Raw genomic sequence first — 115,343 nt, 5'->3', positions numbered from 1 at the left:
CGGCAATCCATTGCGGGCCGCCGGTGCGCGCGGTCTGAGAGATCTGCACCAGATCGAGATTGAACATGGCGTGGGCGAGGATGCTGCCCGCCAGCCCGCCCGCGATCTGGGCGGCCATGTAGGGGATAACCTCGGCCAACGGGGCTTCGCGCCGCAGGGCAAAGGCGAGGGTGACGGCGGGGTTGAAATGCGCCCCCGAGATCGGCCCGAGGATGGTGATGAGCACGACGAGGATAGCACCCGTCGGGATCGTGTTGCCCAGAAGCGCCAGGGCGACGTCATCAGTCAACGTATCGGCCATGATCCCGGAGCCGACGACAGTGGCAACGAGCAGGCAGGTTCCAAGCGCCTCGGCGGTGAGGCGGCGGGGCAGGTCGAAGGTCATTCAGGTGTCCTTATGTGTCTTGGTCCATGCCGATCAGGGCGAGTTTCTGCCGGAGGCTGCGCGCATCCATTTCTGCCATCGGCAGATTGGCAAAGCGGTCAATCCGGTTGTGAAGAATGCGGTAGGCCGCTTCGAAGGCCCGCGCGATCTCGGCGTCGGACCCGATGACGGCGGCAGGGTCCGGCAAGCCCCAATGGGCGCTGACCGGCTGCCCGGGCCAGATCGGGCAGGTCTCCGATGCGGCGGCGTCACAGACGGTAAAGATCAAATCCATCTTGGGCGCGTCGGGTGCGGCGAATTCGTCCCAGCTTTTGGAGCGCAGGGTATCGGTCCGGTAGTTGAGCCGGTCCAGCAGCGCGATGGCATGGGGGTTGGGCGTGCCGGTGGGTTGGGAGCCTGCGGAGTAGGCATGAAACCTGCCTTGTCCTTCGCGGCTGAGGATGGCCTCGGCAAGAAGCGACCGGGCGGAATTGCCGGTGCAAAGAAAGAGGACATTCTTGATGTTGTCGGACATGGGGCAGGTACCGTTGGTCAGCAGGGACAGGCGATTTCGCGGATAAGCGGTTGGCAAAGCGCGGGATTTCCGCCGCAGCAATCCTCCATCAGGAAACCCAGAAGCCCACGTATCCCATTGAGATCAGCGAAATAGCGGATCGAGCGGCCCTCGCGGCTGTTGCGCAAAAGGCCTGCCTGGGTGAGGACCGAGAGATTGGCGGACATAGTGTTCTGTTTCACGTCAAGATGGGTCGCGATGTCGCCCGCGGTCATCCCGTCCGTTCCGGCCCGTACCAGCAAACGGAAGGCGTCCAGACGTGTGGGTTGCGACAGGGCCGAAAAGGCCGCGAGAGATTCTATCTTATCCATATATCATGAATTATGGATATATTTTTGACGGGTCAAGCGTTCGCCGCGTACCTTGTGTAAAAGTTACGAAAAAACGCTGCGGTTCCGGCGCGACAAACGGGTTTATTGCCCCACCAGAGTGTCGAGAAACTGTTGATCCGATGCGCGACCGGTGATGTCGATCAGGATCCCCGACAGATCCCCCGCGCTATCTTTGGTCCAGACCGCCTTCAGCGCCCCGTCCTGCTTGGTTTCTACGGCAAGCACCGGCAGATCATTTGGCGGCACCTCGAGCCAGATCGCGGCGAAGCCAAAGTTCTGAACATGCGGCAGAAAGAACTCGAAACTGTCAGGGACCGTAGGCAGGTTCAGATCACCGATATCGGCGATGGCTTGCCCCGTGGCCAAGTCTCCCAGGGCGAAATACGCGCTGTCAGTGCCAAAGTCTATGTGGTCACCAACCGTGACCGGGAGGGTGCCGTTTGCTTCGAGCCAGACGGCATGGACCTGCTCATCGTTGTTGGAAACCAGAAGCCATACATCAAGCCGTGCCACCGGAACGGTCTTTGCGCCACGCAGATGATAGTCGTCGCCCCATGACGGATCACCGATAAAGATCGTTCCGCTTGGCAGGTCGAGTTGGCCCGAAGGCTGCCACTTGGCCGAATGTTCGGAGGTTGCGAGAATCCAGTTCCTGCCCGCGTCGGGTTCGGCTTCGGCCTTCGCGGAAACCGGGAGGAGAGAAAGAAGTGCCGTTACCAGAGATGCCATTTTCAACACGTGATTCTCATCCTTAGCAATACGCGAAACCACTTCTGTGTCCCTCGGGCGGAGGTTGCTGAACCCGCCCTGAGGTGAGTTAGTTCGCGAGGCGCACCAGGGCGTGGCGCTTTTTGCCGGCGCTCAGTTTGATAGGCGACGACAGGGCCGCCGCGTCGATCATTAGCCCCGCATCGGTCAGGGGCGCATCGTCCAGGCGGGCGCCATTCTCAGATATAAGGCGTTTGGCCTCTTTGCCGGATTTGGCGAGGCCGGACTTCACAATCAGTTGCACGACCGAAATGCCATCGCCCAGATCGGATGCCGAAAGTTCGATTGTGGGAAGGTCGTCGCCCACACCGCCCTTTTCGAACACTTCGCGCGCGGTGGCCTCGGCGGCCTGGGCCGCTGCCGCGCCGTGCAGGAGGCTGGTGACCTCATTGGCGAGGATGATCTTGGCCTCGTTGATCTCGGATCCTGCCAGCGCGCCAAAGCGGTTGCACTCGTCCAGCGGCAGCTCGGTGTAGAGCTTGAGGAACCGGCCCGTGTCGGCATCGGTCGTGTTGCGCCAGAACTGCCAGAATTCGTAGGGGCTGAGCATGTCGGCGTTGAGCCACATCGCGCCGCCCTGGCTCTTGCCCATCTTCTTGCCGTCAGACGTGGTCAGCAGGAGCGAGGTCAGGCCAAAGACCTCCTGGTCGATCACCCGACGCGTCAAGTCGATCCCGTTGACGATGTTGCCCCATTGATCGCTGCCGCCCATCTGCAAGCGGCAGCCATAGCGGCGATTGAGCTCCATGAAGTCATAGGCCTGCAGGATCATGTAGTTGAATTCGAGGAAACTGAGCGATTGCTCGCGATCGAGCCGGGATTTGACCGATTCAAACGACAGCATCCGGTTGACCGAGAAATGCCGCCCGATGTCGCGCAGGAAATCGAGGTAGTTCAACCCATCGAGCCATTCGGCATTGTTGAGCATGATCGCGTCGGTTGGGCCGTCGCCATAGTCGAGGTATTTTGCAAACACCTGCTGCATGCCGGCGATGTTGCTGTCGATCTGCTCTGGGCCTAAGAGGGGACGCTCGTCGGACCGGAAACTCGGGTCGCCGACCTTGGTGGTGCCGCCGCCCATGAGCGTGATCGGTTTATGGCCCGTCTTCTGCAGCCAGCGCAGCATCATGATGTTCAGCAGATGACCCACATGAAGCGACTGCGCCGTGGCGTCATAGCCGATATATGTTGGCACGACCCCCGCCAGCATCGCGTCATCCAGCCCTTGGTAATCGGTGCAATCGGCGAGGAAGCCGCGGCTGATCATGACATTCATGAATTCCGATTTGGGGTGGTAGGTCATTGTGCTTGTCCGATGCTGATTTGCCGGGCATGTATAGGCAGGGTTTTCACGAAGGAAAAGGCCATGTTGAAGGCAGGGCGCATCTGGGCACTGGGGGCGATGTCGGGGACGTCGCTTGACGGGGTCGATGCGGCGATGGTCGAGACCGATGGCGAGGTGATCCACGCCTTTGGTGACAGCACCTATCGTGCCTACACGCCCGACGAGCAAGCCACCCTGAGGTCAGCACTTGGGCTCTGGCCGGGGGATGATATCGCCACGGCTGCCAGCGTGGTGCAGGCCGTGCATGAGGAGGTGCTTTCGGGTTTCAAAAGCGCCGGGCTTGTCGGGTTTCACGGTCAGACGCTTGCGCATGAACCGGGCGGGCGCGGCACGCATCAGGTGGGCGATGGGGCGGCACTGGCCCATGCGCTGGATCTGCCGGTGGTCTGGGATTTCCGGTCGGCTGATATGGATCTGGGCGGGCAGGGGGCGCCGCTTGCCCCGTTCTTTCATTTCGCCTGCGCCAAGTGGATCGGGGCCGAGGCGCCGATTGCCTTTCTGAACCTTGGCGGGGTCGGGAACCTCACCTGGGTCGATCCGCGCAAGGACCGCCCGGAAGAGGTGGGGGCGCTGCTGGCCTTTGACACGGGGCCCGCCAATGCGCCGATCAACGATCTGATGACGGCGCGGCGGGGGGAGCCGTTTGACCGCGACGGGGCGCTTGCGCGGCAGGGGACGGTGGCGCAGGGGGCGTTGGAGTTGTTCCTGCAGGAAAGTTACTTCGCGAAGATCCCCCCCAAATCCCTCGATCGGGATGCCTTTGCCGACATGATCGGCCTGGTGCACGAGCTGTCCGATGTCGATGCGGTCGCCACGCTTGCGGGGATGAGTGCCGCGGCGGTCTTGAAGGGCATGGAGCATTGCCCGTCCCCGCCTGCGCGCCTGTTGGTCACCGGGGGCGGACGCCATAACCCCGTCTTGATGGAGATGCTCCGGGTCAGTCTTGATTGCCCGGTCGATCCGGTCGAAGCGGTGGGGCTTGACGGTGACATGCTTGAAGCGCAGGCCTTCGCCCACCTGGCCGTGCGGGTGCTGCGCGGCTTGCCCACATCCTGTCCCGGCACAACAGGGGTGCGCGCGGCGGTTTCCGGCGGTATAGTCAGCAGACCGGGGGCAACAGAGAGGATCGCGTAATGGGGAACGTGATGTTTGACGGGGGCGCGGGCGGGGGCCGGCGCCTTGGAATGATCGTACTGAGCACGGATGAGACGCTGGAATACGAGGCGCGGCAGGTTCTGGAGGGGCGCGGCGTCAACCTGATGCACAGCCGGATTGAATCGCACCCGACGGTGACACCCTCATCGCTCAAGGCAATGGCGGAATTGATGCCGGAATCGGCGCGCCTTCTTCCCGCGGAGTTGCGCGCAATTGCCTATGGCTGCACCTCTGCCTCAGTTTTCATCGGGCCGGACGGGGTCGAGCGCCAGGTACAAAGTGTTCAGTCGAATGTGCCGGTGACGAACCCGATCAGCGCCGTGATTGCCGCGCTCCAGGCGCTCAGGGTCAAACGGATTGGTTTGGTGACGCCCTATACCGCGGAGGTGGCCGCGCCCATGCGGGCATTCCTGGCGGATCACGGGATCGAGACGGCGCAGGAGTTGAGCTTTGGCGAGGCCGACGATCGGCAGGTCGCGCGGATTGCGCAGCGGTCGACCTTGAAGGCGATGTTGGAGGTTGGACGGGCCGAGGGCGTTGAGGCGGTCTTTGCCAGTTGCACCAATCTTGGCAGTTTCGAGGTTATCGACCATGCCGAGGATGAATTGTCGATGCCGGTCATAAGTTCGAACCTGGCTTTGATCTGGCATCTGCTCAAGAAAGCGGGCATTCCGGCCACAGGGTGGGGTCCGGGGCGCCTGTTCCAGATATAGAGGATGCGATGACCGATGAGACGTTGAAGCCGGCAACGGTCGCGGCCCGTGCGGCCGGGGCCATCGACGCGGCAAGTGCCGGGGTGACACCGGGCATTCATCTTGCCACGACCTATTTGCGCGGGGCCGAAAACGATCTGCTGCGCGACGACAACACCTATGGCCGTGACCACAATGACACGGTGCGTCAGGCCGAAGAGGTGCTGCGCCAGTTGGAGGGCGCCGCCCAGACGCGACTTTTCCCAAGTGGCATGGCGGCGATCGCGGCACTGTTTCGGACGGTCCCAGGCGGGGGTCGCGTGGTGGTGCAATCGGGAATCTACTGGGGGGCAACGGCCTGGATCCGGCGTTTCTGCACCCGTCGCGGGATCACGCTGAACGAGGTGGATGCCGCCGACGGGGCCGCGCTTGAGGCGGCATGCGCGTCTGCCGCCGATCTGATCTGGATCGAGGTGCCGTCCAACCCTTGGCTGAAAGTGGCGGATATCGCCGCCGCTGCGCGGTTGGCCCGGGACGCCGGGGCGATCCTGGCGGTGGATGCCACCGCGGCGACACCGGTCCTGATGCGCCCGCTGGAGCTCGGCGCGGATATCGTCATGCATTCGGCGACGAAGGCGATCAACGGGCATACGGATGTGCTGGCCGGTGTGTTGTCCTGCGCTGATCCCGAAAACGCGGTGTGGCAGGCGATCCTGGATGATCGCCATGGGGCCGGGGCAATCCTCGGGCCGTTCGAGGCATGGCTTCTCCTGCGGGGTATGCGGACATTGCCGCTCCGGATCGAACGGATGTGCCGCAATGCGCAGGCAATCGCCGAGTTCCTGATCTCACATGACGCTGTGGAAAGCGTCTTGTATCCCGGCTTGCCCGAGCACGAGGGTCATGAGGCGGCAGCCCGGCAGATGGTGGGCGGCTATGGCTACCTGATGTCCGTGCTGGTGCGCGGCGGACGCGAGGCGGCATTGGCGGCGTCAGGGCGGCTCCGGCTGATCCATCGGGCCACGTCGCTTGGGGGCGTTGAAAGCCTGGTGGAGCATCGGCACACCGTCGAGCCGGACACGGGTATTCCGGATAACCTCCTGAGGATTTCAGTGGGGATCGAGCACGTAGATGATCTGATCTCCGATCTTGATCAGGCACTGCGCGGATAGACCGTTACCAAAATGGGTGCGCTTGCGCGCACGCTTGATATCTCGTCATCCGCCTCCGGCTTCTTCCTCGGGCCGCCAGCCGCAATTGGCCCGATCCGTTTCGTGCGATTTCGACTGTGACTTGCGGCGCGCAAGCGCACAATATCGAGCGTGAGCGTAGCGAACTCAATTTGGTAGCTTGTCAACCTGCTGTGCCTTTCCAGATCCAGCCGCCGCCGAGGATGCGGCTGCTGTCGGTCTCGTAGAAGACGCAGGCTTGTCCCGGGCTAACGCCCTCTTCGGGGGTGAGCAGTTCAACCTCGGCCTCGCCATCCGAGATGGGGCGGATGATTGCCTCCCGCGGCGGACGGGTGGAGCGGACCTTTACCGACACATGCCATTCCATTTGGTTTGTCATGGCCACATCGCCTAGCCAGTTGATCTCCCGGACCGGAATGGTGCGGGTGGCCAGATGTTCCTTGGGACCGACGATGACCTGTTTTTTGTCGACATCGAGTTTGACCACGTAGAGCGGATCGGCAAGGCCACCGATCCCAAGGCCCCGGCGTTGTCCAATCGTATAGTGAATAACGCCGGTATGGGTGCCCAGGACATTGCCATCGATATCGACAATGTCACCGGGTTCCGCGGCTCCGGGGCGCAGTTTTTCGATAACGCTCGCGTAGTTACCGTTCGGCACGAAGCAGATGTCCTGGCTGTCGGGTTTGTCCGCGACACTAAGCCCGTATTTCGCCGCCAATTCGCGGGTCGCTGCCTTGGACGGCAGGTGTCCGAGCGGGAAGCGCAGGTAGTCCAGTTGCTCCGGTGTCGTGGAGAAAAGGAAATAGCTCTGGTCCCGCGCTGCATCGGTGGCGCAGTGCAATTCGGGGCCGTGAGTGCCCAGTTTGCGCTGAATGTAGTGGCCGGTCGCCATGCAATCGGCCTCTAGGTCCCGGGCCGTCTCCAGCAGGTCCTTGAACTTTACCCGCTCATTGCACCGGATGCAGGGCACAGGCGTCGCACCGGCCAGGTAGCTGTCGGCGAACTCGTCGATGACCGCGTCCTTGAAGATGTTCTCGTAATCGAGCACGTAATGCGGAAAGCCCATCTCTTCGGCAACACGGCGGGCATCGTGGATGTCGACGCCTGCGCAACACGCACCTTTCTTGGCCAACGCCGCCCCGTGATCGTAGAGCTGCAGCGTCACGCCCACCACGTCATAGCCTTCCTCGGCCAGTTGCGCCGCCACGACCGAGCTGTCGACGCCACCGGACATGGCAACGACCACGCGCGTCTCGGCGGGCGGCTTGGCGAAACCAAGCGAGTTCAAAGGGTGTTCGAGGGGCATGTCGGCGCTCCGGATGAATTCACGCGGAATATAGGAAAATCCTAATTACTCTCAAGGGCCAGTTTCACCGCGTGTTAAGCCACAGCCGTCACATTTACCACTCTTCATGATGAGGTGAGAGTGATGTTTTTGAAGAAAGTCGAAGGGCCACGGGCCGTGACATTGCCCGATGGTCAGATCATGACCCAGGCAGATCTGCCACCTGCCGACACGCGCCGTTGGGTGGCGTCGCGCAAGCTGGCGGTGGTGCGTGGCGTGGCCTACGGGCTGATTCCGCAATCCGATGCGCTTGCGCGCTATGGTCTGAGTCGCGAGGAGTTTTACGAGTGGGTTTCTGCGGTTGAGGCTCATGGTGAGGAGGGTTTGAAGGTCACGCTTCTCAAAACTTATAGACAACCTTAAGTAGAATTCGCATTATGTTCTGCATCGGTAACCTGTGGTTAACCAATTTTAGCCAGTGTTTGGTCAGGCAACCAAGATTTAACGGAGAAGAACATATGCGCGTGCTTTTGGTCGAAGATGATCCCACAACGTCAAAAAGCATCGAGCTGATGCTGACCCATGCCAATCTCAACGTCTACACGACCGATCTGGGCGAAGAGGGCATCGATCTGGCGAAACTCTATGATTACGATCTGATCCTTCTCGATCTTGGGCTGCCGGACATGAACGGCCATGATGTGCTCAGGCAGTTGCGCCTGGCGCGGATCGAAACGCCGATCCTGATCCTGAGCGGGGCCGATGACACGGAAAGCAAGATCAAGGGCTTCGGGTTTGGCGCCGATGATTACCTGACCAAGCCTTTCCATCGTGAAGAGCTGGTGGCGCGCATTCATGCGATCATCCGCCGATCCAAGGGGCATTCGCAATCGGTCATTAAGACCGGCAAGATCAACGTCAATCTGGATGCCAAGACCGTCGATGTGGACAACAAGACCGTGCACCTGACCGGCAAGGAGTACCAGATGCTGGAACTTCTGAGCCTGCGCAAAGGTACGACGCTGACCAAGGAGATGTTCCTGAATCATCTCTATGGCGGGATGGATGAGCCGGAACTGAAAATCATTGACGTCTTTATCTGCAAGCTGCGCAAGAAACTGAGCGAAGCGACGGATGGGGACAACTACATCGAAACGGTCTGGGGCCGTGGTTACGTGCTGCGCGATCCTGAACCGAATGAAATGGACGACCAACGGGTTGCGGTAGGAGCCTGAGCAGAGCCCGCGGTTCGGGCGGGATGACCCGGACTGCGGGGAAAAACGAGATGACCGAGAGAGCCGGGTGTTTGCATATCTTCGTGCAGCGCCCGGTTTTCCTTTCCGCATTGGTACGTTGATCATCAGGTGTGAGCGGTTGTCTCGGCCAATGTTCCGACAGCTTGGTATAGCACACTGCATCTGATTCTAATCGAACGACGCAGTCTCGCCCTGAAGTCGAACGCGCCTTTCGATGCGCGATCCCTCGTATAAATCGCAAGATGCTGTAATCGCGGGAAGACGTGGGTCTGTTCCTGAGGGGCGCCAAAAAGGGCCGGTATTCCTTGTCAGCTAAGTCCACGGATTGTTTCGACAAGGGCGCGGTTGATCTGGCGCGGGCCGGTATCTTGGCGATTTTCATGGCGCCTGGCGCCGGGAACCCTGACACCCTCAAGACCGGTCAGGCGGTCCATGAACGCCTCGACATGATCCTCCCATCCGTCGCCCGCAATCAGAGCGGGGGAAAGCGCAATCACCATTTCGCCACCGCGCGGTGGGCCGCCATCGTGGTTGTCCCGTTCTGCGGCCTCGAAGCTGAACGCCTCACCGGTCAGGCCTGCCGCCAAAAGTTCAACCATCAGCGCGATGGCCGATCCCTTGTAGCCGCCAAAGGGCAGCAGCACCCCCTCGGCGATCTTGGCGGGGTCCGTCGTTGCGTTCCCCTCCGCATCAAGCCCGGTCCCCAAGGGGACGCTCTTGCCATCCCGCGCGGCGATCTGCACATCGCCCATGGCCATCGCCGCCGTCGCCATGTCGTAGCAGACAGGCGGCTTGCCCGGGCGCGGCCAAGCAAAGGAAATAGGGTTGGTGCCGAAGAGCTTTTGCGTTGATCCCGCCGGCGCCACCATCGGCATATAGGCCGTGCAGGCGATCCCGACCAGACCGCGATCGGCCAGGTATTCCGTTTCGGGCCAGAGGGCTGCGAAATGGTGGATATTGGTGAGCGAGAGCGCGGCGACGCCGACCTCTGCTGCCGCCTCGGCCAGAACCGGCAGGCCTGCTGCTTGCGCCATCGGGGCGAAACATCCGCCACCATCGACATGGACAATCGCCGCGGTCCGGCGGGTCACCACCGGCTGGGCCTTGCCATCAACCTTGCCGCTGCGCAGGGCCTTGACATATCCCGGGATGCGGAACAGCCCGTGAGAATGCGATCCGTCACGTTCGGCCCGTGTCACGATATCCGCCAGCGCATCGGCATTTGCCGTGTCGCACCCATTGGCCAGCATCACCGCGCGCGCGAGGTCATGAATTTCGTCGAGGGTCAGGCTGATCGTGGACATGGCAAGGCGTCGCTTTCTGCAGGTTTCCGCCGGTGATCCGACACCAGTCGACACCGATTGGCAAGCCACCTGCCGCATAAACTCTACGATGACGCGGCTTCGGTGTGCAGACAGGCTGGACCATGGCAGCGCCGGGGCCTATCACTTTGGCTAGGGGCACGCGGCGTGTCCCGGATTGATGACGGGGGATGCGTTGAGCGAGCAAGCCGCGGTTGAGACTTTGAGTGAAAACGAGGCGCAGGCCGAACTGGCCCGCTTGGCCGGGCTCCTGGCCGCCGCCAATCAGGCCTATCACGGCGCGGATGCCCCGGAGATTTCGGATGCCGAGTATGACGCGCTCAAGGCCCGCAATGCGGCGATCGAAGCGCGATTTCCCGCATTGAAACGTGCCGACAGCCCAAGCGAGCAGGTGGGTGCGGCCCCCTCGGACGGGTTTGCCAAGGTCACACACGCGGTGCGTATGCTCAGCCTCGGCAATGCCTTCGACGATGAAGACATCACCGAATTCGACGTCCGCATCCGCAAATATCTCGGACTCGTTGCGGATGCACCGCTCTCCTACACGGCGGAACCCAAGATTGACGGGCTGAGCCTGAGCCTGCGATATGAACAGGGTAAACTGGTGCAGGCCGCGACACGCGGCGATGGCAGTGTCGGTGAGAACGTGACCGCCAATGCCCGGACCATCGACGACATCCCCGAAGAGATCAGCGGCGCGCCCGACGTGCTGGAGGTGCGCGGCGAGGTCTACATGAGCCACGCGGATTTCGAGGACCTGAACACGCGGCAGGAGGCGAAAGGCGGCAAGACCTTCGCCAATCCGCGCAATGCCGCCGCGGGATCGCTCCGGCAACTTGATTCGTCGATCACCCGCGACCGCCCGTTGCGGTTTTTTGCCTATGCCTGGGGCGCGCTGTCGGAACCGCTGGCCGAGACCCAAGCGGCTGCCATTGAGCGGTTTGCCGGGTTTGGTTTCACCACCAATCCGCTTACCGCGCTTTGTGATGGTCCGGACGAGATGTTGGCCCATTATCGCAGGATCGAGCAGAAGCGCGCGACGCTGGGCTATGACATTGATGGTGTGGTCTACAAGGTCAACGATCTTGCGCTGCAGGGGCGGCTCGGGTTCCGCTCGACCACGCCGCGTTGGGCGATTGCGCATAAATTCCCCGCCGAGCTTGCCTGGACCCGGCTTGAGGCGATCGACATTCAGGTGGGGCGTACCGGCGCGCTCAGCCCGGTGGCGCGGCTGACCCCGGTGACCGTCGGCGGTGTGGTGGTCTCGAACGCGACGCTGCACAACGAGGATTACATCAAGGGTCTCGACAGCAAGGGAAATGAGATCCGCGATGGCAAGGATATCCGCGTGGGCGATTGGGTGCAGGTCTACCGCGCGGGCGATGTCATCCCCAAGGTGGCGGATGTGGACCTCGCAAAGCGCCCGGAGGGCACGGCGGCCTATGAATTCCCCGAAATCTGCCCCAAATGCCAATCCGACGCGATCCGTGAAGAGGGCGACGCGGTTCGGCGGTGCACCGGCGGGCTGATCTGTCCGGCGCAGGCGGTGGAGAAGCTCAAGCATTTCGTCTCACGCGCCGCGTTTGACATCGAAGGGCTGGGCGCGAAGCAGGTCGAACAGTTCTACGCCGATGGCTGGATCGCGGAACCCGCGGATATCTTCACGCTGCGGGAGCGGTTCGGCACGGGCCTGCAGCAGTTGAAGAACCGAGAGGGGTGGGGCGAGAAAAGTGCCACGAACCTCTTTGACGCGATTGATGAGAAGAAGACGATTGGCTTTGGGCGGTTGCTCTTTGCCCTGGGCATTCGTCATGTGGGCGAGGCTGCGAGCAACATGATCGCGCGTGTTTATGGCCGTTGGGACGATTTCACCGCGGCCATGGATGCGTCCGCGCCGCAGGAGGGGGCGGAATGGGACCGGCTTCTTGGTATTGATGGCGTCGGCGAGGTGATGGCGCGCTCGCTCGTGACCGCGTTTGCGCAGGATCAGGAGCGCGCGAGCATCGACAGGCTGACCGCCCATCTGACCGTCGAAGAGGCCGAACAGCCCGACACCGAGGGCAGCCCTGTCGCCGGAAAAACGGTGGTTTTCACCGGCACGTTGGAAAAGATGACACGAGCCGAAGCCAAGGCCCGGGCCGAGGCGTTGGGCGCCAAGGTTTCAGGCTCGGTTTCGGCCAAGACCGATCTGCTGGTGGCCGGTCCCGGCGCCGGGTCAAAGGCCAAGAAGGCCGCTGATCTGGGCGTCGAGACCATTGACGAAGATGGCTGGCTCGCCCTGATCGGAGACGCATGAGCGGCCGGCCCGAAATCCTGTTTCCGCTTTTTGCGGGGCTGGAAACGCTGACCGGTGTCGGCCCGAAAACCGTGCAAAACCTGGGTGCGCTCGACATTGCCAAGCCGCGTGACCTGATCTTTACCCTGCCACATTCCGGTGTGGACCGGCGCAAGCGAGAGACGGTGCAGGGTGCGGTTTTGCCCGGGGTGGTAACGGTCGAGGTCGAGGTCGGCAATCACCGCGCGCCGTCCCGCCGGGGCGGCGCCTACCGCGTCGAGGCCACCGATGCGGCGACCACGTTCCAGATCGTGTTTTTCCATGCCCGCGATGAATATCTGCGGAAAATCCTGCCCGTGGGGTCGCGCCGGATCGTTTCGGGCAAGGTGGAGCTTTTCGATGGGGTGGCGCAGATGGTGCATCCCGATCATGTGCTGGAACCCGGCGAGGCCGGTGAGATCCCCGATTTCGAGCCGGTCTATCCGCTGACCGCCGGTGTGACGCAAAAGATGATGGGCAAGGCGGTCGCCTCCGCACTGACCCGCGTGCCGGACCTGGCCGAATGGATCGATCCGGCGCAAAAAGCACAGGCGGGGTGGCCCGATTGGCATGCGGCGCTGACCACGGCCCATGGGCCGGACGATATGGGGGATCTGAGCGCGGCGCATCCCGCGAGGGAGCGGCTCGCCTATGACGAGTTCATGGCGCATCAGATGACACTGGCGCTGGCCCGCTCGAAGCTGCGCCGGGCTGAGGGGCGCGAGACCGTGGGCACCGGCGATTTGCAGACCAAGGTGCTTGAGGCGCTGCCCTATGCGTTGACCGGTGCGCAGACCCGCGCGATTGCCGAGATTGCCGCCGACATGGCGCAGCCCACCCGCATGAACCGGCTGTTGCAGGGTGACGTGGGCGCGGGCAAGACGCTTGTTGCCTTGAAGGCGCTTTTGATCGCGGTCGAGGCGGGCGGGCAGGGGGTGATGATGGCCCCCACCGGCATTCTGGCGCAGCAACATCTTGAAGGGTTGAGACCTTTGACCGATGCCGCGGGCGTGGTCATCGAAATCCTGACGGGCCGCGACAAGGGGCGCGAACGACAGGCCAAGCTCGACGCCTTAGCCCGCGGCGACATCCAGATCCTCGTCGGGACCCACGCGGTTTTTCAGGCCGATGTGGTTTTCGCCGACTTACGCCTTGCCATTGTGGACGAACAACACCGGTTTGGCGTGCGTCAACGGTTGGAGCTCGGCAAGAAAGGCGCGCAGGCGGATGTGCTGGTGATGACGGCCACGCCCATTCCGCGCTCACTTGCCCTTGCGCAATATGGCGACATGGATGTGAGCGTGCTTGATGAAAAGCCCCCGGGGCGGCAACCGATCACCACCGCGCTCGTGAACATGGGCCGGATGGATGAGGTGGTGGATCATCTGCGCAAAGCGGTGGCCGAGGGCAAGCAGGCCTACTGGGTCTGTCCGCTGGTTGAGGAGAGCGAGGTTGTGGACCTGAGCAGTGCCGAGGAACGGTTCAAACGATTGCGCGCAGCTCTTGGTGAAGGTGTCGTTGGCTTGGTCCATGGCCAGATGCCGCCCGAGCAGAAAGACGCGGCGATGGGCGCGTTTCAACGGGGGGAAACCGCCGTGCTTGTGGCCACGACGGTGATCGAGGTGGGCGTTGACGTGCCGAAAGCGTCAATCATGGTGATCGAGCGCGCCGAGAGTTTCGGGTTGGCCCAGTTGCACCAACTGCGGGGGCGCGTGGGGCGGGGGTCTGCGAAATCGACCTGTCTGCTGATGTATCAGGCCCCGTTGAGCGAGGGGGGTGAGCGCCGCCTGACCACGATGCGCGATACCGAGGACGGGTTTGAGATCTCGGAAGTCGATCTCGACATGCGCGGTGCCGGAGACCTGATCGGCACAGCGCAATCTGGCCTGCCGCGGTTCCGAGTGGCCGATATGGAGGCGCAGGCAGCGTTGATGGCCGTGGCGCAGACCGACGCCCGCAAGCTCCTGCTGGATGACCCCGACCTGACGAGCGAGCGGGGGCAGGCGGCACGTGTCTTGCTGTGGCTGATGGAGCAGGATCAGGCAATCCGGCTGATTTCGGTCGGTTAAGAGGCCTGGCTCGACACGCTGCCCTGTTAACGTGTTCCGGTCCAGAGGGCAATTTTTTGGTTTTGATTTCAGCGGTTTGGGCGACATTTGCACTTTTTGTTCACGAATGTTCTTAAAAAGTTCTTTACAAACTCTTTCCAAAATGAGAACAAAGAGGCAACAAATACATACCGATCAAGACCCCGAGGACCCCGCCATGATGCACCAGATCAAAACCGCCGCCATCCGCTCCAGTGAGACGCTTCTGGGCGACGCTATTGGCGCTGCTGCATTGATGGTGATGCTGCTCGGTGCGCTTTACCTGCCTGGTTTGATCTGAATTTCAAGTTTCTGCCTGCGACGTTCCGTTCCTGTCCGCCTTGTGCGTCTTCCTGTCCCAAATCGAAGTGACGCACCTGACATCTGCCTGTTCCATTGTCCCCGGGGCTTACCTCATCCCCCCGAAGGCCCGACAGGATCCCCCGGAACCCGCATTCCCTGACCGCCGCCGTTCTTGCCGGAACGCGCGGCGGCTTTTTTTGTGGGAGGTGGGGTCTGACCCGTGGACGAAGTTGCCTTCCAAGAGCAAGCTGCGGGGTTGCCAGACCGCGGGATGGCGATCAACCGTCGTCAAACGCACTTTATCTTTGCCAAGTCCGAAAAACCTCAATTCGGAGCGCAACCTACCCAAATCGCCAGCCCTTGCGGGCGGTCTGGCAATCGCGCGGCGGCCTGCGGCCTTGATTCCGCGCGGGCGGAAACGCGCACCGTCCGCATTGGGGGCAAACCGGTCAAACAGTCATTGATCGCGAAAATGTTTTAGAACATAGACCCGAATGGCGGATGCAAGGCCGATATCTGGGCCTCGAGCTGTATCAATTTCTGCCGCTAAGACGTTGATAGGAATTTCCTTTTCTTGGGCAATGTCCCGAAAGGCCCGCCAGAATTCATCCTCCAATGACACGCTGGTGCGGTGGCCGCGCAGGGTCAGGGAATGTTTGACGGGCCGTCCGCTCATTTATCGCGCTTGTGCTGATCGAGGCGGGAAATGGCCTTGTCCGCACGGGCCTTGGCGATGTCCTTCTCGGCCTTGGTCCGGCCGAATTTCACCGCGTTCTGATCCGCCCGCGCTTGTCTGTCGGCCCGCGCGCGGGCCTTGCGAAACCGGTTCAGATTAACCGGGTCGGCCATTACTTGGGGCCGACCATGTTTTCAGGGCGCACAACCCGGTCAAATGTCTCTTCGTCCACGAAACCGAGGGCAATCGCTTCTTCCTTGAGGGTGGTGCCGTTCTTGTGGGCGGTCTTGGCCACGGTTGTTGCGTTGTCATAGCCGATCTCGGGCGCGAGCGCCGTGACCAGCATCAGCGATTCCCGCATCAGCTTGTCGATCCGCGTCTCATCCGCCTTCAACCCGTCGATCAGATTATCGGTGAAGGCGCTGGCCGCATCCCCCAAAAGCTGCATGGATTGCAAGACGTTATAGGACATCATGGGTTTATAGACGTTAAGCTCGAAATGACCCTGCGATCCGGCAAAGCCGACGGCGGCATCATTGCCCATCACATGGGCACACACCTGCGTCAGCGCCTCGCATTGGGTCGGGTTGACCTTGCCGGGCATGATCGACGACCCCGGCTCGTTTTCCGGCAGGATCAACTCGCCAAGGCCACAGCGCGGACCCGACCCCAGAAGCCGGATATCGTTGGCGATCTTGAACAGCGAGGCCGCTACGGTTTTCAAAGCGCCGGAGATTTCGACCATCGCGTCATGGGCGGCCAATGCCTCGAACTTGTTGGGCGCAGTGACGAAGGGCAGGCCAGTGATTTCGGCCATGTTGGCCGCGACCATCTTGTCCCAGCCCTTGGTCGTGTTGAGGCCGGTGCCGACTGCGGTGCCGCCCTGCGCCAACTCATAAATCCGTCCCAAAGCGTCCTTGACCCGTGCGATCCCCATCTTGACCTGATGACTGTAGCCGGAGAACTCCTGGCTCAGCGTGAGGGGCGTGGCGTCCTGCGTATGGGTGCGGCCGATCTTGATGATGCCGTCGAATTGCTGAACCTTCTGGTCAAGCGCCGCGTGCAGCTTGGCCAGGCCCGGCAGCAGTACGTTATGCGCCGTCATCGCCGCCGAAATGTGCATGGCGGTGGGGAAGGTATCGTTGGATGACTGCCCCATGTTGCAGTGATCGTTCGGGTGCACCGGGTCCTTGGAGCCGATCACACCGCCCAGGATTTCAATGGCGCGATTGGCGATCACTTCGTTGGCGTTCATGTTCGATTGGGTGCCGGATCCGGTCTGCCAGACGACCAGCGGGAAGTTGTCGTCGAGTTTGCCTTCCACCACCTCTCCGGCGGCCTCGACAATGGCACTGCCGCGCTCGGCATCGAGCTTGCCCAGCTCGATATTGGCCTGGGCGCAGGCCTTCTTGATGACCCCTAGGGCGCGGACGATGGCCACGGGCTGTTTTTCCCAGCCGATGGGGAAGTTCATGATCGAACGCTGCGTTTGCGCGCCCCAGTATTTATCCGCCGGAACTTCGAGGGGGCCAAAGCTGTCGGTTTCGGTGCGGGTCTGGGACATGGCAGTGCTCTCCTTGGTGTTGTGGGAGTGTCATACCTTACGGAGAAGAAAGTTCAATGCGACAAGCGGGAAGAGCGTCGCATTCGCCGCCGCGAACGCGGTCGGGGTGCGTTACTTGCGGAAACTGTCGAGGCTGACAACATCCGCTTCGGGCTTGTCGTCCTCGGGAGCCTCTTCGGGTGCTGGCGGCTCCTCTTCGGCGTCGTCGGCGCTTGTCTCCTCGGGTTCCTCTTCCTGCGTCTCGAAACGCAATCCGAACTCGACCGATGGGTCCACAAAGGTCTCGATGGCGTCATAGGGAACATGCAGATGTTCGGGCGCATCGCCAAAGTTCAACGTGACCGAAAAGCCGGTATCCGTGACCTCGAGATTGTCGAACCAGTGCTGCATCACCACCGTCATCTCGCTCGGGTAGCGTTCGCGCAGCCAGTCGGCCAGTTGCGCGTCCGGGTGGGTCGTGTCGAAGGTGATGAAGAAATGATGCGCGCCAGGCAGACCATTGTCGCGGACGTCGTTCAGAACGTCCTGTATCAGGCCACGCATGGCCCGGTGCATCAGGTTTCCATAATCTATCGAGCGAGACATCTTGTTCCCCGGCTGCCTGAGGTTTCAGCATAGGGGATTCGAAACAAAACGAAAGGCCTGCCGGGCGAAAGATCAGGCGAAAAAATGCGCGATACCTGCGGCCATGGCCATGAGGGCCAGAACCGTCAGCATGGGCAGGCGCAGCAGCAGGAACAGCCCGCAGGCAAGGGCCACAAAACTGGCGTTGAGGGCGCGGAAACTGGACAGATCGGGCAGTGGGCCAAAGGCGCCCTGGCCGACCTCGGCAAAGAGGACATGCAGGGCAAACCAGACCGACAGGTTCAAGATCACCCCGACCACGGCCGCCGAGATCGCCGCCAGAGCGCCCTTGAGGCGGGGCCGGGCGAGGATGTTTTCGACATAAGGCGCGCCCGCGAAAATCCAGAGGAAACAAGGCATGAACGTCACCCAAAGGGTCAGAAGTCCCGCCGCCAGCGCCAGCATGACGCCGCCTTGCTGGAACCCGGCCAGAAGGCCCACGAATTCCGTGACGAGGATCAGCGGGCCGGGGGTTGTTTCTGCCAGGCCAAGCGCGTCGATCATCTGCTCGGTGGTGAGCCAGCCATGGGTCTCGACCGCGGCCTGGGTCATATAGGCCAGAACCGCATAGGCCCCGCCGAAGGTGACCACCGCAAGTTTGCTGAAAAAGAGGCCGATTTGCGCGAGAAAATCCGCGTCCATGGCCCAGAGGATGAGCAGAGGGGCGAGCCAGAGCGCGCCCCAGATGCCAATCGTCCGGAGCGTGCCGGTGATGGGTGTTCTGGTTGCCCTCGCCGTGGCGGAGGTGTCGGTATTCCGCGGGGCTGCAAAACTTCCCCAAAGCGCCGCCGCCGCGATGATGGCGGGGAAGGGCACCGAAAGGGCAAAGATCGCAATGAAACCCAGGAGCGCCAGCGCCCAGCTATCCCAACCTTTGAGGGCCTTGCGCGACAGGTTCAAAAGCGCCTGGAACACGATGGCGATTACCGCGGCCTGCACCCCGACGAATAGTGCCTGCACAAGCGGCAGATCACCAAAATACGCATATCCAAGCGCCAGGCCGAGGATCACGAGTGCTCCGGGCAGGACAAAGAGAAGCCCGGCCAGCAGACCCCCCCGCACCCCATGAAGCCGCCAGCCCGCATAGGTGGCCAGTTGCATCGCCTCGGGGCCGGGCAGGAGCATACAGAAGGAAAGCGCGCCGAGGAATTGCTGCTCATTGAGCCATTTGTGGCGATCGACAAGCTCGGTATGCATCAAGGAAATCTGCGCCGCCGGTCCGCCGAAGGACAAAAGCCCGATGCGGACAAACACGCGAAAGAGGTCGGAAAGGGTCGGGTGCTGCATGGTTTTAGGCTGCCGCCGTTGGCCAGTCATGGCCCTCACCCGCACCATCGCGCGCCCATCGGTAGAGCGCGTCGTAGAAGGTCAGCCCGGCGCGGAGCTGCGCCTGATCGTCACGGTATTGACGCGACAGACCCACCGACAGGGCCAGCAGACCCGCCGATTGCGGGGTCAGGTCATGGCGGTTGGTGTCGGCGCCGCGGATCACATCGGCCAGACGCCGCAACGCTTCGGTGCCGAGGGCGAATTCATCAAGCATCGTGTCGAAGGTGCAGCATGCGCCCCGATGGGACCAGAAGACATCCTCGACATCAAACGGCGTGGCCCCGAAACGATCCGCCACCCCGGCCACCTCGGCAGGAGACACGAAAAGGAAACGCGCGCCGGGATCGACGAAGCGCCGGATCAACCAGGGGCAGGCGATCCGGTCGATCTTGGGGCGGTGGCGGGTCACCCAAAGGGTCGCGCCATCGACCGGCGCGGGCAGGGCGGCTGCAGGGGTGCGCGGCGCGCCTTTGGTGTCACGCCAGCCATACATGCCACCTGACAGGTATTCGGCAGTGACACCCTCGCTGCGGAGCCAGGCGGTCAGCCCCTGACTGAGCTTGATGCCCTTCTGGCAGACGATCACGCAGGGCCGGCCGTCGAGCCGTTTGATAAGGCCCGGAATATCCGTGTGCGGGTGACGGAAGGAACCGGGGATCAGGTGCGGATCGTCGCCGAAGTCGGGTTCGATGCGGATATCGGCAATGGCCGGGCAGTCGGGTGTGCCGATCAGGCGCAGAAGTTGTTGCGGGGTGATTTCGTTTGGGGCAGGCATGGGGCATCCTCTGGGTCAAATGAACAGTGGATGCGACTTTGGGCTGACGCCTCACGGGGGATGTCGCACAAGCACCCCATGGGCAATATCTGCAACGTGGACTTGCCTGAGTCAATCGCAGCTTTTCGATCTTCTGCTGAACTACCGCTTTGGGTCTTGGCGTTCGCGCCGCTGGCGAGAGGCCGCGAAGAGCGATCCACCTTAACGTCGAAACGCTCTATTTCTGAGCAGTCCCGAGAGCCTCTCCGCAAAGGCATTTCTGCATGGCATCGGCCGGAAGCACACCAAGCTGTTCGAAAAGGCCCATGAAATCTGCGTAGTTATGGGCCTGGACGATCTTGCCATCGACAATGCGGCACATGGCCAGCCCGAACATCTGCACCGGCTTTCCGGTTTTGCGGCACTTGGCGGAGACGTTCATCAAGAGCGAAACCTGGTTGCCGTTTTCCATGTACTCGTCGATGGAAATGCTGGTGTCGGTGATATGGGTCAGCAGCGCCCCCGCGAATGCTTTGAAATCAGCAGGACCGACATGGGGGGATTTCTCCAGGCCGTGCACCGGGGCATCCGCCGCCATCATGTCGTCAATCGCGCTCAGGTCTTCTTCAAGCCAGACGCGCCGAAACCAGGTCTCCAGAATGTCGCGGTTATTCATGATCCCTCCAAATGCCCAAACAATCGTCATAGCCTACCGCACCGGCGCAGGTTTTCAACGAAAGGTTGCTTTCCATCGGGAGGGGTTTGGAAGAGGAAAGTGCAGGCTTCTGTTGCCAGGTGCCTGCGAACCCCGCCTAACCTGGCTAGAGGCTAGGACTTAAGATCGGTTTTTCCGACTGCTTACGCAGCAAGAGCTACCGGAGCACGATTGTCATTTGCAATTGTACTGTTCGGACCGATAACGGTGGTTCCTCACCGGGACAAAGCTAACCCCTTTAGACGTTCGTCGATCCTATTTCGGCCCCGAAGCCCTCCAAATGAAAGGGGTTTTGGTGGAGCCGCCGGGTACCGCCCCCGGGTCCGATCCGCTTATTACGAGCGCGTTTATGTCCATAGTCCCGAAGGACATCCCTTATATAGGCAAGGCGACGGCGATTGCAAAGATGGGAAATCGGAAGGTGTTTCGGGCGAAAGGAGATGCGTTTATGCCCGCCTTGGGTCGTGGTCGGGTATTTTTGGAGGAAATAGTTGGTCAATTGTGAGATATCTGCGTGTTCGAGAGAGGTCTTGCGGTGTCGAATTTTTCAGAGCCCAAAGTTACAAGGTTGCCGCAAAGCCGCGAATGTCTGATCTGCTGCCAAAATGTGGTTTGTCGGCGACTACTCAGACTTATGGTCATCGTCGTCGGGTTCATGGGGGCGGCTGCCAATACGTTCAGAAAAGCGGAGCATGTACCCGTCGGGATCGAGAATTGCGAATTCCATGTAGTTTTCCATGCAGTCCGGACGCCAATACCAGATTGTATATGTCTCCACGAAAGGCTTGACACCTTTCGAGACCAGCCTGTCGTGCAGGCTTTGCACATCATCAACGAAAAAGCTGAAGTTGATACCTCGACCCAGTGGTTTTTCATAGGGGCCTGTTTCCCACGTTCCATGATAGTCAAAATGACTGATCATGATTTGGGATTGGCCAAACACGAGGTAGGCGTGAGTACTTCCTTCCTTATGTTGACCAACGGAGAAGCCGACCTTGTCTGTGTAGAACGCCAGGCTTTCATGAAAGTCGTGGCACCATAGTTCTGCGACGACTGTGCCGAGTTGTTGGAACTGCATTCTACCGACCTCTTCCTTACATGTGGCTTGAGCCTACAGGACGAGACAAAGGCAGGTCGAACGAAAATGCCCAATGACTGCTTGGAGCCCAATGCGGACATTCGGGGTTTCCGCCCGCGCGGAATCAAGGCCGCAGGCCGCCGCGCGATCGCCAGACCGCCCGCAAGGGCTGGCGATTTGGGTAGGTTGCGCACCGGTCAGAGGTTTTACAGACCTGGCCAGCATAAAGTGTAATCTACCAACGATGATCGCCACCCCGCGGTCTGGCAATCCCGCGGCTTTCTCTCAACCGGCCGCTTTGTCCGCAATGCAGACTTAAACCATCCGCATTCCTTGCCAAATTCGATCGATCGGCAACGAAAAACGGCGCCCCGAGGGGCGCCGTTCATGTGCTTGACTGCGAAGATCACTCTGCGGGCTGTTCGGCCACGCCGTGTTTATCCCGCAGGTTGTCGCGGTAGAGCGCCTTGGCCAGGGCGACGCACATCAGGCCCATCACCATGGTAAAGGGTAGCGCGCCGATGATCATCGCGTTCTTCAGCGCGTCCATCGGGTTGTTGTCCCCTGCTGCCAGGATCAGCGTGCCGATCACCAGGGTCAGGATAACACCCCAGATGATGCGGTGCTTGATGCCCGTCTCCTGGCTGCCGCCCGACATGATGGTGTTCATCACGAGGATCCCGGAGTCAGCCGAGGTCACGAGGAAGGTCATGATCAGGACCACGCACATGATGGTCAGCCCCGAGAGTAGGCCGCTGTCCAGCATCACGCCCAGTGTCGCGAAGAGCTGGTTGGTCTGCGATGCCCCGCTGATGGCACCCTCGGCCACGCCGCTGAGTTCAAGATCAATGGCCGTGCCGCCGAGGATAGTCATCCAGGCAAAGCAGACCATGGCCGGCGCAAAGACGCAGCCGACGATGAACTCGCGAACCGAGCGGCCCTTGGAGATGCGCGCCAGGAACAGGCCCACGAAGGGCGAGAACGCGATCCACCAGGCCCAGTAGAATGTGGTCCAGCCGGCCTGCCAGCCAAAGAGGCGGCCGTCGGTTCCGGCGGCATAGGCGGCGGTCAGGGTTGCATCATCCAGCTCCGCAGCGGCGCCTTCAAGACCGTCCTTGAACCCGGCAAAGCTGCCCCAGGCGTTTGTGGCACCTGCGCGCAATTCATCTGCAAGCGGCTTGGCAGCCTCGGGCAGGGCAGCGGCAAAGTCCGCGGCAGATTGCGGGCCGTAGGCGTTGAAGCTCAGCGAGACGAAGTTCAGGATGTAGTCCACGAAAGCCGAGCCATAGGTGGTCATCGCGAACCCGAAGGAGCCGAAGAAGACGAAGGTGAAAAGCAGGATCAGCGACAGAACCAGGTTGAGGTTCGACAAGTACTTAACGCCACGTCCGACACCAGAAACCGCCGAGATGATCGACATGCTCATGATCGCCAGCAGACCGGCAATCAGGCCCGCCTTAGACGGGGTCGGCACCTCGCCACCCATGTTCATGATCCATTCAACGCCGGTGATCGCATAAACCCCGTCGATGAACTGGCTCACGCCGAAGCCGATGGTGACCGAGACGCCCAGGATCGTGGCAACCACGCCCAGAACGTCGACGACATGGCCCAGGATACCATTGACCGCGCCGCCCAGAAGCGGCGTCAGTGCCGAGCGGATGGTCAGCGGCATGTCGCGGGTATAGGCGTAGTAGGCAAGGCTCAGGCCGGTGACCACATAGATCGACCAGGCGTGGAAACCGTAATGGGCGAAGGTATAGCGATAGGCGGATTTGACCGCTTCGGGGGTGGAGCCCTCGACCTCGCCGGCGACGGTGAGCGGGTTCGATCCCCACAGGCCCAGAGGCTCGGCCGTGGCGAAAACCATCAGGCCCACACCGAGACCGGCGCCGAACATCATCGAGAACCAGGAGAAGTTCGAGAACTCGGGTTTTTCACCGGGGGTGCCCATGATTTTCTTGCCCGACGGCATCACGGCCACGACAAAAAGGAAGAAAGCAAAGAAGCCGACAATGATGATGTAGAACTGGTTGAACCCTTCCAGCAGCTTCCAGTTGAGGCTGCCCAAGGTACCGTTCGCGTTTGCGGGGAAAATCAGCGCCCAGAGGACGAGCGCGACCATGATGCTTTTCGAGATCAGAGCGATCGGAAGGCTGTTGTCCTTGTAGAACCCTTCCGGCTGCTTCTTGATCTCCACATCCGTAAATGGAGGATTGATTGACATGACGTGTCCCTGTTTTCGTTTCCGTTAATGAGAAAGCTAACCGTTCGGATGGCCAAAAAAGTGCCAGTCCAACGAAATTTTCACGCGTAACTCCCCATTCCGGAGAGTCTCTCACGCGGCGGGGGGCGGGGTGGCGATAAATTACGACGTTGACTGGTTCTTTTGCGACGTGAAAAATTGAGAAGTCATTGGTTTGTCTTGCGAAATTCAATGAAACTTGAAGTCGTGACAGAATTTGCGAAATCCCGCCCCGGGATTCGGCGCCGTATGTTGCGGATGACGGGACCGGTTGCACGGGGCGTTGTTTTGCTGTTCTGTGGCGCGAAAGAGGCCAGGCGGAGGGGACCATCGTGACAGCAAAACTGGATAATGATTTCGTACGCGCGCAGTTCCCCGCCTTTGACGAGCCGTCGTTGCAGGGGCAGGCGTTTTTCGAGAACGCGGGCGGATCTTATACCTGCGGGCCTGTCATCGACCGGCTTGAGCGGTATTACCGGCAGCGCAAGGTGCAGCCCTATGCGCCCTACGGTGCCAGCCGTCTTGCCGGGGAAGAAATGGACGAGGCACGCAGCCGCCTCTCGGCCATGCTCGGTGTGTCGGAAGACGAGTTGAGTTTTGGCCCTTCCACGACGCAGAACACCTACGTGTTGGCGCAGGCCTTTCGGCAATGGATGGAGCCGGGCCAGGCCATCGTCGTGACCGATCAGGACCACGAGGCCAATTCCGGCCCCTGGCGACGCCTGGCCGATGACGGCATCGAGATCCGCGAATGGCAGATCGACCCGGAGAGCGGATTGCTCAACGTGGCTGACCTCGAGAACCTGCTGGATGAAAACGTGCGGCTGGTCTGTTTCCCGCATTGCTCGAACATCGTTGGGGCGCTGAACCCGATTGTGGAAATCACCGCCGCGGCCCATGCGGCGGGCGCGTTTGTCTGCGTCGATGGCGTCTCCTACGCGCCGCATGGGTTTGTGAATGTCGGCGATATGGGGCCGGATATCTATCTCTTCTCGGCCTACAAGACCTATGGGCCGCATCAGGGGTTGATGGTCATGCGCCGCGAGCTGGGGACGCTTCTGCCCAATCAGGCGCACTGGTTCAACGCCGACAGCCTCTACAAACGCTTCACGCCTGCGGGGCCGGATCACGCGCAGGTGGCGGCGTCGGCGGGGATGGCGGATTACTATGACGCGCTGGCCACCCATCACGGGATCACCGGTGAGGCGGCCGAGCGGACGCGCGGGGTGCATGACCTGATGCGCGGGTACGAGACACGGCTGTTGCAGCCGGTGCTGGATTACCTCGCTGAAAAGAACTCGGTTCGGCTGATCGGCCCGCGAGAGGCCGAGGCCAAGGCGCCCACCGTCGCGGTCGAACTGGCCGGTCCGGGCGAGGCGGCCGCAGAGAAGCTCGCGGCCCACGGGATCATGGCAGGGGGCGGCGATTTCTACGGTTCTCGCCCGCTCAAATCCATGGGCATCGACCTTGAGAAGGGCGTTTTGCGCCTGAGTTTCGTGCACTACACCTCTCCCGAGGAGGTGGACAAACTCCTGAATGCGCTCGACGACGTGCTCTGATCTTGTCGGGCGGGGCGGGCGCACTACCCTGAGCGGGGATCAAGACGAGGGCAGGGCATGACCGATACCAAACCGACACTCCTTTGGCTCCGCCGCGATTTGCGGTTGGGTGATCATCCCGCGCTTCTGGCCGCCTGCGCGCGGGGTGGACCGGTCATACCGGTCTTTATCTGCGACGAAAGCGTCGAGGGTTTGGGGGCCGCGCCGAAATGGCGGCTGAGCCTCTCGCTGCGTGTCCTGTCCGAGACCTTGGCGCAGAAAGGCAGCCAGTTGATCCTGCGCAAGGGCGATGCGCGCGACGTGCTAGAGGCACTGATCGACGAAACAGGCGCTGGCGCGGTGATCTGGTCACGGCTCTATGATCCGGCGGCGATCGAACGGGACAGCGCAATCAAGACTGCGCTCAAGGCGCGGGGTGTCGAGGCGGAAAGCGTCAATGGTCACCTGCTGTTTGAACCCTGGACCGTCGAGACCCAGCAAGGCGGGTTCTATCGCGTCTATTCACCGATGTGGCGGGCGGTAAAGGATCGCGATGTCCCTGCGCCCGAGAAAGCCCCGGCCAACATCCCCGCACCCGACACCTGGCCTGTGAGCGACGAACTTGAAGACTGGCACCTGGGTCGCGCCATGCGCCGGGGGGCCGCCGTGGTGGCCGGCTGGCAGCGCCCGGGGGAGGCCTCGGCGCTCGATCGGCTGAGCTGGTTTACCGGCGATGCCATCGAAGAATACGGCCAGACCCGCAACCTGGTTGGCATTGATGGTACGTCGGGCATGTCGGATTACCTCGCCCTTGGCGAAATTTCGCCGCGCCAATGCTGGCATGCGGGCCTGGGGGCGTGGCATCGCGGGTCCAAGGGGGCGGAGAAGTGGCTCAAGGAGCTGGTCTGGCGCGAATTTGCCTATCACCTGATGTATCACACGCCGCATATGCTGACCGATAACTGGCGCACGGAATGGTCCGCCTTCCCCTGGCGCGAGGATGCGGATGCCCCTGATGTTCTGGCCTGGAAACAAGGCCGCACCGGTGAGCCTTTCGTTGATGCGGCGATGCGCGAGATGTATGTCACTGGCCGGATGCATAACCGCGCGCGCATGATCGCGGCAAGCTATCTGACCAAGCATTTGATGGTGCATTGGCGCATTGGCATGAAATGGTTCGAAGAGTGCCTGACCGATTGGGACCCGGCGTCGAATGCGATGGGCTGGCAATGGACCGCGGGATCCGGGCCGGATGCCTCGCCCTATTTCCGGATTTTCAACCCCGCGACGCAGCTCGAGAAATTTGACCCGGACGGTGACTATGTCGCCCGCTGGATCGCCGAGGGGCGTTCGGCACCGTCCCGCACCGCCTTGGCCTATTTCGACGCCGTGCCGAAAAGCTGGCAGATTTCGGCCAAAGACGCCTATCCACAACCCTTGGTAGATCTTTCTGACGGTCGAAAACGCGCTTTGGCTGCATATGAGGCAAGGAATTTCTGATCGTTAACAAATTCCTTGCGGAAACGGGCGCCCTGACCCTAGCCTAATGGCAAAAATCGGAGGGTGCATGATCCTGACCGACATAAAGGGTGAGCCAAACCTGCCGCGCTACTTCGCGCAGGCGTTTGAAATGACGAAGAAAGTCAACCACGGACGGCTGGATTTCGTGCTGCCCGACGGGCGACGTTTCCGTGCAGAGGGCCGCAAGCCGGGCGCGGTGGCCGAGATTGCCGTGCATAACCCCGATTGCTTTGCCCGACTGATCCGCGAGGGCGATCTTGGCTTTTGTGATGCCTATCTTGAAGGGTGGTGGAGCACGCCCGACCTGCAGGCCTTCATGGATTTTGTGCACCACGATAACGAGGTCATCTATGATGGTTTTCCGGGCATGGGTTTCGTGCGTGCCTATGAGCGCCTGCGCCACTGGATGAACCGAAACAGCCGCAAGCAGGCACGCCGCAACATCAGTTATCATTACGACCTGGGCAACGAGTTCTATGCCATGTGGCTGGACGATACGATGACCTATTCCAGTGCCTTGTTCCGCACCGGGCAGGAGAGCCTGGAGAAGGCGCAGATCGCAAAATACGAGAGCATGATTGACCAGATGGGCGTGAAACCAGGCGATCACGTGCTGGAGATCGGCTGCGGCTGGGGTGGATTTGCCGAATATGCGGCCAAGGAGCGTGGCTTGCGGGTCACAGGGCTGACCATCAGCGAAGAACAGTTGAAGTTCGCCAGAGAACGCATTGAAAAAGAAGGGATATCGGATCTCGTTGAGTTCAAGCTCCAGGATTATCGCGATGAGCGCGGCATGTATGACGGTATTGCCAGCATAGAGATGTTCGAAGCGGTGGGCGAAAAATACTGGCCCGCCTATTTCGATACGCTGCGCGACAGGCTGCGGCCCGGGGCGCAGGCGACGTTGCAGATCATTACCATTGAAGACCGCCGGTGGGATACCTACCGCAAGGGTGTTGATTTCATTCAGAAATATATCTTCCCGGGCGGCATGCTGCCAAGCCCGGGGGCGCTTGGCAAGGAGATCGACCGCGCCGGGCTGCGCGTGGCGAACTCGCTGGCTTTCGGCCAGAGTTACAGCCAGACACTGCGCCGCTGGCATGAAACCTTCAACGCGAAATGGGATCAGATCGCCGATCTCGGTTTTGACGACAGATTCCGCCGGATGTGGAATTTTTATCTGACCTCTTGTGCGGGGGCCTTCCAAAGCGGTAATTGCGATGTAGTGCAGATCACAGTCACAAGGCCGCAAAAAATGCCCGTCACAGACCGAATGCCCACAGCCGCCAAGATGGCCGCCGCAATCGTTCTGGCTGCGGTTGCGTGGTATGCCTCTGATCTGGTGCGGCCCCTGATGCCCGAAGGCACGGACTTCGGCTGGTTCAACTATGTCAACCTGGCGCTTGGCCTGGCCTGTGGCTGGTTCATCGTCGGCACGCGGGTTGGGCGGAGCTATCTCGAATCCTTCAGTGCCGGGCTGACAGGCATGGCCGCCTTGGTGTTCTGGGCGCTGTTCCTGCAGAGTTTCAACGAGATGCTCAAGCTGGCCCTCCAGCGCCGCTATGAGGGGCCGGTTGAGGGGATCGTCGCGGTTTTCGAGATCGCCGTGGATTTCGGCAGCAGCCTTCTGGACGCGAACCTTATCATCACGCTGGTGGTGGGTGGCATCCTTTCGGGGGTCGTTGCAGAATGGGCATCGCGCCGCTGGTCCTGAGGGCATGACCCCGGTTTTTGTTTATGGCCCAATGGCCTGGCTGCCGTTGCTGACGGCGATATCCGGACAATCCCTGCGCTCCGTTGCGGCCGAATTGCCCGGCCATGGCCTGAGCCAGGAAGGCGATTTCGGTTTTCCGACGCTGTTTCCTTCAGAGGGCGCGGTCAAGGGCGCGATTTTGAAGGATTTCCTGAAAGACGACCTGTCAGAAGAGGCGCAGGCTCGGATCAGCTATTTCGCTCATGGGCTTGGTCTTGGGGCTGTGACACGCGAGGTACTTCTGGACGGCGTTGAAGTCTCCGCCAGGGTTTTTGTGCCGTCAGAGACCGGCCCTGAGTTGGTCAGCGATTGGCGGCTCGAGGCGTGGCAGGGCAAATGGGGCCTCATGAGTATCATGGCCGCCGAAGAGGTCGGGCAACATTTCGGCATGAACGAGCATGACGCGCTGGCCCGAATGATGCCCATGATCATGGTGCGGGCTGCCGCGCGGGTGGCCGCACGGGCATCGGCGCCGACCGATGTACGCAGCGATATGGGGGCCGGTCACGTCGAGATAGACGCGCAGCATAACCGCCATGCCGGATTTTTCCTGACCCGCGAGTTCACCTTGCGCCATCCGCTCTTCAAGGGCGGGCAGAGCACACCGGTGCGGCGCGAGGTCTTCGTGGCGACCGATGCCGCGATTGTGCTGCCCTATGATCCGGTACGCGACAGGGTGCTGTTGGTCGAACAGTTCCGCATGGGGCCGTTCGGGCGGGGCGATCCGTTCCCCTGGATGCTGGAGCCGGTGGCGGGACGGGTGGACCCGGGGGAGCCGCCGGAGGACACCGCACGCCGCGAATGTGTTGAAGAGGCCGGGCTGACGCTGGACCGGTTGGAGCATGTGTCGAGCCACTATTGCTCGCCGGGATGTTCGACGGAGTTTTTCCATTGCTATGTGGGTCTTTGCGATCTGCCGGACACCCGGGTCGGCGCGGGTGGCCTTGAAAGCGAGGATGAGGACATTCGCACCCATGTGATCTCATTTGATCGTGCCATGAACCTGATCCCGTCGGGTGAGGCGGCGAACGGGCCGCTGATCTTGTGCCTTCTGTGGCTGCAACGCGAACGTGAAAGGCTGCGAGCTGGAGCCCGATCAGGCGCTTGATGTTGCCCCCGTCAGGACATACACCTTGGGGGCGTCAAGACAGGAGCATCAGGCAATGCGATACGCAGAGGATCTGGCCGCGGCCATCGGTAACACGCCGCTCATCAAGCTGAGAAAAGCCAGTGAAGAAACCGGGTGCACCATCCTGGGCAAGTGTGAGTTTCTGAATCCCGGGCAATCGGTCAAGGACCGTGCGGCGCTTTACATCATCAAGGACGCGGTTGAACGGGGCGATCTGCGCCCGGGCGGCACGATCGTCGAAGGGACCGCCGGCAATACCGGTATCGGTCTGGCGCTGGTGGGGGCCTCGATGGGCTTCAAGACGGTCATCGTGATCCCCGAGACCCAGAGCCAGGAAAAGAAGGACATGATCCAATTGGCCGGTGCGGAACTCGTGCAAGTGCCTGCTGCGCCATACAAAAATCCCAATAACTACGTGCGCTATTCCGGTCGCCTGGCCGAGGAGATCAACAAGAGCGACCCGAATGGCGCGATCTGGGCCAACCAGTTCGACAACGTCGCCAACCGCCGCGCCCATGTCGAGTCGACGGGTCCGGAGATTTGGGAGCAGACAGGCGGCAAGGTTGACGGGTTCGTTTGTGCCATCGGCTCCGGCGGGACGCTGGCGGGCGTGGGCGAGGCGTTGCAGCCCAAGGGCGTCAAGGTGGCGCTGGCCGATCCAATGGGTTCGGGCATGTTCACGCTTTTCCGCGACGGGCAGGCCGCCGCCGAGGGCAGCTCGATCACCGAGGGCATCGGGCAGGGGCGCATCACCGCCAATCTCGAAGGGTTCAGCCCCGATATGTCCTGGCAAATCCCCGATAACGAGGCCTTGCCGATCGTCTTTGACCTTCTGCGCGAAGAGGGGCTTTGCCTTGGCGGATCGTCGGGGATCAACATCGCCGGGGCCATGCGCATGGCGCGTGAAATGGGGCCGGGTCACACGATCGTCACGGTGCTTTGCGACTATGGCACGCGCTATCAATCCAAGATGTTCAACCCCGAATTCCTGCGCGAAAAGGGCCTTCCGACGCCCGATTGGCTGACAACTGCGCCGCGGGCCATTCCGGGCGTTTTTGAAGAAGCATGACACGCCTGAGGCCTCTGCTGCTGACCCTGTCACTGCTTCTGGTGGTGGCCGTTTCTGCATTGGGAGGCGCCGCCTCCGCGCAACCGGCGAACCCCACGCCGAACTACACCGATTGGGATAATGTCGCGACCTTCACGGAGCGTGCAATCGAAGCCAAACGCGCGTCGAATACCGCCCTTGAAGAGCTCCGCAACGAGATCGTGAACTGGCGGCAGCAGTTTCTGGATGCGCAGCAAACAAATCGCGCCGCCATTGCCACGGTGCGGGCGCAACTGGATGCGATCGGCCCGGCGCCCGAGGATGGCTCCGAAGCCGAGGACATTGCCTCGCAACGCCAGGAGCTTAACTCGAGGCTGTCGCAGCTTCAGGCGCCGGTGAAACGCGCCGAACTTGCCTATACCCGCGCTGACAGCATGGTTTCGGGCATTGACGGCATCATTCGTGAACGCCAGACCGAAGAGCTTCTGGATTTCGGTCCATCGCCGCTCAACCCCGCGCATTGGGTCGCGGGGGCGCAGGGTCTTTACGCCGCCTTTGACATCATCCGGAACGAGGTCGTCGGCGCATGGAACGACCCCGAGCAACGCGCGGAGACCAAGGAGGACTTGCCCGGTTTCCTGGTCCTGACGGCCATTGGCGTTATCCTGATCGCGCGCGGTCGTCGGTGGACCAAGCGGTTGGTGCGCTACGTGCTTTGCGAAGACGATGACCGGGTTCCCGGTGCGGGGCGTTGGGTGGCGGCTTACGTGGTCTCTCTGGGCGCGTTGGTCTTGCCGCTTCTCGGTACATTTGCGCTGGTCGAAGCGGCCTATGTGACCGGGCTTGTGGGGGTGCGCGGCACGCTCTTCCTGTCGGCGCTGTTGCGGGCGGTGTTCATCTACCTGCTGGCGCGGTGGCTTTCGATGCGGATCTTCCCGTCGATCCAGCTGCGCTCGCCGCTGGCCAGTCTCAACGATCAGCAGCGTCGCTCGGGCCGCTTCTACGGCGCCTCGCTCGGCGTGGTGATTTCGACATTCTACCTGCTGCACGCGATGTCGGAATATGCCGAATGGTCCGAGGCGGCGACCAATGTCGTGCTGTTCCCGGTGATGGTCATCGCATCGCTTCTTCTGATCCGGGTTGCCCGGCTTTTGATGGCCCATGCCAGGAGCAGCGCCGAAGAAGGCGCGGGCGAAAGCTATCGCGGCCGCTTGCTGCGGCTTGCCTCGCAGGCTGTGATCGTCCTCTCCATCCTGGCGCCGGTCCTTGCGGCGATCGGATATTTCAAGGCGGCGCAATCGCTGATGCAGCCGTCGCTATTTTCGCTCATGCTGGTCGCGGTGCTGGTCGTGCTGCAACGGCTGGTGAACGAGGTCTACGCCTTTGTCAGCGGCCGCAGCGATGGCATTTCGGATTCGCTCATCCCCGTTCTCATCGGTTTTGCGCTGGTCCTCCTGTCGGCCCCGATCTTCGCGTTGATCTGGGGTGCGCGGGTGGCCGACCTGACCGAGCTTTGGACGCAGTTCACCGAAGGGGTCGATCTGGGCGGTGTGCGGATATCGCCGACGATCTTTCTGACGCTCGCGATTGTCTTTGCCATTGGCTACGTCCTCACCCGGATGCTTCAGGGGACGCTGAAGAACACCATTCTGCCCAAGACCAAGCTCGACACCGGCGGGCGCAATGCGATCACCGCGGGTGTGGGGTATATCGGTATCTTCTTGTCAGCTCTGATTGCCATCACCAGCGCCGGGATCGACCTTAGCTCTCTGGCCATCGTCGCCGGTGCCTTGTCGGTCGGTATTGGTTTTGGCCTGCAAAACATCGTGTCGAACTTCGTGTCGGGCATTATCCTGCTGATCGAACGGCCGATTTCCGAGGGCGACTGGATCGAAGTGGGTGGGACGCATGGTTATGTGCGCGACATCTCGGTGCGTTCCACCACCATCGAGACCTTCGACCGCTCCGACGTGATCGTGCCCAATGCGGATCTGGTCAGTGGCACGGTCACGAACTACACCCGGGGCAATACCGTGGGCCGGGTCATCGTCCCGGTGGGCGTGGCCTATGGCAGCGACACGCGGCAAGTCGAACAGATCCTCAAGGACGTGGCCGAAGCGCACCCCATGGTGCTGGCTAATCCGCCGCCTGCCATCATTTTCCGGGGGTTCGGGGCGGATTCGCTCGACTTTGAAATTCGCGCCATTTTGCGGGATGTGAACTGGGTGATGAGCGTGCATTCGGACATGAACCACGAGATCGCCCAGAAATTCGCCGATAGCAGCATCGAAATCCCGTTTGCGCAGCGTGACGTCTGGCTGCGCAATCCCGAAACCCTCGCCGCCGCGCGCCCGGAGGAGGCCGCCGCACCGGCCAAGAGCGCCAGGAAACGCACACGCCGGGTCAAAGACACAAATGACGAAACCGGTGATGGCGAGGCAGAGGCCGATTGAATGACCGCACGGCTTTTCCTCGATGATCCATACCTGACCCGGGCGAAGGCGACTGTCATGGCACATACGCCCGAAGGTGGCATTGTTGTTGATCGCTCCGTCTTCTACCCGACCGGTGGCGGGCAGCCGGGCGATAGCGGCCATATCACCTGGGCGGCGGGCCGGGCGGAAATCATGACAACCGTGAAGGGCGAGGGGGAGAGCATCGCCCTGATCCCTGGTGACGGTGCGGCCCTGCCGCCCGTGGGCCAGGAAATCGAACAGGTGCTGGATTGGGAGAGGCGCCACCGCCATATGCGGGTTCACACGGGCCTGCATCTTTTGTCCGTCGTTATTCCCTTGCCGGTAACCGGCGGCTCGATCGGCACCGAAAAGGGCCGGCTGGATTTCAACATGCCGGAGGCCCCGGAGGACAAACCGGGAATCGAGGCCGCGCTCAACGCTCTGGTGGCCCGCGATCTGGCGGTGACCGAGGGATGGATCAGCGATGACGATCTGCGGGCCAATCCGGGCCTCGTGAAAACCATGTCCGTGGCCCCGCCGATGGGCGCGGGCCGCGTACGGCTCATCCGGATCGGCACCGACGCTGACCAGGTCGACCTTCAGCCCTGCGGTGGCACCCATGTGCGCTCAAGCGCCGAAATCGGCGCGCTGCGCATCGGCAAAATCGAAAAGAAGGGCCGTCAAAACCGCCGGGTTTATATGCACTTGGCCGACTGAGTCGCCACAGGTCCACGATCCGAAATAGAGCGGGGTGCAGGATCAATCACCTCTTGCACAGGCTGAGAAAGTCAGGCTACACACCGGTCCAACGGAGCGGTGGCCGAGTGGTCGAAGGCGCACGCCTGGAAAGTGTGTAGGCGGGAGACCGTCTCCAGGGTTCGAATCCCTGTCGCTCCGCCACTTTACCTTTTCCCTTAGTTTGTTTGAACGGCATTAAGCGCGGTGTAAACTATATATTTATGGCGAAATCCGGTGAACATTCTTCTCTTGAATTCTTTTCGATGATGTCCATATTCGTTCATTGGGTGGTATGGAATGTGGTATAATTCATGGCGACACTGTCCGGAAAGCTGACGAAGAAGCTGGTTGAGAATCTCGGACCGGGGCGACACGGGGATGGCGGCGGGCTTTATCTGGTGGTCGATTCCTCGGGGGCGCGGCGCTGGATCGTGCGGGTGACGGTCAAGGGACAGCGCAATCGCAACGGCAAACCTATGCGCACGGATTATGGCCTGGGCGGCGCGGATGTGGTGACGCTCAACATGGCGCGTGAGCGGGCGCTGGAGTATCGCCGCATGGCGAAGCAGGGGCTGAACCCGCGCTACAACATGAAGCAGGAAATCCCGACATTCGAAGAGTTCGCCCAGCAAGTGCATATCGACCGGCTGCCGACCTGGAGCAATCCCAAGCACGGCCAGCAATGGATCAATACGCTGCGCGACTATGCCTTCCCCAAGATCGGGCGCATGCCGCTGGACAGCATTGGTCAGCCAGAAGTCCTGATGTGCCTATCGCCGATCTGGACTGAAAAGCACGAGACCGCCCGGCGGCTGATGCAACGGATCAAGACGGTGCTGGATGTGGCGCGGGCCAAAGGCTTCCGCGAGGGCGAGAACCCGGTCACAGCGATCAAAGACGCGGGAGTGCTGCCGAAGGTCAAGAAGAAGGTGAAGCACCACAAGGCCATGGACTGGCGCGATGTCCCGGCCTTCTACGCGGATCTGCGCAGTCGTAATGCCATGGCGGCAAAGGCCCTGATGTTCACCTGCCTGACGGGTTCACGTACGGGCGAGGTGCTGGGCATGACGTGGGACGAGATTGACTTCGAGGACTGTGTCTGGACCTGTCCGGCGGAGCGGATGAAGACCGGCGAAGAACACCGCGTGCCGCTCACCCGGGAAATGCTGGAGATCATCGAGCCGCTCAAGGCGATGCACTCTGACTATGTCTTCGAGGGCCAGAAGCGCCACCAGCCGCTGTCGAACATGTCCATGCTGATGCTCTTACGCCGAATGAAGATCGAGGGCGTCACGGTGCACGGCTTCCGCTCGACCTTCCGTGTCTGGGCGTCCGAAGTCGCCAATGCCCCGCGCGAAGTGGCTGAAATGAGCCTCTCACATCGAATCGGATCACAGGTCGAGCAGGCCTATGCGCGGTCTGACCTGCTCGAAAAACGCCGCGCACTCATGGAACGGTGGTCGAATTTTGTGGCTGATGCGGAGGCGAAGGTGATTTCTTTGCCGAAAAAGGAAAAAAGTTAATACAGAAAGGCAGGCTTGCGACAACCTTCTTGCCAACCAAGCTAAATCGAACGCAATCCACTGCGCTATCTTGTAATACAGTAAGGTCGCCACCATCTTACCTTAATGCAAGCAAAATCCGATGAGTTAACTCAGTACGAGATCAGCGAGCAGCTACATGCAATCGTTGACGAAATGCTCGAGCCGTTTGGAAAACGTAGTCCTAGGCAACCAAACATGAACGCTCTTGCACCGCCAATTCCGCCAATCGACATTACCAAGCCAAACGCGCACGATAGCAAAGCCGAATTTCAATACGAGCAAAAAGCAGTCAAAGCGTGCGTCGAAAACCTCCGCGCTACGGTTCACTTGTTGGCGCCGGACAAGGTCATACCGGATCAAGGTATCTTGGTGGATCGCTTGCGACCAGTAATCGATCAGAAACTAAGAAGTCAGGCGTCTCGTTCAGAGATAGAGGATGCAAGAAGCCTTGCTCTCAAGAACGTTGCTGAAACAGGCGGATACAACACATCGCTCTTTGTTTTGCTGGAGCTTTGGACTGCGTTGGAAGCGCGGCAACAAGAATTAATTGACCAAGAAGAAAAGTTTTGGAACATCAACCATAGAGCGCCGGACTACTACGCCCGCGTAATTGCGATCAGGCTTGCGAAGCTCTTTGCAAAAGAAGTAGGACAACGACCTGGTTACGGCACAGCGGCCATAACGGGTGATCCCTCAACGTCATACAGTCGAGCGCTCAAGAAAACGTTCAAGCTCCTGAAGATCAAAGCCGGTGTAAGAACTCATGGCGAATATGCCGTTGCGCAAGTCACTGACGATGATCTGAAGCCATTGGTCAACTCGCTTGCCCAGATGATGGAGTCTGGACGCACCAGCAATCGTCCGATGGGTCTAATAGGCGGATTACTCGGTTCACTGGGTGAAAGCACTAAGAGCTAAGACCTTACTGCAATCGCGATACTGTATTTTTTCTAATCCAATTAGACGTGTTCCAACAGTTCCAGTCCAACAACAAAGGATTGGAACATGGCGACCTTATTCGAGCAGAACCGAAACTACCTTCCGGGTGATCCGGAACTTAATTTGATCGGCGACCGGGCGAAGCTGGCACAGTGGCGTCACAAGGGCATAGGTCCCGCCTACTACAAGCTGGGGCGCAAGATCATCTATCGCGGCGCGGATCTGAACGCCTGGGCCGACGGCAACCGGGTTGACCCCACTGCTGAGGCGCGGGGCTGATGGGTCGGTTCTACAACATCAACAGGATCAAGGCGCATCGAAGCTACGTGATTGAAGAAGTGGCCGAGCTTCTTGGTGTATCACCGCAAACCGTTAGGCAGTGGATCAAGGACGGTTTGCCCGCACTGACCGAGCAGCGGCCCTACCTGATACTGGGTTGGCAGCTCAAAGCCTTCCTGAAGGAACGGGAAGCGGCCCGCAAACAACCCCTGAAACCAGGTGAGTTCTACTGCACGGGCTGCAAGGCCCCACGCACACCCGCTCTCGGGCTGACAGAACGCACGACGACCTCAGATGGCAGGCCAATGCTTAGGGCCTTCTGCAACGTCTGCGAGCGCCCCTGCACGCGGTTTGTGAGTGCTGCATGACACGCCATCCCCCCAGTCTGAAAAAAGGCACAGTCGGTACGACTAATCGAACCTGTGAACCCTGCCTTAAACCATCACTTCATGAGGGAACCTGACACATGGCCCAAGTAAACGCGGAAAACGAACGTCTGAAACGCCAATACCTCACCTACCTCCGCGAGGCAGACGGCAAGGACGAAAAGACACTCGACCAAGTTGCTGCCAGCCTGCGCGACTTTGAAATGGCGCTGAATCTAAAACACTTCAAATCCTTCCACCGCGATTGGGGGCGGAAATACAAGACGCACCTGGAAAAGTGTCGGAACCACCGCACTGGCGATCCACTCAGCCTGACCACGCGGGATGCGCGCCTTCGCACTGTCAAAGCCTTCTTCAAATGGCTGGCAGGCCGCCCGGGCTTCAAGTCGCGTATCTCGTATGATGATGTCGACTACTTCAACAACAACGCAAAGGACGCCCGCGCTGCGCATGCGGCGCGCCCAATTGCGTATCCGTCTATGGAGCAATGCGCACATGCGTTCCGCCTGATGCCCGAAGACACGGAACGGCAGAGACGTGACAAGGCGATCTTTGCCTTGTTGATGCTGACCGCGGCGCGCGACAGTGCTTTAGCATCGCTGCGCCTCGCTCATGTTGATCTCGTGGAAGGTTATATCTTCCAGGACGGACGCGAGGTTGATACCAAGAACGGGAAGACCATCGAAACCTGGTTCCTTCCAGTCGATGAGATGTATCTCGACACGTTCGCGTCCTGGATCACTTACCTGCGCGAGGAAAAACTGTTCGGTCCGGGCGATGCGGTCTTTCCCAAGCCAGACCGGACGTTGAAAAACGGACGCTTCAACTTCGCCGATTTATCTCGCGAACCCTACTGCAACGGCCAAAAGATCAACGCCATCATTCGAGCCGCGTTCAAGACTGCTGGACTTCACGAGTTCACACCCCACAGCTTCCGCAAGACGCTGTCGCTCTATGTCGACAAGATTTGCGCCACCCGTGAAGAGTTCAAAGCGTTCAGCCAGAACGTTGGTCATTCTAGGGAAATCATCACGGTCGGATCGTACTTGCCTATCTCAAGGGAACGGCAAAGGGAGCTGATTAGAAAGCTCGGCAGGACCCGAGCAGGTTAATCTCAGATTCCCATGGCCTATCTGCCCGAATCTCTGTGCCTTCAATTCGTGAAAGCAATACTTTGGTCAGACAAGTAAAACGATAATTGTCAGCCACTACTGCAACCTTGCAACCCACAAACAGTTAGAAGAAATAGCAATGTTGTCGACAGTGGCTTGATGAACGATCATTAACCCGAAATATGCTGTTGGAATGCTGGTAGGCGGATATAGTGTCCGCAATATTATAGATATAATATATTGAATTTATATAATATATTATAACCTATAGCTTTGAATACCACAAATTACACCACACAATGTGTCAGATCGGATCGAGTTCCTGACGACATCCGTTATAGCTGAGGGTCTCTAAGAGCATTGCCGACGTTGATTTTTAACGCGTCGAATTACGGGTTGGAGCCCAGTCTAGCAGATGCTGCGATCGGCACGAATGTCTGAAAATGTGGTTTTTGGTTAGGCTGTCACGGCTTTCCAGGCAGCGCAAATAGCGTTGTCAAAGAGGCAGTCGCTAGCAATACGGCTACGAACACCAACCATTCCATTGATACGGTTTTTGAGAGATGAATCGCAGCCTGAGCGTTTCCGGAAGTCAATTCGGGAACAACGCGCAGTTTGTTCAACGCCCCCAGTCCCAATAGCCCTGCGACCAGGCATAGTTTCGCGATGATATTGAGGCCATAGGCTGTGGTGAACAGATGCGTCCAGGAACCGATCAGCAACCAGCCCAGAACGAGGCCTGCCGCGATCAGACCTGAGATGATTACGGTTGCAATTTGTCCGAAGCGGTGACCGAGCCGGGCTGCCAACACCGTGTCGCCGGTGGTTCTGGTCAATCGGTTCAACGGAAGCAAAATGCCGATCCAGAAGGCTACCGCCAATAGGTGTGTCAGCAACACAAGTTTTGCCCAGAGGCCAATATCGTCCGAAAGATGTCCAATTGTGATGAAGGACCAAAGTGCCGTCAGCGCACCCAATCCCGCCGCCGCCCAGCCAAGCCCACCCACCAGGAGCCCGGTCAGCATTAGGCTCAACCCAATGACCCTGAGAAGAAGGGCGGTGCCGACGGGCGTTTGCCACATCAAACCCAGCATTTCGGGATCGGTCAGGCCGGACGCATCGCCGGTCAGAGCGGCACCGCGCAGGGCAAAGCTGGCAAGTGCTGCAGCGATAGCCAGCACTGTCCAAAGCACCGCATATTTTCGCATGACTGGCAAAACAGCGGCGACTTCGGAGGCAAAGACGAAACGGGTTAGTATCAGGCCGCTGCTGGTCAACACCCCGAAATACAAAAGGGTCTTGCTGACGACTGCCGCGAGCGCCCAGATATCGGGCACGGGTTATTCGACCTCGAAGCTGAATGTGCCTTGCATGGCGTGCCCGTCCATTCCCAGCCCGCGCCATTCCACCTCGTAAACACCTGTGCCCATTGGCTGCATGGGCAACATGAACTCCGCCTCAAAACCTTTGTGATCGCCAAGGTCGATGGCTTGTGTTTCACCATCGGAATGACGTGCTTTGACGGCGGTCAAGCGCAGCCTGTCGGTAAAGTTCAGTCCGATCTCAATAGGCACTTGGTTCAGAACAGAACCGTTTTCCGGGGTCGTTTTCTGCATGTCGGAGTGCGCCAAGGCCCCTAAAGGATTGAGCATTATAACGATGAATGCGAACAGGTATTTCATGGTCTGCCCTCACGGATTTTTGTTTGTTTTTTGCAAACGCGCGAGAGATAGATACGCGTTCGGAAATTTACGCTAAACGTTCCAGCAAGGGGAATGTCAATCCTGACTTTTTTGTGCAGTGATCCGAACATTGGCACTCACAGCAATGTGTAGGAAATCTTGCCGCAGGTGATGAGTTGCCGCTTGGTAAGAGCGCGGATTCTGGCTATGAAGGCGGCATGCGTCTTATGAGATGGCTCATCGTTCAGGCAAGTCTGCTTGCTGTTATTCTCGGTATTTCACTGAGTGGCCTCGGTATGGCACAGGCTCATACCGCGATGACTCTGGATGCTCCGATGATGGATCATTCGGGTCACGCCGATATGGATCATGCCGATCATGATATGTCCTCTGCGGATCACGGCACGGCGCATGACGGCCATGCAAGTTGCCCAATGATCGCCTGCTGTCACATAGGCGGGATCGCAACGCCATCCGTTCCTGCAATGACCGATGCCATCACGTGCCAACATACTCCTTCGGTCGATCTGCATTTGACCAAGGCAGAACCTGAGAGCGCCAAGAAGCCTCCAAAACACACCTGATCTTCTGACAAGCAGCCCCTGCGACTGATCGCTCGGGCTTTCTTTGCGCGGTCCCTCTATGACCGCGCGTCAAAGACAGGACGAAAACATGCGTGGAAGATATGTTGCGCTGACAATTTTAGCCCTTGGTGCAGGCATCGCAGGCGGGGTCTGGTACGAACGGGAACGCGGCGCCATGGCGATGAGCGCTGACGGAGCTGGGCCAGAAATCCTCTATTGGGTAGCTCCAATGGACCCGAATTTCCGCAAGGACGGTCCCGGCAAATCTCCGATGGGGATGGACTTGGTGCCGGTTTATGAAGGGGATGAACCATCGGGCGACCCGGAGGATGTGAGCCTGAGTGCGGCCGAGGTGAACACCATTGGCGTACGCACCGCCGTGGCGCGCGTGCAGGATGTGGCGCAACGGATCGAAACGGTGGGTTTTGTTGGCTACGACGAACACGCGACCAGCCATATCCATACCCGCGTAGAAGGCTGGATCGAACGGCTAGAAGTGCGCGCCGAGGGCGATCCGGTTGCACAAGGTGAGTTGCTCTTTGACCTCTACGCACCGGAAATTACCGTCGCCAGCTCCGAACTCATCCGCGCGGTCAAGCGCAAGGATGCAGATGAGATCAACATCGCCCGGTCCAAACTGCAGAATTTTGGGGTTAGTGATCGTCAGATCGCCGAAATGGCAGAGGCCTCTATTCCAGAAAAGCGCATCAGGTACTACGCCCCGCAGGATGGCGTGGTGATCGATTTGACGGCTGCGGACGGGATGTATCTGCACCCGAACACTCAAGCGATGTCGCTGGGCGACTTGTCGTCTGTGTGGCTGCTCGTCGATGTGTTCGAGCGAGATATTGGGCGGCTTTCAGCAGATATGATGGCCGAAGCCAGGTTCGAGCATATTCCGGGCCGAATATTCACCGGAGAGATCGACTATATCTTCCCGGAGTTGGACGCCATGACGCGAACGCTACGGGTGCGCCTGCGGTTCGACAATGCCGAGGGCATACTCAAACCCAACATGTTTGCCAATGTCGACCTTCTCCCGCGCGCGACACGTGAGGCGCTGACCGTCCCCTCTGAGGCCGTGATCCGTACTGGTCGGGCTGAACGCGTGATCCTGAGGACCGGCGACGGGGTGTTCCGCCCGCGCCTTGTCACCACAGGTCTGCGCGATGGTTTCGGCGCCGGAGGCCGCACAGTCATCGAACAGGGTCTTGCCCCGGGCGATGAGGTGGTCGCCTCGGCTCAGTTCCTGATCGACAGCGAGAGTGCATTGAACGCCGGGATGCTGCGCTTCGCCCCCACAGAGGCAGAGCCGGTGGATGCCAAAGGTGTTCTGACGGCCTTTGATCCCGAAAGCCGAAGTGCCACGATCCGGCATGATGCGATCCCAGCGTTGGACTGGCCCGCGCTTGAGACGGAATTTGCCATTCGCTCGGACGTCTATCTTGATGATCTGTCCCAGGGCGACGACGTGAAGTTCAAGGTTTTCCGGGGGGCCGACGGCCTATTGGCGATCAGTGCCCTGGGTCGGGATGACGGCGTGGATGCCACCGGTATGGGAATGGTCCACGCCATCACGCATGATGGAAAGCTCAGCATCAGCCACGACCCAATCCCGGCGCTTGGCTGGCCGGCCATGCAGATGGACATGGACGTGGCCGGTCTGGATACGGCTGACATTCCGCTGGAAACCAATGTGGAATTCGATCTGGCCCAGGGAGAGGACGGGCTTTACGTCGTCGTCGGCGTGCGTGCCGAAGACGCACCCGCGATGATGGAAAAGGAGCCGGTGCCTGAAATGGAGAGGAAGGCCATCGCGCCGCCCATAGTGGTGGATGGCGTAATCCAGTCCGTCGATGCCGAGGCGCGCCAAGCGATGATCGCCCATGGTCCGATTGTCGAGATCGGTATGCCGGGCATGATGATGGCCTTTGATCTGGCCGATGATGTTGATCCGGCCAATCTGCCGCTGGATCAAGACCTGTCTCTGACTTTTGCACGCCCTGATGGGATGACGATGATCTTGACGTCTTTTGAGACCATGGCCAAGCCGATGAAAGTCACGGGCACCGTCAACAGCATCGACACGGACGCAGGCGTGGCAAATGTCACGCATGGGCCAATCGCCGAAATCGGTATGCCGGGGATGACCATGGATTTCCCTCTGGACGACGCTCTGGATCCAGCTTCGCTGCCGCTGGGTGAGGAAACAGGCCTTCTGCTCACGCAAGGATCAGATATGTCGCTTACCCTGCGGGGCGTGGCGGAGGGCGGATCATGATCGCCGCGCTTATCCGGTGGTCAATTGCCAACCGTTTTGTCGTTGTCGTTCTGGCCTTCATGCTGGGGGCTGCGGGCCTGTGGGCGGCGCGCACCACGCCCGTCGATGCCATCCCCGATCTGTCCGATGTGCAGGTTATCGTCAAAACGCCCTATGCCGGGCAAGCGCCGCAAGTGGTGGAGGATCAGGTGACCTATCCCATCGCCACCGCGATGCTGGCGGTTCCCGGTGCTGTGGATGTGCGTGGCTTTTCCTTCTTCGGAGACAGCTATGTCTATGTGGTGTTCGAAGACGGCACCGATCTTTATTGGGCGCGGTCGCGGGTCCTGGAATATCTCGCGCAGGTGCAATCCCGGCTTCCCGCAGGTGTGAACCCCGAACTGGGGCCGGACGCGACCGGCGTCGGCTGGATTTATCAATATGCCCTGATCGACCGCACCGGTGGGCATGATCTGTCGCAACTCAGGGCCATTCAGGATTGGTTTTTGAAGTTCGAGTTGCAGACCATCAACGGGGTGTCCGAAGTGGCCACTATCGGTGGCATGGTCAAGCAATACCAGATCGTCGTTGATCCAAATAAGTTGCGCGCCTTTGATATCCCGCTCTCCAAGCTTTTGTCCGCCATTGAAATGGCCAACCGCGAAACCGGCGGCAGTGTCATCGAAATGGCCGAGGCCGAATATATGGTCCGCGCCACCGGTTATGTGGACGGGCTGGACGATCTGGCCGCCATTCCCCTGATGGTCAACGAACGCGGCGCGGCGCTGACCCTTGGCGATGTCGCGGAAATCCGCCTTGGCCCCGAGATGCGCCGTGGCGTGGGTGAGTTTGACGGTGAAGGGGATGCCGTCGGAGCCGTCGTGATCATGCGTTGGGGCGAAAATGCCCTGACCACGATCCAAGCGGTTGAAAAAAAGCTGGGCGAATTGCGTGGCTCATTGCCCGAGGGCGTTGAGATCGTCACCACCTATGATCGCTCCGGTGTGATCGAGCGGGCGATTGAGAACCTGCAAAAGAAGCTCACCGAAGAATTCATCGTTGTCATTCTGGTCTGCGGCGCGTTCCTCCTGCATCTGCGTTCGTCGCTGGTGATCGTGCTGTTCCTACCGCTTGGCGTTTTGGCGGCGTTTGTTGTGATGCGCCTGCAGGGGGTAAATGCCAACATCATGTCCCTAGGTGGGATCGCCATTGCCATCGGGGCCATGGTGGATGCGGCCATTGTCATGATCGAGGCCCTGCACAGGAAGATCGAAGACGGCGAGATCACCCGCGAAAACCGATGGAAGGTGGTGGGTGACGCAGCCGCCGAGGTTGGTCCGGCACTCTTCTTCTCGCTGGCGATCATCACGGTCAGCTTCGTTCCCGTCTTCGTGCTGGAGGCGCAGGAAGGCCGCCTGTTCAAGCCGCTGGCATTCACCAAGACCTATGCCATGGCTGCAGCCGCGATCCTGTCTGTCACGCTGGTGCCTGTGCTGATGGGGTACTTTATCCGGGGCCGCATCATCGCCGAACGACGCAATCCGCTGAACGTGGTCTGCCAATGGATGTACCGGCCTTTCCTTGACGCGGCGGTGGCATGGCCCTGGGCCACAACCCTGCTGGCGGGCGCATTGGTGGCCTCTATGTGGTATCCGGCGCAGCGCCTCGGGACCGAGTTCATGCCCGCATTGAACGAGGGCGATTTCCTCTACATGCCGTCGCTTTATCCCGGTGTTTCCATCGGCAAGGCGCGCGAGGTCTTGCAACAGACCAACCGCCTTATCAGCGAAGTGCCCGAGGTCGAGAGTGTGCATGGCAAGCTGGGGCGCGCGGACACGGCCACCGATCCCGCACCGCTGACCATGATCGAAACGACCATTCAGCTCAAACCGCGGGAAGAATGGCGACCGGGTGTCACCATGGACGATATCCGGGCCGAGCTTGATCAACGGGTGCAGGTGCCCGGTGTCACCAATGTCTGGATACAGCCGATCAAAAACAGGATCGACATGCTGGCAACGGGTATCAAAACCCCTGTGGGCGTCAAGATTTCCGGGGCCGATCTGGATGTGATCGAAGAGATCGCAATCGCTGTCGAACGGGCCGTGACCGATATACCCGGTACAACTTCGGCCTATGCCGAGCGGCCAGTAGGCGGGCGTTATATCGAGATCGACATTGATCGGGCCGCTGCCGCCCGCTACGCGCTTTCGATTGTCGATGTTCAGCAGGTGGTACAGACCGCCATTGGCGGCCAAACGATTGCCGAAAGTGTCGAAGGGTTGGAGAGGTTCCCGATCAACCTGCGCTATCCCCGCGACTGGCGCGACAGCCCGGACCGCATGACCAATCTACCGATAGTCACACCCTCGGGTGCGCACATTCCGCTGTCGGCAGTGGCGGAGATCAAGCTGGTCGATGGGCCGGGCATGATCCGTTCTGAAAACGCGCGGCGCACGGGCTTTGTTTTCATTGACATCGCAGGTCGTGATCTGGGTGGTTACGTCACCGAGGCGCGCGCTCATGTGGCCAAAGCCGTCGAATTGCCGCCGGGTTATGCACTGTCATGGTCCGGGCAGTATGAATACATCGAACGGGTACAGGAGAAGCTGTCTGTTGTCGCCCCAGCCACGCTGTTGATCATCACACTGATGCTGTTCCTGGCGTTCAACAGAGTGACAGAGGTCGCAATTATTCTGCTGGCTTTACCCGTTGCTCTCGCGGGTGGTGTCTGGCTGATCTGGTATCTTGGGTTTGCGATTTCCGTTGCCGTATTGGTGGGCTTCATCGCCCTGGCGGGCGTGGCTGTCGAAACCGCCATCGTGATGCTTCTCTACCTCAACCTGGCCTGGGAGAAACGCGTCAAGACGGCACAGGAAGAAAGCCGGGTGCTGGTCAGGGAAGACATCGAGGAGGCCGTGTTTGAGGGCGCGCTTTTGCGGCTGCGGCCAAAGCTGATGACGGTGGCCACGATCTTTGCCGGGCTGATCCCGATCATGTACGGCACCGGCACCGGATCAGAAGTCATGCAGCGCATCGCCGCCCCGATGATTGGCGGCATGGCCACCGCTACGATCCTGACGCTGTTTGTCATTCCAGCAGTCTTTGTAATCTGGAAACGCTTCAGCCTGCGAAAAACAAATCGCCTGATGGCGACTGCACCGCCCCAAGAGCCAATCCTCACCCCGGGCGAATAGCCCATCACAATTTTCAATCGCAATGGAGAGCTCTATGCACAACTTAATCTTACCTCTGATGATGACCGGTCTGTTGGCAACCACAGCAATCGCAAGCGAAGACCATTCCGGCCATGCTGATCATTCTGGTCATGACGCCATGCATGACGGTGTGCAAACGCAAGCCACAATCAACAGTATAGAAGGCAAAACGGTTAATCTCTCGCACGGCCCCATCCCCGAAATCGGCTGGCCCGCGATGACGATGGATCTTCAGCTGTTGGATGAAGCAAAAGTTGGTGATGTGGCGGCAGGTCAAGACGCCCTTATCGTGCTCGAAAAAGGAGAGGACGGTATGTATGCCATCCGCGCTCTGATGCCTATGGAGTAGGCTCGAGCCAATATCGTTCTGCTGTGACCATCAACAGCCGTCTCAAAAGTGTTTAACTATCTGGATGTTTTGTAACGCGTTGCAGCCGTAAAGCAGACAATCCATCCGTGTGACCGGATGACGGCTTTGTCCGCAATCTGGTCTTTCGCCTCAGGCCTTAGTTATGGCCGCAATGCGGGACAAAGTTAGCTTTCGCTGCAGTTGCGCCAATGACTGGTCCCGGCGCGGAGTGCATGGTTTCTAGCACCTTACCTCACCACGAAGGTTGTATAATCGCGAATCCTATCAGGCGTTTGGCTATCTTGATCCGGAGATATCCCGTTGTTGATTAGCAAGTCTATGTCGCGCCCAGAAGTTTGATTGAGCATCATTTCAAATAATTGAATGGCCGGACCGCCAGCCATCGGGCTAGCATTCAGCAAACTGTTGCCGCAGCCATCAGGCAGGCTTCTGTCGCCTGGCACGTACTGACTAAATGGAACGCCCTCAGGTAGGCCAACAATGGATTGGCGCCTGTCATTCACTGTGACCACGCCAACAATTTCGCTTTGACCCGATACCTCAAAGTTCCATTTTAAAGCGCCGCGCCCTTTCAGGAACAAGAACATAGGCCCGCTGCGATCTATTTGCACATCTACTTCGCCAGGTTCACACTGGTCCGAACCTTCGCCAAGGATTTCAGTCGGACTACCCGAACTGACAGACTGCTGTGACGTTCCTATATCACAGTGCTTGAAACGTACTCCGTCACCAAGACGTCCATGCTGCGTTGACAGCACAACCACCTCAGCATCCGACGGTATGTCGATCAAAGGACACAGTTGTGTGTTCCATTGCTTATGATTTTCTAAGCTAACCGCGGCATCCAGTTGTAAGGACGCTAGCGATGGCGAAAGACCATCCGTTCGGCCCAGCGAGTGAGGACCGCACTGGGATCGAAATCCGTCGCTTCGAGATGAACCTGTAGAACGGGTACGGGCCAGAGGTCCACTTGGTGAGAAAAAACAATATCTGCCGGTGTCACCGGCATTTCGGTCGGGAGTACGATGAGAGCTATTTAGAAAGATGACAGGCGTCCTGTCTGCCTTGCGCAAGTCACGCGGAATCTCACCCCTGAAATTGTGCCCTAATACAAAATCTATGCGGGGTTCGAAACTGAAATCCGGATCAAAACGTGTGCGATAACGTTCGTTAAACGCAGTGGAAAACCGTATCAGGTCTGGGTCAGAGTCATAGTCACCGGCAGGTCTGACGGAACCATCTTCGATTAGACCTAGTATACCTGCCCAAGATGGAAGGTTTCCATCTAGGGACACAGACGTTGGCGAAACAAGTTGATCTTGTGTGAAGGTCGAAAAGCCATCGGTTGAAGTGTTGTACCTTTCGACCTCTTCATGCCAACTCTGCGGCCATTTGAACTCTTCCACCTTTGAAGCGGTTACCTGTTCGGGCTCTTCAGCTGGGACCGGCTCTTGGGGTATGTTAACCAAGGCTTGTCTTAGGGCCCCTATTTTAATCGTGGGCTTCATCCGGACATATTGCGGATCCAAGGGTACATCACCAATCCAGCTCCGCCCTTGATCTGTTAGTTCAAAATACTGCTGAGGAACGCATGACCTTGGTGGAGCCGAACAACTGGTGTTCAGGTTTCTATCTCGACCAATGACCGGTAGAAAGCTTACTTTTCGAGCATCGATACCCGTCGTCGCAACATGATCCCAACCTAAACTGCGGGCGCCCATCGCAATGACTTGATCGACTTGATCTACGTTTCCCGAGAAGTTTAAGACCGCCGCATTGTAGTGAGAAACGACTATGGTGATTGGTTTCGGGACTTCACCGATGACGACATTGACGTATTCGGCTGAATGCAATTCAGGACCTAGTAAAACGTTCGTCAATCCACCCGTGTCATGACTTTCAATAATAATGACGTCCGTTTCAGGCGCGATTGTCAGCCTACCACAGATGGGCATGGGGCCAGATTGATTGAAGGTGCACGCTGTCGTACTTTCACCGGCGATAAGTAACGCCAAAGTCGCAGTTAACAGAATCGACAAATGTGGCATTTGTTTCTTGAGGCCGAGTTTAGTCAGCATAACGAGCCCATCTATGAGTTGCATTCATAAGGCTATGACCAACTTTAACATAAGTCGATTGGAAAGCCCTCGCTTCAATGAGCGTAACCCGACATTCGTGCAAGCTGCAGCATCGGTCATTGTGGGCTCAAAGCAGCCATCCGAGGCAAATGGTCGGTTACTTCGGGTCGTATGGCGGCAATGCGGACAAGTAAGAATTCGTTGCGCTTAGCACGGGCGTCCGCTTTGCGTCTAGGCTGCGACTGACGGGACGCTTCAGAAAGTCGAAACAAGGATTGCCGCGCCGCCCTTCATGAACTGGCTCTTCCTCGTCCTAGCATTCCTGAGCTTAATGCAATTCCTGACATCACCAGTGCGAGGCCTAGAAGCAACAGTGGCGTGATCGCCTCGCCCAATAGGAAGCCTCCGAGGACGACGGCAGTGATCGGATTGAGCGCGATATAGATCACGGCAGTTGATGGCGGCAGCCAGCGCAGCGCCCACGTGAAGAGTGCGAACTGTACCGCACCCGCAAAGGTGCCAAGAAAGACAAGCGCTGCCCAACCACTTGGATCGAGTGCCGGCCAGTCCGGGCCGCCAGAGGTAAACAGGGACAGAGCCAGCAGTGCCGCTGCACCAAACATCATTGCCAGCGCCGTGACGAAGAGCGGGCCGTGCGCGCGTAGGGACGAACGACTGAAGACGGAGTAGAGTGCAGCGCAGAAGACACCTGCGAGCATGTAGACGTCGCCCCGCCAGGCACCCGCCTGAGCTTCGCCAAACGCCGACGGACCGAACACGACTGCCACACCCGCAAAGGCGAGCGCGACGGCGCCGATTTTGCGCCGACTCATCGCTTCGCGCCCGAACAGGGCGGCGACAATCAGCGTCTGTATCGGCACGGTTGCAAGGCCCACTGCCCCACGCGCCGCAGGGATGACATCGAGCGCGGCGTTAAAGCCCCAAGTGAAGAGGCAAAAGAAAAGCAGGCCTAGGATCGCGATCGTCCCCACGTCCCGGACCGACAGCCGGTGAGACGGCCAGAGCATCGGAAGAACAGGCAGGAAACAGGCAGAGCCGATCAGGTAGCGCCAGAAAGCCAGCGAAATGGGATCGACGTCACCAACGACGAAGCGCGTGGCGACGACGGCCGTGCCAGCACTCAGTGCGGCCGTTGCGGCAGCGGCATGAGCGAGGAGGGTGCGTTTGGTGTCGTCCATCTAGCGGTCACTTTCATTATGCAAGTCGCTCTATATCGGTGTGACTTTATAATTGCAAGTGACTGTGTTAGGCTGCCGTATGAGTAGAGTTAATCATCTGGACATCCCGGACGACGCATATGACTTCCGCTCGCGCTGCTCCATCGCGCGCAGCCTCGATCTGATTGGGGACAAGTGGACGTTGTTGATCATCCGTGACCTGATGTGGCACGAAAAGTCGACCTTCCAAGCGCTTCAGCGAAGCGAAGAGCGTGTGCCGTCCAACATCCTTGCGAACCGCCTCAAGAGGCTGGTCGAATTGGGCCTCGTGGGAAAGACCCCGTATCAGGACCGCCCCGTCCGCTATCGCTATGCGCTGACCGAGGTTGGGCGCTCACTTGAGCCAGTGTTGCTATCACTTATGGCATGGGGTCACGGCAACCTTGGAGGTGGCCAATACGATCCGTCGACAGGCGAGAGCAAGCTACCGTCGTGAATGGCGTCCTGCGGCACAAATGAATACGCGTGGTCTATTCGACTACACGACACGGTTCAGCCGTCGCGGCGCGGTTTGCCAGAGCCGACATTCGCGCACCCCGCAGCATCAGGTAAATTGGGCTCGTTGCTGACACTCGCCGCAATGTCCCTCAATTTCTGCTCCAGAGTGCAATCGGGCATGAATGCATTGCGAGGTATTTTATGTGGTATTAGAATTCCGGCGATACTAATAAAATTTATAAAACAGATAATTAATGGAATAAGCATGAAGACTGTCGCTCCGCCACAGTTTTTTCGCGCAGTGAAATGGCAGCAACCTCCGACATGCCGCGTGAGGGGCCGTTGTTTCGAACGGACTGCGAGAGCCTCTCCCATCAGGTTCGCCATATTCTCGTGGTTGATTGGACATCTCTGAAAGCGCCACCGCGCACCGGGTGCGCTTGTGCGTGGTGGCGGCAAATCAGGGCCGGTACCTTGCACCGGCGGATCAATTTGAGATCAGAGGAGTGGGGTCAGGCGATCCGCATCTCGTCGCGGTCGTCGATACCCATGCTGCTGTTGGCCGCAGACATCACCCGCGAGTCGGGCGTGTTCACGAACCGCTTCAGCAATTCGATCTGGAATGAGATTTCATGCGCCCGTGCCGCAAGCGAATCCCCGAAGGACGTGAGCGGCGCATGGTTGTCCAGCAAACCGCTTTTGGCCGCTTCGCAGATATTCAGGATCGGGAGTGCCAGATCGGAGATCACAAGGGCCGCAAGACGGCTGTTTTCGTCGGCCATGACCGTGTCGAATCCGTAGCCCTTGTTGAAGGCAAGGTGGAGGCTGCCCAAGAAGAAACGGAAGCGGAATATGACATGCAGGCATCCGGTCTCATCGCTTGTCACCATCATATGCGCGCCGGAAAGGGTCAGGCCCGGCGTTTCAATGGCAAAATCCTTGAAGGAGATGACCTGCGTTTCGGGGCCAAGATCCGCAAGGCATTCTTTCAGGCCTTCCGAAATCGCCTCGACAAACAGATCGTCAACACCGGCGTCACCGCTGAACGATGTCCGGTTGCGGAAATTTTGTCCGATGATTTCGCAGGAGCGCACCACCGGCGCCTTGCCTTCTTCCACGCTCAGCGTGATGACGAATTTCCTGGATGATGTGTCCTCTTCCGGGCTGTGATGTTCGTCACTTAGCCACATGTGCATTCCCCTCAGGTTTACGAGCCGCTTTTGTTATGGGTAGAAAGGAAATCTTTACGGAAAGTAAATCCGGCGGTTTTTGGTTCAGATTTTTTTTACCATGTCACAGGGGTTATTTTGGACGTTCTGACACACCGTTCGGTGCTAAACATTTTGACCGATTGGAGAAAAGGGAATGGCATTCCTTTGGGTTGCAATCTATTATCCGCTTAAACCTATTGGGGAATGCTTGCCGACATGACCGACAACGATGCCGACCTGACCATCATTGGGATTGGTTCCTCTGCCGGCGGGCTTGAAGCGATTCGAGAACTGGTCGTGACGCTGCCGTCGGATCTGCCCGTTTCTTATGTTGTTGTGCAGCATATGTCGCCCAATCACAAGAGCCTGATGACCGAACTCGTCGCCCGGCAGACGGACCTGGAAGTGGCCGATGTCGAGGACAAAACCGTCCTCAAGCCCAACGTCATTTATATCACGCCACCGAACAACGACGTTATCTACGAAGACGGGCACCTTAGACTGCGCGAGCCAAGCCCCGATCCGGCGTCGCCCAAGCCCTCGGTCAATCGGTTCTTGCAGAGCCTGGCGGAAAACCATGGCGAAAAGTCGATGGCGATTGTGCTGTCGGGGACCGGCAGCGACGGCGCCTATGGGGTGCAGGCCATCCGAGAGGTGGGCGGGATAACCATCGCCCAGGATACCGGCAGTGCAAAATATGATGGCATGCCGCATGCGGCGGTGCAGACCGGCTGCGTCGATCTGATCCTTCGACCGCTCGAAATCGGGACCCACCTCGCCAAGATCCTCTCGTCGCAGCGCGAGTTCGAAGGGTTCCGGTCCCGCTCGCCGCAGGACACACCTGTTTCCGACCTCTTGCAAATTCTTCTGGCCAAGACCCGCGTTGATTTCCGCGAATACAAACAAACCACGATCGGACGCCGGATCGAGCGGCGCATGGTGGCCCTCGGCATCACCAGCCAGGAGGAATACACGCAGTTTTGCCGCAACAATCCCGACGCGGTGGATGCGCTTTTCAAGGATCTGCTGATCTCGGTCACGCGGTTTTTCCGCGATATCGAGGAGTTCAGAGAGCTTGAACAACTCCTGCCCAAGCTGCTGGAAGAGCGCGGTGAAGGGCCGCTCCGGGTGTGGATCGCGGGCTGCGCCACGGGCGAGGAGGTGTATTCCATCGCGATGCTGCTGGCGGAAGCGTTGGGCGGACCCAATGTGGACCTCAAATCCCATGTGCAGATCTTCGCCACCGATATCGACAAAAGCGCGCTCAAGATCGCCCGCGGGGCGGTTTACAACGCGACCGCCCTAGAGAGCATCCCGCGCGATCTGGCGGATAAGTACGTGATCCGCCAAAAGGATGGGATCCGCATCATCGACAAGCTGCGCAACGCGATCCTGTTTTCCGATCACAATGTCTGCCAGGATCCGCCGTTTCAGAACGTCGATCTGATCTGCTGTCGCAACCTGTTGATCTATTTCGGAAACTCCCTGCAACAGAAGGTGCTGTCACGGTTCCATTTCGCGATGACATCGGATGCGTTGCTATTCCTCGGTACGGCAGAGACCGTCGCGGGGTCGGATGAACTATTTGTGCAGCACCGCAAGGCGGGGCACATTTTCCACAAACGGATGTTGCGCAACGTCGTCTATGGTCGGCAGAATTTCCCAATGCCGATCTACAGCCCCCGACACAAACGCGAAAAAGAAGCGGTTGAGAAGGAACAATCGACCGACCGGCAGTTTTTTGACGCGCTGGCGCAGTCGATGGGCAAGAACTCGGTGCTTGTGACCGACGATTATTCCATCGTCCGGGTCTATGGGAACATCTCCAATTTCATCGAGGTGAGTGCAAGCTCGAACCTCAAGATGCACCTTGATCTCCTGCGCAGCCCGTTGCGCGAAGAGGCGCGAAGCCTGATGACCATCGCGCTCAAGAACCAGGTCGCGCGGTCGGGGGTTCGGCATCTGTTGATGGACAACGACGGCGAGGAGGTGCGCCTCGACGTCTACCCGATCATCGCCAAGGACATCAACGAACGCGCGGCACTCGTGGTGTTCACGCCGATCAAGATCGACAAGGCCGCCACCCGCAAGGATGATGGGAAGAAACCCGATGGCAAGGCCGCGGCCGAGCGTATCCGTATTCTCGAAAACGAGGTCGCCTCGACCCGCGAAGCGTTGCAGCAAACCATTGAAGAGTTGGAGACCTCCAACGAGGAACTGCAATCGCTGAACGAGGAATTGCAATCAACCAACGAAGAATTGCAGGCCTCGAACGAAGAGCTTGAAACCTCGAACGAAGAGTTGCAGTCGACCAACGAGGAACTGATTACCGTCAACGAGGAGTTGCAGGTGACGACCGCGGAGCTGAGCGGGCGGACGGGCGAATTGATGTCGATCCTGGAAAGCGCACCGCTTGCAATTGTCGTCGTGGACAGCGCCTTCCAGATCATCCAGGCGACCCGACGGGCGCTCGACATGTTCAACATCAGGCGGCCCATTGCCACGCCGCATATCAGCCATTGCGCCTTGCCGGAAGGGTTCCCGAGCCTCGCGCCGATTTGCAGCGAAGCCCTGCAGATGGGGGAGACCGTCACCCGCGAATTCACCACCAACGGTAATAGCGTCAAGTTGAGCTGTTCCCCCTATTTCGAGGAGAATGGGCAGATCCAGGGCGCAACGATCGTGGTTTCCGAGTTTCCACGCATGGCCCGGGAGATGGAGATGATCCTGCAGACGGACCATGTCTACCTGATGCACAGGGATCTCAATGGCACGATCCTCAGGGTCAGCGATGCCTGGGCCAGGCTTTTGAATGTGTCCGCCGACAAGGCGATCGGCAAGAGCATTGGCGCGTTCATCGGCGCGGACGCCGCCGAGCGTCTTCTGAAGAATGACGCGAAATTTGCGAAAGGTGACAAGGATGTTGCCAACGAAACGCTGTCGTTCAAATCGGTGGAAGATGGCAAGGTAATCTGGCTCAACCTGACGCGATATGGCTTTTCCGACGAAGAGAGCGCGGTGTCGACGATCTATTCGGTTGCCGACGACGTGACCGAGCTTGTCGAAGCGCAGCTTGCCGCGAAAGCCAGCCTGAACAACATGGAAATGCTGCACGACTTTGCCGGGGTCGGCTATTGGGAAGTTGATCTGAAGACCAATACGATGCACTGGTCCGACAAGGTCTACGAGATCCACAAAACGACGCCCAAGGAATTCTCTCCGGATCTGGACAATGGCATTGCCTTTTATCATCCGGACGACCGGCAGCACGTGATGGATCAGGTGGCGCGCGTTCGCAATGAAGGTGGCGAATTCCATTTCATCAAGCGGATCGTCTGCGCCGACAAGACCGAGGTGACGGTGGAATCGCACGGGATTTCGATCCGTGACAGCGCCGGTGACATCATCAAGATCAGCGGTTTTTTCCGTGAGGTTCCGGGCGATACCTGACCACGTTTCGGCGGAAACCCGCAACTCGGACATGGACGCCCCCCGGCGCTTGTCCTAGTTTGGCAGGTGGACCGTCATTGCGCAGCGCGATTGGCGGTGTGTGGGTGTCGGAACTGCCGGAACGGGCTGCTTATGATTTACAGAGTTTTGCGCCTTGTCGGGGTTCGGCTTGGACTGGCCATAGTCTTCCTTTGTCAGTTCGGCGCAGCCTGGGCATTTGAGGCGGCTCTGCAACTGACCCGCGAGGACGAGCCGCTGCGCGAAAGCCTGTCGCAAACATCGCTCGTCATGACCGCCAAGCGCGAAGAGGTGACGCAGCCGCTTGATATTCTGGCGGCCGCGCAAGCCGATTACGGGACATTGGTGTCGGCGCTTTATGCACGGGGGTATTTCGGCCCCGTGATCAAGATCCTGATCGACGGGCGCGAGGCGGCGGATATCCCACCGCTGGCGCGGCTTGCGTCGGTAAGGCAGGTGCTGATCCTGATCGACACCGGTCCTGCCTTTCGCCTAGGGCGCGCCAGGATTGGGCCGCTTGATCCCGATACCGAACTGCCGGATGGCTTTCGCCCGGGCGAGCCCGCAAGCGTCGGCGTGATCAGCGATGCCGCCGAGGCCGGGATAGATGCCTGGCGCGACCGGAGTTATGCCAAGGCGCGGGTGGCGCGCCAGTCGATCACCGCGGATCATGCCAGGGCGCAACTTAATGTCGACCTGCGTCTCGATCCGGGCCGGGCGGCCACTTTCGGCAAGGTCAATGTCCCGAACGAAAGCAACGTCCGGCCTGATCGCATCCGCCGGATTGCCGGTATTCCCCGGGGCAAACCGTTTGATCCGGTCGAGCTTGAACGCGCGGCGAAACGGTTGCGCCGCACCGGGGCGTTCAGCGCGGTTACCATCCGCGAGGCCGACGAGCTTACGCCGGAGGGCAACCTGGATATCGACCTGGAACTCACCGATGCCAAGCCGCGGCGGTTCGGCTTCGGGGCCGAGATCGAATCCATCGAGGGGCTGACGCTTTCGGGCTACTGGATGCATCGCAACCTCTTTGGCGGCGCCGAACGTCTCCGGATCGAGACCGAGGTTGCGGGGCTTGGCGGTGACACCGAAGGGGTCGACACCACCCTGCGGATCAGCCTGACCCGCCCTTCGACCTTCGATTCCGACACGGATCTCTATGCGCTGATCGAGGTCGAGCAATTGGACGAAGAGCTGTTCAACTCCGACCAGGTCACCGTGGGCGCGGGCATTAGCCATTATTACTCCGAAGAGCTCGAGGGCCGGATCGGCCTTGGGTATCGCTATTCCGACGTGACCGATGAGCTGGGCAGCCGGACGTTCACGCACCTGACGCTGCCTTTCTCGATCACCTGGGACAAGCGCGACAGCGAACTTGACGCGACCGAGGGATTTTATCTCTCGATGGAGGGGCTGCCCTATTACGGCCTCGACGGCAGTGAGAAAGGCGCACGCGGCTATCTTGATGCGCGCGGATACCGGACCCTTGGCGATAGCGAGATCGTGCTGGCCACGCGGCTGCAGTTTGGCACCATCATCGGCTCCTCGCTGGCGGGAACGCCGTCGGATCTGCTTTTTCTGTCCGGTGGCAGCGGCACGGTGCGCGGACAATCCTATCAATCGCTTTCGATCCGTACAGGTACCGCGCGCACCGGCGGGCGGTCGTTCATCGGGATCGCAGGCGAGACGCGCTTCCCGGTCACCAAGAACTTCGGCGGTGTTCTGTTCTATGATGTGGGATACATTGGCCGTAACAGCTTCCCGGACGACAGCGGCGACTGGCATAGCGGGGCGGGACTGGGCGTGCGCTACAAGACCGCCTTCGGCCCGATCCGATTTGACGTCGCGGTCCCGGTGAGCGGCCCGGACACGTCCGGGTTCGAGTTTTACATTGGGATAGGACAGGCATTCTGATGCGTTGGTGTCTCATAATCTTCCTGTTTTTCGCGGGCCTGACCGGTGCCGCCGCGCAAGAGGAAACCGCTGAAGAGGATAAAGGCCGGATTGTCCGGTACCTGCAGGACGCGCTTTCGGGTCTTGGCCGCGAGGTGCGCATCGACGGGTTCAAGGGTGCGCTGAGTTCTCGGGTCAGCATGGACCGCCTGACCGTGGCGGATGCCGATGGTGTCTGGCTGACGCTGGAGGACGCGGTGCTCGACTGGAACCGCGCGTCAATCCTGCGGGGCCGGATCAACGTCACGCAGATTTCCGCAGGCCGCATCGACGTGGCACGACTGCCGGTGTCGGACGAACCGGCATCACCCGAAGCCGCAACAGGGTTTTCGCTCCCCGAACTGCCCGTCAGCATCGAGATCAAGTCGCTGCTTGCCGAAGAGGTGACGTTGGGTCCGGATTTTCTCGGGCAAGCGATCACGCTTTCGGTCGACGGCGCGGTGTCGCTCGCGGAGGGCGAAGGGCAGGCGGACCTGACCATTACGCGCAGGGACGGGCCGCGCGGTGTCTTCAACCTGGCGGGCAGCTATGCCAACGCCACACGGCAACTGGTGCTAGATCTGCTTCTGGACGAGGCCGAGGATGGCATCACCGCGACCCTGCTGGACCTCCCGGGGCGCCCGGCGCTTGAGCTGTCGGTCAAGGGGGACGCACCGATTGATGCCTTCGTGGCAGAGATCGCGTTGAAGAGCGCGGGCGAGGACCGCCTAACCGGCCGGGTCAGTACGCAGGTCGTCAGCGCCGATGCCAACCCCGCGGTCGAAGAACAGGATCTGCCGCGGATCGTCTCAGTGGACCTCGCCGGGGATCTCGCGCCGCTTTTCGCCCCGGCCTATCAGCCGTTTTTCGGCAATGATGTGGCGCTGAATTCGCTGGTGCAGCTTTTCCCCGATGGCCGCGTCAGCCTTGAAAAGCTGACGTTGCAGGCGGCGGCTTTGCTGCTTGAAGGCAGCCTCGACATCTCTGCCGACGGTCTGCCCGAGCGTTTCGAACTCGACGGCCTCCTGGAAGACCCGGCGCAGGACATGGTGACACTGCCAATCTCAGGGCCGCCCACAAAACTGCGCCGTGCCGAGATCAAGGCGCTTTTCGACGCGAGCGAAGGGGATGCCTGGATCCTCAGGACCGAGATCGACGATCTTGAACGCCCGGATCTGGAGATTGATGACGCCACCATCGCGGCGAGCGGGACAATCGAAAACGCGGATGGACGCGCAGTGACCGCACGCCTCGATAGCGGGGTGCGTGGCATCACCTTGTCGGATGAAGCCCTGTCGCGCGCCCTCGGTGATGCCTTTACTCTGGTTGGCGATATCACCTGGCGGGAAGGGAAGCCGATCACCCTGCAGGACATCACCCTCACCGGAGAGGGGATGGCGCTTTCGGGATCTGGGACCGTTGACGGCCTGGAGACCGCGATCCTTTATGACGGCACGCTGGAGGCGCAGGTCGAGGATATCGAACGCTTCTCCGGCCTGGCGGGCCAACCTTTGTCTGGTTCGATTGACGCACGGGTGAAGGGGCAGGCCGCACTTCTGACCGGTGCTTTTGATCTCGACCTTGACGCGACCGGCACCGATCTGGGCGCCGGGATCGAGAAGGTCGATCCGATGCTCGCCGGTGAAAGCACGCTTTCTGTTTCGGCCAAGCGGGACGAAGACGGTGTTGTCCTGCGCTCGGCGACGCTAGATACAGCGGCGGTCGAGGCAGCGGTGAATGGGTTCATCAATTCCGAGCAGACCAATTTCGAGTTTCAGACGGCGCTTGATGATCTGGAACGGCTTGTGGCCGGGATCGCGGGACCCGTCGAATTGTCGGGGGAAGCGACGCGGCACGACACTGGGTGGCTGATCGACCTCGACGGGACCGGGCCGTTTCAATTCGCCGCCAAGGGCCGGCTTGCGGTGCCGGACGGTGGCGAGCCGAGCGCCAAGCTCTCCGGCCGGATCGGGAATGTCAGCGCCCTGTTGCCTGACCTGCCCGGAAGCGCGGAATTCGTGGCGGAACTGCGCCAGGCAGGTGAGAACTGGAATGTCGAAACAACGGGCGAGGGGCCGGGGGGCAGCACCTTTGCCATTGCGGGTCAGGTCAGGGCGGATGCAAGCCGCGCCGACCTTGAGATCGACGGCACCCTGCCACTGGCACTCGCGAACCGGCGGATCAGCCCGAATGCGATCCAGGGCATGGCGCAATTCGATCTGCGGCTTGACGGGCCGCTGGCGGTGTCCTCGATCACGGGACGGCTAAGCACGTCCGGGACAAGGTTGAACCTGCCATCGGTGCAGACGACGCTGTCGGACATCGACACGGTGATCACCCTCTCGGGGTCACAAGCTGACATCAAGACCAACGCCAGTCTGGCAACGGGCGGGCGGCTGGCCGTGGCGGGGCAGGTCGGCACCCAGGCGCCCTACCGAACGAATATCGGGATCAACATCCTCGATGTAACGCTTCGCGACCCCAAACTTTTCGAGACGATGGCACGTGGCGGGTTGCAGGTGACAGGCACCGCGCCGGGGAACCTCAACATTGCGGGGCAGATCACCCTCGACAATACCGAGGTGCGTGTCCCGTCCACCGGTTTGGGCGTGGGCCACATCCCCGAGATCAAGCATATCAACGAGCCGGGCGACGTCAGGCGCACCCGCCGGGTTGCTGGGCTGATCGAGGATCAGGCCGAGGCCGACACTTCCGGTGGCATCGCCATCGGCCTCAACGTGCTTATTGCCGCCGACAACCGGGTGTTTGTACGGGGGCGGGGCCTTGATGCCGAGTTGGGCGGGCGTTTCCGCGTCACCGGCACGACGGCTAACATCATCCCCATCGGCGGGTTTGACCTGATCCGGGGGCGGTTGGATATCCTGGGCAAACGGCTGAACCTCGATGAAGGCAGCGCCCGGCTCCAGGGCGACTTCGTCCCAGGATTGCGGCTGGTTGCCAGCACGGTCAGCGATGACGACACGGTCGTGCGGGTTATAATCGAAGGGCGCGCCGACGCACCGGATGTGAGTTTTGTCTCGGACCCGTCATTGCCCGAGGATGAGATCCTGGCGCGATTGCTCTTTGGCCGCGACCTGGGGTCTCTGTCGGCGTTCCAGGCGCTGCAGCTTGCCTCCGCCGTGGCGACGCTGGCGGGCCGTGGCGGCACAAGCCTTGCCGAACGCCTGCGCGAATCCACCGGCCTTGACGATCTGAGCGTCACCTCCGACGGAGATGGCGAAACCACCGTCGGCGTCGGAAAATATATCAGCGACAATATCTACACCGACGTACAGATCGGCGACGATCAGAACAGCGAGGTCAACCTCAACATCGACCTGTCGCGGCGCACCAAGCTGCGCGGCTCTTTGGGCGCAGATGGTGGCACGGGGCTCGGAATTTTCTTCGAAAAGGATTATTGACGGACTTTGGTGCGCTTTTTCTGCCGCTTTGGTGTTGACCCCGCCCGCATTGGTCATTTGACTGGGCGCTCTGCACCCGGTGATCTTTCGCCGGGGTGAAATACCTGACGACGAGAACGACAAGTATGTGTCCAGCGCCCATTCCCGATCACGGCCAACGCGGTTTCATCATTCCCATCGGCGGGGGCGAAGATCGCGAAAAGGACATGCACATTCACCGCCGGTTCGTTGACATGTCCGGCGGCAAGGATGCCGATATCGTGGTGATCCCGACGGCGTCGCAGCTGGACGCGACCGGCCCCGATTACAACCGTATCTTCACCGAACTGGGCGCGGGCAAGGTCGAATTCCTGCCGATCGCGCGCCGGGCCGACTGCGACAATCCGCAATTCGCGGAGATGATCGACCGCGCCACGGGGATTTTCATGACCGGCGGCAATCAACTGCGCCTCTCGACCATCATCGGTGGCACGCTCGTGGCGCAGAAAATCCGGCGGCGCAATGCGGCGGGCGTCCCGGTCGCGGGAACATCGGCGGGCGCGTCGATCATGTCGGAACATATGGTCGCGGGCGGTCCCGGCAACAGCGCCCCGGCAGAGGGCAATATCAGCCTCGCGCCCGGCATGGGCCTCACGAACGCCGTGATCATTGACCAGCATTTCACGCAGCGCAACCGCCTTGGGCGTCTGTTGACCGCGTCGTCCTATAATCCCTTCCTGATCGGCCTCGGGATTGACGAGGACACCGCCGCCTTCATCGGGCCGGATAACGTCTTCGAAGTCGTCGGCAGCGGCACCGTCACCGTCGTCGATGCCAGTCAATTGACCCATTCGTCCATGTGGGAGGCATCCGAGGGTCAGGCGATCAGCCTTCTGGGCCTGCGCATTGACGTTCTGGGCGAGGGATGTCGTTATGATCTGAACGCGCGTCAGGCCTATCCGCCCGACAAACACGCACATTTCTGCAGCCTGCCTGTCTCCGCCGGGGGTGGAGGGTAAATCACGCAGGGACTGCCAATAAGAACATAAAAGGGAGCTAATCATGAAAATCGTTTCGACCAACGTCTTTGTGGGGCCCAATGTCTGGGCCGGGTTTCCGGTCATTCGCCATGTTGTCGATCTGGGCGTGCTGGAGGAGTGGCCCTCGGCGCGGATCGGGCCGGAATTCATCGACGGCTTGGTTGCGGCTCTGCCGGGATTGGACGAACATGGTTGCTCCTACCGGGAACCGGGTGGCTTCATCCGGCGTCTGCGCGAGGATGAAGGCACCTGGATGGGCCACGTCATGGAACATTGCGCGCTGGAGATCCAAGGCGTAGCGGGGACCGACGTGACCTTTGGCCGGACCCGTGGCACAGGCGAGCCGGGACACTACAACATGGTCTATCAGTACCGGCAGCGCGATGTCGGGCTGGCGGCGGGGAAACTGGCGCTGCGGCTTCTGATGCACCTCTTGCCGGACAGTCTGAAGGCGCAGGTGGACTATGAGTTCGCCCCGGAATTCGACTGGGAAGAGGAGTTGCGCAGTTTCGTGTTGCGGGCGCAGCGCAAGGAATTCGGCCCCTCCACCGGATCGCTGGTCAAGGCCGCCGAAGAGCGCGATATCCCCTGGCTTCGGCTCAATGACTACTCGCTGGTCCAGTTCGGCCACGGCAAGTACCAACAGCGCATTCAGGCGACCATCACGTCGCAGACACGCCATATCGCGGTGGAGATCTCCTGCGACAAGGAGGACACGCATAACCTCCTGAACGATCTCGGCCTGCCTGTGCCGCAGCAGCGCATGGTCTACAATCCCCGCGAGGCCGTGCGCGCGGCGCAGCGGATCGGGTATCCGGTGGTGGTCAAACCGCTCGACGCCAATCACGGGCGCGGCGTGTCGATCAACCTCACCGAAGACAACCAGGTCGAAACCGGCTTTGCCGAGGCCAAGGAACATTCCAAAAGCCGCGCGATCCTGGTGGAGAGCTTCATCACCGGGTTCGACCACCGGATGCTGGTGGTGAACAACAAGCTCGTGGCCGTCGCTAAGCGTGTCCCGGGCCATGTGGTGGGGGATGGTAAACAGACGATCACGCAGCTGATCGACCAGGTAAACAGCGATCCGCGCCGCGGCATCGGCCATGAAAAGGTCCTGACTAATCTGGAACTGGATAACCAGGCCAAACGCCTGATGGAAGATGCCGGTGTTACCGAAGATACCGTGCTGGACGATGGGCAAATCCTCTACCTACGCTCGACCGCGAACCTCTCGACCGGCGGCACGGCCATCGACATGACCGACGTGGTCCACCCCGACAACCGCGACATGGCGGAACGCGCAATCATGGCCGTGGGCCTTGACGTGGGCGGGGTCGATTTCCTGATCGACGACATCACGCGCTCCTACAAGGATATTGGCGGCGCGATAGTCGAGGTGAACGCCGCGCCGGGGTTCCGGATGCACGTCGCGCCCTCTGAGGGGACGCCGCGCGATGTCTCGGGTGCGGTGATGGACATGCTGTTCCCGGTGGGGTCGGAAAAGCGCATCCCGATTGCGGCGATCACCGGCACCAACGGCAAGACCACCACATCGCGCATGCTGGGCCACATCATGAAGACCAGCGGCAAGATCGTCGGCATGACTTCGACCGACGGGGTCTATGTCGATGGCAAACTGAGCGTGAAGGGCGACATGACCGGTCCGACCTCGGCGCAGATCGTGCTGCGTGACCCGTCGGTCGATTTCGCGGTGATGGAGACCGCGCGCGGTGGTCTGGTGCGCAGCGGCCTCGGGTATCAACGCTCGAACGTGGCGGCCTGCCTGAACGTGTCCGCCGATCACTTGGGCTTGCGCGGCATCAACACGGTCGAGGAACTCGCCGTGGTCAAACGGGTCGTGGTCGAATCCGCCCGCGATACGGTGGTGCTCAATGCCGACGACATCAACTGCCTGCGCATGGCGGACTACGCCAATGCCGATGCGATCTGCTACGTGACGATGAACTCGAACCATGCCCTGGTCAAAGAACATATCCAGGCAGGTGGCATGGCGGTCGTGCTGGAAAAGGCGATGAATGGCGAGATGATCACCATCTATCACAATGGTACGCATATGCCCGTCCTTTGGTCGCACCTGGTGCCGGCAACGCTGGAGGGCAAGGCGCTTTACAACGTGCAGAATGCGATGTTCGCCACGGCCATGGCCTTCTGCTTCGATGTTGATCTCGACAATATCCGCCACGGGCTCCGGACCTTTGACACCAGCTATTTCCAGGCGCCGGGGCGGACCAACGTGTTCGACGAACATCCCTTCAAGGTCATTCTCGACTATGCCCATAACCCGGCCGCGATTGCCGCGATTGCCGACCTGTCGGACCGGCTGGACGTGGCGGGCAAGCGCATCGTCGTCATGTCCATGCCCGGCGACCGGCGCGATCAGGACGTGGCCGATGCGGCCGAGAAACTGGCTGGGCATTTCAACCATTACATCTGCAAGGCCGATGATAACCGCCGGGGCAGGGGCCATGATGAGATCCCGCAGATGCTGCGCGAGGGTCTGAAGCGGCATGGTGTCGAAGATGCCGCGGTCTCGGTCATCCCCGACGAGGTCGAAGCGGTCGATCACGGGCTCAACATGGCCGAAGATGGCGATCTTCTGGTCATTCTGGGGGATGACAGCGCGCGGTGCTGGAAACAGGTGATCTACTTCCAGTCGGAAGAAGGCGAAGCCCCCGCGCCGACACCCACTCCGACCGCGCCGCCGGTCGTGTCCCCGCAGGAGGATTTTCTTGGCGGCGATGAAGAGTTGATCCGTGATGAGCGCGGAGTGCGGCTTGCGCGCAACACCGATGAGGATGGGGATTGAGGGGGCAGTCCGATGACCGACATGCACGACATGCCCGACATCGAAGACGCCCTGAGCATTGAATGCGCGTCAAGCGACCGCCTCCGCCTCGAAGACAGCCGCCGCCTGACCGGGCCCGGGGTTATGTGGGATCACCCCGGCGCCATCCTCGAGGTGCATCACAAGGGGTTTGATCCGGACCGCATCGCCGAACTGTGGCGGAAGCAGGCGCGCCGCGTGCTGGACGCCATCGGCTGGCAGCAAGAGCAGATCACAGACCGGGCCTTTGAAGACGGCCTCAACCTAGCGATTTCCGCCCCGATGGATCAGCTCTATTCCGCGATCTTTGCCGCCGAGACCGCATGGCACTTCATCGCGGCGGAGTTGCTCGGCGCGCCGGCGGGTGATTTCGACCGCATGATCGCGGATCTGCGCGATGTCATGGCGCGCGAAGCCAATCCCGCGCTGCTCCGCCTGATCGAGGCTGGTGTGGCGCATGGCGTCGACGTGCTTTGCGATGATGACGAGGTTTCCGTGGGGCATGGCGCCGGGTCGCGCACCTGGCCGATTGCCGAAATCCCTGATCCCGAGGCGGTCGATTGGCCCGCCCATTACAACGTGCCGATTGCCCTCATCACTGGCACCAACGGCAAGACCACCACAACCCGTCTTTGTGCCGCGGTTGCCAAGGCGGCGGGGAAAGTTTCCGGGCTGACCTCGACCGATTTCGTGCGCGTGGGCGAGGACGTGCTTGACCGCGGGGATTATTCCGGCCCGGGCGGCGCACGGCTTCTTCTGCGGGACAAGCGGTTGGAGGTGGCCTATCTCGAAGTGGCCCGCGGCGGGATCCTGCGGCGGGGGCTGGCGACGCGCAAAGCGCGGGTCGCGGTCGTGACCAACGTGGCGGCCGATCACCTCGGGCAATATGGCGTCAACACGGTCGAGGAACTGGCCCGTGCAAAATTCGCGGTGCACCGTGCCCTGGCCGATGATGGGGCTTTGGTGTTGAACGCCGATGATGCCTATGTCCGGGCCGAAGCCGCACGAACCGAGGCGCCCATTTGGTGGTTCTCACTTGACCGGCAGAACCCGTTGCTTGATGCGGCACGCAAGGTCGGCATGCCCTGTGCCTGGGAAGAGGCGGGTGCGCTTGTTCTCTTCGACGGAAGCGTGGAACAGCACATTGCCGATGTGGTCGATGTTCCGATTACCGTGGACGGCGCTGCCCGGCACAACGTCCGCAATGCGCTTGCAGCTACACTCGTGTCTCACGCCATGGGCATCGCGGCCAGCGATATCGGCAAGGGTCTGACAGGGTTTCAAAGTGATCCGACCGACAACCCCGGCCGTTTCAACGAATTCGACGTGAACGGCGCTCGGGTCTTCGTCGACTTTGCGCATAACCCGCATTCCATTGCCGCGGTGGCAGAAACCGTCAGCGGTATCCGGGCCAAACGGCGTTTCGTATTGCTCAGCCATGCCGGCGACCGCTCGGATCAGGATATCCGCGATGTGACGGAAACCGCCCTTGGGCTGGTGCCGGATTACGTCGTTGCCGCCGAGTTGGAGGATTACCTTCGCGGGCGCGAGGCCGGGGAGGTGACCCGTTTGATCGTCGATACCTGCGCGGCAAAGGGAATGCCGGAGGAGCGCGTGATCAAGGCGAACTCCCCGGTGGAAGGTACTGAAAAAGTGATGGAAATCATCGAACCGGGTGACGTCGCGCTGTTGCTCATCCTGTCGGAACGCGAGGCCGTTTTTCGGGTTTTGCGCGGTGAAGATGGGTAGCGGATCGTTCTACTAAAAATTTAGTTTGCAAATCGCTGGATTCCTGACAACACTGAGTTGGTCGGGTTGTCCCGGCACAAAAATACATGGGAGGAGAAAAGATGCGTAGGTATCTGCTGGGCGCGGTTGCCGCGTCTGCCGTTATTGCGGCGTCAGGTGCAGCCAAGGCCGATGAAGCGGCGGCGCAGAAATGGATTGACCAGGAATTCCAGCCATCGGTTCTGTCGAAAGACGAGCAGATGGGCGAAATGCAATGGTTCATCAACGCGGCTGAGCCATATGCCGGGATGGAAATCAACGTCCTGTCCGAAGGCATTCCGACACATTCGTATGAATCCGACGTGCTTACCAAGGCGTTCGAGGAAATCACCGGGATCAAGGTCAACCACCAGATCCTGGGCGAGGGCGAAGTGGTCCAGGCCGTCCAGACGCAGATGCAGACCGGGCGGAACCTTTACGATGGCTATGTCAACGACAGTGATCTCATCGGCACCCATTCGCGCCTGCAACTGGCCTATAACCTGACCGATCAGATGGCAGGCGATTGGGCGGCGACCACATCGCCGACGCTGGACCTTGATGATTTCATGGGCAGCCAGTTCACCACCGGCCCTGATGGCAAGCTCTATCAACTGCCGGATCAGCAATTCGCCAACCTCTACTGGTTCCGCAAGGACTGGTTCGACCGCGAAGACCTGCAGGCGGCGTTCAAAGAGAAATACGGCTATGACCTCGGCGTACCGGTCAACTGGTCGGCCTATGAGGACATCGCCGAGTTCTTCACCAATGACGTGAAGGAAGTCGATGGCACGACAATCTATGGCCACATGGATTACGGCAAACGCGCGCCCGACCTCGGCTGGCGGATGACCGACGCATGGCTGTCCATGGCCGGTGCCGGCGACAAGGGCGAGCCGAACGGCATCCCTGTCGATGAATGGGGCATCCGTATGGAAGCGGGCACCTGCAACCCGGTGGGTGCAAGCGTTTCGCGCGGCGGGGCGGCCAATGGTCCTGCGGCGGTCTATGCGATCCGCAAATGGGACGAATGGCTCCGCAACTACGCACCGCCCGGTGCCGCCAGCTATGACTTCTACCAGTCGCTCCCGGCGCTGAGCCAGGGCAACGTGGCGCAGCAAATCTTCTGGTACACGGCTTTCACCGCCGACATGGTCAAGCCGCAATCCGAAGGCAACAACACCGTCGATGGTGACGGCAACCCGCTCTGGCGGATGGCGCCCAGCCCGCACGGACCTTACTGGGAAGAAGGTCAGAAGGTTGGATATCAGGATGTGGGGTCCTGGACCTTCTTGAAATCTACGCCGTCTGATCGCGCGCAGGCTGCGTGGCTCTATGCGCAGTTCGTGACCTCCAAGACCGTCGATGTGAAGAAATCCCATGTGGGTCTGACCTTCATCCGCGACAGCTCGGTCAATCACGAATCGTTCACCGAACGCGCGCCGAAACTCGGCGGTCTGGTCGAGTTCTATCGCTCGCCCGACCGGGTGGCATGGTCGCCCACCGGTGTGAACGTGCCGGATTATCCCAAGCTCGCGCAGATCTGGTGGCAGCAGATCGGTGACGTGAACTCGGGCGCCTTTACGCCGCAAGAGGCGATGGACCGTCTCGCCGAAGAGATGGACATCACCATGTCCCGGATGCAGGCGGCCGATGAGGGCGCCGAGGTCTACGGTGGCTGCGGTCCGCGTCTCAACGAAGAGAAGGACCCGGAATACTGGCTGTCGCAGCCGGGATCGCCAAAAGCCAAGCTCGACAACGAGAAGCCGCAAGGCCAGACCGTCAATTATGACGAGCTTGTTGCCCGCTGGGCCGCGCAATAAGCTGAGCTTCCTGTGAGGCGCCGCAGGGGTGTGGCGCTTTACTGGCCGGGGTCGCAAGGGCCCCGGCCATCCTGAATACGCCGAAAGGGTGATCGGCAAGGGCCAAGATGACCGTAGAATTAAGAAACATCACAAAAGAAGTCGCCGGACAGGTCCATATCAAACCCACGTCGATGGTGCTGGAAACCGGCCATTTCAACGTGCTTTTGGGGGAAACCGGGGCGGGCAAGACGTCGCTCATCAAGATGATGGCGGGGCTTGATCCGATCGCCGACGGGCAAATCCTGATGGACGGGCAGGATGTGACGCGCCTCAACACGCAGAAGCGCAATATCAGCCTCGTGCACCAGTTTTTCGTGAACTACCCGCATATGACAGTGTTCGATAACATAGCATCGCCGCTCAAGGTGGCAGGGATGCCGAAATCCGAGATCCAGGGGCGTGTGGAAGAGGCCGCCGACATTCTGCAATTGCGCCCGATGTTGAACCGCCGTCCGCATGAGCTTTCGGGCGGGCAGCAGCAGCGGACCGCCTTGGCCCGCGCCATTGCCAAGGAAAGCCGCGCGGTTTTTCTCGACGAGCCGCTGGCCAATCTCGACTACAAGCTGCGCGAGGAATTACGCGAACAACTGCCGGAGCTTTTCGCGGGCCGGGGGGCCGTGGTGGTCTATGCTACCTCCGAGCCCGAAGAAGCGTTGCTTCTAGGCGGCATGACCGGGTTGATGGATGACGGCCGCGTCGTGCAATTCGGCCCCACCGCCGAGATTTACCGCCAGCCGCAGTCGCTGATGGCCGCTCGGGTGTTTTCCGATCCACCGATCAACACCTCCAAAGTGCAAAAGAAGGGCAATCGGGTCCATATGGGCGACACGGTATCCTGGAAGGTGGGCGGGGCCGCGGCAGGTCTGGCCGATGGTGCCTACACGATTGCGGTACGGCCGCACCACGTCGCGCCCGTCAAATCGGCGCAATTCGACGTCGAACTGACGGGCAGGGTGCTTGTGACCGAACTCAGCGGGTCGGAAAGCAGCGCACATTTTCAGATGCAAACCGCCGATTGGGTGTCTCTGGCCCATGGGGTGCATCCCTTCGAGGTCGGCGAGGATCATGCGTTCTATCTTGATCCCGAGGCGTGTTTCTACTTTGCGCCGGATGGTCAGCTTGTGTCGCGGGGGGCGGATTGATGGCCAAGATCACGCTCTCGAAACTCCGGCACAGCTATTACCCGAACCCTTCGGCGCCAGAAGATTACGCGCTCAAGGAGATTGACCTCGATTGGTCTGATGGCGGCGCTTATGCGCTTTTGGGGCCGTCGGGATGCGGGAAATCGACGCTTTTGAACATCATCTCGGGGCTTCTGACACCGTCCGAAGGACGCATCCTATTTGATGACCGGGACGTCACCGACCTGCCGCCCAATCAGCGCAACATCGCACAGGTGTTCCAGTTCCCGGTGATCTACGACACGATGAGCGTTTTCGACAACCTGGCCTTTCCGCTCCGAAACCGGGGTGTGGAGGAGGCGACCGTGACGTCCCGGGTGCATGAGATCGCCGAGATGCTCGAAGTGACCGAGATGCTGACCACCCGCGCGGCGAACCTGTCGCCGGATAACAAGCAGAAGATCTCGATGGGCCGCGGATTGGTGCGCGATGACGTCAACGTGGTGATGTTCGATGAGCCCCTGACGGTGATTGACCCACACCTGAAATGGAAATTGCGAAGCAAACTCAAGGAACTACACCAGAAAGTTCGCGCTACAATGATCTATGTCACCCACGATCAGACAGAGGCCCTGACCTTTGCCGATCAGGTGGTCGTGATGCAGGAGGGCGAGATAGTGCAGATCGGCACACCGGTGGAACTCTTTGAGCGACCGACACACACCTTCGTGGGGCATTTCATCGGCTCGCCGGGGATGAATGTTCTGCCAGCGGAGATCCGTGACGGGGCGGCGTTTTTCGACGGTCACAAGGTCGATGTCGAAGGGGCCATCGCGCCGGGGGCCGCGGGTGTTGAGATCGGCATTCGCCCCGAATTCGTGCGTTTGAGCGATGCGGGACTGCCCGCGACCGTACGCAAGGTGGCCGATGTGGGCCGGCACAGCGTGATCGACGCGATGGTTGGTGACACGCTGGTCAAAGCGGTCAGCAGCGGGGCGGTACCGGGGCAGGGCGACGCAATACACCTGTCCTTCGCGCAGGAACACACCCGCGTCTATCGCGACGGTTGGCTGGCCACGGAAAGGGCGGGGGCATGAAGACGGAAAACCAGAAGGCATGGTTCTTTGTGCTGCCGGTGCTGCTGCTCGTGGCGTTCAACGCGCTCATTCCGATGATGACGGTGGTCAACTATTCGGTGCAGGAAACCTTTGGAAACAACGTGTTTTTCTTCGAAGGGCTGCGCTGGTTCGAGGAACTTCTGAACTCCGAGCGGTTCCACGCGGCACTTGGGCGACAGTTCCTCTTCACGGGCATCATCCTCGCGATCGAGGTGCCTTTGGGCATCATCATTGCGCTATCCATGCCGCGCCAGGGCATGTGGGTGCCGGTCTGCCTCGTCACCATGGCGCTGCCGATGTTGATCCCGTGGAACGTGGTGGGCGCAATGTGGAATATCTTTGCGCTGCCGGATATCGGGTTGCTTGGGTATCTCATGAACCACACCCTGGGCATCCCCTATGACATGACGCAAAACCCGCTCGCGGCCTGGGTCACGATCATCACGATGGATGTCTGGCATTGGACCTCGCTGGTGGTGCTGCTGAGCTATGCGGGGCTCGTGTCGATCCCCGACGCTTACTATCAGGCGGCCAAGATCGACGGGGCGAGTGCCTGGTCGGTCTTCCGTTATATTCAGCTTCCGAAGATGAAAACCGTCCTGACGATCGCGATCCTTCTGCGCTTCATGGACAGTTTCAACATCTATACCGAGCCTTTCGTGCTGACCGGCGGCGGCCCCGGCAACTCAACGACGCTACTGTCCATTGACCTGGTGAAGATCGCGCTTGGACAGTTCGATCTGGGCCCGGCGGCGGCGATGTCGCTCATATATTTCGCGATCACGCTGCTGGTCAGTTGGCTCTTCTACACGTTGATGACGAAGGATGACGCGAAATGATGGCAGCTTTCGGATATCGCGAGAACGTCGACATTGGGCGCAACCGGCGCGCCTGCGCCATGCCCGACCTCCCCCACGGGAGGGCATTTTGCAACAACCGTTTTGAAGGCTTCGCTTGCACGCCTTGGCACGGCGGTCCTGCCAGCTGTCACACCCTCCCGAGGTCGGGCATGGCGCAGGCGGCCTCTATTAAGGGTGACGGCCATGCGTAAGCGTTCACTCATCCCGATCGTCTACATCATCTTCCTGCTGCTGCCGATCTATTGGCTGGTGGCGATGAGCTTCAAGACGACCAATGAAATCCTCGCGGGCTTCTCGCTTTTTCCGCAGACCTTCACGCTGGACAATTACCGGGTGATCTTCACCGACCCGAGCTGGTATTGGGGATACATTAACTCGATCCTCTATGTGTCTATAAACACAGTGATTTCGATCACCGTGGCGCTGCCTGCCGCCTATGCGTTCAGCCGCTATCGCTTCCTCGGCGACAAGCAACTGTTCTTCTGGCTGCTGACCAACCGGATGGCACCCGCGGCGGTATTCGCGCTGCCGTTTTTCCAGCTCTACTCCGCCGTCGGCCTCTTTGACACCCATCTGGCGGTGGCGCTCGCCCACTGCCTATTCAACATCCCGCTGGCGGTCTGGATCCTCGAAGGGTTCATGGGCGGCGTGCCCAAGGAGCTTGACGAGACGGCCTATGTTGACGGCTACTCCTTCCCGCGCTTCTTCGTGTCGATCTTCCTGCCATCGATCAAGGCGGGCGTCGGCGTGGCGGCCTTCTTCTGCTTCATGTTCTCCTGGGTCGAACTTCTGCTGGCCAAGACGCTGACAGCAGTGGAGGCCAAACCGATTGCCGCCACCATGACCAAGACCGCCTCAAGCGCGGGCTATGAGTTGGGCCTCCTGGCCGCCGCGGGGACGCTCACGATCATCCCCGGGGCCATCGTGATCTATTTCGTGCGCAACTACATCGCCAAGGGCTTTGCTTTAGGGAGGGTATGAAAAATGACGAAGATACGGATTTTGGCGTCGGAACACAAAGAAGAGTCTGGCGTTCACATCATCGAGACAGACAACCTTTGCGCTGCGTTTTCCGGAGAGGACGCGCAAGGTAAATATGTTCAAATCAGGCTCTTGGGGAGTGTGTCACAGAAACTTCACACGGATGATCCCGAGGCAATCCTGAAGAAGTTGGAGACCTGACAATGCTCTCCTGGATGGCATGGACATGGCCAACGGCGCTGGTTTTTATCGGTATTTTCAGCGCCATGGGGATCATCACGGTGCTTGAAATCCGTCGCCCGGGCGGGGATGAGCGCAGGGGCGTCCTTGGCCTTGTGACCACCCGCGGGGACCGGCTTTTCATCTCTCTCCTGGGGACGGTCTACATCTTTCTGGCCTGGCTTGGCCTTGTGGGCATGCCGCTCTGGGCGCCTTTGGGGCTTAGCATCGCCTGGGGTGTTTTCTGCTTCTGGAAGGTCTGAAGCCCAGAGTGGCATTTTCAGCGGAACCATCCTAGACTGCGCCGGTTGTGAGCAGTTTGGTAAATCGGAAAATCGAATGCGTCAGAAGAAAAAGAGTGAGTTTTTGACCGAGGTCGAACTGGAGTTCATGACCGAGCTTTGGGCGCTTGGCCAAGGCAGCGTCCGGGATGTGCTGGCGCGTCTGGCACCGGGGCGCAACCTTGCCTACACCTCGGCCGCAACGATTTTGCGCATACTCGAACAGAAGGGGTTCGTGACCAGCGAAAAGGTCAACAAATCCCTGATTTACAAACCCGCGCTTGCCCGCGAAGCCTATCAGTCGAAATCCCTGCGCAACCTGTCGGACAAGCTGTTCGACGGGACGCCTGCGTCGCTTGTGGCGCGGCTGGTTGATGATGACGGGCTGTCGGAAGATGCGCTGGAGGAGATACGGGCGCTCTTGGACAGGAGGTTGACCGATTATGACGGCTAACTCGATTTTCAATGCGTATATTGATGCAAATCTGGTTCTCTTGCTTGCGGCTCTTTTGTGGTTTGCGGCCCGCGTCCTTTTGAACCGAACCTCGTTCCGGCAGGCTGGCCTGATGCAGTTGCAGATGGTCTATGCGATCTGCCTTGCCGTGGCGCTGGCGCCGTTGGTCATTGCAGGTCATGCCGTGGTAACGCAGGCGGGACTTCTTGGCAGCGGGTATTCCCCGAGCCTTTCGGATTATGCGCTGGCGCAATTCCTAAACGGGCGGTTCCAGATGGCGCCCTCGGAATTCGAAGCCCTGTGGATGTCACGCACGGTCTTCACCCAACAGGTCACGACCCTCGGCTCCCCGCTCGGGATCATGGTGGCCGCGGTTCTGGCGACCGGTTTTTCCATCTACGCGGCGCGGCTCCTTCGGAATGCGTTGAAAGTCCGCTCGGTGATCCGGGGTGGGTTCCTGTGGCGCAGCTTGCGCGGCATCGACATTGTCCTTACCGACCGCGTGGATGTGCCGTTCTCGACCCGCGGGATGGGCCGGCGGTATATCGTTCTACCCTCCGGGCTGCTGTCGCAGGCCGATGACCTGCGCATCGCCATCGCTCACGAGCTACAGCATATGCGGCAAGGTGACCTTGGTTGGGAAATCGCGGTCGAGGTTTTGCGCCCCGTGTTTTTCTGGAACCCCGGTTTTGCTTATCTCAAGCGTGAGATCGAGGAGTTGCGCGAACTGGCCTGCGATCAGCAGGTGTTGACCCGGCGCCGGATCGGCCTCCAGGACTACTGCGATTGCCTGCTACGGGTCTGTGACAATGCCATGGGGCGCAACCGCCCGGCGCAGATCATCGTGCCGACGGTACCGCTGGTCCGGCCTGAAGGCGGGCGGCGGGCGGCGCGGTTCCTCAAGCGGCGGGTACTCTCGATGCTGACCCAGGCGCAGGCCGCACCATCGCGGCTGGTGACCGGGTTGATGATCCTACCCTTTGTGGCGGCGATCAGTTTCGGCTCGCTCGCCTCGCAAAGCAACAGCGCAGATTGGAGCCAGGATCGCCTGATGCTGTCGACAATCGTCAATCTTGAGCGGCTGGATCAACGGACATTGGCGACGCGCTACTGACCCAAGATCACTGCGGGGCAGGGTTCAGCACCGTCACGCCCACGGCCGCGGCGCGGGCCAGTTCCGGGTCTAGCGACATCGGGATGTATTCCCCCCGGCGCCAGAGCTGCGCCAGATCGTCATAGTGCCGTGACAGGAAATGCCCGGACTGCCCGGTCGCGGTGATGAACACGCTGCTGTCGGGATCGGCGAAGTCATAGACGCCGCGATACCCGGCTCCATGTACGTTCTGAAAAGGTTCGTCGCCACTGCCACGGGTGCGGCCCCGCAGGAGCGTGTTGTCGCCGCCCGAGGTGGATTGGCGGATATTCACGAAATACCGCAGCACCGGCACCTCGCCCAACACCGGATGGTCATGGGTTGCCTGGTGCGCATCCCCCCAACGCAGGCTTTCGAGGGCCGTGCCATAGCGTTCTCCTATCCAGATCAGGGCGTCATCAAGCGCCAGCCGCGCGATATCGGTGCAGGTTTCCACCGGCGAGGATTGTTTGACATCGCACCAGGCGGAGGCGCCGTCGATATCGCGGTAGACCCGTTCGATGAAGACCGGGTTGGGGTGGGCAAATTCATTGGCTAGTGGCCCAAGCTGATCGCGGATCAGCCGTTCCTGCAAGGCACGGAGCCACGCGGCATAGATGAGCGGTTCTGGCTGATGCTCGTTCATCTCGCCGTTCCAGTCCGACAGCAGTTGCAGCGCGCGCTGACGCTGGCGCTCCGGCGTGCCGTCGGGCGCGGATTCTCCGGTGAACCACAGATCTGCCCCGATCAGCGGCAGCAGGGACCGCGCGGTAAAGCTGACCGCATCCAGCTGCGCCTCGATGAAGCTGTCGCGGGTGTGCACCTCGCGGCTTTCCATCAGTTTCTTCCAGCGATGCACCCGCTGCGTGTCACCCCAGACAAAGCTTACATGAAGCGGAAAGGGGCGGTCGACGGTCTTGTTGTTGGTATTGCCCAGAAGCCCGCCCGCGGGAGCGATGAATTCGGGGTTGGCGGAATAGGGGCTGATCCCTTTCCAGCGGTTCTCGGCAATCCACCCGCGCGACGGCATCCGCCCTTGGCTCTCATGATCCGCGGAACGGCGGGGCATGGCGCCGATGGTCTTCATCGCGATCTTGGTCTGATCCACGAGGGTCAGGTTCTGCGACGGCGCGATATACCTCTCTCCGGCGGCAAGTGCCTCGTCTACCGTGTCGGCATACATCAGCTCAATCGCCGCGCTCATGGTCGTATCCTGCGGGCTGAGCGCGGTCCATGAAACCGCCGCCACATGGCCCGAGGGCGTCACCTGATCGAGGTTGTAATGCGAGCCGGGCAGGACAGGGCCATTCTCCGTCCAGCGGCGGGTGAGCGTGACCGGATCGGCATCCTTGATGCGGATGATCGAGCGTTGCGTGATGAAGGGCGTGAAGCCATCGGGGGTCAGGTATTCGCCGGGATTGTCGGGGTTCACCTTCTCGATGAACACATCCTGATCGTCGAGATAAGATGAGGTGATACCCCAGCCCAGATTGGCACTGCGTCCGGTCATCACCGTGGGCACGCCGGGGATGGTGCCGCCAATGACACCGCCAGAGGAAAGCTCGAGCCGTGCCAGGTACCAGATGCCCGGGGCGGTGAAGCCCAGATGCGGGTCATTGGCCAGAAGTGTGCCGCCGGAGGCGGAGCGCGCCGGCGCCGCGGCCCAGGCATTCGACGCTCCGGCAAAGGCGCGTTTGTTGAACGGCGACAGTGGATGTTTCGGCGCCTCGGCGCGCGCGGTCATCTGCGGCAGGGCGGTCCCGGGGAAGAGGCTTGCATATTCGGGCAGGGCGGCGATGCCGCTGCCGGGGGCCAAGGGCATGATATCCGCCAAACGGGCTTCGTCGTCCAGGGCGAGCGAGGTGCGCGCATAAAGCACTTCGTTTTCAAGATGCGCCGAAAGCTGCACCGAGAGGAGCTTGATGATCGCGATGGAATCCGCCGGTTGCCAGGGGGCAATCGGGTTGGAAAAAACAAACATCTCGGGCGCGCCCCGTCCAAGGGCCGCATCGTTGATGTCCTGAAGTCGGGCATTCACGCCCGCCGAATATGCCTTGAGCGCGGCAAGGGTGCGGGCATCCTGCACCTCGACCGATCGGATCGCCGCGCCATAGAGGTCAAACCGGCGCAACACCTTGTCTATGTTGATCGTGCGCGGGCCGAAAACTTCGGACAAACGGCCCTGCACCGTGCGGCGCAGCATCGTCATCTGCCACAGGCGGTCCTGCGCATGGGCGTAGCCGAGGCCAAAGAACACATCAGCGTCGTTTTCGGCAAAGATATGCGGCACATTGGCATTGTCATGTACGATCTCAACCGGCGCGGTGATGCCGGTGACCGAGATCGTTTTATCGTAATCAGGCAGTGACCGTGACAGCAGGAAATAGAGCCCGAAGACGGCGATCACCGCCAGGAGCACCATGCCCCCGGCGATCCGCAACAACCATTTAAAGACCTGAGCCATGCCTGCCCCGATTTCCCTTGCATCCACTAGCGGGGATAGTCAGAAATCCGAACCGAGACAATGGGGAGGAATGAGAAGATGGCAAAGCTGGCATTTCTGGGCCTTGGCGTGATGGGATATCCGATGGCCGGACACCTGCAGGCGGCAGGGCACGAGGTCTGTGTCTATAACCGCACCGCCACCAAGGCGCAGAAATGGGTGGAGGAACACGGTGGTACCATGGCCGAAACCCCGCGCGGCGCGGTGGAGGGGGCGGAGATCGTGATGGCCTGTGTCGGGAATGACGACGATCTGCGGTCGGTCTGCCTCGGCGACGAGAGCGCTTTTGCCGGGATGGGCGATGGCGCGATTTTTGTCGATCACACCACGGTTTCTGCCGTAGTCACGGCCGAGCTTTACGCGGTCGCCGCCGAACAGGGCCTCTCCTTTGTCGATGCGCCGATCTCGGGTGGGCAGGCGGGGGCCGAAAACGGCGTCCTGTCGATCATGTGCGGGGGCGATCAGGGCGCGTATGACACGGTGGAGCCGATCCTCTCGATCTATTCCAAGATCTGCCGCCGGATCGGCGAAAGCGGCGCAGGTCAGAAAACCAAGATGTGCAACCAGATTGCTATTGCGGGTCTGGTGCAGGGGTTGAGCGAGGCGCTGCATTTCGCCGAGAAGTCCGGGCTCGACGGTCGCGCTGTGGTCGAGGTCATCAGCCAGGGTGCCGCCGGAAGCTGGCAGATGGCAAACCGTTACGAGACGATGCTTGACGATGTCTTCGACCATGGCTTTGCGGTGGACTGGATGCGCAAGGACCTGGACATCTGTCTGTCTACGGCAAACGAAAACGGTGCATCCCTGCCGGTGACGGCACTGGTCGATCAATTCTACAAGGACGTGCAGAAAATGGGCGGCGGCCGTTGGGACACGTCGAGCCTCTTCAAACGGCTCCGCAAACTGGATTAATCGGCAAGCAGCGTCGCGGCCACCTCTTTCGCGTCGCGTGCGGCGGTGTCGTTGCGGGCCACATGGGCGGCCACGATGGCGCCCTCCTTCAGGAGCATCAGCTGCCGGGCGATCCGGTCCGGCTGCCTCAGGCCCGCGTCCCTCGCGAGGTCGCTGACATAGGTTTCGATCAACCGCTTGTGCTCCGCTGACTGTTGCCGGATCGGATGGTTTTCATCGGGGAATTCTGACGATGCCTTGATGAACATGCAGCCCTTGAAGTCCGGTGTCTTGAACCACTCGTCCAGGAAATCGAACAGGGCAAGGATCCGCGTTTTCGGATCGCTACCGGCCGCTTCCATCCGTGCAACCATCCGGTCCCGGAACAACTGATCGCGCAATTGCAATGCGGCCAGGATCAGATCCTCCTTGGTCCGGAAATGCTTGTACATCGACGTCTTGGAAATCCCCGTCTTGGCCACCAGCGTGTCCATTCCCGTGGCATGAAACCCGTTTTCGTAAAAGACGATCAGGGCCTTTTCGACAAGTTCGTCTCTCTTGGTCTGCCGCATGGTGGGGCCTCGGGGTCAATTGATGGTGCGCTCAAGCGTTAGCCGATTTGGCGGCACATTGCGAGGCAAAGGTTGACAGATCGGTAAACTTTCTTGATAAGAGTTACCGATCGGTACACTTTCAGGAGAAACCCCATGTCCCGCCCGCCACTGCCGCCTTTCACATCCGAAACCGCTGCCGCGAAGGTACGGGCCGCCGAAGATGGATGGAACACGCGTGATCCCGGCAGGGTTGCGCTGGCCTACACGCTGGATAGCATTTGGCGGAACCGCGCGGAGTTTCTTCGGGGCAGGGCGGAGATTGAGGCGTTCCTGACGCGGAAGTGGCAACGCGAGCAGGCCTACCGGCTTATCAAGGAACTCTGGGCCTATGACGGCAATCGTATCGCCGTGCGGTTTGCCTATGAATGGCATGACGCCAAAGGGGCGTGGTTCCGGTCTTACGGAAACGAAAACTGGGAGTTTGATGCCGATGGATTGATGGCGACCCGGATCGCCAGCATCAATGACCTTCCCATCGATGAGGCGGATCGAAAATTTCATTGGCCGCAGGGCCGCCGGCCCGACGATCATCCCTGTCTGAGTGACCTTGGCCTCTAGGAGAAGACAATGGCAAAAGCATTCGCAGAACTGGCCTTTACGCCCGAGGTCCGCAAGATCCAGGAGCGGCAGGGCTCGGCAAAGATCAATGACAGGTTTCTTGCCGATGAGGTCACGGGCGGCAACCTTCTTGGACCGCAGGAGACGCAATTCATCACCATGCGCGATGGTTTCTACCAGGCCACCGTGTCCGAGACAGGCTGGCCCTATGTGCAGTTCCGCGGCGGGCCACGCGGTTTTCTCAAGGTGCTCGATGAAAAGACGATCGCCTATGCGGACTTCCGTGGAAACCGCCAATATATCAGCATGGGCAACCTGAGCAGCGACGACCGCATCTCGATGATCCTGGTCGATTATCCGAATTCCGCGCGCCTAAAGATCCTTGGCAGGGCGCGTATGATCGATGCATCGGACGATCCGGACCTGATCGAAAGGCTCCATGACAGCAGCTATCGCGGGAGACCCGAGCGGGCAGTGCTCGTCGAGATTGAGGCGTTCGACTGGAATTGCCCGCAGCATCTGCCGGTGCGCCTTACGATTGAAGAGATGCAGCCGATCCTCGCGCCGCTGCAGGACCAGATGGCTCAACTTAAGGTGGAAAACGAACAGTTGAAGGCCGCCCTTGCATCGAAGGCGTGACGGGCAAAGGGTCGAGGGCGGTCGCCAGCCGACAATAAAGACCAATGTAATTGCGTTGCCGGAAAGGAATTGCCGCCTCTTTTCGCCGGGGCGTTTGCCCGGCTGTTCGGCAAGTCAAGGGCTATCAATCTGAAAAACCCCAAAATTCTTGAGGAAGCGATAGACAGAAGATCACTTTTTTGGCATCGTTGCTTTCAGGGTGGTTTTTTGGGGTGAGAATTCATTTTGATTAAGAGAAGCGTTGGTCCACTTGCATTGGTCCTGTGGCTCGCATTTGCACTTTTACTTTTTGCGTCCGGCTATTTGTTTTTGAATGCATGTGGGTTTGGCTGGGGGTGGCTCAACTATTGCAAGTCACCGGCTCAGGTCGGTTTGCTTGAAATCCAGAAGGAAAACCGGTCGCTGCTGCAGCAGCGCGACAACTGGCTGACGCGGATCAACCAGGCCAAGCAGTGCGAGATCCCCGTGCCGGAAGAAGAGCACGCCGAGCTTGAAGAAGAGCCAGTGCCGGAGGTGGAAGAGGAAGAACTGGCGAATTGCCAGGTGCCGCCGGCGGATGATCTGCTTGTTCTGCTCGATGTCTCGCTCAGCATGGCGTGGGATTACGGGCTGGATCCTGCACTGGTGCAACGTCTGAATGATCTCACCAAGCAATTCCAGCGGGCGGGCCTTTTTGACCAGCAACGGATTTACCAGGAATACCTGCGGACCGAGCAGCGGGCGAAAAACCCCAACAAGCCGGACCGGATCGACATTGCCCGCCGTGCCCTCAACCCGCTGGTCAGAAACCTGCCAGACAATACACGCCTCAAACTCCTGAGCTTTGCGCAATGTAATGTGCGTGTCGCCAACGAGGGTACCTATTCCCGCGGGCAGGCGACCGAGTACGAGGCCGCGTTGCGGCGGCTCAGGCTTCGGGAATCGACCGCGCTGGCCAAGGCCATCGACGAGTTGCCAGGCCAGACCCAAGCCGGGCGGACGCCCGACAGGCCCGTCAACATCGTCATCCTGTCCGACGGCGAAGACAGCTGCAACGGGGATCCCTGCGCGGCGGCGGCGCGACTGAAACAGAAACTGCCTTACGCGAATGTCAGTGTTGTCTCGCTGGCCAAGGCGGCCTCGGCGAATTCCTGCATCGCGCGCGCCACCAATGGCCGCTTCCTTGAGGCGGATGACATCGACGGATTGATGCGCGCGGTGCGGCAGGCGGGCGGGCAGCTCTCGGCCGAGGAATGCCGCGCGATCAACCAGGAAGAAAACCAGAGCGGATCCAGCTCGGAGGGAAAAGATGAGTGACCAATCGACAAATCAAGCGTCGCAGCAGCCTCCCGAAAGTGAAGGCGGCACCGAGGTACGCCGACGCGCGGCGTGGATCGCCCCTGTGGTTGCTGTCACGCTTGCCGCAATCCTCCTCATCGTCCTCTTGATCCCCGGCGTACTGCGTTACCCGGCGGCCCCCGAAGAGGTGGTTGTTGCGGCGCTCAAGGACAGCAATCAGAGCTTGAGGGAAGAGATCCGGCGGCTTGGCACAGTCGAGCGCGAAGGGGTCTGCGTCTACGAGGGGGAGCTTTACCCGCTCGCGGTCGAAGAAGGCGAAGCGGCGCCCGACCCATCCGACAAGATCGACCTTCTGCCGCCAACACCATCGCGCACGAAGCCCGATCCAGAGGCGCTTCCCGAAGAGTCGCAAGCGTCCTTCTCCGGCAGCATGGATGACCTGCTGCGCGGTGGTACTGTCCTGATCCTGCGGATGGAAGAGCAGGGGTTGGGGTCCGGCACCGGGTTCTTCGTCAGCAAGACCCATATCGCCACGAATTCCCATGTGGTCGGTGATGCGTCCGAACTGATCGTGACGAATGACCTGATCGGTAAGCCGCTAAAGGCGCGCGTCGTCTCCAAGTCGCCCGATCCGACGGGAATGCGGTTGCCGCAGCCCGACTTTGCCTTGCTCGAGCTGGAAGCGCCCGTGGCCTCGGCCATCCCGTTAAGCCTCTCTTCCGCGGCGCGGACGCAGGACGTCTATGCCAGTGGCTATCCCGGCTTCTTCGTCCAGGGCGAAGTGGTGGCCTATGCCAAGGCGATTTCGCAAGGCAAGGAGGCGAAGCCGCCCCAGGGCGTTGTGACCAACGGCATCGTGACCACGATCCAGACCGCCCAACGACCCACCGGTGCGCTGGACTTCATTCCGCACACGGCGAGCCTGTCACCGGGCAATAGCGGCGGGCCGCTCGTTGATGTCTGTGGCCGGGTGGTGGGCATCAATACCTTCGTCACGCAGTCTGACGAGGGTGATCTGGTCCTGCACGGGGATTACGCGCTGTCGAGCAAGAACCTTGCCGATTTCCTGACCGCGAACAATGTCGCCCCACCTTTCGTCTCCACCGCGTGTAACGGCGCGACGAAGCTGGCGTCGGAGTAGTCATGGCGCGGCGATTTCTCAGTGAGACAGACAGTTCGGGGTTCCGCGCCCTCGTTGTCGGACAGCATCAGGTCCATGACAGCTGGGATCAGATTCAGGCGTTCCTGAAATCCAAGCTGTCGGACGAACATGCGGCGATCTTTGCGGAGCCCTATCGCGGCAAGGGGTCGATCTCGTGGATGGCCTCGTCGGATGCCGAGCCCCGGCCGTTGAAGGACCTGAACGAAGAGACGCAGGATGCGGTGTCGGAAAAGCTGACATCGCTGATGGGCGATATCACCGCGCTTGCCGATGAGATGGAGGCCAGCAAGGAGCCGCAGCAGCAGCAATGGGCCTCGCTTCTCAAGGAAATCCAGCGGTTGCCTGCGGGCAAGGACCTGTCAGAGATGGTCTATGCCGCCGATGGGCAACCGATCCTTCTGTTGTGGGGGATGCGTGACGAGAACTCCGTCGAACTGAGCGCGTTGTTGAAAGAACGCCGGGTGGTGCCGCAGCAAGTTCAGAAGGCAGCCCCTGTCGCTGCGGCGGCGCCTGTTGCTTCCGGTCCCGTTGCGGGCGGTGCCTGGCCCTTCTGGGTGTGGCTTCTTTGGCTGCTCTTCATCCTGTTGCTGGCCATCATTCTCTGGCTTCTGCTGCGGGCTTGTGCTGCGGGCGTGCCAAGCAGTTTCGGCATCCTCGGCAAGTGCGCCGGACCGACCATCGTGGCCGAGGCGGAGGATGAGCGTGATGAATTGCTGCTCGAACTCGAACGCCTCCGCCGGTTGAGCGCCCAGGCGCCGCAATGCCGGATCGAGTCCAGCAAGGTGCGCGAAGCCAACCGCCGCAATGATGAAGCCGACCCCAACCGGTTTGCGCAGGTTGATCCCGAGGTTGACCCCGCGATTGATCCGGCGGTCGATCCGGACAACGAAACTCCGCTGCCGGACTTCGAGGAAACCGATATCGACCGCGCCCGGGAAGAGGCCGAAGGTCAGCAAGGCGATGTGACCGTGACACTCCTTTGGAATGGCTACAGCGATCTTGACCTGATGGTCGATTGCCCAAGTGGCGGCCGGTTGGTCAAGACCCGGGGGGTCACGACCAAATGTGGCGGTCGGGTCGATGTTGACGCAAACCTCTGCTCGGATCGCAAGCGCGGGACCGCCGGAGCGGTATGCAACCGCTACAGCGCGTCGCCCCGGCAAAACCCCGTCGAGAACGCCTTTTTCCTGACGGATGGCGCAGAGGCGGGGAAATACAAGGTGCTCGTGCGCCACTACGCCTCGTCGCAGGAAGCACCAAATGCCTCAGTCCCCTATGTCCTGCAAATCCGTCGCGGCGATGAACGCCAGCGGTACCAGGGGACGATCCAGCCCGGCAACCTCGACGTCGTCGCCGAATTTTCCGTGATAGAATAAGCAGAAAGCCCGTCCAGTGCTCAAAACCATCATAGATTTCCGCGAAAGTGAAATGGTCAGCCTGATCCCCAATTCGGGGGTTCAGTTCATGGACTTCGCCTTTGCCGAGGCGCAGGTCGAAAGCATGACCCGCCCGGTGACCTTTGTCGAACATGACGCGACCGGGGCCGAGGTGACCATCTATCCCGTCCATATCGACCAGGGTTCCGAGGACAAGACGCGGTTCTATTATCCGCGTGACACGAATGTCATGCAGGAGGTCGATGACGACAACGTCTACAGCGTCAAGGGCACCGATGCGCTGGAGCGGTTCGACAATGAATGGTTGCCGTTTCCGTTCTTTCGCCGGTCTGACAAGGGGTTTGACGAGGGGCCGACCACCTGGTCGCGGATCAAGATCGTCAAGCTGCCGGAGCCGGACGAGAAGGGGCGCGAATACCGCGTCATCATGGCGTTCGACACGCTTCTGACACCGCGCCTGCCGGGGCAGCCCTATACCGCCCCGGAAGAAAACAGCGATGCGACCGACAAGGTCTATTTCGGCTTCTGCGCCGATCACGATCGCAACATTGGTTTCATGAGCCGGGCCTGGGTGTCGAACTGGCTGCGCGAGGCCTATGTGCGCGGTTTGGCGCGGCAAGGCGACAAGCCGATCGAGAAGGTCTCGATCAATCGCCCGGGCGAGCATTGGGCGGCCTACATGACCTTTATTGAGGCGATCAAGACTGCCTGCGAAGTGCCCAGTATCGAACTGGTCGATATCTTTTCGCGCCATGGCCGGGTTGAGCCGGTCGATGTCAGCCTCGTGCTCGACGTCGGCAACAGCCGCATCTGCGGTGTGCTGGTCGAGGACAGCGATTCACAATCCTATGCGGATGTGGCGCAGACCTACCGGCTTGAGCTGCGCGATTTGAGCCGGGTAGAGGAGGTCTATTCCGAACCTTTCGAGAGCCGGATCGAGTTTTCCTCGTCGAATTTCGGATCGGTGCGGCATGCGAGCGATTCCGAGCGCACCAAGCGCGAGGCTTTCTGGTGGCCGAGCCCGGTGCGGATCGGGCCGGAGGCTGCGCGGCTGGCGTCGCTTACCGATGGCACCGAAGGCAGCAGCGGCCTTTCCAGTCCGAAACGCTATCTCTGGGATACGACCGAACGGCCGCAGCCCTGGTCCAACAACAACGCCCATCTCGAAGCGGATGCCGAGCCGCAGGAAATCCGCGGCCCGATCATCTCGCGGCTCACCGAGAGCGGCCAGCTTGTGTCGCGCACGAAAGGCGCGATGCCCGGGCTGATGCGGCGTTATTCGCGGGCGTCGGTTTACATGCTGATGCTGTGCGAACTGCTGATCCATGCGGCGACCCAGGTCAATTCGGTCGATGTCCGGCGCAACCGGGCCAACTCCGGTGCCCCCCGGGCGATCAAGCAGGTGATCCTGACCCTGCCGACGGCCACCCCCTTGGCCGAACAGAAACTGATGCGCGAGCGGATTTCCGAGGCGGTCGATATCGTTTGGGACGTGATGGATTGGGACGACGATGCCGATGGCGGCAGCGTCCTGAGCAAGCCCAGGATCCATCTCGATTGGGACGAGGCGACCTGCACCCACCTCGTCTATCTCTACAACGAAATTCAGGACAAGTTCCGCGGCACGCCACGCGAATTCATCTCGCTTGTGGCGCAATCCCCGCGCAACACCCCCGGTGAAGAGCGGCTCAAGGTGGCCAGTATTGATATCGGCGGCGGGACCACCGACCTGATGATCCTTTCGCATAATATCCAGCCCGGCACCGATACGGTTCTGGCGCCGGAACAGGTCTTCCGCGAAGGGTTCCGCCTTGCCGGGGACGATATGCTCAAGGAAATCGTCGAGCATTACCTGCTGCCCGAGATCAGCACGTGGCTTGGTGAGGTCGGGATCGGTAACCAGACGATGCTGCTGACGCGACTCTTTGGGGGCAATGTTGAAGGCATGGGACAGCGGGAGCGGACGATGCGTGCCCAACTGGTCTCGCAGGTGTTCTCCTCTGCCGCAATAGGCCTTCTCAATTGCTATGAAAAGGGCGAACACGCGCCAGGTGAAAAGCTCCGCCTCGGTGATCTCCTGCTGGAGGATACGGTGGTCGCGGAACCGGCGCTCAAATGGTTCAGCGAGGCGGCGGGGCTTCCGGCGCATTCGGAAACGACCTTGCTCGATGCAACGGTTTCGTTCGATGCCCCCCTGATCGAGCGGTTGATTGACGGTCTCGTGGGGCCGATGATCCGCGATTTGTGCGATCTCGTCCGGTGCCACGACTGCGACACGCTGCTGATTTCCGGCCGGCCGTCGCAATTCCCGATCATCCGCCGGATGATCGAGGCGTCGATGCCGGTGCCGGCCAATCGCATCATCCTCATGGGGCAATACCCGGTGGGTAACTGGTATCCGTTCCGCTCCGATGACCGGCGCATTCGTGATCCCAAGACAACCGCGGTGGTGGGCGCGATGCTGGCCCATATCTGCCAGAAATCGGTGAGTAACCTGACCTTGCGGACCGAGGGGCTCAAGATGCGCTCGACCGCCAAGTTCATCGGGACGATGGAGGCGGAGGGCAAGATCCCCAACGAAAAGATCCTGCTGGAAAACGTCAATCTGGACACGGGTAAAGGCGTCGATGAATTCGCGCTGTCGATGGAAAGCAGCACGTTTATCGGCTTCCGCCAATTGCCGATTGCGCGGTGGCAGGGGTCGCCGCTCTATCACGTGCATTTCGCCGATCCGGACAAACTTGCGCAGATCAAACTGCCGTTGAAGGTCACGTTCGAGCGCAACGACAACACTCGTGAAGGTGAAGAAGAACACGCGATGGAAGATTTCAGGGTCGTATCGGTGGATCAGGCCGATGGTGAGGGCATGTCGCCCAAGGCGGTGGTCTGCCGCCTGCAAACGATGGTGATCGAAAACCAGGCCGAGGCCGGATACTGGCTTGATACGGGCGTGTTGCAGATGGGGGAGAAATAGATGTCGAACCCGGCTTCAAACGAGATGGAGTTGCGCGACAAGGATCGCGCATTGGCGGAACGGTGCAATTCGGCGGCCACCGCCTCTTCGCAAGCGGTTGAATGGCTTGACACCCATCGGGAGCCCAGCCCGCGCATTTCGAACCTGCAAAAGCAGTTGCGCCGTCAGGCCGTCGAGGCACGCCGCCTTGGCACAGCGGCGGCGCGGCCCATGTCCGTGGGCGTGTTCGGCGCCAGCCAGATGGGGAAATCCTTCCTGATCGGCAAGCTGATCCGGCCCAAGGAACGCCCCGTCGATGTGATCTTCGGCACGGGCGACGATGCGGTTCGGCAGGATTTCCTGTCGCAGGTGAACCCGTCCGGTGGGGATGAGACGACGGGCCTCGTGACCCGCTTTTCGCTCAGGTCGTTCGACACGCCGGCGGGCAACCCCGTGGTGCTGCGGATGCTGCGCGAGGTCGATATCCCCAAGATCCTGGCCAACACGTTTCTCTATGACCTCAAAGGGCAGTATCGCATTCAGCCCGACCCCGACGTCGAAACCACCGAGGACCGGTCGCTGACCTCCGAGCGGATCGACACGCTTGCGCAGAAACTCGAACCACTCAAGCAGTCGAAGCCGCAGCCCGGGATGAGCATCGAAGACGTCTACGAGCTTCGGGAATACATCGAAAAGAACCTTGAGGATCATGTACTGAGCCAGGAGACGGCAGAAGGCTACTGGCATATCCTTGAAACCATGGTGCCCTATCTTGATGGGCCGGGCAGGGTGTTGGCGCTCGCGCCGCTCTGGGCAGAACTCGAGGAGTTCAACGACCTCTATTCCAAGCTGAAGGCCGCGCTGGATCAGCTCGGGCATCCCAAGCTGGTCTTTACCGGCCTGAACGCGCTCGCCGACCGGAGCAGGGGGGTTCTGCACGTCAACACGCTGCGCGATCTCGATGCCGAAGGATCGCCCGAGACGCTGGCCGTGGTCTCGGATACCGGGGCCAATGTGACCCTGCCGATGTGCGTGGTGACCGCCCTGACCGCAGAGCTTTGCGTGACGCTGGAATCCGCGCCATGGCCGTTTTTCACCCATACCGACCTGCTCGATTTCCCCGGCGCGCGGTCGCGGGAAAACACGACGGTGCATGAATTCCTGCGCGCGCCCTCCGAACCGATGGCACGGTCGAACTGCTTCCTGCGGGGCAAGGTGGCGGTGCTTTTCGACAATTATGCCGCCGATCTTGACCTGAACGTCATGCTGCTCTGCGCGGGGCCGGAGAATTTCGAGGTCAAGTCGCTGCCGGGGCTCTTGAAGGACTGGATCACGCGAACCCATGGCGAAACGCCCGCCAAGCGGAGCCGGGTCCCCACGGGCCTTTTCTATTGCCTGACCAAGTGTGACACGCTTTTCATCCGCAAGGTCGGGCTTGATGATCCGATCACCGCGCGGTTCGAGAACAACATCGAAGCCTACCCCTGGTGGATCAAGGAATGGGTGCCGGGCAAGACATTCGACAATGTCTTCCTGATCCGGAACCCGGCGATCGAGGATCGGGGTGTTTTCGAGTACGAGCCGAAACCCGATGGGTCGCCCGACGATTTCGTCCCGCCTGAAACCGGGCTGACGGCCGAGTTTCAGCAGTATCTGGACGACAAGTTCAGCAACCAGTTCCTCAATAATGGGATGGTCAAGCAGCATGTCGCGCAGCCGGACAAGAAGCTCGAGGCGCTGCTTGAGCTGAATGACGGCGGTACGTCTCTGCTGGCGGAATCACTGGCGCCGGTCTGTAACCCGGATCTGAAATATGACCAGATCCTGCCACGGGCCGAGACAACAATTGCGATGCTCGGCACCGAGTTGTCGGGCTATTACGAATCCGGCGATCTCGAGAAGCGGCTCGAAGAGCGGACGGCGCGGATTGGCAAACTCATCGCCGCGCTGCGCAAGAAACCCAGTGAAATTGGACCGTTTATCGCCAGTTTCCAGGTGGACGCGTCGCTGATGGAAGCGGCTTATCGCCAGTTCCGTCGCAGCCATATCGAGACACCGCCCGAAGAGGACGTGTTTGACGCGCTCTTTGACGGTGAAGAGGCGGCCGAAACCACCACGACCGAAATCGGCTTTGGCAAGGTCCTTATTGAATGGTGGGCGCGGTTCCTGTCGGAGAAGGTGCCGGACAGCCCGTGGTGTGATCGCCTCGGCGTTGATGAAGAGACCCTGCGCGGTTTCGTCGAAGAGCTGATGATCGGGGCTGAGCGGCAGAACGTGGCCAACGCGCTCGAAACCCGGGTGGACCAGTTCACGACCAACACCATGCGGCTTGATGCGGCGGCGCGGCGGATTTCGATCTTTGCCAGTGCCGTGCTGAACGATCAATTGAACCTGCCGCACGGGCGCAATCCCGAAAACGCGCCGGGCCGGTTCGAGCGCAATGCGTTCCCGCCCGAAGAGCTGCCCGAAGATCCCACGGCGATGCAGCGTCTGCGCCTGACGTACTTCAAGGACTGGATGGATGCGATCCAGGACGTCACCGTCCAGAACGCCAGCTTCGGCGCTGGCGGCACCGTCGATGTCGAGGCGAACTCGGCCATGGGCAAGATCCTGGGCATGTTGGGTTGGGAGGAAGACTGATGGGCAACATTCTCCAGATCCGTAATGTCGATCCGCTGGCGGGGGGCAAGGTCGAAGTTTCCGCCCCGGCACCGGACCTGCCATCGCAGGGCTACACCGCGATCGTCCGGCGCGGCACGCAGAAAAATCCGTTCCTGGGGCCGGATGGCTGGCAGCAGGTGGAACATGCTTTCGTGGCGCTGGAAAGCCGGATCGACGGCGACCGCCTCCTGCTGGTTTTCGGCCCTGACCTTGTCGACAACGCGCTTCGTGACGAGGATGTGGTTGAGCTGATGATCCCGGAACTCTCTGCCAAAGATGTGGTGGTGTGGAATGGGATCACCCGCACGGTCACCCTGTCGGATGTGGAACAGAAGGCCGGACCAGTCACGCGGGATGTGACCGGCGGCGCCGGGGGAGGCGCGGATCAGGTCGAAGAAGAGCCGGAAGAAGAGATAGAGGAACCCGAACCCGATGATGATGCCGGCGATATGGTTTCCGAGCCCGATCCCGAACCAGTTGTGCAAGAGGAGCCGGAGACCAAATCCTCGCTTCGCTGGGTGCTGATCCTGATCCCCATCCTGCTTCTGATCGGGGCGGGCGGTTGGTACTTCTTCGGCATGGAGCAGTCCCCTGACGAAGAACAGGCGCAGGAGACGACCGACGACACGGGCGACGCTGAGGCCGAGGCCGCCACCGAAGATGGGACCGAGGGCGAAGAGGATATCGCGGAGGCTGATGAGACCGAAGAAGCGGTGGCGCCGGACCCTGAGCCAGAGCCTGAACCAGCACCGGAACTCAGCACCTATGAGCAGGGTCTTGCAGCGTTAGAGGACGGTGAGTGCGACGCGGCACGCAACCTGATCTCCCGGGCCATTGGCGAGGGCTCCGGTGAGGCGGCGCTGTTGATGGCCGAACAGCAGGACAGCGTGGGTTTCGAGGCTTGCATGACGGAAACTGCCAACGATATCAGGGCGTTGAGCCATTATGCGATGGCCTGCGAAAAAGGTGTCGAAGGTGCAAAGGAAAAACTTGATCTGCTGGAGGCCGACCTGAAAAAGCGCAGCGACGAAGGCAATGTGACCGCGTCGGAAGTCCTGCGCGTGGCCTTCCCCAAGGCGCGGGAAGCCTGTTCGTAGCGAGGAGACAACCATGAGACCAATTCTGTTCTTGGTAGCCACACTCTGGTTCACGTCCCTTTCGATGGGGGCGGGGGCGCAACCGCTCAAGATCGGCGATACCCAACTCGATCACCGCGTGCTGACGCGGCCGGGTGCCGTTCTCTTCGATCAGCCCGGCGGCACGGCAACAAGCAAGCCGCCGGTCTTCTCATCCTACTATGTGTTCGAGATAAGCGAGGTTGACGACATCACCTGGCTTCGGGTCGGCGCAAAGCTGAGCGGGGCTGAGACCTTCTGGCTGAACGCTGCGAAGTCGGTCGATTGGAAACAGACCATCGTCGTCTCCTTCACCAACCCCGCAGGCCGCCTGCCGTCGCTTTTCTTCGACGGCAAGGAGGCGCTGACCAGCTTCCTCAAGGATGAAGCGATGAGCACCCGCGCGGAGTTGCTGGTGACCAGCATTCGCGGCGGCAACGGCGCGGGAGACAGCAAGGTTCTGTCGGTCGAACCGGCGGAATTTGTGCCGATGACCGAGCAATTTTATCTGCTGCCGATCCTCGAACATGCGGATATTCGGGTCAATCGGCGGCCCAAGGTGATCCTCAAAGTCGCGTCGATCAACCAGAACGAACCCCCGGAACAGGAAGAGACGCCGCAGGGTCCCTTCAATGTCGGCATCGTTTTCGTGATTGATACGTCGACCTCGATGCAGCCCTATATCGACGCCACGCGGGGCGCGATTGAATCCCTCTTGTCCGGCATCCTCGGTGCCGAGAGCGAGGCGGACTTCAGCTTTGGTCTCGTAGGTTTCCGCAGCGATGTCGGGCAGGTGCCTGGTCTGGAGTACCGCTCCAAGGAGTATTTCCCGCTCAACCCCGATTTCGACAAGAACGGCTTCCTCTCGGCCTTGAAGGGTATGAAGGTCACCAGCGTTTCAAGCCATGATTTCGATGAAGACGGCATGAGCGGCCTGACGATGGCGGCAGAATCCGGGGCCTGGGAGGATTTCGGGGGCAAGTACATCATCTACATAAGTGATGCGGGGATGCTCGTCGGGACGGAAAACGGCGCGGGGTCGGATTCAACACCGCAACTGCTTGGCACACGGTTGAGCAAGGATCTTGGGATTGCCACGATGGCGATGTTCCTCAAGACACGGGCAGGCCGGGCCTATCACGACGACTCGATCGCGCAGCTTGAGCAACTGACGTACCAGGAACGCGCCCGGAAATCATATGTCTTTCCGATCGAAAACGGCGACGTAAACGAGTTTGCCGAGCAGGTCAGCATCGTGACCGAAGCCTTGCTCAACCAGGTTAACACCCAGGTCTCGGCAAGTTCCGCCGGTGCACCTGATCCATGTGAGGCCGATCCCGATTCAATCGCCTGCGCGGTCTCGGAGCTGGGTCACGCGATGGAGCTTGAGTGGCTTGGCCGCCAGAACCAGACCCAGGCGCCCGATACCTACGAAGCCTGGGTCGCGGATTTCGCGCTGGATGATCCGCGCCGGATCGCGCTTGCGCCGCGGGTGCTTCTGACCCGGGCGCAGTTGAACGATGTCTATGTCACGCTTCAGGCGGTTGTCGAAGCCTTCTCGGTCAACGAGCAGGAAGATCCGTCCAAGTTCTTCGAAGTCCTCCGGACCGTCATGGCCCGCATCGTGCGCGACCCGTCGACAATCAAGAAACTGCCCGGCAGCAGCGGCGTCGGCGTCACGGAGGTCGAAGAGTTCGACAATCTCGGCCAGTTGCTGGGCGATTATCTGGGCGGATTGCCGTATGAGAGCGATCTGACGCAGATCTCGCCGACGGCCTGGGTCGAAATGGGCGGGAGCGGTCGGTATGAGCAGATCGAAACGATCAAGTCGAAACTGTCGATGTACGAGCTTTACTATGCCGACACCGACAATTGGATCGCGCTGAGCCCCGAAGCCGGTGAGCCGGAGAAGGTTTATCCGATCCCGCTGGAAATGATCCCGTGACCGGCGCGGGGGCGTCGGGATACATTCTTGAGGCCGAAGGGCTCCGCAAGGCGCGCTTCGATGAGGATCGCCGGTTCGAGGTTGCCTTGCCGGAACTTTACCTGCATCCGGGTGACAGGGTCGCCCTTGTCGGGCCAAGCGGCAGCGGCAAATCAACCATCCTGGCCTTGTTGGCAATGGCCACGAACCCCGATGACGGGATTGCCTTCCGGTTGGTGGGCCGCGATGTGCTAAACGCCTGGCGCAGCAACGATCAGAGCCTGCTTAGCCTTCTGCGCGCGCAAAGCGCCACCTATCTGCCGCAACGCGACGGGTTGCTCGAATTCCTGACGATCCGTGAAAACATCCTCTGCAGTGCCGAGCTGGCCGATGCTTTGCCGGTGCAGGAGATCGACCTGCTTGTCGAAATGCTGGATCTGGGCGAGGTGCTTGATGCGATGCCTGCCGGCCTGTCGGGGGGGCAGCGGCAACGTGCGGCGGTGGCCTGCGCGCTGGCGCAACGGCCGGCGCTGATCCTCGCGGATGAGCCGACCGCGGCGCTTGATGCCAAAAACGCCAGCCGCGTGATGGACAGCCTGATTGCCCTGGCGGACCGGTCCGGTGCCGCGATCGTGTTGGCGACGCATCAGTTACACCTGGTCGAGGCGTATCAGTTCAGAGAGATCATGGTGACGGAAACCGGCGAGAAATCCAACCGTACCTCCGTGTTCGAGGCGGCATGATGAAGGCGCCGTTGATCTGCAGACTGGCCTATGCCGATCTCCGCCACGCGCGGGTGGCGACCTGGTGCCAGATCATCGGGCTGGCGGCACTATTGGTCCCGCTCCTCATCATCCTTGGCATCAAAAACGGCTATATTGCCGACCGAACGCAGGCGCTTTTGGAAAATCCGGAGGATCTTCGCATCCAGTTCATCGGGCAGGACAGTTTTTCGGCTGCCTTTGTCGAGGAACTTCGCCAACATCCCGATGTCCGCTACATCGGCGCTCATCCGATCCAACTCGCGGTGCTGTCGGATTTCGCCGTGCCGGTCGATGGCGGGGATCTGGTGCGCAACGTCACGCTCCTGGCCGCCGGGGCAGGGGACCCGTATCTCGGCGGGGGTCTTGCACCGCCCGGTCCTGGCGAAGTGGTGTTGTCGGCGGCCCTGGCAGGGCAACTGGGCGGTCTTGCGCCCGGCGATCCGGTCGAGGCCCTGATGCGGCCCAACGATGACGCCCCGGACGGCGCTTTCCTGACCCTGACCGTGAGTGGCGTTCTGCCCGCCGGCGTCTGGGGCCGGACCGGTGCGCTGATGGAAACGGGTGATCTGTTTCTTCTGCAGGACTGGACCCATGGGGACGTGACGGGGTTCGATCTAAACCCGCTGCGCGCGGATTATCCGGCGCCGGACACATTCCCCCTCGTGCGCCTTTATGCCCGGGATGTCGATGGCGCCTTCCGTCTGGTCGAGGATCTTGCCGCGAAAGGGTACGCATCGGGCGCATCGCTGGACAAGGCCGCTGACCTGGTCTCGCTGCGCAGCGCGCTCGATAGCGGGTTCAATACCGTCGCGGGTGTCGGCCTGCTCGGCGTGACCGCCACCTTTGCCGCAAGCCTTTGGGCCGCGATCAGCCGCAACCGCCGTCCGATAAGCCTGCTGCGCGCCGGGGGGCTGAGCCGCAAACGCGCCTTCCTGCTCCCAATCACCCAGGCGGCAGTCATCGGTGTCGCCGGATGGCTTTTGTCGATTGTCTTTTACGCCTTGCTGACCGGTCTCCTCGACCTGGCCCTGGCCAGCACATTCCGGGTCGAAGAATCCCTGGCCCGCCTGTCCCCGGTGGAAATTTTCGCCAGCGCGGGGGCGACGCTCGTTGTCGCGACGCTCGCGTCGCTCGGTGCCGCTTTTGCGATCACGTCCATTACACCAGAAGAGGGTTTTCTTGATGTTCGTTAGACAAGCGTTTCGCGCAGCGGCACTTGCTGCCTTTCTGCCCGGTCTGGCCTTGGCGCAGGACCGGTGGGACGAGATCTATTGGAACCCGGTCCCGATGGAAGAGGACGTGACCCTGCCGATGCCTTGTGGCGGTGCGATGACTTTTCGCAAGGTCAGCACCCCGGCGGTGGATAACTGGCTGGCGGACGAAGAAGTGCAGATGGGCAATTCCGACATCTCCGGGCAGGAGCATTCGGAATCCATTGTCACACGGTCTCTTGTCGGCGGATTGACCAAATCCAGCGCCGCCAAGCGGTATTACCTGATCGGCAAATACGAGGTCACCTGGGAGCAATGGCAGTCGGTGATGGGCGACACCTGCCCAACCCCCGCCGATGAGATCGCCGAACCCGCGCAGGAAATGAGCTGGTTTGACGCCCAGGAATTCACTGCCAAATATACGGCCTGGCTGTACGAGAACGCCAAGGACGAGCTCGAAGCGGCAGCGGGTCCCCAGGCTTTCGTGCGCCTGCCGACCGAGGAAGAGTGGGAATTCGCCGCCCGGGGCGGCTTGCAGGTAACCAAGGCGGAGCGCCGCAAGAAGCTCTTCCCGATGGACGGGCCGATGCTCGATTATGTCTGGTTTGCGGGTTTCAAGTCATGTGATGGCGCGGCGCAGTCGGTGGGATTGCTGCAAGCCAACCCCCTTGGGCTTTTCGACATTCTCGGGAATGTGCAGGAATACACGATGGCGCTCTATCAGCTCCGAAAGCGCGAACATGCCCATGGCCAGATCGGCGGCGCAACGGCCCGTGGCGGAAGCTGCCTGACCTCTGAGAACCGCGTGCGGACCGCCGCCCGTGACGAGGTGAGCCTGTTTGATCCCGACACGGGACTTCCGGCGGGCAAACCTTACACCGGTTTGCGGGTCGTCTTTGGCTCCCCGATCCTGAAAGATCAGAAACGGATCACCGATATCAACAGCAGTTGGCACGACCTTGGGGAAACCCGTGTCGCGCTGGATCCGGGGGATGACCCGATCGAGGCGTTGGCCAAGATTGCCGCGGCTGAAAAGGACGAGGATGTTCAGGCGGCGCTTCTCGATGCCAAAGCAACCTTCGAGACCGAGATGGAGCGACGCAATGTCATCGAAAGCCGGAGCGCGCGTACGATCCTGCAGGGCGGATTTTTTGCCATCCGATCATTCATCGTCACCTATGACGAAGGGGTCAGGCTTGATGATGTGATTGCCGCCGGGGCCGCGAACGATGACCTGATCGCGTACCGAACAAGGCTGGGTGAACGCCTTAGCATCACCAAGGACATCTTCCTCAACGCGCTTGTCCATGCGGCGGGCGATTTCGACGAAGCAACCCTGGCCGACGCATTGGAGATCGTGCGCGAGGAAAACGATGCGAGGCTTGCGGAAATGTCCGAGAAAACCAGGAACACGACCGACGAAATGCAGTTGATGTTTGCGGATTTCGTGAAAGAATATCGATCAAAGTCCGACACCGATCCGCAGGTGTTTTTTGATCAATTGGAAGCATATCATGCAAGGCTTACCGGCCGGGAATGAGTTTTGAAAATCAAAGGTAACAAGGAGGAAGTAACGATGTTTGGAATGAGGGGATTATTTGGGGTGTTCGCCATTGTGGCGATGCTGGCCGGATGTGTGGAAACCACCGGTGGCGGGCCGAGCCTGGCGACGAAGGGCAATTTGAGCCCGGAGGCCATCCGGCTGCTGAGCCAGTCCGAAAAACTGATTTCGCTGGAGCAGGAACAACGCGCGGCCGCTCGCCGGCAAGCCAACTTCGCCTTGCAGGGCGGTCTGATTGGAGGCGGCGTTGGGGCGCTAGGCGGTTACTTCGGGTGTCGGCTCGCAGATTGCAACGACAAGCAGACCGCCGTGGCAACCGTGGGCGCGGGCGCTGCGGGCGCCGCTTATGGTGCCAAGAAGGGCAAGGAGCAGGCCAAGCGTCAAAATGCTGCGGCCCAGGCTGAAAATGCGCTCAAGCGTCGGATCAGGATCTCAGCCAACCAGTTGACAACCGCCCGCTCGGCCCGTCAGAAGGCGCAGCGCGTCGCGCAGTACCATCAGCGCAAGCTCTCAAGCCTGAAGCGTGAGGTCAAAGCCGGTCGTGCGACCAAAGAGCAATTGCAACTGGCCCGTGCCGATGCCCGCGCCGACGCACAACAGCTCCGCAAGGCGTCCAACGCCATGAAGAGCAGCTCGGCATCGCTCTCGCAGAAGGGGTCGAAACAGTCCAACCAACTGGCAAGCCGCAAGAACCAGATCACCAACGAACAAAATGCGACGACCAAGAGCTATAACGCGCTTGTGGACTCCATTTCCCGTTCGGCACTCTGATCATGTGAAAGGACAAGATCATGAAAGTAGGAGTATCCTTGGGGCTGATCGGGGCCATGTCGCTGACCGCGTGCATGGACGCCGGTTCCTGTGACCCGAACCAGGTGAACAATGTCCTGTCCTCGGCCATGTGCAGCAGCGGCGGGCATTTCGAGACGCGCCAACAGAACCTGAAACTGAACCAGGCGACCATCGCCAAGGAAGTGGAGCGGGAGCGCATCGCGATCAGCCGGGCGAATTCACGGATCAGAGACCTGCAAGCGGCGCAGCGGCTGTCATCAGGTCAGGTGTCGTCGATCAACCGCGAGATCAACGCGCTGAACTCGGACGTAAACCGCCTGTCCCGCACCAGCGATCCGCAACAGGCGGCAGCATTACGCGCCCGGATCAAGCAACGCAAAGCGGCGATCAACTCATTTGCGAATGTTGTCGTGATCTGAATTTGGATTGCCCCCAGTTGGCTGGTCCAATTGGGGGCAAAAACCTGGACCTGCGGTGGCGGTCAGCGCATCGTTTCTCGAATTGCCTGGCGTCACTTTCCGGATGTTTGGCGCGGTCCAAGGCATTGCAGGTCATCTGACGTGGCTTTTTTGACAAGACACTTACCACCTTGCCAACTGTGACAAGGTATCAATACGGGGGTTTTTAAATGCGACGTAGTTCATATCTGGCCATTTTTCTGAGCTTTTGCCTTAGCTTGCCTGCGTTTTCGCAGGTTGCCGGTAACCGGCTCGGCGCTTGCCCGGAAAAGCTGGTGTTTTCAGAAGTACAACAGGAGATGATCGCTTATTTTTCTGTTCTGGGTAAAGACGTGGAGCGACGTCACTTCGCGACAAGGAATTCACCGAACCTTGTCGCGCCGGCAATGTCTTGTACCAAACACATCGCGTATGCCGTCTGCACCGACAGGCTTCTGGAAAATTTCATCGGCTTTGATGGCGGAGATGTCGTGGCCATGGGAGCGGGGGCCATTGCATTGGGAAGCAACGGCAAACCAAGTCTCCTCGGTGCTACCCTCGGAAAGATGGCCAAGAGTACTTTCGGGGTCGCGAAGGCAGGAATATGCCAGCAGACCCTTGAGGAGCGCATTCAACCGGCCGCAAAAAAGGTATTCGGTAACCAGGCCTTGAACCTGGATGCCCGGGATGCCGAATATGTACGCCAATACATCCGAAATGCGGCGTCCACCGGTGTGATTTCTTATGAAGATGCACAACAAATGATGGAGTTCGGTAAAGGTGTACACGCGTTTATGCAGGCCTACTGAGGGCAGGTTGTGAGGCGTTTTGAAATACCGGGGTCTTCAAACGGTGTTATCCAGGTGGCTTATCTCCAGGGGCAATCTTTGATGGAGCGGAATTCAACGCGCGGGGTCATGTTCAACTTTCGATATCTCTCCGGCAGGCGGCGCGTTCGTCGTTGGATGGCCCTCTTTTTTCTTGGTGTAAGTTTGACCGGCTGTGCCGCGCCGGGGCAGCCTCCAATGGTCAACCGTTCAGCTTCGAGCCTTGATACGCTTCCGGATTGCAAGAATGTCTCGTCCAACACCCGGATGCCGCAGTTCGTGACCGAGTTCTATCTCACGACCTGGGGATCGGCGGCGCGGGAAGGCGCGATCCTTGGCGTGCGGGAGGGGTTGAGTGAAGGCGGCGGTGTCGGGTTGATTGCCCTGGCCCGGATGGAGAGGCCCGACCGGATCAAGGGTTCTCCTGCAATCTGGCGCACGAGCCCGCCAAAACCGTTCTGCATGCGCATTGCGGCGCCGAGGGGTCGGGTGGAACGGGCGCTCCGGTCGAGTTTCGGAGAATTGCGTGCCTATGGTTATCGCGCGTCAAGATCCGGTGAGATCAGCAAGACCAGCTTTGTTCAGCGGTCCCACAAGGCCGCGGCATGGATGGACCGGTTTGCGGGGTACACCTATGCGCTGCCCGAAGGCAGTACAGCGGTCGTCGTCCAGCGCGACGTGCTGATTTCGCGCCAGGGCAACCCCTATGTTCAGGCTGACAGCGTCGGGCAGTTGGAAACCTGGATCATGACCCGTACCCGGCAGAAATCCCTGCGTTAGGTTAGCCCTCGTTGAACAACCCTACAGGTTCAATGAGCTGTCAGCGGTCCCGGCGCCATCCTTGCTGCCTTTCGCTTTTGCTGTCGCCATCCATGACTTGGGGCCATTCGACAATTGAAGACCATGTAAAAGCCAGCCATTCTTGCTTTCGCGATGCCAATCTGGCGTTGCCGCTCCAGAGATCATACCCTTGTAAGCGGTGAGCGCTAAGCGCCAGGATTCAACAGGAACACCTTTTCGTGTGGGATAATGTGGCGGAGAGACAGGGATTCGAACCCTGGGTAGGCTTGCACCCACAACGGTTTTCGAGACCGCCCCGTTCGACCACTCCGGCACCTCTCCGCGGGGGTCTTGCGGGGCGTTTAATAAGCTTTGGAAACAGAGACAAGGGGTTTTGCATTGTTTGGCCCCAGAATTTTCCTAGGTATAAGGGGTGAGGAAAACAATGAGGGCCGATTTGCCATGACGTTCACTTTCCGCCAATTCCATCGGCCGTTCCTGCTCGGGGCCACGCTTCTATGCATGATGGCGTTCAGCATCGCGCCTGCATCTGCTGCGGATCGCGCACGGTTGGAGACCTTCCTTGAAGTGACCGGTTTTGACGTGGCGTTGGAGAGCATTGCGCTTTCGGCGAAGGATGCGCCGTCGATGTTGGGCATGGCGGCGGATGATTTCGGCGCCGATTGGTCGCACACGGCCGATGAGGTTTTCGAGACCGACGGGATGCGGGAAACCGCGCTTGATATCCTGTCGCACACGCTTGATGACGCGCTCCTGACCCATGCGGTTGACTTCTATGCCTCGGATCTTGGGCAACGTCTGGTCGAGATCGAGAACCTTGCCCATATGGACGAAGACAACGAGCGCCGGATGGCAGAGGGCACGAAGATCGTCGAAGAGGGCGGTGAACGGTTGGAATACCTTCAGCGGATGAACGACGCGATCGACAGCGCCGGCACAGCGGTGAAGGGCCTGCATGAGATCCAGTTCCGCTTCCTCATGGCCGCATCGAATGCCGGTGTTCTGGAAAACGAGATCGACGCGGATGCGCTGCGGGCGCTTTTGAAGGAATCTGAAGAAGAATTGCGCGAGGATCTGAAGGCGTCGGGGCTTGTTTCCGCGGCCTATACCTATCGCGACATGTCCGATGACGACCTCCTGGCTTATGCCGAGGCGCTGGAGCATCCGGATATGAAACAGGTTTATGTGCTGATGAATGCCGTCCAGTACGAGATCATGGCCAACCGGTTCGAGGTTCTGGCGGATCGGCTGGCGGATCTGTCGCCGGGTCTGGAACTTTGATCCATCTCCTGCGGCGGGGATGCGCCGCGTTCGGCCTGTTCACCGCGCTCGCGGTCCCCGCCATTGCGGAACCCGATGACGATATCGACCGGCTGATCACGCTGCTGCGCTTTGAAGAAACCGTCGAGATCATGCATCTTGAAGGGCTGCGATATGGCGGGGAGGTCGGACGTCAATTGATCCCTGATGTGGATGAGGCAGGGTGGGCCGAGGATGTGGCGCGGCTTTACGATACGGAAAACATGTTCGCCGTGGTGAGCAACGATTTCCGGGAGGAACTGCAAGGTGCGGATATTGGGCCCGTGGTGGACTATTTTGCATCCGTCGAGGGGCAGGAGGTCATCGCATCCGAACTGGCGGCGCGGCGGGTTTTCCTCGATGCGGCGGCCGAGGACGCGGCAATGGCGCGATTTCAGACGCTTGAGGAAGACGACCCCGACCTGTCGGCACAGATCGCCGAGCTGATTGATGACAGCGACCTGATCGAGTTCAACGTGATGGGGACGCTCAACGCGAGCCTGATGTTCTATCGCGGCTTGCGCGACGGCGGGGCCTATGACGCGACAGAGGACGAGATCTTCGCCGATGTCTGGTCGCAGGAGGACGACACGCGGCAGTCCTCGGCGGAATGGCTCGGGGCGTTTCTGATGGTGGCTTATGAACCACTCGATCCGGCGCAGTTGGCGGCTTATGCCGCGCTTTACCGCACGGCTGAGGGGCGGGAGGTGAACAGGGCGATTTTCGCGTCCTTCGATCGCATGTATGAAGAGATTTCCTACCTGATGGGCCGGGCGATTGGCGATCAACTCAGGAGCACCCCACTTTGAGGACCTGAGCGGTCGCATTGATTGTCCTGAGGTCCGCCAAGACAGGGCTTGACTTGCACCCGATTTGCCTTGATAAGCGCGCATCTCGGCAGGGGTGGTCCCTGTCCGGGTTATGGAAATATCGCTCGGAAGGGCGCGCTGTTCAAGGTGGCCAAGAGGCCGAAACGCCCCGAAAAGGGGGACCGGCGGACGCGAAAATGTGAAGGAAAAGCAAATGTTTGCGGTCCTCAAGACCGGTGGCAAGCAATACAAGGTGTCCTCGGGTGACATGCTTCGTGTTGAGAAACTTGCAGCGGATGCCGGTGAGAAAGTTCAATTCAACGAGATTCTGATGCTGGGCGGTGACAAGCCGGTTGTCGGCGCACCCCTCGTGGACGGTGCCGCGGTTCAGGCCGAGGTCGTTGACCAGATCAAGGGTGACAAGGTCATCCATTTCGTGAAGCGTCGCCGTAAGCACGGCAGCCAGCGCACGAAGGGCCATCGTCAGCAACTGACCGTTCTGCGCGTGACCGACATCCTTGAAAAGGGTGCCGACAAGTCGGGCGTCAAAGCCGCGATGGGTGCCGGTTCGGTGTCTGCCGCTGCGGTATCGACGGCACCGGCCAAGAAGGCCGCGCCGAAGAAGGCAGAAGCCAAGGCTGAGCCCAAGAAAGCCGCGCCGAAGAAAGAGGCCGCCAAGAAGGAAGCCCCGAAGAAAGCCGCCAAGGCTGACAAGGGCGCGGACGATCTCAAGCAGCTGAGCGGCGTTGGCCCGGCGCTTGAGAAGAAACTGCTTGAAGCGGGCGTCACAACATTCGCCCAGATCGCAGCATGGACGGAAGACGACGTAGCTGCTATGGACGAGAAACTGTCGTTCAAAGGCCGGATCGAGCGTGAAGGCTGGATCGCACAGGCCAAAGAACTGGCTAAAGGCTAAGGAGAGACGAGATGGCACATAAGAAAGCAGGCGGTTCATCCCGTAACGGCCGCGACTCAGCCGGTCGCCGCCTTGGTGTAAAGAAATACGGTGGCGAAGCTGTCATCCCCGGAAACATCATCGCGCGCCAGCGCGGCAACAAGTTTTGGCCGGGTGAAGGCGTGGGCCAGGGCAAGGATCACACCATCTTTGCAACTGTCGAAGGCGCCGTGAAATTCCACAAGGGTCTCAAGGGCCGTACCTTTATTTCGGTCCTGCCAGTGGCGGAGGCCGCCGAATAAGCCGACCGAAAGGGTTTTGACAAATTCAGGGGATCGGCGATACCGCCGGTCCCTTTTTCGTTTTGCAGGAAAGCAACCGAGATGAGCGTTGCCGTCATCAGTTTGGTCGTCTTCGGGGCCAGCCAGATCGGAACACCGGGCCCTGCCAATATGGCGCTCTTGGTCACGGGCGCACGGTTCGGGTTCCGGGCGGCCTTGCCATTCGTGGCCGGTGTCGTCGTGAGCAAGCAGCTTGTGATCTGGCCCGTCGGGTTTGGCTTGATGGAGCTTGCAGAACAGGCCCCGGGCATCTTTGCCGCGCTCAAATGGGCGTCGGCGGCCTATATCTGCTGGCTTGCGTGGAAGGTGGCCAACATGCGCCTTGAGGCCGGGCGCAGTGTCGCGAAGGCGCCGGGATTTGCCGCCGGATTACTCGTGCATCCGCTCAACCCCAAGGCCTGGGCGATGATCGTCGCGGGATTTACCAATTTCGTGAGCCCAGGCACCCCGGCCTTGCAGGCGACGCTTGCGGTGGCCATCTCATTCTTGGCATTGCAGGTCGTTCTGCACCCGATCTGGTCCTATGGAGGAGACCGGATCGCGCAGACCGTCGCCGGGAAACCGGCCGAGAAATACTTGATGTGGGCACTGGCGGGACTGACCGTCGCCTCGGTGCTGTTTGTACTGTTCGGAGGAGAGAGCAGATGAAACTTGATACGATTGTAAATCAGCCGGTGATCGAAACGGTCCATTTTGACCTGCGTCCGTTGCGGGCGTCCGACGCGGGGCTGATCGCGATGAACGCAGGCGATGCGCGCGTGGCGATGAACACCACGTCAATCCCGCATCCGCTGCCGCCGGGTCTGACCGAAGCGATGATTGCGCGCGCCATGGCCGAGGACCGGATCGAGGATTTCTGGGCCATGGATGGCAGTAAATCGGGCCGTGACGAGGTGATGGGCCTCATCAGTCTCACGCGCCTCGACCGCAACCAATCCGAGGTCGGCTATTGGGTGGCGCCCGCCTATTGGAACACCGGTGTGGCCTCTGCCGCGGTATCGTCGCTGGTGGCCGCGAACCCGCAGGACTGCGCCAACATCTTCGCCAGCGTGTTCCAGGACAACGCGGCTTCCGCCCGGGTCCTGACCAATTGCGGGTTCCAATACCTGGGCGATGCCGAAAGCTATGCGGTCGCGCGCGGCACCACGGTGCCCACCTGGACCTACAGCCGGCGGTTTGAATGAGATGGAGAGTGGGGGCGAGATCCTGCGGACTGAACGTCTGCTGCTGCGGCCCGTGACGGTCGCGGATGCGGGCGATATGCAGGTCATGGTGGGCGACTTTGACGTTGTGCGTCACACCGGGACATGGCCCTGGCCCGCCGATCCCGCCTTTACCGAAAAACGCTGCGCCGTCGGGTTTGGGGATAAGGGCGGCTGGCTCGTTGCTCTTGCTGGATCGGATTTGATTGGCACGGTGGGTGTCGGCCCGGACGGCGATTTCGGCTACATGCTGCCACAAGCGCAGTGGGGCCGGGGGTATGCCACCGAAATGGGTCGCGCCGTGGTCGATCATGCCTTTACCACGGGCAGGTGGCCGGGCCTCAAAGCCTGTGTTTTCGAGGACAATCCAGCCTCGGCACATGTTCTGACGAAGCTCGGCTTTGCCGAGGGCGCCGCCTGCACAGGCTTTTGCGCCTCCCGCAACGGCGATTTTCCGATCCGCACCTTCACGCTCGATGCCCCGCAGGCTTGAGCGCCGCCAGTTTTCCCTCTATCGCAATGACGGACGCCACAAAGGACCGTGACCCATGAAATTTCTCGATCTAGCGAAGGTCTATATCCGGTCCGGTGCGGGCGGCGGCGGCTGCGTGAGCTTCCGGCGCGAGAAATACATCGAATATGGCGGCCCCGATGGTGGCGATGGCGGCAAGGGCGGTTCGGTCTGGATCGAGGTGGTCGATGGGCTGAACACGCTGATTGATTTCCGATATCAGCAGCATTTCTTTGCCAAGAACGGTCAACCCGGCATGGGCAAGCAGCGCACCGGCAAGGATGGCGATGATATCGTGTTGCGCGCGCCCGTTGGCACCGAAGTGCTGGACGAGGATCAGGAGACGGTGATTGCCGACCTGACCGAGGTGGGTCAGCGGGTCGAACTGGCGCGCGGCGGCAATGGCGGCTTTGGCAACCTGCATTTCAAATCCTCGACCAATCAGGCCCCGCGTCGCGCCAATCCGGGGCAGGAGGGGGTCGAACGCACGATCTGGCTCCGGCTCAAGCTGATTGCCGATGTGGGGCTTCTGGGCCTGCCCAATGCGGGCAAATCCACTTTCCTCGCGGCTACATCCAATGCGCGGCCCAAGATCGCGGATTATCCGTTTACCACGCTGCATCCCAATCTCGGGGTGGTGGGCGTTGACAACGTGGAGTTCGTCGTGGCGGATATCCCGGGCCTGATCGACGGCGCGTCCGAGGGTAGGGGGCTGGGAGATCTCTTCCTTGGTCACGTCGAACGCTGCTCGGTCCTCTTGCACCTCGTCGATGGCACCTCAGAGACCGTGGCCGAGGATTACGCGACGATCATCCACGAGATCGAAGCCTATGGCGATGTGCTGGCCAACAAGCCGCGCGTGACCGTGCTGAACAAGATCGACGCCTTGAGCGACGAAGAGCGTGCCGAACGGGTTGCCGACTTGGAAAAGGCGTCCGGCGGGCCGGTCATGACCATGTCCGGCGTGGCCCGTGACGGGGTAACAGAGGTTCTGCGCGCCCTTCGCGGTCAGATCGACGAAGGCAAACTGCGTATGAAACCCGAAGAGACGGATGTCGAGCCGTGGCAACCCTGAAGGACGCCAAACGCCTGGTCATCAAGATCGGCTCCGCCCTGCTGGTCGACCGCAACAGCGGTGATTTGCGCGCCGATTGGCTGGCGGCACTTGCTGCTGATGTGGCACGCCTCAGAGCGCGTGGGACGGATGTGTTGCTGGTCTCCTCCGGCTCGATTGCCATGGGCCGCAACGCGCTTGAATTACCGGCAACAGAATTGTCGCTGGAGCAATCGCAAGCTGCCGCCGCCGTCGGGCAGATCAAGCTCGCCGGTGCCTATGACCGCGCCCTTAGTGAACACGGGCTAAAGGCAGCGCAGGTGCTTGTCACGCTGGAAGATAGTGCGGACAGGCGACGCTACCTCAATTCCCGCGCCACGCTGGAGCAGCTCCTGAAACTGGGCGTCATTCCGATCGTCAATGAAAACGACACCGTCGCCACGGACGAAATCCGCTATGGCGACAATGACCGGATGGCGGCGCAGGTGGCGGTCACCGCCGGGGCGGATCAGCTTATCCTGTTGAGTGACGTGGACGGGTTTTATTCTGCCAACCCGGCGCAGGACCCATCAGCGCGGCGGTTTGACCTGATCGAGGCAATCACGCCCGAGATCGAGGCGATGGCCGGAGATGCCGGATCGGGGCTGAGCAAGGGCGGGATGAAAACCAAGCTGATGGCCGCCAAGACCGCCACGGCGGCGGGGTGCGATATGGTCATCACCGAAGGGTCGGTACTGCACCCGGTACAGGCGCTTGAAAACGGGGCCGCCTGCACCTGGTTCCTGGCCCAGGGCGATCCGCAGCAGAAACGCAAGGCCTGGATTGCCGCGATGAAACCGCGGGGCTGCGTGACGGTCGATGCGGGCGCCGCAGGGGCGTTGCGCAAGGGCAGCAGCCTGCTTGCCGCCGGTGTGACCGCCGTGTCAGGGCCATTTGGCCGTGGCGATGCGGTTGAGATACGCGATAGCGAAGGTCACGGGCTGGGGCAGGGGCTGACCCGCTATGACGCCGCAGATGCGCTCAAGATCAAGGGGTTACGCAGTCAGGATATCGAGGATGTTCTGGGCTACCCGGGCCGCGGACCGCTGATCCACCGCGACGATATGGCGTTCTGATGCCGCTTGATGATAGAGTGACCCGCAACATGATCCGAGGACATGGCCGATGAAAGATCTTGAGAACATCCCCGCGCTGATGGCCGATCTCGGCGCCCGCGCCAAATCCGCCGCTGCTGCGCTGGCCACGGCCAGTGCCGAGAGCAAGCAAGCCGCGCTTGAGGCTGCCGCCGATGCTGTCTGGGCGCGCCGGGGCGAGATCATTGCCGCCAATGAAAAAGATCTGGATTATGGCCGCGACAAGGGTCTTTCGGATGCGATGATGGACCGGCTGATGCTGGATGAGGCGCGGATCCAGGGGATCGTTGACGGCCTGCGGGCCGTGGCGGCGCAGGATGATCCGGTGGGGGAGGTTCTGGCCGAATGGGACATGGATACCGGTCTGCACATCCGGCGGGTACGCACACCCCTGGGCGTGATCGGAGTGATCTATGAAAGCCGCCCGAACGTCACCGCCGATGCGGGCGCGCTTTGCCTCAAATCCGGCAATGCGGTGATCCTGCGCGGCGGGTCCGAGAGCTTCCATTCCTCCGGTGCGATCCATGCCTGCCTGGTTGAGGGCCTGGAAAAGGCCGGGTTGCCTGCTGATGCGGTCCAACTTGTCCCGACCCGCGATCGTGCCGCGGTGCAGGAGTTGCTGACCATGACCGACACGGTTGATGTGATCGTACCGCGCGGCGGCAAGGGGCTTGTCGGGTTGGTCCAGCGGGAAGCACGGGTGCCGGTCTTTGCCCATCTCGAAGGCATCGTGCATATCTATCTCGACGCCGAAGCCGACCCCGAAAAGGCGCTCAAAGTCGTGATGAATGCCAAGACCCGTCGGACGGGTATCTGCGGCGCTGCGGAGTGCCTTTTGATTCATCGCGACCTGGTCAGCACCATTGGCCAGGGGGTTGTGCGCGCGCTTCTCGACGCGGGTGTGGAGGTTCGTGGAGATGAAACACTTCAATCAATTGAAAGCGTTACGGCGGCAAGCTCATCCGACTGGGGTGCGGAATTCCTTGACATGATTATCGCCGCGAGGGTGGTCGCGAACCTGGATGAGGCGGTTGACCATATCCGCCGCTACGGCTCGAACCACACCGACTGCATCGTGACCGAAGACGACGAGGCCGCAGCGCAGTTCTTTGCCCGGCTCGATAGCGCGATCCTGATGCGCAATGCCTCGACGCAGTTTGCTGATGGTGGTGAGTTCGGCATGGGCGCCGAGATTGGCATTGCGACGGGCAAGATGCACGCCCGGGGTCCGGTTGGCGCGGCACAGCTCACCAGCTTCAAATACCTTGTCGACGGGGATGGGACGGTGCGGGCCTAGAAGGACAGGCGCACGTCATTGTCTGACGCAGCGATGGCGCAAGACCGGTCCATCGCGGCGAGCAACACGCTCAGCAAAAGGTACTGCACGTCCGCAGGCGCCAGATCCTCCAGCGGGGCGAGGCCGCGAAGCCCGTCCCACAGCGGCTCGCGGGTCTTGATCCGGTCCGACGTGCCCGTCACCGCCCAGGTCTCGTTATTTGACGTGATGTCGATCTGCCCACCGAAGGGCAGGGATTGTTCCACGCAAAGAACCGCAAGGACAACCGCCTTGGCAGTCTTTCGCGGCACATCGTCCTGCGGGTGGAAGGTGACTTCCAACCGGCCATCAGAATAGTGATCCCTGAATATCCGCCTGAGTTCGTCATTCCCGGTCGTCTGTCCGTCGCTTGCGGTGCCAAAGGCCAACCGGAAAAGGCGAATCCGCGCGCTTGCATCGGCGGCGGAACTGTTGACCAGCGACAGTTCCGGGCTGTCCCCCACACCGGACATCGCCAGCAATTCAAGCCCGTTGGTGACCGCGCCCACCGGGCTTATCAGGTCGTGGCAGATACGGGAGCCTATCAGCGCGGCAACATTCGCGGTATCGTGGGTCAAAGGGGATACTCCAGGGGTAGTCAGGGGATGTCGGAACTTAACGCATTACTGGAACCCGGCATGTTGGTGTCGCATCCGGACCAGCCCGATTGGGGAACGGGACAGGTGCAATCGAACATCGCCGGAAAGGTCACGGTGAATTTCCCGAACGCCGGGAAAGTCGTCATTGATGGACGGCGCGTTTCACTCATACCGGTCTTTAATCCCCCAACAGAGTTACCAGAAGGTTAACACACGCATAGGGAGAGTTCTAGCTAACCTTTTGGGGAGTGATTGCCTTTGCCGGAGGGCTTTCATAAAAGTCTGGGGAAGGGGAAGAGCCGGGATGAACATGCGTCAAGAGACGACAGGATTTCAGGTGAAATTGGCCAGCACCGATGCCGAGCTCCAGGCGGCTCAGGCGTTGCGATACCGCGTTTTTGTCGAGGAGTTGGGCGGGGATGGCCCCCTGGTCGATCACGACGCCCGGCTGGAGCGGGACCGGTTTGATCCGCATTACGACCACCTGCTGCTGATCGACCATGCACGGGACGGCACGGTTGTTGGGGTCTATCGCCTTTTGCGGGACGATCAGGCCGCGGCGGCCGGTCAGTTCTATTCCGAAGGTGAATATGACCTTTCGGTGCTGAAGGCATCGGGACGCAAGCTGATGGAGCTTGGCCGTTCATGCCTCGATGCGGAGTATCGCGGCGGGACGGCGATGTACCACCTCTGGAACGGTCTTGCGCAATACGTTGCGGAACATGAAATCGATATACTCTTCGGTGTGGCGAGTTTCCATGGCGTCGATCCCGATGCCCTGGCGCAGCCGCTTTCGCTTTTGCATCACCGGCATCTGGCCCCGGACGATTTGCGTGTTCGGGCCCGCGAGGACCATTACCAAAGGCTCGACCTTCTTCCCGCCGACAGGCTCGACCGGCGCGCGGCCATGTTGCAGGTCCCTGCGCTCATCAAGGCTTATCTGCGCCTTGGGGGGTATGTGGGCGATGGCGCCTATGTGGATCACGCATTTAACACCACGGATGTGTGCCTGATCCTCGACACCTCGAAGCTCAACGAGAAACAAAAAAACATTTATTCAAAAGGGGTTGTCGGGTGAGTTCAACCTGGAACCCCGACGAGGAATTGCCCCTGCCGCCCATCACGCCCGCCGGGTGGTTGCGGGTGCTGGTGCGTGGGGTCGCCATGGTGCTGATCCTCGTGGCGGGCGTGACGGTCGCTCTTTTCCTGCGGCTGATCGAAATACCGTTCTGCAAACAGAACCGACCACTGAGCCCCCATATCACCCAATGGGTCGCCCGCGCCTGGTTTCTGATCCTGGGTATGCGCCATGAAACGTCGGGCGCGCGGATGAAGATGCCCGGTGCGGTGGTGGCAAACCATGCCTCCTGGCTGGATATTTTCACACTGAACGCCCGCAAGCGGATCTATTTCGTCTCGAAATCCGACGTGGCGGGATGGCCGGTGATTGGCTTTCTCGCGCGTCTGGTCGGGACGGTTTTCATCGCGCGCGATCCCAAACAGGCGCGGGCGCAAACCGAGTTATTCGAACAACGGCTGTTATCAGGTCATAAACTGCTCTTTTTTCCCGAAGGAACGTCAACGGACGGGATGCGGGTTTTGCGTTTTAAATCAACGCTTTTTCAGGCACTTTTCAGCCCTCAACTGCGTGACACGCTTTACGTGCAGCCGGTCACGGTGATCTATCATGCGCCGCAAGGACAAGACCCGAGGTTCTACGGCTGGTGGGGGCACATGGCCTTTGGGCCGCACCTGCTGCATGTGCTGGCCGCCGCAAAACACGGATCGGTCCGCGTGATCTATCATGACCCGGTGCCGGTCCGCGATTTCGACGGGCGCAAGGCATTGGCCGCCCATGCGGAGGCGGCCGTGCGCGGCGGGATGCCCCCGGAACGTCGAGACCTCTGACCCCTTCTTTTCCCGGCATGGCGGCTTGTTTTGCGACGGAGCACATGCGAGGATCAATTTGCCTTTCAGAAGGCAACCGATCCGCGGGAAGGGCCAAGCCCGTCTGAAACGAAGATCAGATACCTCTCACACCTCTTTTCAGGTCCGAGGGCGCGGATACCGGACGAGATGAAAGGAGGTCGATCATGGCGATCACCCCACTTCCCGCAAATGCAAACCTCGAAAACCTCAGGAAACGCGCGAAATCGCTGCTGAAGCAGGTGCGCAATGACGACGCATCGGCGCTGGCACAGGTCGGCCCGTATTTCGGCGACCCGAAGACCATCGGCCTGCAGCAGGCGCAGCTGGTGATCGCGCGCAGCCATGGGTTTTCAAGCTGGACCAAGCTCAAACGCCATGTGGAGGGCATGAGCGACGAGGGCGGGGATCAGATGGCCAACCAGTTTCTGGACCTGGTGACCGTTGCCTATGGACCGGTGCCGGACTTCGGGCCGAAGCGGTTCCAGCAGGCAAGCGCGTTACTGGACGCCCATCCTGGAATTGCGACGGACAGCATCTATACCGCCGCCGCGATCGGTGACGTCGAGGGTGTCGAAGCCTGGCTTGATCGCGATCCCGACCTCGTCAATCGCAAGGGCGGCTTTTTCGGGTGGGAGCCGTTGATGTATGCCACCTACGCACGCCTTCCGGGCCGCTCGACGCTGGCGGCGGGCCGGCGCCTTCTGGAGCGCGGGGCCGATCCGAATGCCTTTTACATGTGGGGCGGGCAGTATCGGTTCACCGCGCTGACCGGCGTCTTTGGTCAGGGTGAGGGCGGGCCGGTCAATCAGCCGGAGCATCCGGACTTTGTCGCCTTCGCCCGGGCGCTTCTGGATCACGGCGCCAATCCGAACGATAGCCAGGCCTGTTATAACCGCTGCTTTGAGCCCGATAACACCTATCTTGAACTCCTTTTAGAGTATGGCCTCAGCATCGAAGACAAGAACAACTGGCTTGTGGAAGACGGGGACACGCTGATCCCCCATCCCAGCGAAACGCTGCATTTCCAGCTTATCCAGGCGATCAAAAGCGGGTATTCGGATCGCGTTCGCCTGTTGATCGATCACGGCGTCGATCTGCGTAAACCGGACGATACCTACGAGACCCGTACCGAGGGCAAGCTGCCGCATGAGGTGGCGCAGTTGATGGGCGAGGTGGAGATCGCCCGAATGCTGCGGGACGCAGGCGCGCCCACTGTGGTGCTAGGACCCGAAGAGGCGTTGCAGGTGGCCTGCATGGCCGGGGACGTGGCGCAGGCGCGGGATCTGCTTGAGGAAAACCCATCGCTGCTCAGCGACCAACTCACCGCCGATATGCTCCGTGACGCCGTGCGGCGCGGCAATCGCGCGGCGCTGCGGGCCATGCTGGACCTCGGGGTCAATGTGAACGCGTTGCACGGCACCACGGCCCTGCATGAGGCGGCGCTGACCGGGGATGTGGCGTTGGCGCAAATGCTGCTGGACGCCGGGGCCAACCCGACGATCCGGGACATGAACTACCATGCGACGCCGATGGGGTATGCCCTGCACTCGGAAGATGCCGACATGATCGCTTTGTTCGACGGCCTCGAGATGGATATCTTTACCGCGGCGGTACGGGGAAATCTGGAGCAGATCAGGGCGCGCTTGACCGAAGATCCGGCGCGCATTCACCTGAGATTTGGTGAGATCCTTCCGGCCAAGGAAAAACCTGAAAACGCCTGGATGACGCCGCTTCTATTCGCCGTGGGAGCTGACCATGCCGATGCGGTGCGCTTGTTTCTGGAGCGGGGGGCAGATCTTGATGCTGGCGATGGCGCGGGGCAGACGGTTATGTTGATGGCCGAAGAACACGCCAGCGCCGATATCCTGGCAATCTTGCAGCGGTGGCGGCGCGTGCCCTAGACCATCGCGTCCACAAGCTGCGTCAACGCGGCCTGAGGGTCATCGCTGCGCCAGATTTCGTCGCCAATGCCGAAGAAGTCGGTAACCGGCACCAGCGCGCGCACAAGTTCTGCGTCCAGGTGACCTTCGGCAACCACCGGCAGTTCGATCATCTGCGACCACCATTCAAAAAGCCCGTGATCGGCCCGGGAGCCGTCCCCCAGTCCCGAGGCACCGAGGGGCCCGAAACTGATGTAATCAGCCCCGGATTCGCCCGCATTCATCCCCTCGTGACGTGAGGTGCCGCAGAAGCTGCCGACAATCGCATCGGCGCCCAATTCCTTGCGCGCGGCGCGGACCGAACGGGCGCCATCGGTGAGGTGAACACCATCGAGGCCAAGCCGTTCGACCAACATCAGATGCGTGTCGATCACCAGGGCCACGTCGCGGGCATGGGTGACCTCGCGGCAGGCATCGGCGGCACGCGCGATGCGGTCTTCGTCATGGCTGCCGAGAGCAAGGCGGACGCAGGCAACCTCCTGGGCATCGAGCACCTTGGCGAGTTGATCGGGAAAACGGCTGAGTTCGAACTCGGACGGGGTGATGAGGTAAAGCTGCGGCTGCTCGGCTTCGGCCATTTCGGGCGCTCCTGCATAGGATTTTCGCCGCTATAGCGTGGAATGGCTTGCGGGTCTATCCGCCTCCGAAGATTTGAGTATTTTTGGCCAGATGAGAAGGCAGGCGGGGTTTTCCCGGGCGTGTCTTTGGCCTATGAGGCGGTCAGGAGAACGGAGCCAATAGTCATGCCGACAGAACAACCGCAACCCGCCTTCGTGCTGGTCCGGCCGCAGATGGGCGAAAACATCGGGGCAGCGGCGCGGGCGATGTGGAATTTCGGCTTGGACCGGATGCGGATCGTGGCGCCGCGCGACGGCTGGCCTAATCCGAGCGCCGTGGCCATGGCCAGTGGTGCGGGGCGTTTGCTTGATGAGGCGATGCTTTGCGATGACGTCCCCGGTGCGCTGACGGATTGTCATTTCGTGATGGCGACGACAGCGCGGGCGCGGGGCCTGACCAAGCCGGTGCTGAGCCCCGAACGGGCCATGGAAGTTGCCGCCAAAAAGATCGCCGCCGGGGAAAAGGTGGCCGTGCTTTTTGGGCCAGAACGCGCCGGTCTTGAGAACGACGATATCGCCCGCGCCAATGCGATCATCAATGTGCCCGTGAACCCGGAATTTGCCTCGCTCAACCTGGCGCAATGTGTGCTGTTGACCGCTTACGAGTGGCGACGCGCGCGAGGTGTGGTGACGCCCGAGCGGGTGGACATGGCCAAAACCGACTGGGCCGAGCAGATCGAGGTCGAAAAGCTGGCCGCGCATTACGAAGAGCGGTTGGGAGAGGCCGGGTTTTTCTTCCCCGAGGCCAAAGCGGAGGGGATGAAAATCAACCTGCGCAACATGTGGAGCCGGATGCCATTGACGCGCGCGGATGTGCAGATGTTGCACGGTGTGCTGCGGCAGATGGTCCGCTGGAAAGATCGGTGAACGGCGGAACTTGAAGGGGGGGCAGGGGCGCACTAGGCTCTGCCCCGAAGATGGGGGACCAGGCCATGAGCGGCAAGCGCAGTATTTTCGAAGAAGTCGGCGACGAGGCACCGCGGGAGACGCCCAAGACCGGGATGATCGACCAGGGGCGCGGCGGCGCGCGCGGGGCGATCCGCGGCTGGCTCATGGTGCTTTTCGCGCTGGTGGTGGTGATGATTGCCGTGGGTGGTTTGACCCGCCTGACCGATAGCGGGCTGAGCATCACCGAGTGGAAGCCGATCACCGGGGCGCTGCCGCCGATGAGTGCCGCCGATTGGGATGCGGAGTTTGCCAAGTACAAGGAAATTCCGGAATTCCAGGTGCAGAATAGCTGGATGGAACTCGCCGATTTCAAGCGCATCTACTGGTGGGAATGGGGCCATCGGCAGCTTGGGCGGGTGATCGGCCTCGTTTGGGCAGTGGGCTTCCTGTTTTTCCTCGCGACCCGCAAGATTCCGACCGGCTGGACCGGGCGGCTTTTGATGCTGGGCGGTCTGGGCGGCCTGCAGGGCGCGATCGGCTGGTGGATGGTGGCATCGGGTCTGGGCCACGGCATGACGGATGTGGCAAGCTACCGGCTGGCCACGCATCTTGGCCTTGCCTTTGTCATCCTGGGCTTCATTGCCTGGTATGTCATGCTCCTGGGCCGGGAGGAACGCGAACTGATGCAGGCCCGGCGCGGCAAGGAGGCCAAGCTCTTTGGCCTTTCGACCGGCTGGCTTCATTTCACCGCCCTGCAGATCCTCATCGGGGCGCTTGTGGCCGGGATCGACGCCGGGCGCAGCTATACCGACTGGCCGTTGATGGGCGGGCAGGTGATCCCGGCGACGATCTGGTTGCCTGATCTTGGCTGGCGGAATTTCTTCGAAAATCCCGGGCTGGTGCAGTTCATCCACCGTCTTACCGGCTACCTGCTGCTTGCCTTCTCGGTCGTGGTGTTTCTGCGCGGTCGGCGCAGCGCCAATGGGGCGACCCGCGTGGCCTTCAAGGCGGCCTTCATTGCGCTTCTGGCGCAGATCGTCATGGGCGTGATGACCGTCCTTTATGGCGCGCCTTGGCAGGTGGCCATCGTGCATCAATTGCTGGCGGTGGCGCTTTGGGTTCTGATCCTGCGCGCCCGCTTCCTGAGCCTCTATCCGCAGGCACAATCCATCCGGGGGAACTGACGTGAGCGCATATGAAGAGCTGATGGCGTTTCAACGCGATACCGAAGCCTTGTCGCAGGTCGCCGGTCGTCTTGGTTGGGATCAGGAAACCATGATGCCCCGAGGTGCGGCGGCACAGCGGGCCGAGGAAAGTGGCGCGCTGCAGGCAGTGATCCATGCCCGCTGGACCGATCCACGGTTGGGTGACTGGCTGGCCACCGCCGAGGCCACGGACCAGGCTTGCGCCGCGCAGCTGCGCCTGATCCGGCGCGGATATGAGCGCACCCGGCGCGTGCCAGCGGCGCTGGCCACGGCATTGGCGAAACTGACCAGCCGGGCGCAGGGGGAATGGGCCGCCGCACGCGAGGCCGATGATTTTGCGGCCTTCGCGCCGGTTCTGGAAGAGGTCGTGCGGCTTAAGCGCGAAGAAGGCGCGGCGCTCGCCGATGGTGGGGATGTCTACGACGCGCTGATGGAAGATTATGAACCCGGTGCGACCGGGGCGGACGTTCAGGCCATGTTCGACGAGATGCGCCCGCGGCTGGTGGCACTCCGGCAGCAGGCCCTGGCCCATCCCGAACGTGCGCCTGTCAGCGGCGATTACGACCCGCAGCAACAGATGAAACTGGCCCGCGAACTGGCACGGATCTTTGGCTATGACATGGCGCGGGGGCGTTTGGACAAGGCGGTGCATCCGTTCAGTTCGGGCAGTGGCGATGATGTGCGCATCACCACCCGCACAAGCGTCGAAGATCCTTTCAACTGCCTCTATTCCACGATCCATGAAGTGGGGCACGCGTGTTACGAGCAGCGCATCGACCCTGCCTATGCGTTGAGTCCAGTGGGGCAGGGCGTGTCGATGGGGGTGCATGAGAGCCAAAGCCGGATTTACGAGAACCAGCTTGGGCGCAGCCGGGCCTTCTGCGGCTGGCTTTTTGGTCAGATGCGGGAGCGGTTTGGCGATATGGGCGTGGCCGATGCGGACGCGTTCTATGCCACGGTCAACCGCGTCTATCGTGGCTTCATCCGCACGGAATCCGACGAGGTGCAGTATAACCTGCATATCATGCTTCGGTTCGATCTCGAACGCGCGCTGATCTCGGGGGATTTGGCGGTGGGCGATCTGGAGGCGGCGTGGAACGACCGTTTTGCCGCCGATTTCGGGTATGCGGTTGAAAGGGCGTCAGATGGGTGTTTGCAGGATGTGCACTGGTCCGTCGGCTTGTTTGGCTATTTCCCGACCTACAGCCTTGGCAATGTTTATGCAGGTTGTCTGCATGCGACGCTCCGCAAGGCGGTTCCGGATCTGGACGCACAGCTCGCTGCAGGTGATCTTGGGGCGGCAACAACTTGGCTCGGCAATAATGTCCAGCAGTATGGCGGGCTCTTCGAGCCTCGTGAACTCATCACCCGTGCCTGCGGCGCCGAACCGACTGCCGTCCCGCTGATGAGCTATCTCGAAGAAAAGTTCGGAACGCTTTACTCAGATGTCTAGTATCGTTCGCAAGGTCAGCTTTTAGCCTAATTTGGACGCTCAATTTCGAGCCCCGCGCGGAATCAAGGCGCGTAGCGCCGCCGC

Annotated in this window: 98 protein-coding genes, 2 tRNA genes, 1 other RNA gene and 1 pseudogene (1 of these 102 running past the window's edge); 75 read left to right on the top strand and 27 right to left on the bottom strand. The window is 60.5% G+C overall.

Features of this window, described 5'->3' with window-relative positions; translation table 11 throughout:
- From RBB29_RS15125 to tyrS, 5 genes are all read right to left on the bottom strand, one after another.
- A protein-coding gene (locus tag RBB29_RS15125; RefSeq protein ID WP_306114509.1) for an MIP/aquaporin family protein crosses the window boundary here: on the bottom strand, positions 1–385 show its 5' portion. 290 nt of this gene lie to the left of the window's left edge; 385 of the gene's 675 nt are visible here — the first part of the coding sequence; the start codon lies at positions 383–385; the stop codon falls past the left edge of the window.
- A gap of 10 nt (positions 386–395) precedes the next feature.
- Complete coding sequence (locus RBB29_RS15120) at positions 396–899, bottom strand: arsenate reductase ArsC (protein WP_306114508.1); 504 nt, start codon at positions 897–899, stop codon at positions 396–398.
- 17 nt (positions 900–916) lie between these two features.
- Positions 917–1,249, bottom strand: coding sequence for a helix-turn-helix transcriptional regulator (locus RBB29_RS15115; RefSeq protein WP_306114507.1), 333 nt, complete (start codon positions 1,247–1,249; stop codon positions 917–919).
- A gap of 102 nt (positions 1,250–1,351) precedes the next feature.
- Entirely contained in the window at positions 1,352–1,999 is a 648-nt protein-coding gene (locus RBB29_RS15110; protein WP_306114506.1) for a hypothetical protein, read from the bottom strand.
- A gap of 88 nt (positions 2,000–2,087) precedes the next feature.
- Complete coding sequence (gene tyrS / locus RBB29_RS15105) at positions 2,088–3,341, bottom strand: tyrosine--tRNA ligase (protein WP_306114505.1); 1,254 nt, start codon at positions 3,339–3,341, stop codon at positions 2,088–2,090.
- Positions 3,342–3,404: 63 nt separating this feature from the next.
- On the opposite strand from tyrS, the gene RBB29_RS15100 reads away from it, so the two are divergent.
- From RBB29_RS15100 to RBB29_RS15090, 3 genes are read left to right on the top strand one after another with little or no spacing between them, the layout of a single operon-like run.
- Positions 3,405–4,517 (top strand): anhydro-N-acetylmuramic acid kinase, encoded by a 1,113-nt coding sequence (locus RBB29_RS15100; protein WP_306114504.1) that lies wholly within the window; start codon positions 3,405–3,407, stop codon positions 4,515–4,517.
- The gene (locus tag RBB29_RS15095; protein ID WP_306121174.1) at positions 4,517–5,251 is read left to right on the top strand and encodes an aspartate/glutamate racemase family protein; all 735 of its coding nucleotides are present in this window, start codon (positions 4,517–4,519) and stop codon (positions 5,249–5,251) included. Before RBB29_RS15100 ends, RBB29_RS15095 begins: the two co-directional genes overlap by 1 nt.
- An 8-nt stretch (positions 5,252–5,259) precedes the next feature.
- Positions 5,260–6,402, top strand: a complete 1,143-nt coding sequence (locus RBB29_RS15090) for a PLP-dependent aspartate aminotransferase family protein (RefSeq protein WP_306114502.1) — start codon at positions 5,260–5,262, stop codon at positions 6,400–6,402.
- A 181-nt stretch (positions 6,403–6,583) separates the two neighbouring features.
- On the opposite strand, the gene mnmA is transcribed toward RBB29_RS15090, so the two are convergent.
- The gene (mnmA, locus tag RBB29_RS15085) at positions 6,584–7,729 is read right to left on the bottom strand and encodes a tRNA 2-thiouridine(34) synthase MnmA (RefSeq protein WP_306114501.1); all 1,146 of its coding nucleotides are present in this window, start codon (positions 7,727–7,729) and stop codon (positions 6,584–6,586) included.
- Between the two features lie 123 nt (positions 7,730–7,852).
- Here mnmA and RBB29_RS15080 point away from each other — a divergent pair, with 123 nt between their 5' ends.
- Entirely contained in the window at positions 7,853–8,131 is a 279-nt protein-coding gene (locus RBB29_RS15080) for a DUF1153 domain-containing protein (protein WP_306114500.1), read from the top strand.
- A 95-nt stretch (positions 8,132–8,226) separates the two neighbouring features.
- Positions 8,227–8,943 (top strand): response regulator transcription factor CtrA, encoded by a 717-nt coding sequence (ctrA, locus tag RBB29_RS15075; protein WP_306114499.1) that lies wholly within the window; start codon positions 8,227–8,229, stop codon positions 8,941–8,943.
- A gap of 329 nt (positions 8,944–9,272) precedes the next feature.
- Here ctrA and RBB29_RS15070 read toward each other — a convergent pair whose 3' ends face one another.
- Positions 9,273–10,268, bottom strand: a complete 996-nt coding sequence (locus tag RBB29_RS15070; RefSeq protein WP_306114498.1) for an Ldh family oxidoreductase — start codon at positions 10,266–10,268, stop codon at positions 9,273–9,275.
- Between the two features lie 178 nt (positions 10,269–10,446).
- Between RBB29_RS15070 and ligA the strand changes: the two genes are divergently transcribed.
- From ligA to RBB29_RS15055, 3 genes are all read left to right on the top strand, one after another.
- A complete protein-coding gene (gene ligA, locus RBB29_RS15065; RefSeq protein ID WP_306114497.1) occupies positions 10,447–12,582 on the top strand; it encodes an NAD-dependent DNA ligase LigA in 2,136 nt (711 codons plus the stop codon).
- Positions 12,579–14,669 carry an ATP-dependent DNA helicase RecG gene (gene recG / locus RBB29_RS15060; RefSeq protein ID WP_306114496.1) on the top strand — a complete coding sequence of 697 codons (2,091 nt, stop codon included), beginning with the start codon at positions 12,579–12,581 and terminating at the stop codon, positions 14,667–14,669. Before ligA ends, recG begins: the two co-directional genes overlap by 4 nt.
- A gap of 196 nt (positions 14,670–14,865) precedes the next feature.
- Complete coding sequence (locus tag RBB29_RS15055) at positions 14,866–14,988, top strand: hypothetical protein (RefSeq protein WP_306114495.1); 123 nt, start codon at positions 14,866–14,868, stop codon at positions 14,986–14,988.
- A 459-nt stretch (positions 14,989–15,447) separates the two neighbouring features.
- Here RBB29_RS15055 and RBB29_RS15050 read toward each other — a convergent pair whose 3' ends face one another.
- From RBB29_RS15050 to RBB29_RS15005, 10 genes are all read right to left on the bottom strand, one after another.
- Positions 15,448–15,666 (bottom strand): ribbon-helix-helix domain-containing protein, encoded by a 219-nt coding sequence (locus RBB29_RS15050; protein WP_306114494.1) that lies wholly within the window; start codon positions 15,664–15,666, stop codon positions 15,448–15,450.
- The gene (locus RBB29_RS15045; protein ID WP_306114493.1) at positions 15,663–15,839 is read right to left on the bottom strand and encodes a DUF4169 family protein; all 177 of its coding nucleotides are present in this window, start codon (positions 15,837–15,839) and stop codon (positions 15,663–15,665) included. The genes RBB29_RS15050 and RBB29_RS15045 overlap by 4 nt, the downstream gene beginning before the upstream one ends.
- Positions 15,839–17,230 carry a class II fumarate hydratase gene (gene fumC / locus RBB29_RS15040; RefSeq protein ID WP_306114492.1) on the bottom strand — a complete coding sequence of 464 codons (1,392 nt, stop codon included), beginning with the start codon at positions 17,228–17,230 and terminating at the stop codon, positions 15,839–15,841. Before fumC ends, RBB29_RS15045 begins: the two co-directional genes overlap by 1 nt.
- A gap of 111 nt (positions 17,231–17,341) precedes the next feature.
- The gene (locus tag RBB29_RS15035) at positions 17,342–17,815 is read right to left on the bottom strand and encodes an SspB family protein (protein WP_306114491.1); all 474 of its coding nucleotides are present in this window, start codon (positions 17,813–17,815) and stop codon (positions 17,342–17,344) included.
- 72 nt (positions 17,816–17,887) lie between these two features.
- Positions 17,888–19,141 carry a chromate efflux transporter gene (gene chrA / locus RBB29_RS15030; protein ID WP_306114558.1) on the bottom strand — a complete coding sequence of 418 codons (1,254 nt, stop codon included), beginning with the start codon at positions 19,139–19,141 and terminating at the stop codon, positions 17,888–17,890.
- 4 nt (positions 19,142–19,145) lie between these two features.
- Complete coding sequence (locus RBB29_RS15025; RefSeq protein ID WP_306114490.1) at positions 19,146–19,958, bottom strand: sulfurtransferase/chromate resistance protein; 813 nt, start codon at positions 19,956–19,958, stop codon at positions 19,146–19,148.
- A gap of 217 nt (positions 19,959–20,175) precedes the next feature.
- Positions 20,176–20,613, bottom strand: coding sequence for an ester cyclase (locus RBB29_RS15020; RefSeq protein ID WP_306114489.1), 438 nt, complete (start codon positions 20,611–20,613; stop codon positions 20,176–20,178).
- 98 nt (positions 20,614–20,711) lie between these two features.
- Positions 20,712–21,061: a transfer-messenger RNA gene (gene ssrA / locus RBB29_RS15015) on the bottom strand.
- Positions 21,062–21,274: 213 nt separating this feature from the next.
- The gene (locus RBB29_RS15010; protein ID WP_306114488.1) at positions 21,275–21,730 is read right to left on the bottom strand and encodes a VOC family protein; all 456 of its coding nucleotides are present in this window, start codon (positions 21,728–21,730) and stop codon (positions 21,275–21,277) included.
- 406 nt (positions 21,731–22,136) lie between these two features.
- Positions 22,137–23,957, bottom strand: a complete 1,821-nt coding sequence (locus RBB29_RS15005) for a BCCT family transporter (protein ID WP_306114487.1) — start codon at positions 23,955–23,957, stop codon at positions 22,137–22,139.
- Between the two features lie 350 nt (positions 23,958–24,307).
- On the opposite strand from RBB29_RS15005, the gene RBB29_RS15000 reads away from it, so the two are divergent.
- The 14 genes and pseudogenes from RBB29_RS15000 to xerC all read left to right on the top strand — a co-directional run bounded on the left by RBB29_RS15000 (position 24,308) and on the right by xerC (position 38,418).
- Positions 24,308–25,534: an aminotransferase class V-fold PLP-dependent enzyme gene (locus RBB29_RS15000; protein ID WP_306114486.1), complete on the top strand. Its 1,227-nt coding sequence runs from the start codon at positions 24,308–24,310 to the stop codon at positions 25,532–25,534.
- 57 nt (positions 25,535–25,591) lie between these two features.
- Complete coding sequence (locus RBB29_RS14995; protein WP_306114485.1) at positions 25,592–27,013, top strand: deoxyribodipyrimidine photo-lyase; 1,422 nt, start codon at positions 25,592–25,594, stop codon at positions 27,011–27,013.
- A gap of 67 nt (positions 27,014–27,080) precedes the next feature.
- Positions 27,081–28,280 (top strand): annotated as a pseudogene (locus RBB29_RS14990) (class I SAM-dependent methyltransferase); the annotation flags it as partial.
- A gap of 9 nt (positions 28,281–28,289) precedes the next feature.
- Positions 28,290–28,748, top strand: coding sequence for a TrgA family protein (locus RBB29_RS14985; RefSeq protein WP_371931509.1), 459 nt, complete (start codon positions 28,290–28,292; stop codon positions 28,746–28,748).
- Between the two features lie 4 nt (positions 28,749–28,752).
- Entirely contained in the window at positions 28,753–29,895 is a 1,143-nt protein-coding gene (locus RBB29_RS14980) for an NUDIX domain-containing protein (RefSeq protein WP_306114484.1), read from the top strand.
- Positions 29,896–29,950: 55 nt separating this feature from the next.
- Positions 29,951–30,985, top strand: coding sequence for a cysteine synthase A (locus tag RBB29_RS14975; protein ID WP_306114483.1), 1,035 nt, complete (start codon positions 29,951–29,953; stop codon positions 30,983–30,985).
- Positions 30,982–33,417, top strand: a complete 2,436-nt coding sequence (locus tag RBB29_RS14970) for a DUF3772 domain-containing protein (RefSeq protein ID WP_306114482.1) — start codon at positions 30,982–30,984, stop codon at positions 33,415–33,417. The genes RBB29_RS14975 and RBB29_RS14970 overlap by 4 nt, the downstream gene beginning before the upstream one ends.
- The gene (locus RBB29_RS14965) at positions 33,418–34,137 is read left to right on the top strand and encodes an alanyl-tRNA editing protein (RefSeq protein ID WP_306114481.1); all 720 of its coding nucleotides are present in this window, start codon (positions 33,418–33,420) and stop codon (positions 34,135–34,137) included.
- Between the two features lie 93 nt (positions 34,138–34,230).
- A tRNA-Ser gene (locus tag RBB29_RS14960) sits at positions 34,231–34,320 on the top strand.
- Between the two features lie 149 nt (positions 34,321–34,469).
- Positions 34,470–35,681 (top strand): site-specific integrase, encoded by a 1,212-nt coding sequence (locus RBB29_RS14955; RefSeq protein WP_306114480.1) that lies wholly within the window; start codon positions 34,470–34,472, stop codon positions 35,679–35,681.
- Positions 35,682–35,897: 216 nt separating this feature from the next.
- A complete protein-coding gene (locus RBB29_RS14950; protein WP_306121173.1) occupies positions 35,898–36,620 on the top strand; it encodes a hypothetical protein in 723 nt (240 codons plus the stop codon).
- Positions 36,621–36,707: 87 nt separating this feature from the next.
- Positions 36,708–36,920, top strand: coding sequence for a helix-turn-helix domain-containing protein (locus RBB29_RS14945; RefSeq protein WP_306114478.1), 213 nt, complete (start codon positions 36,708–36,710; stop codon positions 36,918–36,920).
- Entirely contained in the window at positions 36,920–37,288 is a 369-nt protein-coding gene (locus RBB29_RS14940) for a helix-turn-helix domain-containing protein (protein WP_306114477.1), read from the top strand. The genes RBB29_RS14945 and RBB29_RS14940 overlap by 1 nt, the downstream gene beginning before the upstream one ends.
- A 98-nt stretch (positions 37,289–37,386) precedes the next feature.
- Positions 37,387–38,418, top strand: coding sequence for a tyrosine recombinase XerC (gene xerC / locus RBB29_RS14935; RefSeq protein ID WP_306114476.1), 1,032 nt, complete (start codon positions 37,387–37,389; stop codon positions 38,416–38,418).
- A gap of 464 nt (positions 38,419–38,882) precedes the next feature.
- On the opposite strand, the gene RBB29_RS14930 is transcribed toward xerC, so the two are convergent.
- Together RBB29_RS14930 and RBB29_RS14925 are read right to left on the bottom strand one after the other, a co-directional pair.
- Positions 38,883–39,755 (bottom strand): copper resistance D family protein, encoded by an 873-nt coding sequence (locus RBB29_RS14930; protein WP_306114475.1) that lies wholly within the window; start codon positions 39,753–39,755, stop codon positions 38,883–38,885.
- 3 nt (positions 39,756–39,758) lie between these two features.
- Positions 39,759–40,100 carry a copper resistance CopC family protein gene (locus RBB29_RS14925; protein WP_306114474.1) on the bottom strand — a complete coding sequence of 114 codons (342 nt, stop codon included), beginning with the start codon at positions 40,098–40,100 and terminating at the stop codon, positions 39,759–39,761.
- A 227-nt stretch (positions 40,101–40,327) separates the two neighbouring features.
- Here RBB29_RS14925 and RBB29_RS14920 point away from each other — a divergent pair, with 227 nt between their 5' ends.
- The 4 genes from RBB29_RS14920 (at position 40,328) to RBB29_RS14905 (ending at position 46,511) form a co-directional block, all read left to right on the top strand.
- Positions 40,328–40,684, top strand: a complete 357-nt coding sequence (locus RBB29_RS14920; RefSeq protein WP_306121172.1) for a DUF2946 family protein — start codon at positions 40,328–40,330, stop codon at positions 40,682–40,684.
- 88 nt (positions 40,685–40,772) lie between these two features.
- Positions 40,773–42,965: an efflux RND transporter periplasmic adaptor subunit gene (locus RBB29_RS14915; protein WP_306114472.1), complete on the top strand. Its 2,193-nt coding sequence runs from the start codon at positions 40,773–40,775 to the stop codon at positions 42,963–42,965.
- Positions 42,962–46,141 carry an efflux RND transporter permease subunit gene (locus tag RBB29_RS14910; RefSeq protein ID WP_306114471.1) on the top strand — a complete coding sequence of 1,060 codons (3,180 nt, stop codon included), beginning with the start codon at positions 42,962–42,964 and terminating at the stop codon, positions 46,139–46,141. The genes RBB29_RS14915 and RBB29_RS14910 overlap by 4 nt, the downstream gene beginning before the upstream one ends.
- A gap of 34 nt (positions 46,142–46,175) precedes the next feature.
- The gene (locus tag RBB29_RS14905; protein ID WP_306114470.1) at positions 46,176–46,511 is read left to right on the top strand and encodes a copper-binding protein; all 336 of its coding nucleotides are present in this window, start codon (positions 46,176–46,178) and stop codon (positions 46,509–46,511) included.
- Positions 46,512–46,759: 248 nt separating this feature from the next.
- Here RBB29_RS14905 and RBB29_RS14900 read toward each other — a convergent pair whose 3' ends face one another.
- Positions 46,760–48,610: a hypothetical protein gene (locus RBB29_RS14900; RefSeq protein WP_306114469.1), complete on the bottom strand. Its 1,851-nt coding sequence runs from the start codon at positions 48,608–48,610 to the stop codon at positions 46,760–46,762.
- A 290-nt stretch (positions 48,611–48,900) separates the two neighbouring features.
- Complete coding sequence (locus RBB29_RS14895; protein ID WP_306114468.1) at positions 48,901–49,809, bottom strand: DMT family transporter; 909 nt, start codon at positions 49,807–49,809, stop codon at positions 48,901–48,903.
- A gap of 79 nt (positions 49,810–49,888) precedes the next feature.
- On the opposite strand from RBB29_RS14895, the gene RBB29_RS14890 reads away from it, so the two are divergent.
- Positions 49,889–50,284 (top strand): helix-turn-helix domain-containing protein, encoded by a 396-nt coding sequence (locus tag RBB29_RS14890; RefSeq protein ID WP_306114467.1) that lies wholly within the window; start codon positions 49,889–49,891, stop codon positions 50,282–50,284.
- 514 nt (positions 50,285–50,798) lie between these two features.
- Here RBB29_RS14890 and RBB29_RS14885 read toward each other — a convergent pair.
- The gene (locus RBB29_RS14885; protein WP_306114466.1) at positions 50,799–51,476 is read right to left on the bottom strand and encodes a hypothetical protein; all 678 of its coding nucleotides are present in this window, start codon (positions 51,474–51,476) and stop codon (positions 50,799–50,801) included.
- 237 nt (positions 51,477–51,713) lie between these two features.
- Here RBB29_RS14885 and RBB29_RS14880 point away from each other — a divergent pair, with 237 nt between their 5' ends.
- From RBB29_RS14880 to RBB29_RS14815, 14 genes are all read left to right on the top strand, one after another.
- The gene (locus tag RBB29_RS14880; protein ID WP_306114465.1) at positions 51,714–54,947 is read left to right on the top strand and encodes a chemotaxis protein CheB; all 3,234 of its coding nucleotides are present in this window, start codon (positions 51,714–51,716) and stop codon (positions 54,945–54,947) included.
- Positions 54,948–55,079: 132 nt separating this feature from the next.
- Positions 55,080–56,879, top strand: a complete 1,800-nt coding sequence (locus tag RBB29_RS14875; RefSeq protein ID WP_306114464.1) for an autotransporter assembly complex family protein — start codon at positions 55,080–55,082, stop codon at positions 56,877–56,879.
- Complete coding sequence (locus tag RBB29_RS14870; protein ID WP_306114463.1) at positions 56,879–60,319, top strand: translocation/assembly module TamB domain-containing protein; 3,441 nt, start codon at positions 56,879–56,881, stop codon at positions 60,317–60,319. Before RBB29_RS14875 ends, RBB29_RS14870 begins: the two co-directional genes overlap by 1 nt.
- 125 nt (positions 60,320–60,444) lie before the next feature.
- Positions 60,445–61,317 carry a cyanophycinase gene (locus RBB29_RS14865; protein WP_306114462.1) on the top strand — a complete coding sequence of 291 codons (873 nt, stop codon included), beginning with the start codon at positions 60,445–60,447 and terminating at the stop codon, positions 61,315–61,317.
- Between the two features lie 43 nt (positions 61,318–61,360).
- Complete coding sequence (gene cphA, locus RBB29_RS14860) at positions 61,361–64,165, top strand: cyanophycin synthetase (protein ID WP_306114461.1); 2,805 nt, start codon at positions 61,361–61,363, stop codon at positions 64,163–64,165.
- A gap of 12 nt (positions 64,166–64,177) precedes the next feature.
- Positions 64,178–65,932 carry a Mur ligase family protein gene (locus RBB29_RS14855; protein WP_306114460.1) on the top strand — a complete coding sequence of 585 codons (1,755 nt, stop codon included), beginning with the start codon at positions 64,178–64,180 and terminating at the stop codon, positions 65,930–65,932.
- A 101-nt stretch (positions 65,933–66,033) separates the two neighbouring features.
- Positions 66,034–67,773, top strand: coding sequence for an ABC transporter substrate-binding protein (locus RBB29_RS14850; protein ID WP_306114459.1), 1,740 nt, complete (start codon positions 66,034–66,036; stop codon positions 67,771–67,773).
- A 107-nt stretch (positions 67,774–67,880) separates the two neighbouring features.
- On the top strand, positions 67,881–68,957 hold the full coding sequence (locus RBB29_RS14845) for an ABC transporter ATP-binding protein (protein WP_306114458.1): 1,077 nt from the start codon (positions 67,881–67,883) through the stop codon (positions 68,955–68,957).
- Positions 68,957–70,033, top strand: a complete 1,077-nt coding sequence (locus RBB29_RS14840; protein WP_306114457.1) for an ABC transporter ATP-binding protein — start codon at positions 68,957–68,959, stop codon at positions 70,031–70,033. Before RBB29_RS14845 ends, RBB29_RS14840 begins: the two co-directional genes overlap by 1 nt.
- Positions 70,030–70,893: a carbohydrate ABC transporter permease gene (locus RBB29_RS14835; protein ID WP_306114456.1), complete on the top strand. Its 864-nt coding sequence runs from the start codon at positions 70,030–70,032 to the stop codon at positions 70,891–70,893. The genes RBB29_RS14840 and RBB29_RS14835 overlap by 4 nt, the downstream gene beginning before the upstream one ends.
- 204 nt (positions 70,894–71,097) lie before the next feature.
- A complete protein-coding gene (locus tag RBB29_RS14830; protein ID WP_306114455.1) occupies positions 71,098–71,895 on the top strand; it encodes a carbohydrate ABC transporter permease in 798 nt (265 codons plus the stop codon).
- Positions 71,896–72,098: 203 nt separating this feature from the next.
- Entirely contained in the window at positions 72,099–72,377 is a 279-nt protein-coding gene (locus RBB29_RS14825; RefSeq protein WP_306114454.1) for a DUF2160 domain-containing protein, read from the top strand.
- Positions 72,378–72,453: 76 nt separating this feature from the next.
- Positions 72,454–72,849, top strand: a complete 396-nt coding sequence (locus RBB29_RS14820; RefSeq protein ID WP_306114453.1) for a BlaI/MecI/CopY family transcriptional regulator — start codon at positions 72,454–72,456, stop codon at positions 72,847–72,849.
- Entirely contained in the window at positions 72,839–73,963 is a 1,125-nt protein-coding gene (locus RBB29_RS14815; RefSeq protein ID WP_306121171.1) for a M56 family metallopeptidase, read from the top strand. Before RBB29_RS14820 ends, RBB29_RS14815 begins: the two co-directional genes overlap by 11 nt.
- 7 nt (positions 73,964–73,970) lie before the next feature.
- Here the strand turns inward: RBB29_RS14815 and RBB29_RS14810 are convergent, their stop codons facing one another.
- Entirely contained in the window at positions 73,971–76,445 is a 2,475-nt protein-coding gene (locus RBB29_RS14810; protein ID WP_306114451.1) for a penicillin acylase family protein, read from the bottom strand.
- Between the two features lie 60 nt (positions 76,446–76,505).
- Between RBB29_RS14810 and RBB29_RS14805 the strand changes: the two genes are divergently transcribed.
- The gene (locus RBB29_RS14805; protein ID WP_306114450.1) at positions 76,506–77,396 is read left to right on the top strand and encodes an NAD(P)-dependent oxidoreductase; all 891 of its coding nucleotides are present in this window, start codon (positions 76,506–76,508) and stop codon (positions 77,394–77,396) included.
- Here the strand turns inward: RBB29_RS14805 and RBB29_RS14800 are convergent.
- Positions 77,393–77,947, bottom strand: coding sequence for a TetR/AcrR family transcriptional regulator (locus RBB29_RS14800; protein WP_306114449.1), 555 nt, complete (start codon positions 77,945–77,947; stop codon positions 77,393–77,395). The two genes, RBB29_RS14805 and RBB29_RS14800, sit on opposite strands and share 4 nt — an antisense overlap.
- Before the next feature lie 135 nt (positions 77,948–78,082).
- On the opposite strand from RBB29_RS14800, the gene RBB29_RS14795 reads away from it, so the two are divergent.
- The 16 genes from RBB29_RS14795 to RBB29_RS14720 all read left to right on the top strand — a co-directional run bounded on the left by RBB29_RS14795 (position 78,083) and on the right by RBB29_RS14720 (position 98,048).
- Entirely contained in the window at positions 78,083–78,547 is a 465-nt protein-coding gene (locus RBB29_RS14795; protein ID WP_306114448.1) for a nuclear transport factor 2 family protein, read from the top strand.
- Positions 78,548–78,556: 9 nt separating this feature from the next.
- Positions 78,557–79,186 carry a pyridoxamine 5'-phosphate oxidase family protein gene (locus RBB29_RS14790; RefSeq protein WP_306114447.1) on the top strand — a complete coding sequence of 210 codons (630 nt, stop codon included), beginning with the start codon at positions 78,557–78,559 and terminating at the stop codon, positions 79,184–79,186.
- 372 nt (positions 79,187–79,558) lie between these two features.
- Positions 79,559–80,482, top strand: a complete 924-nt coding sequence (locus tag RBB29_RS14785) for a VWA domain-containing protein (protein ID WP_306114446.1) — start codon at positions 79,559–79,561, stop codon at positions 80,480–80,482.
- Positions 80,475–81,605: a S1C family serine protease gene (locus tag RBB29_RS14780; RefSeq protein WP_306114445.1), complete on the top strand. Its 1,131-nt coding sequence runs from the start codon at positions 80,475–80,477 to the stop codon at positions 81,603–81,605. Before RBB29_RS14785 ends, RBB29_RS14780 begins: the two co-directional genes overlap by 8 nt.
- A 2-nt stretch (positions 81,606–81,607) precedes the next feature.
- Positions 81,608–83,002, top strand: a complete 1,395-nt coding sequence (locus RBB29_RS14775) for a hypothetical protein (protein WP_306114444.1) — start codon at positions 81,608–81,610, stop codon at positions 83,000–83,002.
- A 16-nt stretch (positions 83,003–83,018) separates the two neighbouring features.
- Positions 83,019–85,997, top strand: a complete 2,979-nt coding sequence (locus RBB29_RS14770) for a virulence factor SrfB (protein ID WP_306114443.1) — start codon at positions 83,019–83,021, stop codon at positions 85,995–85,997.
- Positions 85,998–88,616, top strand: coding sequence for a virulence factor SrfC family protein (locus tag RBB29_RS14765; protein WP_306114442.1), 2,619 nt, complete (start codon positions 85,998–86,000; stop codon positions 88,614–88,616). It begins immediately after the preceding gene.
- Positions 88,616–89,734: a hypothetical protein gene (locus tag RBB29_RS14760; RefSeq protein ID WP_306114441.1), complete on the top strand. Its 1,119-nt coding sequence runs from the start codon at positions 88,616–88,618 to the stop codon at positions 89,732–89,734. The genes RBB29_RS14765 and RBB29_RS14760 overlap by 1 nt, the downstream gene beginning before the upstream one ends.
- A gap of 13 nt (positions 89,735–89,747) precedes the next feature.
- Positions 89,748–91,697: a vWA domain-containing protein gene (locus RBB29_RS14755; protein ID WP_306114440.1), complete on the top strand. Its 1,950-nt coding sequence runs from the start codon at positions 89,748–89,750 to the stop codon at positions 91,695–91,697.
- A complete protein-coding gene (locus RBB29_RS14750; RefSeq protein ID WP_306114439.1) occupies positions 91,694–92,419 on the top strand; it encodes an ABC transporter ATP-binding protein in 726 nt (241 codons plus the stop codon). Before RBB29_RS14755 ends, RBB29_RS14750 begins: the two co-directional genes overlap by 4 nt.
- Positions 92,416–93,633 carry an ABC transporter permease gene (locus tag RBB29_RS14745; protein WP_306121170.1) on the top strand — a complete coding sequence of 406 codons (1,218 nt, stop codon included), beginning with the start codon at positions 92,416–92,418 and terminating at the stop codon, positions 93,631–93,633. The genes RBB29_RS14750 and RBB29_RS14745 overlap by 4 nt, the downstream gene beginning before the upstream one ends.
- A complete protein-coding gene (locus RBB29_RS14740) occupies positions 93,623–95,191 on the top strand; it encodes an SUMF1/EgtB/PvdO family nonheme iron enzyme (RefSeq protein WP_306114437.1) in 1,569 nt (522 codons plus the stop codon). Before RBB29_RS14745 ends, RBB29_RS14740 begins: the two co-directional genes overlap by 11 nt.
- Before the next feature lie 3 nt (positions 95,192–95,194).
- Complete coding sequence (locus RBB29_RS14735; RefSeq protein WP_306114436.1) at positions 95,195–95,983, top strand: hypothetical protein; 789 nt, start codon at positions 95,195–95,197, stop codon at positions 95,981–95,983.
- A 20-nt stretch (positions 95,984–96,003) separates the two neighbouring features.
- A complete protein-coding gene (locus tag RBB29_RS14730; protein ID WP_306114435.1) occupies positions 96,004–96,423 on the top strand; it encodes a hypothetical protein in 420 nt (139 codons plus the stop codon).
- A 209-nt stretch (positions 96,424–96,632) separates the two neighbouring features.
- Entirely contained in the window at positions 96,633–97,250 is a 618-nt protein-coding gene (locus RBB29_RS14725; RefSeq protein WP_306114434.1) for a hypothetical protein, read from the top strand.
- Positions 97,251–97,466: 216 nt separating this feature from the next.
- Complete coding sequence (locus tag RBB29_RS14720) at positions 97,467–98,048, top strand: hypothetical protein (RefSeq protein WP_306114433.1); 582 nt, start codon at positions 97,467–97,469, stop codon at positions 98,046–98,048.
- A gap of 252 nt (positions 98,049–98,300) precedes the next feature.
- Here RBB29_RS14720 and RBB29_RS14715 read toward each other — a convergent pair.
- A tRNA-Ser gene (locus tag RBB29_RS14715) sits at positions 98,301–98,390 on the bottom strand.
- 120 nt (positions 98,391–98,510) lie between these two features.
- Here RBB29_RS14715 and RBB29_RS14710 point away from each other — a divergent pair.
- From RBB29_RS14710 to RBB29_RS14665, 10 genes are all read left to right on the top strand, one after another.
- Positions 98,511–99,350, top strand: coding sequence for a DUF2059 domain-containing protein (locus RBB29_RS14710; RefSeq protein ID WP_306114432.1), 840 nt, complete (start codon positions 98,511–98,513; stop codon positions 99,348–99,350).
- Positions 99,347–100,177, top strand: coding sequence for a DUF2059 domain-containing protein (locus RBB29_RS14705; RefSeq protein WP_306114431.1), 831 nt, complete (start codon positions 99,347–99,349; stop codon positions 100,175–100,177). The genes RBB29_RS14710 and RBB29_RS14705 overlap by 4 nt, the downstream gene beginning before the upstream one ends.
- 214 nt (positions 100,178–100,391) lie before the next feature.
- Complete coding sequence (locus tag RBB29_RS14700; protein ID WP_306114430.1) at positions 100,392–101,093, top strand: 50S ribosomal protein L21; 702 nt, start codon at positions 100,392–100,394, stop codon at positions 101,091–101,093.
- Positions 101,094–101,104: 11 nt separating this feature from the next.
- Positions 101,105–101,374, top strand: coding sequence for a 50S ribosomal protein L27 (gene rpmA / locus RBB29_RS14695; protein WP_306114429.1), 270 nt, complete (start codon positions 101,105–101,107; stop codon positions 101,372–101,374).
- 81 nt (positions 101,375–101,455) lie between these two features.
- On the top strand, positions 101,456–102,061 hold the full coding sequence (locus RBB29_RS14690) for a LysE family translocator (RefSeq protein ID WP_306114428.1): 606 nt from the start codon (positions 101,456–101,458) through the stop codon (positions 102,059–102,061).
- A complete protein-coding gene (locus RBB29_RS14685; RefSeq protein WP_306114427.1) occupies positions 102,058–102,597 on the top strand; it encodes a GNAT family N-acetyltransferase in 540 nt (179 codons plus the stop codon). The genes RBB29_RS14690 and RBB29_RS14685 overlap by 4 nt, the downstream gene beginning before the upstream one ends.
- 1 nt (position 102,598) lies before the next feature.
- Positions 102,599–103,108 carry a GNAT family N-acetyltransferase gene (locus RBB29_RS14680; protein WP_306114426.1) on the top strand — a complete coding sequence of 170 codons (510 nt, stop codon included), beginning with the start codon at positions 102,599–102,601 and terminating at the stop codon, positions 103,106–103,108.
- Between the two features lie 55 nt (positions 103,109–103,163).
- Complete coding sequence (gene obgE, locus RBB29_RS14675) at positions 103,164–104,201, top strand: GTPase ObgE (protein ID WP_306114425.1); 1,038 nt, start codon at positions 103,164–103,166, stop codon at positions 104,199–104,201.
- A complete protein-coding gene (proB, locus tag RBB29_RS14670; protein WP_306114424.1) occupies positions 104,189–105,295 on the top strand; it encodes a glutamate 5-kinase in 1,107 nt (368 codons plus the stop codon). The genes obgE and proB overlap by 13 nt, the downstream gene beginning before the upstream one ends.
- 49 nt (positions 105,296–105,344) lie before the next feature.
- Positions 105,345–106,610 (top strand): glutamate-5-semialdehyde dehydrogenase, encoded by a 1,266-nt coding sequence (locus RBB29_RS14665; protein ID WP_306114423.1) that lies wholly within the window; start codon positions 105,345–105,347, stop codon positions 106,608–106,610.
- On the opposite strand, the gene RBB29_RS14660 is transcribed toward RBB29_RS14665, so the two are convergent.
- Positions 106,607–107,206: a histidine phosphotransferase family protein gene (locus RBB29_RS14660; protein WP_306114422.1), complete on the bottom strand. Its 600-nt coding sequence runs from the start codon at positions 107,204–107,206 to the stop codon at positions 106,607–106,609. The two genes, RBB29_RS14665 and RBB29_RS14660, sit on opposite strands and share 4 nt — an antisense overlap.
- Before the next feature lie 27 nt (positions 107,207–107,233).
- Between RBB29_RS14660 and RBB29_RS14655 the strand changes: the two genes are divergently transcribed.
- The 4 genes from RBB29_RS14655 (at position 107,234) to RBB29_RS14640 (ending at position 111,057) form a co-directional block, all read left to right on the top strand.
- Positions 107,234–107,437, top strand: a complete 204-nt coding sequence (locus tag RBB29_RS14655) for a DUF3553 domain-containing protein (protein ID WP_306114421.1) — start codon at positions 107,234–107,236, stop codon at positions 107,435–107,437.
- 100 nt (positions 107,438–107,537) lie between these two features.
- A complete protein-coding gene (locus RBB29_RS14650; RefSeq protein WP_306114556.1) occupies positions 107,538–108,305 on the top strand; it encodes a GNAT family N-acetyltransferase in 768 nt (255 codons plus the stop codon).
- Positions 108,302–109,135 (top strand): 1-acyl-sn-glycerol-3-phosphate acyltransferase, encoded by an 834-nt coding sequence (locus RBB29_RS14645; RefSeq protein WP_306114420.1) that lies wholly within the window; start codon positions 108,302–108,304, stop codon positions 109,133–109,135. The genes RBB29_RS14650 and RBB29_RS14645 overlap by 4 nt, the downstream gene beginning before the upstream one ends.
- 185 nt (positions 109,136–109,320) lie before the next feature.
- Positions 109,321–111,057 (top strand): ankyrin repeat domain-containing protein, encoded by a 1,737-nt coding sequence (locus RBB29_RS14640; RefSeq protein WP_306114419.1) that lies wholly within the window; start codon positions 109,321–109,323, stop codon positions 111,055–111,057.
- Here the strand turns inward: RBB29_RS14640 and RBB29_RS14635 are convergent.
- Positions 111,054–111,674 (bottom strand): thiamine phosphate synthase, encoded by a 621-nt coding sequence (locus RBB29_RS14635; RefSeq protein ID WP_306114418.1) that lies wholly within the window; start codon positions 111,672–111,674, stop codon positions 111,054–111,056. The genes RBB29_RS14640 and RBB29_RS14635 overlap by 4 nt on opposite strands.
- A 165-nt stretch (positions 111,675–111,839) precedes the next feature.
- On the opposite strand from RBB29_RS14635, the gene RBB29_RS14630 reads away from it, so the two are divergent.
- The 3 genes from RBB29_RS14630 (at position 111,840) to RBB29_RS14620 (ending at position 115,259) form a co-directional block, all read left to right on the top strand.
- Entirely contained in the window at positions 111,840–112,580 is a 741-nt protein-coding gene (locus RBB29_RS14630) for an RNA methyltransferase (protein ID WP_306114417.1), read from the top strand.
- A gap of 65 nt (positions 112,581–112,645) precedes the next feature.
- Entirely contained in the window at positions 112,646–113,785 is a 1,140-nt protein-coding gene (gene ctaA / locus RBB29_RS14625; protein WP_306114416.1) for a heme A synthase, read from the top strand.
- 1 nt (position 113,786) lies between these two features.
- Positions 113,787–115,259: a carboxypeptidase M32 gene (locus RBB29_RS14620; RefSeq protein ID WP_306114415.1), complete on the top strand. Its 1,473-nt coding sequence runs from the start codon at positions 113,787–113,789 to the stop codon at positions 115,257–115,259.
- Positions 115,260–115,343: the final 84 nt, after the last annotated feature.

This window comes from Roseovarius sp. MMSF_3359, assembly GCF_030733385.1.
Lineage (GTDB): Bacteria > Pseudomonadota > Alphaproteobacteria > Rhodobacterales > Rhodobacteraceae > Roseovarius.
Note: the sequence above shows the minus strand (reverse complement) of the source record. Positions and strands in the feature narration are given on the sequence as shown.

Bases quoted from the DNA above. Each gene is read 5' to 3' on its own strand.
- recG (WP_306114496.1), top strand. From the start codon at position 12,579: ATGAGCGGCCGGCCCGAAATCCTGTTTCCGCTTTTTGCGGGGCTGGAA.
- RBB29_RS14895 (WP_306114468.1), bottom strand. From the start codon at position 49,809: ATGGACGACACCAAACGCACCCTCCTCGCTCATGCCGCTGCCGCAACG.
- RBB29_RS14890 (WP_306114467.1), top strand. From the start codon at position 49,889: ATGAGTAGAGTTAATCATCTGGACATCCCGGACGACGCATATGACTTC.
- RBB29_RS14900 (WP_306114469.1), bottom strand. From the start codon at position 48,610: ATGCTGACTAAACTCGGCCTCAAGAAACAAATGCCACATTTGTCGATT.
- RBB29_RS15100 (WP_306114504.1), top strand. From the start codon at position 3,405: ATGTTGAAGGCAGGGCGCATCTGGGCACTGGGGGCGATGTCGGGGACG.
- fumC (WP_306114492.1), bottom strand. From the start codon at position 17,230: ATGTCCCAGACCCGCACCGAAACCGACAGCTTTGGCCCCCTCGAAGTT.
- RBB29_RS15005 (WP_306114487.1), bottom strand. From the start codon at position 23,957: ATGTCAATCAATCCTCCATTTACGGATGTGGAGATCAAGAAGCAGCCG.
- xerC (WP_306114476.1), top strand. From the start codon at position 37,387: ATGGCCCAAGTAAACGCGGAAAACGAACGTCTGAAACGCCAATACCTC.
- RBB29_RS14875 (WP_306114464.1), top strand. From the start codon at position 55,080: ATGATTTACAGAGTTTTGCGCCTTGTCGGGGTTCGGCTTGGACTGGCC.
- RBB29_RS14985 (WP_371931509.1), top strand. From the start codon at position 28,290: ATGCCCGTCACAGACCGAATGCCCACAGCCGCCAAGATGGCCGCCGCA.
- RBB29_RS15045 (WP_306114493.1), bottom strand. From the start codon at position 15,839: ATGGCCGACCCGGTTAATCTGAACCGGTTTCGCAAGGCCCGCGCGCGG.
- RBB29_RS15090 (WP_306114502.1), top strand. From the start codon at position 5,260: ATGACCGATGAGACGTTGAAGCCGGCAACGGTCGCGGCCCGTGCGGCC.
- rpmA (WP_306114429.1), top strand. From the start codon at position 101,105: ATGGCACATAAGAAAGCAGGCGGTTCATCCCGTAACGGCCGCGACTCA.
- RBB29_RS14825 (WP_306114454.1), top strand. From the start codon at position 72,099: ATGCTCTCCTGGATGGCATGGACATGGCCAACGGCGCTGGTTTTTATC.
- RBB29_RS14665 (WP_306114423.1), top strand. From the start codon at position 105,345: ATGAAAGATCTTGAGAACATCCCCGCGCTGATGGCCGATCTCGGCGCC.
- RBB29_RS15120 (WP_306114508.1), bottom strand. From the start codon at position 899: ATGTCCGACAACATCAAGAATGTCCTCTTTCTTTGCACCGGCAATTCC.
- RBB29_RS15115 (WP_306114507.1), bottom strand. From the start codon at position 1,249: ATGGATAAGATAGAATCTCTCGCGGCCTTTTCGGCCCTGTCGCAACCC.
- RBB29_RS14840 (WP_306114457.1), top strand. From the start codon at position 68,957: ATGGCCAAGATCACGCTCTCGAAACTCCGGCACAGCTATTACCCGAAC.
- RBB29_RS14995 (WP_306114485.1), top strand. From the start codon at position 25,592: ATGACCGATACCAAACCGACACTCCTTTGGCTCCGCCGCGATTTGCGG.
- RBB29_RS14805 (WP_306114450.1), top strand. From the start codon at position 76,506: ATGGGGAGGAATGAGAAGATGGCAAAGCTGGCATTTCTGGGCCTTGGC.
- chrA (WP_306114558.1), bottom strand. From the start codon at position 19,141: ATGCAGCACCCGACCCTTTCCGACCTCTTTCGCGTGTTTGTCCGCATC.
- RBB29_RS14740 (WP_306114437.1), top strand. From the start codon at position 93,623: ATGTTCGTTAGACAAGCGTTTCGCGCAGCGGCACTTGCTGCCTTTCTG.
- RBB29_RS14975 (WP_306114483.1), top strand. From the start codon at position 29,951: ATGCGATACGCAGAGGATCTGGCCGCGGCCATCGGTAACACGCCGCTC.
- RBB29_RS14745 (WP_306121170.1), top strand. From the start codon at position 92,416: ATGATGAAGGCGCCGTTGATCTGCAGACTGGCCTATGCCGATCTCCGC.
- RBB29_RS14630 (WP_306114417.1), top strand. From the start codon at position 111,840: ATGCCGACAGAACAACCGCAACCCGCCTTCGTGCTGGTCCGGCCGCAG.
- RBB29_RS14885 (WP_306114466.1), bottom strand. From the start codon at position 51,476: ATGTGGCTAAGTGACGAACATCACAGCCCGGAAGAGGACACATCATCC.
- RBB29_RS15055 (WP_306114495.1), top strand. From the start codon at position 14,866: ATGATGCACCAGATCAAAACCGCCGCCATCCGCTCCAGTGAGACGCTT.
- RBB29_RS14755 (WP_306114440.1), top strand. From the start codon at position 89,748: ATGAGACCAATTCTGTTCTTGGTAGCCACACTCTGGTTCACGTCCCTT.
- RBB29_RS14950 (WP_306121173.1), top strand. From the start codon at position 35,898: ATGAACGCTCTTGCACCGCCAATTCCGCCAATCGACATTACCAAGCCA.
- RBB29_RS14865 (WP_306114462.1), top strand. From the start codon at position 60,445: ATGTGTCCAGCGCCCATTCCCGATCACGGCCAACGCGGTTTCATCATT.
- ligA (WP_306114497.1), top strand. From the start codon at position 10,447: ATGACGGGGGATGCGTTGAGCGAGCAAGCCGCGGTTGAGACTTTGAGT.
- RBB29_RS14775 (WP_306114444.1), top strand. From the start codon at position 81,608: ATGGCGCGGCGATTTCTCAGTGAGACAGACAGTTCGGGGTTCCGCGCC.
- RBB29_RS14730 (WP_306114435.1), top strand. From the start codon at position 96,004: ATGAAAGTAGGAGTATCCTTGGGGCTGATCGGGGCCATGTCGCTGACC.
- RBB29_RS14955 (WP_306114480.1), top strand. From the start codon at position 34,470: ATGGCGACACTGTCCGGAAAGCTGACGAAGAAGCTGGTTGAGAATCTC.
- RBB29_RS14925 (WP_306114474.1), bottom strand. From the start codon at position 40,100: ATGAAATACCTGTTCGCATTCATCGTTATAATGCTCAATCCTTTAGGG.
- RBB29_RS14640 (WP_306114419.1), top strand. From the start codon at position 109,321: ATGGCGATCACCCCACTTCCCGCAAATGCAAACCTCGAAAACCTCAGG.
- RBB29_RS14835 (WP_306114456.1), top strand. From the start codon at position 70,030: ATGAAGACGGAAAACCAGAAGGCATGGTTCTTTGTGCTGCCGGTGCTG.
- RBB29_RS14690 (WP_306114428.1), top strand. From the start codon at position 101,456: ATGAGCGTTGCCGTCATCAGTTTGGTCGTCTTCGGGGCCAGCCAGATC.
- RBB29_RS15070 (WP_306114498.1), bottom strand. From the start codon at position 10,268: ATGTCCACGATCAGCCTGACCCTCGACGAAATTCATGACCTCGCGCGC.
- RBB29_RS14870 (WP_306114463.1), top strand. From the start codon at position 56,879: ATGCGTTGGTGTCTCATAATCTTCCTGTTTTTCGCGGGCCTGACCGGT.
- RBB29_RS14845 (WP_306114458.1), top strand. From the start codon at position 67,881: ATGACCGTAGAATTAAGAAACATCACAAAAGAAGTCGCCGGACAGGTC.
- ctaA (WP_306114416.1), top strand. From the start codon at position 112,646: ATGAGCGGCAAGCGCAGTATTTTCGAAGAAGTCGGCGACGAGGCACCG.
- RBB29_RS14910 (WP_306114471.1), top strand. From the start codon at position 42,962: ATGATCGCCGCGCTTATCCGGTGGTCAATTGCCAACCGTTTTGTCGTT.
- RBB29_RS15110 (WP_306114506.1), bottom strand. From the start codon at position 1,999: ATGGCATCTCTGGTAACGGCACTTCTTTCTCTCCTCCCGGTTTCCGCG.
- ctrA (WP_306114499.1), top strand. From the start codon at position 8,227: ATGCGCGTGCTTTTGGTCGAAGATGATCCCACAACGTCAAAAAGCATC.
- RBB29_RS15035 (WP_306114491.1), bottom strand. From the start codon at position 17,815: ATGTCTCGCTCGATAGATTATGGAAACCTGATGCACCGGGCCATGCGT.
- RBB29_RS14780 (WP_306114445.1), top strand. From the start codon at position 80,475: ATGAGTGACCAATCGACAAATCAAGCGTCGCAGCAGCCTCCCGAAAGT.
- RBB29_RS14855 (WP_306114460.1), top strand. From the start codon at position 64,178: ATGACCGACATGCACGACATGCCCGACATCGAAGACGCCCTGAGCATT.
- RBB29_RS14880 (WP_306114465.1), top strand. From the start codon at position 51,714: ATGACCGACAACGATGCCGACCTGACCATCATTGGGATTGGTTCCTCT.
- RBB29_RS14940 (WP_306114477.1), top strand. From the start codon at position 36,920: ATGGGTCGGTTCTACAACATCAACAGGATCAAGGCGCATCGAAGCTAC.
- RBB29_RS14725 (WP_306114434.1), top strand. From the start codon at position 96,633: ATGCGACGTAGTTCATATCTGGCCATTTTTCTGAGCTTTTGCCTTAGC.
- RBB29_RS15025 (WP_306114490.1), bottom strand. From the start codon at position 19,958: ATGCCTGCCCCAAACGAAATCACCCCGCAACAACTTCTGCGCCTGATC.
- RBB29_RS15080 (WP_306114500.1), top strand. From the start codon at position 7,853: ATGTTTTTGAAGAAAGTCGAAGGGCCACGGGCCGTGACATTGCCCGAT.
- tyrS (WP_306114505.1), bottom strand. From the start codon at position 3,341: ATGACCTACCACCCCAAATCGGAATTCATGAATGTCATGATCAGCCGC.
- RBB29_RS14830 (WP_306114455.1), top strand. From the start codon at position 71,098: ATGCGTAAGCGTTCACTCATCCCGATCGTCTACATCATCTTCCTGCTG.
- RBB29_RS14915 (WP_306114472.1), top strand. From the start codon at position 40,773: ATGCGTGGAAGATATGTTGCGCTGACAATTTTAGCCCTTGGTGCAGGC.
- RBB29_RS14945 (WP_306114478.1), top strand. From the start codon at position 36,708: ATGGCGACCTTATTCGAGCAGAACCGAAACTACCTTCCGGGTGATCCG.
- RBB29_RS14965 (WP_306114481.1), top strand. From the start codon at position 33,418: ATGACCGCACGGCTTTTCCTCGATGATCCATACCTGACCCGGGCGAAG.
- RBB29_RS14850 (WP_306114459.1), top strand. From the start codon at position 66,034: ATGCGTAGGTATCTGCTGGGCGCGGTTGCCGCGTCTGCCGTTATTGCG.
- mnmA (WP_306114501.1), bottom strand. From the start codon at position 7,729: ATGCCCCTCGAACACCCTTTGAACTCGCTTGGTTTCGCCAAGCCGCCC.
- cphA (WP_306114461.1), top strand. From the start codon at position 61,361: ATGAAAATCGTTTCGACCAACGTCTTTGTGGGGCCCAATGTCTGGGCC.
- RBB29_RS15050 (WP_306114494.1), bottom strand. From the start codon at position 15,666: ATGAGCGGACGGCCCGTCAAACATTCCCTGACCCTGCGCGGCCACCGC.
- RBB29_RS14710 (WP_306114432.1), top strand. From the start codon at position 98,511: ATGACGTTCACTTTCCGCCAATTCCATCGGCCGTTCCTGCTCGGGGCC.
- RBB29_RS14980 (WP_306114484.1), top strand. From the start codon at position 28,753: ATGACCCCGGTTTTTGTTTATGGCCCAATGGCCTGGCTGCCGTTGCTG.
- RBB29_RS14765 (WP_306114442.1), top strand. From the start codon at position 85,998: ATGTCGAACCCGGCTTCAAACGAGATGGAGTTGCGCGACAAGGATCGC.
- RBB29_RS14970 (WP_306114482.1), top strand. From the start codon at position 30,982: ATGACACGCCTGAGGCCTCTGCTGCTGACCCTGTCACTGCTTCTGGTG.
- RBB29_RS15010 (WP_306114488.1), bottom strand. From the start codon at position 21,730: ATGCAGTTCCAACAACTCGGCACAGTCGTCGCAGAACTATGGTGCCAC.
- RBB29_RS14810 (WP_306114451.1), bottom strand. From the start codon at position 76,445: ATGGCTCAGGTCTTTAAATGGTTGTTGCGGATCGCCGGGGGCATGGTG.
- RBB29_RS14820 (WP_306114453.1), top strand. From the start codon at position 72,454: ATGCGTCAGAAGAAAAAGAGTGAGTTTTTGACCGAGGTCGAACTGGAG.
- RBB29_RS14685 (WP_306114427.1), top strand. From the start codon at position 102,058: ATGAAACTTGATACGATTGTAAATCAGCCGGTGATCGAAACGGTCCAT.
- RBB29_RS15095 (WP_306121174.1), top strand. From the start codon at position 4,517: ATGGGGAACGTGATGTTTGACGGGGGCGCGGGCGGGGGCCGGCGCCTT.
- RBB29_RS14790 (WP_306114447.1), top strand. From the start codon at position 78,557: ATGGCAAAAGCATTCGCAGAACTGGCCTTTACGCCCGAGGTCCGCAAG.
- RBB29_RS14700 (WP_306114430.1), top strand. From the start codon at position 100,392: ATGTTTGCGGTCCTCAAGACCGGTGGCAAGCAATACAAGGTGTCCTCG.
- RBB29_RS14760 (WP_306114441.1), top strand. From the start codon at position 88,616: ATGGGCAACATTCTCCAGATCCGTAATGTCGATCCGCTGGCGGGGGGC.
- RBB29_RS14815 (WP_306121171.1), top strand. From the start codon at position 72,839: ATGACGGCTAACTCGATTTTCAATGCGTATATTGATGCAAATCTGGTT.
- RBB29_RS14920 (WP_306121172.1), top strand. From the start codon at position 40,328: ATGAGATGGCTCATCGTTCAGGCAAGTCTGCTTGCTGTTATTCTCGGT.
- RBB29_RS14635 (WP_306114418.1), bottom strand. From the start codon at position 111,674: ATGGCCGAAGCCGAGCAGCCGCAGCTTTACCTCATCACCCCGTCCGAG.
- RBB29_RS14800 (WP_306114449.1), bottom strand. From the start codon at position 77,947: ATGCGGCAGACCAAGAGAGACGAACTTGTCGAAAAGGCCCTGATCGTC.
- RBB29_RS14650 (WP_306114556.1), top strand. From the start codon at position 107,538: ATGCGTCAAGAGACGACAGGATTTCAGGTGAAATTGGCCAGCACCGAT.
- RBB29_RS14655 (WP_306114421.1), top strand. From the start codon at position 107,234: ATGTCGGAACTTAACGCATTACTGGAACCCGGCATGTTGGTGTCGCAT.
- RBB29_RS14720 (WP_306114433.1), top strand. From the start codon at position 97,467: ATGGTCAACCGTTCAGCTTCGAGCCTTGATACGCTTCCGGATTGCAAG.
- obgE (WP_306114425.1), top strand. From the start codon at position 103,164: ATGAAATTTCTCGATCTAGCGAAGGTCTATATCCGGTCCGGTGCGGGC.
- RBB29_RS14795 (WP_306114448.1), top strand. From the start codon at position 78,083: ATGTCCCGCCCGCCACTGCCGCCTTTCACATCCGAAACCGCTGCCGCG.
- RBB29_RS14680 (WP_306114426.1), top strand. From the start codon at position 102,599: ATGGAGAGTGGGGGCGAGATCCTGCGGACTGAACGTCTGCTGCTGCGG.
- RBB29_RS14905 (WP_306114470.1), top strand. From the start codon at position 46,176: ATGCACAACTTAATCTTACCTCTGATGATGACCGGTCTGTTGGCAACC.
- RBB29_RS15020 (WP_306114489.1), bottom strand. From the start codon at position 20,613: ATGAATAACCGCGACATTCTGGAGACCTGGTTTCGGCGCGTCTGGCTT.